Source organism: Flavobacterium aquicola (genome assembly GCF_003385115.1).
In the GTDB taxonomy this organism is placed as follows: Bacteria; Bacteroidota; Bacteroidia; order Flavobacteriales; family Flavobacteriaceae; genus Flavobacterium; species Flavobacterium aquicola.
In genome coordinates this window covers 461,372-576,714 of sequence record NZ_QUNI01000001.1, presented here as the reverse complement: position 1 = coordinate 576,714, position 115,343 = coordinate 461,372, and the positions used below count along the sequence as shown (strand labels likewise).

Below are 115,343 nucleotides of genomic sequence, written 5' to 3'. Positions count from 1 at the left end.
AGTATTCTATAGCGAAACAATTTGGAATTACCGTGCAGCAATTGGAATCTCAAAATCCAGAAATTGTTAATGGACTGACAGAAGGAAATAAGCTGGCTATAAATGTAAATGAAGTAAAACCAACGAATGAAAATGAAGAGCTGATGCTTGCTTTGGCTGAAAAACAAGTTGTGGTTGAGAAATCTAAAGCAAATGAAAAAGAAATCAGCAGTCTAAAAGATAAACTGGAATTACAGCAGGAAATCAATCAAAGAGTAGTAAAGGTTAATGGTCTTTTGGTAGATTTGAAAGAAATTGATAATACCAAAGAAAGTTCTGCTGAAAAATTGAAATTTGTTTTAGAAGCAAATAAAAATATCCAGGAAATTCTTCTAGTAAAACTAGATTCTTTGGTTAACACGATGAGTAAAGATTTATCAGTTTTAAAAAAGACTGAACTTGTTGACCTTGATGAGTCTGTCCGCCTTCAAAAAATTTCTAACGAAAATATTCAAAAAACTAACGAATTATCGCAGCAGCTTAAAAAGCAATTGGCTGATAACAGGAAAGTATATACGGGTTTAATGGATAAAGCAGAGCGTATTGCGGTTGAAGAAAATCAAGCATATAAGAAAAGCATCAGGGAAAACAGCAAGTCAAAGCCAGCAGAACCAAAAGAGGTAAAATTGACTCCAGCCGAATTAAAAACGATGGAGATGGAGCAGCGCGTCCGTGATTTAAATAATATAAAGCTGATTACAAAACTGGATTCGCTAAATAATGAAAGCAAATCAGAATTGCGGTTACATATCAGTAAAGCTGATTTTTATAGTAAACAAGCCAGAACATTTGATGATAATTTAGCAAAATTAAAAAATCGAAGCTATCAGAATAAAGCATCAGAGGCCCAAGCCAAAACTAAAACAGCTGTACTTGTAAAACCTATGACATTGGATCAGATAAAAATAGAATTAGCTAAGCAGCCGGCTAAAGTTAAATCAATAAAAATTGAGAAAATAGAAGGTGTAAAGGATTTGAAGGCTGGTTATTATGTTGTATTAGGAAACTTTCAAGATGCTGCTAATAGAGATGCTTTTATTAAAAAATTATCAGACTCAGGTTCTCTGGAAAGCAGTTTCTTTTACAACAGTAATTTACTTTCGTATTATGTGTATTCAAAAATAGCTGAAACAAAAGAAGAAGCTCAATATGAGTGTATTCAAAAGCAGGGTAAACCTCTTTTTGAAGAAATGTTTATTGCAAATGTGGTTTCCGAGTAATTCAATAAAAGAATAAATTAACAGTCTTTAGAGAAAATATCTGTTATAAAGAGAGTATTTTTACTAAAATTAATAAATGGCCCTATCTATTATGAACTATTTTTTTGTAACGGTCTTCGCTATATTTTTTTCGCTCAATTTAGTTTCAGCGCAGGAAAAGATTGATAAGTACATTGTCGGCAAAGGTGAAACAGTAACTCAGATTGCTCAAAAATTCAATGTTACTCCTTACGATATATATAAACTTAATCCAGATGCTCAAAAAGGATTAAAACCAAACAGCGTTTTGCTTATTCCAAAAGGTAAAGGAAAAGCAGTTGCAGCGGAAGTAAAAAGTATGACTGCAGTTGTGCCTAAGCAACAGATCAAAACACATTTGGTACTTGCAAAAGAAACCTTATTTAGTATCGAAAAAAAATACGATTTAGCTGATGCTGATTTGAAAAAAGCAAATCCTGATTTAGAAAAATTAGGTCTGCAGGTCGGGCAGGTTTTGACTATTCCTTCCAAAAGTAGTCCGAAAGTAAATGCAGTAGCTAAGAGTTCGGTTGTTTATCATACTGTTTTGCCAAAGGAGACAAAGTATTCTATCGCTAGACTGTATAATATGACAGTTGGAGAATTGGAGCAAAAAAATCCTGAAATTATACCAAATCTAACTGTAGGATATGAGTTGCTGATCAAAGGGACCAGACCAAAAGCTGTGACAAAAACTGTCGTTTCAGAAACAAAAATTTCACCTGTAAAGCCTTTGGCTGTAAAATCGGTACCAGTAGCCGAACCAGTAACTTATATTGATTATGTTGTAAAGGCCAAAGAAACTTTTTATAGTTTATCTAAACAATTTGGTTTAACACAGCAGCAGTTAATTGATTTGAATCCTAATTTAACAGCAGGTGTTCAAGACGGAATGGTTTTGAAAGTGCCGTCAAAATCAAACCAGATTTCATCTAATTCTGCGAAACAAAACGTAGTTCTAACTAAGAAAATAAACAGCGATAAAAAAACTTTAGTGCTGTTGCTGCCTTTCAATATTGCAAAAAATGGTGGTGATACTATTAGTTCTAATGTCAGCCGTCTAAATAATGATAAATTTCTGAATATGACTTTGGATTTTTATGCAGGAGCTTTAATAGCGATTGATTCGGCGAAGCAAGCTGGTGTTAACTTAGATATTAAGATTTTTGATTCTAATGAGTCGAAGACTGCTTCAAATGCAGCAGCTATTTTTAGTAATAACGATCTTGCTAGTGCTGATGCGGTTGTTGGTCCCTTTTATCAAGCGAATGTAGAAAAAATGGCTAATTTGCTAGGTCAAAGCAATGTGCCTGTTATTTCTCCATTATCAAGAGATGCAGGTAATCCAACTCCGAATTTATACCAGTCGATTGTTCCTTCTTCAGATTTAAAGACAGCTATGTTTGATTTTTTGAATACAAAACAGGGTAATATAATTGCGGTTATTGATAAGAAAAGAGAAACAATTAGAAAATACATTTCAGAAAGTCAAAAACAAGTAAAAATTGCACCTTTGACTCCAACGGGAGGTTTAAATGTAGAAGGTTTTAAGAGTCAGCTGGTAAAAGATAAAATGAATTATGTTATTCTTGAAACTGCCAATACTGGAATGATTAAATATACCATAAATACAATGGTTAGCGTTATGTCTGGCTATCAGGTGCAATTGGTTATTCTGGAACCAAATGAAACATTGGACACAGATGAAATAAGTTTCGAAAATTTGACAAAACTGCATTTAATGTATCCTTCAGCAACACGAGAGAACAATTCTCCAGAAGCTCAGATTTTCATGCAGAGTTATAGAAAAAAGAATAAAGTTAATCCAAGTACTTTCGCGATTCGTGGTTTCGATATAACTTTTGACACCATGATGCGTCTGTCTCAGGATAAAACCTATCAAGAAACTGCCGAAACTATGATAACCGAACAAGTGGAAAGTAAGTTTGAATATCATAAAAAAGAAGAAGGCGGTTATGTCAATAAAGGAATTTATATACTGTATTACGACACAGATTTAACTGTTAAAGAAGCGAAGTAAGAAGCAGTTTGCAGATTTCAGATTTCAGAAATTAATTTTTGGCATTGAAATTACAAACAACTAATAGCCATCAACCAACAACTAAAAAAAATGACTTCAAAAGTAACTTATTTAGGGGATTTACGAACTTCCTCTGTACATATACAATCGGGTACTGAAATCCTATCAGATGCTCCAGTAGATAATAACGGAAAAGGAGAAGCTTTCTCTCCAACAGACTCAGTTGCCAATGCTTTGGCTACCTGTATGATGACGATTATGGGTATAAAGGCGAGAGATTTGAATATTGATTTTCAAGGCTCAACTGCAGCAGTTACTAAAATTATGAATGCCGAACCAAGACGAATTGGTGCTATCGAAATTATTTTTGAAATGCAGGGTGTTTCAGAAGCAAAAGATAAAATAATCTTAGAAAGGGCAGCCATGACTTGCCCAGTTTTCTTGAGTTTGAGTACTGAAATTAAAAAAGATATTAGTTTCATTTGGAAATAAAAATTGAATCAAAGTAATTAATAATTTCGATGAAAAGAAGCTCAAACAAAGAGCTTCTTTTTACTTTTAAAAATGGACGAAAACCAAAAACAGCTCATAAAACTTGCTCACACCAAAATGCCTTTCGGTAAATATGAGGGCTGGTTTCTTATTGATATTCCAGAATATTACATTGTCTGGTACAGCAATAAAGGTTTTCCAAAAGGAGAATTGGGAGAACAGTTGAAATTAATTCACGAGCTAAAACTCAACGGACTCGAAGAATTAATTCGGAATATAAAAAAGAAGTACCCGAAACCTTAAAATAATTGGATAATAGGAGAATTAGAAAATTACATAATCTTTAGATAGAAAACTATAAAATATTGGTTTGAAATGAATTTAATTCATTGTTTTCTAACGATCTCTTATTTATTTCCTAAATTATCAAATTGATTCACTGAATAATTTTATAATTGGCACATTTTCTAAATTTCTAATTAGTTTATTGTCTAATAAAATTTGTACTTTTGCCACGTTTTTTACACAACTACAATACAAACAACAACAGAATGAATCAAACGAAATATATTTTTGTTACAGGCGGTGTGACTTCTTCTTTAGGAAAAGGAATTATAGCAGCATCTTTGGCAAAATTGTTACAGGCAAGAGGATATAGAACGACTATTCAAAAATTTGATCCCTATTTAAACGTTGACCCGGGAACCTTAAATCCCTATGAGCATGGCGAATGTTATGTGACAGATGATGGTGCAGAAACGGATTTGGATTTGGGACACTACGAGCGTTTCTTGAATGTGCCGACTTCTCAAGCCAACAATGTAACTACCGGTAGAATTTATCTTTCGGTAATAGAAAAAGAACGTAGAGGGGAATTTCTAGGTAAAACGGTTCAGGTTGTACCTCATATCACTAACGAAATTAAGGATAGAATGCAGTTGCTGGGTAATTCTGGTGATTATGACATTATTATTACTGAAATCGGAGGAACTGTCGGAGATATTGAGTCTTTGCCATATATCGAATCGGTTCGTCAGTTAGTTTGGGATTTAGGTGAAAATAATGCTATCGTTATTCATTTAACTTTAGTACCATATTTGGCTGCTGCTGGTGAATTAAAAACGAAACCAACACAGCACTCTGTTAAGACTTTGATGGAAAGTGGTATCAAAGCGGATATTTTGGTCTGCAGAACAGAGCATGAAATTTCAGATGAAATCCGCAATAAATTAGCATTATTTTGTAATGTAAAAAGAGAAGCGGTTATTCAGTCTATTGATGCTTCTACTATTTATGAAGTGCCTAATTTAATGCTGGAAGAAGGATTGGATGTAGTGGCTTTGAAAAAATTGGATTTGCCTAAAAAAGCAGCTCCGGATTTAAAAAACTGGAATACTTTTTTGAAAAGACTGAAGCTGCCTAAACATACTGTAAACATTGGTTTGATTGGGAAATATGTAGAAATGCAGGATTGCTACAAATCGATATTGGAAGCTTTCATTCATGCAGGAGCTGCAAATGAAACTAAAGTAAATGTTATTTCTATACACTCTGAATTTATCGATTCAGAAAATATAACTGAAAAACTGCAGGATTTAGATGCAATTCTTGTTGCTCCAGGTTTTGGAGAAAGGGGAATCGAAGGAAAAATCGAAACGATTCGTTATGCTCGTGAAAACAAAGTGCCGTTTTTTGGAATTTGTTTGGGAATGCAGATGGCGATTATTGAATATTCAAGAACCATTTTAGGATTGGCAGATGCTAATTCTACTGAAATGAATGATAAAACCTCAAATCCTGTCGTGAATTTGATGGAAGATCAAAAAAATGTGACAGACAAAGGCGGAACAATGCGTCTTGGAGCATGGAAATGTGATATTAAGCCAGATTCATTGGCTTATAAAATTTATGGCAAAACTTCAATATCGGAGCGTCACCGCCACCGTTATGAGTACAACAGTCAGTATGTTGATCAATTGCAGAAAGCAGGTTTGATTTCTTCCGGAGTAAACCCTGATACTGGTTTAGTAGAGATTGTAGAATTAGCAGATCATCCTTTCTTCATTGGTGTACAATACCATCCGGAATATAAGAGTACGGTAGCAAATCCGCATCCGCTTTTTGTAAGTTTTGTGGCAGCAGCGGTTAAAGGAAAAAAGAAGTAATAAATTATTTTTTAGAAAAGATAATCGTCAGAATGTAACATTGAATGGGGATTGATGACTAACAGAATCAGTTTCTAATGGATTTAAATTAGGAAGACGAAAAACAACAATAAAAAAAATGGAAGAAAAAAAATTAGACCTTAACTCGATTATAGGTATGTTATTAATCGTTGGTATATTCTTTTGGATGATGTACCAAAACAAACCTTCAGAGGCACAGCTTGCTGCAGAAAAGGCTAAAAAAGAATTGGTTGCGAAAGAAGCTCAGGCAAAGGCTGTAGCTGCTAAACAAGCTGTGGCTCCGGCGGCAGTTATTACTCCTGGAGATTCTACTCAATTGGCAAAACTGCAAAAAACATTAGGTGGGTTTGCTTATTCTGCAACGTTGCCTTCTGCAAAAAATGATATTACAACAATCGAAAATGATTATGTATTATTGAAAATTGCAAATAAAGGTGGTTACATTGTTGAAGCTACTTTGAAGAATTTTGAAAAATTCAAGAAAAATTCTGGACAGTTAGTTTCTTTGATTAAAGACAATAATGCCGATTTAAATATTCAATTGCAAACAAATGACAGTAGAGTTTTAAATACAAAAGACTTGTATTTTGAACCTGCCTTGACTAAAGTTGGTGCTGATCAAATTCTTTCAATGAAATTGAAAGCTGGAGCCAATGAGTTTTTGGAATACAAATATATTTTGAAGCCAAACGATTACATGGTTGGTTTTGATATTCGTTCCCAAGGTTTAAATAAAGTGCTGAATACGGCTAAACCATTGGATTTACAATGGAATATGAAAACGTACAGAAGCGAGAAAAGTATCGCTTATGAAAATCGTTATACCGAAGTTCGTTATCAATACGAAGACAATAAACATAACTATGTTAATGACGGAACAGATAAAGAAGAATCACCAGACAAAGTTGGTTATATTGCTTTCAAACAGCATTTCTTTACATCAATTCTGTTAACGAATACGCCTTTTGAGAAAGCTGTATTGAAATCTAATAAATTGGCTTTGGATGAAACTAAGGACACTATTTTTATAAAAGATTTCAAAGCATCAGTTCCATTAGCTTTACAGAATGGCGAAGTAGATTATAAAATGAGCTGGTATTTTGGACCAACAGATTATGCTACTTTGAAAGCTTATGATAAAGACATCGAAAAAATAGTTCCGCTTGGCTGGGGTATTTTTGGATGGATAAATAAATTTATTTTTATTCCGTTATTCGGGTTTTTAACAGGGGGTATTTCTTATGGAATTGCGATTATTATTTTTACGATTCTTATAAAATTAGCGATGTCACCTATTACTTATAAGTCATTCCTGTCTCAGGCGAAGATGAAAGTATTACGTCCGGACATCACTGAGTTGGGAGAGAAATACAAAAAAGATCCATTGAAAAAACAGCAGGAAACGATGAAGCTGTATAATAAAGCGGGAGTGAATCCTATGGCGGGCTGTATTCCGGCTTTGATTCAGTTGCCATTTATGTATGCATCGTTCCAGTTCTTCCCATCAGCTTTTGAATTAAGACAAAAAGGATTCCTTTGGGCTGATGATTTATCTTCATTTGACTCTGTTTATAAATTGCCTTTCCACATTCCATTGTATGGTGATCATATCAGTTTGTTTCCAATTTTGGCAGCTATAGCGATTTTCTTCTACATGAAAATGACTTCTGGTGATCAGCAGATGGCAGCTCCTCAGCAGGAAGGAATGCCTGATATGGCCAAAATGATGAAATACATGATTTATATTTCGCCAATAATGATGTTGATTTTCTTCAATAGTTATGGTGCAGGTTTGAGTTTGTATAACTTTATTTCCAACTTAATCACTATCGGAATTATGTTTGTAATCAAAAATTACATTGTAGATTCTGATAAAATTCATGCTCAAATTCAAGAGAACAAGTTGAAAGAACCTAAAAAACCTGGTAAATTCCAACAGCGATTACAAGAAGCTATGGAACAGGCTGAAGCGCAGAAAAAAGCAAAAAAATAATTAATATTTTGATAAATATTTCAAAAGCTCCTAGTAAAATGGGAGCTTTTTTGTTTTAATAGAGAGTGCTAATTCTGAATTGCTAAGTTTTATATACTTTTATGTGGTAAATAGAGTTTATAATAATTGACAATTTTTTATTTTCATAGTGTTGATTGTAAAATAATTTAATTAAGAAATATATGTTTGCTATTTTTAGATTTTTAGTCTTTTTTTTATGTTGCCAGGCTGTTCTTTCACAAACAGATTCCAATCCTGTTGATGAAAATGGAAAGAAGCATGGAGTTTGGAAAGGATTTTACGAGGAATCGGGGAGACCGCGCTATGAAGGAACTTTTGAACACGGTAAAGAAAAAGGTGTTTTTAATTTTTTTGATGATACTAAAGCAAAGTCGATTATCGCAACAAGAACTTTTAATGCAAAGGATAATTCCTGCTATACTATTTTTTATGACCAGAATAAAAATGTTGTAAGTGAGGGAAAAGAAGTAAATAAATTACGTGAAGGCCAATGGAAGTATTATCATAAGGCATCTAAATCGGTTATGACTTCAGAGAATTATAAGAACGGAAAACTTGAAGGCGTCCGTACAGTTTATTACCCAAGTGGGAAAGTTGTGGATGAAACAATTTATAAAAACGGATTAAAGGAAGGAGTTTATAAAAAATATTCTGAGAAAGGAATTGTATTGGAAAACAGCTTTTTCAAAAATGGCGAATATGAAGGAGAGGCTGTTTATAAAGATCCTAATGATTTTGTGATTGCTAAAGGAAAGTTCAAAAATGGCAAAAAAATAGGAAAGTGGCAGTTTTTTATAAATGGAAAACTGGATAGTGAAGAAAATATGGATAAACCAAAAAAACCACAGCTCAAAAGGGATAAAGTAAAGACAGATTAATATTTGTGAATTGCTAGCTGGATTGATTCTGATATTAGTTTGACTTATAACGGTATTGTTTTCATTAATCCAGATGTAATTATTACTAGGTATATTATTTGTACTTTTGCAAAAGATTGAATTAAAATACAAATAATGAAACGTGTAGTTGTAGGTCTTTCTGGTGGTGTGGATTCGAGTGTTGCTGCTTATTTATTGCAGCAGCAGGGTTATGAGGTTATAGGTCTTTTTATGAAAAATTGGCACGATGATTCGGTTACCATTTCTAATGAATGTCCTTGGCTGGAAGACAGTAACGATGCTTTATTGGTAGCCGAAAAATTAGGTATTCCATTTCAAACTGTTGATTTAAGCGAACAGTACCAAGAGAAAATCGTTGATTATATGTTCAGCGAGTACGAAAAAGGGAGAACTCCAAATCCTGATGTACTTTGTAACCGTGAAATAAAGTTTGACGTTTTTATGAAAATAGCTTTGAGTCTTGGTGCCGATTATGTGGCAACCGGACATTACTGCCGAAAAGGTGAAATCGAAGTGAATGGAGAGAAAACATATCAGCTTCTTGCTGGTGTAGATAGCAATAAAGACCAGTCTTATTTTTTGTGTCAATTATCACAGGAGCAATTGGCAAAAGCCTTGTTTCCAATTGGTGAATTGACTAAGCCTGAAGTGCGTGAAATTGCAGCGGAAATGGAGCTGGTTACTGCCGAAAAGAAAGATTCGCAAGGTCTTTGTTTTATAGGTAAAGTACGTCTGCCCGAATTTTTGCAGCAAAAATTACAGCCAAAAGAAGGGACGATAATTCAGATTGATAAAAATGACCCTGTATATTCTAATGAAATTCAGAATGAATCATCATTAGAGGAAGAATTACATTTTGCTTCCAGAAAAATGCCTTATGTTCAAAGTATGGGGAAAGTGATGGGTAAGCACCAAGGAGCACATTATTTTACTGTTGGACAGCGTAAAGGCCTGAATGTGGGAGGAACAACTGATCCGTTGTTTGTTATTGCTACCGATGTGGAAACCAATACGATTTATACTGGTTTATCCAGTAACCATCCTGGTTTATTCAAAAGCGCCTTATTTATAGAAAAATCAGAAGTGCATTGGATTCGTGAAGATCTGGCTTTGGCCAATGGCGAAACAATGAATGTTATGACACGAATTCGTTACAGACAGCCTCTGCAGAAAGCGGTTTTGCACCAATTTGAAAACGGTATGTATATTTCTTTTGAAGAGCCTCAGTCTGCCATTACTGAAGGGCAGTTTGCTGCTTGGTATCACAATGATGAATTAATAGGTTCAGGAGTTATTTCTTAATTTTAAATAGTTGGTTTATATGAAGAAAATTCTATTTTGTATTTTATTTTTTTCATGCTTTAATGTGTTTTCTCAGGAAGATGCTTGGGTATATTTTAATGTAAAAAATAATGCTCAAGCGTATTATGATAATACTTTGAATATGCTTTCTCAAAGAGCTTTGGATCGAAGAAGTATTCAAAACATTGCTTTGGACTCTAAAGATATTCCGATAGACAAAAGTTTTATCAGTCAGATAAAATCTGTTTCGGGTATTACTGTTATGGCCAAATCCAAATGGCTGAATGCTTTACATATCAGAGGCACACAAGCAGTAATTAATTCGCTAAAATCATTAGCCTTTGTAGAGAAAGTTGATTTTGCTGATAAAACACTGAATACTACTGCAAAGAAAACTGTCTTGGCAAAAACAAAATCTGTCAGTAAGGTTTTGGAAACTCAAGTGAATTTTGCTTATGGCAGTTCGGCAAACCAAATTCAAATGCTTCATGGCGATGTACTTCATCAGCAAAATTATACAGGTTCCGGTAAAATAATCGCCGTTATGGATGCGGGATTTCCAGGCGTGAATACCGCTCAGCCATTTCAGAGACTGAGAGATAATGGGCAAATTCTGGGAGGTTATGATTTTGTAGGCAGGAATACTGATTTTTACGCAGGAGATTCTCATGGAGCAATGGTTCTTTCCTGCATGGGAGGATATAAAGAAAATAAGCTTGTTGGAACAGCTCCTGATGCTTCTTATTATTTGTTTAGAACAGAAGATGCTTCTTCAGAAAATCCTGTGGAAGAGTCCTATTGGGTTGAAGCGGCAGAGAAAGCAGATAGTTTAGGAGTTGATATTATAAATACTTCTTTAGGATATTTTGGTTTTGACAATACAGCTTATGATCATACTTACAAAGAAATGGATGGCAAAACGGCTTTTATGACCCGTGGTGCTGAGATTGCTTTTTCCCGCGGGATGATCGTAGTAGTTTCTGCTGGAAATGAAGGTGATACTGAAAATCCTCATATTGGTGTACCAGCTGACGGTATTTCGGTACTTACTGTGGGAGCGGTAACTCCTGCAAAAGTTGTGACTAGTTTTAGTTCGATCGGACTTTCATTTGATGGCAGAGTAAAACCGGATGTTATGGCACAAGGTCAATCGGCGGTCTTATCAGATTCGGATGGTACTATCGGAACTGCAGACGGAACTTCTTTTTCAAGTCCGATTACTGCTGGTATGGCAGCTTGTTTATGGCAGGCATTCCCAAATAAAACAAATGCAGAAATTAAAGAAATGATAATACAGTCGGCTGATCGATATACTGCGCCGAATGCTCAATATGGATATGGAATCCCTGATTTTAGTTTAGCTTTATCTAACGCTTTGGGATTAAATGATTTTTCTCAAAAAAATGTTTTTTTATATCCGAATCCGACAAATAATATTAGTACCGTTTCTCTGCCTGATAATTTTGATACTGGAATATTTCAGGTTTATTCTGTATTAGGTCAAAAAATAAGCGAACAGGTAATTACCAGAACACAGCCTTTGGTTTCGTTAAAAGCATTAAACGCAGGAACGTATATTTATACCATTAATTGGGAAGGTAATATGACTTCTGGTAAATTAATCAAGCAATAATTTTCTATTTATATATGAATAAAATCACAAGTCTTTTCAATATTAAATATCCAATTATTCAAGGTGGAATGATTTGGAACAGCGGTTATAAATTGGCTAGTGCCGTGAGTAATGCTGGAGGATTAGGTTTGATAGGCGCAGGTTCCATGTACCCGGAAATATTGAGAGAACACATTCAAAAATGTAAAAATGCTACCGATAAACCTTTTGGTGTGAATGTCCCAATGCTGTATCCCAACATTGAAGAAATAATGAAGATTATTGTAGATGAAGGAGTGAAAATCGTTTTTACATCGGCGGGAAATCCTAAAACCTGGACTTCTTTCTTGAAGGAAAACGGAATAACTGTAGTGCATGTGGTGAGCAGTTCTGTTTTTGCTTTAAAAGCTCAGGATGCTGGAGTGGATGCTGTTGTTGCCGAAGGTTTTGAAGCCGGAGGACATAACGGGAGAGAGGAAACTACAACCCTAACTTTGATTCCGATGGTGAAAGATAAAATTTCGATTCCGCTGATAGCTGCAGGGGGTATTGCTACTGGCAGAGGTATGCTTGCTGCAATGACGCTTGGCGCAGATGGAGTACAGGTAGGAAGCCGTTTTGCTGCTTCGGTTGAATCATCATCTCATGATAATTTTAAACAGATTGTTGTTGCACTTCAAGAAGGAGGAACACAATTAACGCTAAAAGAATTGGCGCCGGTACGCTTAATTAAAAATAAATTTTATCAGGACGTTCAGCAGTTATATGAAAAATGTCCGAGCAAAGAAGAATTAGTGTCTTTGTTAGGAAGAGCTAGGGCTAAGCGCGGCATGTTCGAAGGAGATTTGGAAGAAGGGGAATTGGAAATAGGCCAGATTGCCGGACTAATTAAAGACATATTGCCTGCAAAAGCAATAATTGATACCATGATTGCCGAATTTGAGCAGGCAAAACGTGAAGTAGTTCGGTTTGATTTTTAAAAAGCCTTATATTTGTTTTTCTATAAATTTTTAGATGATGATTAAGTTAAAAAATATCTTAGTGCTATTGTTTATTTTCTTGGGTTTAAACCAAGGATTTAGTCAGGCGTATAAATTCAAAACTACTGGTTTAAGTGTTTCTGTAAAAAGTCCAAATGGTAAATTTGGCGATTGGAGTGAATTGAAGCCCGTGAGCATAGTTGTCAATTTGGACACCAAAAAAAACAGAATTGCTATCTATTCTGAGGTAATTCAGTTGTTTGAGATCGTAGAATATTCTCCTGTTGAAGAAAGCAAAACAGATTTGATTTATGGTTTTGTCTGTAAAGATAATAGCGGTGAAGATTGTACCCTTTCGTTCATTACCCGAAAAAATCAGAAAAACAGACAGCAGCTGTATGTTAAATATGCCGATAGAGTGCTGGCTTACAATATTGTTACTTTTGAATAAAAAAATGGGTTTGGGCCTGATAGTTTGATCTTCAAATTAAACTGTTGTTTTCTTTGCTATTTTGTTTTTCTACAATATCAGTAAATGATACTCATTTTTTGCTGATTGTAATTCCACTAAATTTCTTTGTAAGCATATGCGTGAGGGATAGCAGGAAGCTACCATAGTAGCCCGAATAGCCCGACCGTATCGCGATAAAAAGGGGTGTAAGAGCAAAGAGACTTACCCTTTTTATCGTGATGGGGTCACGCCCAGATTATTTTTGAGAATTTAATAATTTTTGGTTAAGAATTGATTATTTTATTGCTTTGTATTTTTGTTTTGGGGCATTTGTACAAAGATAAAGTGTATTTTTGTTTTTTATATAAATTGTATCTATGAGAAAATTTGTTTTGTTTTTAGTATGTGTTTTTTCTATTCAAAGTCAAGCACAGCAGCGTCCTAAATTGGTTGTTGGTATTGTTGTCGATCAAATGAAAATGGAGTATTTGTACCGATATTCTGATGATTTTTCAGATAAAGGTTTTAAAAGATTGATGAGTAATGGATTTACCTTTCATAATATGAATTATAATTACATGCCAACATATACCGCTCCTGGGCATGCTTCGATTTATACCGGTACAACTCCTGCAGTTCACGGAATTATTGGTAATGACTGGTATATCCGTGAGACTGGTAAAAACATGTATTGTACGGATGATTCTAGTGTTAAAACTTTGGTGGAGGGTACAGAAAAAGAAGGAGCAATGTCTCCAAAAAATCTTTTGAGTACTACGATTACCGATGAACTGAAAATGGCAACAAATTTTAGCGGTAAAGTAATCGGTTTGAGTATTAAGGATCGCGGGGCTATTTTGCCGGCGGGACATTTTGCTGATTGGGCATTTTGGAGTACTAAATCGGGAGCATTTATTTCCAGTAGTTTTTACGGAAGTAAATTGCCGGATTGGGTTGTTCAATTCAACAGTGAAAAAAATTACATGAAATACATCAATAAAGGATGGAGTTTATTGAAACCTGCAGAGGCCTATAATGAAAGTATAGCTGATAACAATCCTTATGAAGGAAGACTGGATAAAACTATGCCTCCGGTGTTTCCTTATGATCTGAGCAAAATTTACAAAGAAAGTGGAATGGAAGTGTTGAAAACCACTCCTTTTGGTAATGATTATTTGGCTGAATTGGCCATGAGAGCAATAGATAAAGAACAATTAGGCAAAGGAAATAGTACAGATTTCTTGGCAGTAAGTTTTTCATCAACCGATTATGTTGGACATACTTTTGGTCCAAGATCCATGGAAGTTCAAGACACTTATCTGCGTTTGGATCTTACTATTGCTACATTTTTGGATTATTTGGATGCAACAGTTGGTAAAGGGAATTATTTGCTTTTCCTGACCGCCGATCATGCTGTTGCCGAAAACCCTATTTATTTGAAAGATCATAAATATGACGTAACTAATGTGCCTTCGAAAGAGACTTACAATGCCTTAAATAAATTTTCGACTGATACATTTGGAGTAAATTTAATTTTGAGTTATTCTAATTTTAATATTTACCTGAACAAAACGCTGATAAAGGAAAAAGGCTTGGATTTGACTAATGTAAAGCAAATTTTCAAAGAATTTTTAATGACGAAAGAGCATGTAAAACGAGTATATACACAAGAAGAAATTTTAGGAGCAACGGCTCAGGACTATTACCTGAATTTTATTTTTAAAGGATATGATCCTAAGCAAAATGGGGATCTTGTAGTTCTTCAGGGTACAGGATATGTAGAAAGTATTGAAACAGGTACTACACATGGTACTCCTAATAATTACGATACTAATGTACCATTGCTTTTCTACGGCTGGAATGTTCCAAAAGGGGAGTCGGTTAAAAAAGAGTACATAACAGAAATTGCTCCAACACTTTCTAAAATGTTAAAAATTACTACCCCAAATGGTTCAGAATCGGAAGTTCTAGAAGAGCTGTTTGTGAAAAAATAGACTGTTTTTGCAGTGGTTTTAATTCCCCGTTCATGCAGATGAACGGGGATTTTTTTTGCTTTATCTATTTATTTGTTTTTATTGTGGTATTTTGATGAAAACTGTTAAATTTGAAGAATTTTGTTTAATAAATAAGAAAATATGAAGAAAATTATTAAAGGAATTTTACTGTTTTTAGTTGTTACAGTTACTGCAGTTTTACTGTACGTTAAATTGGCTTTGCCGAATGTTGGTGAGACAGAATATCTTACTATAAAATCGTCCGCCAGCCGATTAGAGCGGGGGAAATATTTGGCTAACAATGTCTGCGTCTGTATTGACTGTCACTCTACCAGAAATTGGAATGAATTTTCGGGTCCATTGGTTGAAGGAACTCTCGGAAAAGGAGGCGAAGTTTTTGATCAGAGATTTGGTTTTCCAGGCAGTTTTTATTCTAAAAATATTACGCCTTCCAGTATTGGCGATTGGACCGATGGAGAGGTTTTAAGAGCAATTGCCAGCGGAGTAGCTAAGGACGGAAGAGCATTATTTCCTGTAATGCCACACCCTCGTTTTGGGAAGATGGATAAAGAAGATCTGGAATCAATTATTGTGTATTTAAGAAGCTTAAAACCTATTGAAAATATAGTTCCTGAATCAAAGGCTGATTTCCCAATGAATTTTATAATTAATACTATTCCGAAAGAGCCTCATTTTTCGAAGAAACCAGATGAAAGTGATGCTGTTGCTTACGGCGGTTACCTGTTTAACGCAGCTTCTTGTGCAGAATGTCATTCCAAACAGGAAAAAGGAAAACCGATTGCCGGAATGGAATTGGCTGGTGGTTTTGAGTTTCCTATGGTTTCAGGAGGTACTGCACTTTCATCAAATATTACTCAGGATGAAGTTACAGGGATTGGAAAATGGTCTGAGGAAGATTTTGTGAAACGCTTTAAATCTTATACAGATAGTTCGTATGTTTCGGCTAAAGTCAGTAAAGGAAATTTTAATACCGTTATGCCATGGACAATGTACGGCGGAATGAAAGAGCAGGATTTAAAAGCGATTTATGCTTATTTAAAAACAATAAAACCGATCAAAAATAGCGTAGTGAAATTTGTGAATTAGTTTGAAAAGAATATAAAAAGAAATCCCGAAACTTGATAAGTATCGGGATTTTTTAATTTTATTAAACTGTAGCAGCTGTTTCTACAGGCAGCGGAATTTGATTTTGAAGCAAATCCTCGAATTTTTCATGAGCACGGATTAGATATCCTTGACCATTCATCCATAGAACTTCAGCTGGTTTGTATCTTGAATTGTAATTGGAAGACATTGAGAAGCAATAAGCTCCTGCATTGCGGAAAGACAGGATATCTCCTTCTTTAATTTCAGCTATTCTTCTGTTGGTTGCGAATGTATCTGTTTCACAAATATATCCAACAACTGAATAAAAACGCTCTTTTCCTTTTGGATTAGAGATATTTTCTATATAATGGGATGAACCATAAAGCATTGGTCGAATCAAGTGATTGAAGCCACTGTCAATTCCTGCAAATACTGTAGAAGTTGTTTGTTTAACAACGTTTACTTTAGCCAAGAAGAATCCTGCTTCGCTTACCAAGAATTTACCAGGTTCAAATATTAAAGTCAAATCTTTACCATATTCTACACAGAAAGCATTGAATCTTTTTGAAAGTTTTTTTCCTAATTCATCAATATCAGTAGCAATATCATCTTTTTTGTAAGGAACTTTAAATCCGCTTCCGAAATCTAAAAATTCTAAGTTTTTGAAGTTTTTTGCAGCATCAAATAAAATTTCAGCAGCATATAAAAATACTTCGATGTCTAAAATATCAGAACCAGTGTGCATATGGATACCTACGATATTCATATTAGTGTTCTCAACGATACGTACTAAATGAGGTAATTGATGTACAGAGATGCCAAATTTACTATCGATGTGACCTACTGAGATATTAGCATTTCCGCCCGCCATTACGTGCGGGTTAATACGGATACAAACCGGCACGTGCGGATGTTTTGCACCGAACTGCTCCAATATGGATAAGTTATCAATATTGATTTGCACTCCCAATGCGTGTACTTCTTCAATTTCCTCTAAAGAAACACCGTTTGGTGTGTAAAATATTTTTTCTGGTGCATAACCAGCGTGTAAACCTAACAAAACTTCTTGTATAGATACAGTGTCCAATCCAGATCCCAAGTCTCTCAATAACTGAAGAATTGCGACATTAGATAATGCCTTCATTGCATAATTGATGCGTAAATTGGCAACCTTTGAAAATGCCTTTGTTAACCGATTATACTGGGATTGTATTTTCTCTGCATCATACACATAAAGTGGACTTCCAAATTGTTCTGCTAAGTGTAGTAAATCGTTTGCTTGCATTTTTTATTTATTAATTTTTTACAAATTTATTATTCTTTAATATTACGACCAAACAAATTGATACTATTTAACAAAATGTAACAAATTGTTTTTATTGTAACAAATACTTCTTATTTGTTGATTTTTTTAACTTTTTTTAATTAACGAAATTTTTCATGACATATATAATAAAGGGAATCTCAATGTGGCTAATAGATAATTTGTTAACTTATTTTTTATTAAATAGATAAATTTTTAACGAATCGAAAAACTGATGAGCTTTAAAAAATAAATCCCTTGATAAAATTGATATCAAGGGATTTTTAAATTTATTGTTTCAAATATTATAGAGCTGGTAAATCGCCATTACCTTTTGTTGGTAAATTGCTATAACCCATCAAGTATAAATCAACTTCTCTTGCAGCTTCACGCCCTTCAGAGATTGCCCACACGATCAAAGATTGTCCTCTTCTCATATCACCAGCGGTGAAGATGTGAGGAACATTAGTTTGATAATTGGTAGCTTTATAATTTGTTCTAAAATCAGTTTCTAAACCTAATTGCTCTGCTAATGTTTTTTCTGGACCTGTAAAACCTAAAGCTAACAAAGCCAAATCGCAAGGCCAGATTTTCTCTGAACCTTCTTTTTCGATTAGTTCTGGTCTTTGTCCTGGAGTTAATTTCCATTGAACTTCAACAGTTTTTAATCCAACTAGTTCTCCTTTTTCATTAGCAAGGAATTCTTTAGTATTAATTAACCAGTTTCTGTCACATCCTTCTTCGTGAGATGAAGATGTTTTTAGCTGTAACGGCCAAAATGGCCATGGTGTAGTTTCGCTTCTTCCAATTGGCGGTTTTGGCATGATTTCAAAATTAGTCACCGATTTTGCTCCGTGTCTGTTTGAAGTTCCAACACAGTCAGATCCTGTATCACCACCACCAATAACGATTACATCTTTTCCAGTTGCTAATACTTGATCTTCGATTTTTTCTCCGTACAATACTTTAGTCTGCTGTGTAAGGAAATCCATTGCCTGAACAACACCTTTGCTGTCAGCACCTTTAGTAGGTAAGCCTCTTCTTTCAGTTGCTCCACCGCATAATACGATAGAATCAAAAGAATTTAATTCTTCTACACTAAAGTTAACACCAACGTTTACATTCGTTTTAAAAGTGATTCCTTCAGCTTCAAGGATTTTTACACGTCTGTCAATAATTCCTTTTTCTAATTTGAAATTAGGAATTCCGTAACGTAATAAACCACCAATTGCATTGTCTCTTTCAAAAACAGTAACGGTATGACCAGCACGGTTTAATTGTTGTGCAGCTGCCAATCCAGCAGGGCCAGATCCAATTACAGCAACAGTTTTTCCAGTTCTTACTTCTGGAGCCTGTGGTTTAATCCATCCTTCGGCAAAACCTCTTTCGATGATGCTTTTTTCAATATTTTCGATTGAAACCGGTTCTTGGATAATTCCCAATACACATGATTTTTCACATGGGGCAGGACATAAACGGCCTGTGAATTCTGGGAAGTTATTTGTAGATTGTAAAATCTGCAATGCGCTTTCCCATTCTTCATGGTGTACCATGTCGTTGAAATCAGGAATTAAATTTCCTAATGGACAACCACTGTGACAAAAAGGAATCCCGCAATCCATGCATCGAGAGCCTTGTTGTTTTAATTTTTCTTTTTCTACCGGTATTGTAAACTCATTATAATTTGCTACTCTTTCTGCAACAGCAGCGTTAGTTTCGTCAGTTCTGCTATATTCTTTAAATCCTCCTATTTTACCCATGACTATTGTGCTATTAATTCTTGAATTTGCTTTTCTTCTGCCAATCTTTTCAATGCTTTTTTGTAATCAGTTGGCATAACTTTTGTGAAATTTTTGCTTTCGTTTTCCCAATCAGCTAAAAGGCGTTTTGCCAGTGGGCTGTTGGTATACATCGAATGATTTTTGATTAGGCGTTTTAATGTCGCTAAATCTTCTTCTTCCAATGTCTCTAAGGCAACCATTTCCATATTGCACAATCCATTTTCAAATTTCTTTTTGTCATCGTATACATAGGCAACACCACCGCTCATACCAGCTGCGAAGTTTCTTCCTGTTTTACCCAAGACAACTACAGTTCCCCCAGTCATGTACTCACAACCGTGATCTCCAATTCCTTCCACTACTGCTGTAGCTCCAGAGTTTCTTACTGCAAAACGCTCACCAGCCATACCGTTGATATAGGCTTCTCCAGTGATTGCACCATAAAGAGCAACGTTACCAATGATTATGTTATCTTCTGGTTTGAAAGTAGCAGTCGGCGGTACTTTAATGATTAATTTTCCTCCAGAAAGACCTTTTCCTAAGTAGTCATTACAGTTTCCGTGTATTTTGAATGATAAACCGTTAGTAGCAAATGCTCCAAAACTTTGTCCAGCAGAACCAGTAAAGTCAACAAGAATAGTATCTTCAGGTAATCCTTGTGATCCGTATATTTTTGAAATTTCATTACTTAAGATAGCACCAACAGAACGGTCTGTATTTTTGATATCAAAAGTAACTCTTGTTCTTTCTTTTCTATAAATAGATGGAATTGCAGCTTTAATAATATCAAAATCAAGTACATTTTCTAATGCGTGATCTTGAGTTGTTGTATTATGGTTTGGAACTGTTTTTGCTTTTTCTGGTTTGTAAAGAATGGTAGATAAGTCTAATCCATTTGCTTTGTAATGCTTGATAGCTTTATTAACATTCAGTTTTTGCGATTGTCCAACCATTTCTTTCAATGTTCTGAATCCAAGCTGTGCCATGATTTCTCTTAACTCTTCAGCGATAAAGTACATGAAGTTAATTACGTGCTCTGGTGTTCCTTTGAAGTTTTTTCTCAATTCAGGATCCTGTGTTGCAATACCTACTGGGCAGGTATTCAAGTGACAAGCTCTCATCATGATACATCCAGAAGCTACAAGCGGAGCAGTAGCAAATCCGAATTCTTCAGCACCCAATAAAGCGGCTATAGCAACATCACGTCCTGTTTTCAATTGTCCGTCACATTCTAGAACTACACGGCTTCTTAAGTCGTTCAAGATTAAAGTTTGTTGTGCTTCAGCTAAACCAAGTTCCCATGGAATACCTGTGTGTTGTAACGAAGTTAAAGGTGCAGCACCCGTTCCTCCGTCATAACCTGATATAAGGATAACATCAGCTTTTGCTTTGGCAACACCGGCAGCAATTGTTCCAACACCTACTTCAGCAACTAACTTAACGTTAACTCTTGCTTCACGGTTAGCATTTTTTAAGTCAAATATCAATTGAGATAAATCTTCAATAGAATAAATATCATGATGCGGCGGAGGAGAAATAAGACCTACATAAGGAGTAGAGTTTCTTGTTTCTGCAATCCAAGGCACTACTTTTTCACCAGGTAACTGACCACCTTCTCCAGGTTTTGCACCTTGAGCCATTTTAATCTGAATCTCCTGAGCGTTTGTCAAATAGTTGATAGAAACTCCAAATCTTCCAGAAGCTACTTGTTTGATAGCACTGTTTTTTGAATCTCCATTCATTTCTTTTTGGAAACGTTTTGGGTTTTCTCCACCTTCTCCAGAGTTAGATTTACCTCCAATTCTGTTCATGGCAATCGCTAGATTTTCGTGAGCTTCCTGGCTGATAGATCCATAGGACATAGCACCAGTTTTGAATTTTTTCACGATTTCAGTCCATGGTTCTACTTCGTCAATAGAAATAGGGTCAAGGTTGTTGAATTCGAATAAACCTCTAATAGTCATTAAGTTTTCACTTTGTTCGTTGACCATTTTAGAGTATTCTTTATAACTTTCAGGGCTGTTCAAACGAACGGCTTGCTGTAGTTTTGAAATAGTTGTCGGATTGAACATGTGTTTCTCACCGTTTCTTCTCCATCTGTAAACACCTCCTATTTCTAAAGGCAATAGATTTGCAATTTTAGATTTAGGGAATGCATTTTGGTGTCTTTTCTTAACTTCTCTTTCAATTTCCATTAAACCTATACCTTCAATTCTTGATGGAGTGTATGGGAAATATTTTGAAGAGAATGTTTTGTTAAGACCTAAAATTTCAAAAATCTGGGCAGCTCTGTATGAATGTAAAGTAGAGATACCAATTTTGTTCATGATTTTTACAATTCCTTTTGCAATCGCTTTGTTGAAGTTTGCAATCGCATAATCAGCTTTAACGCCAGTTATGTGTCCTTCATTTACTTGGTTGTGAATAATTTCATTTACCATGTAAGGGTTGATTGCACTTGCGCCATATCCGAATAATAAAGCGAAATGATGCGGTTCACGTGGTTCAGCAGATTCGATTATGATTCCGAAATTTGAACGAACTTTAAGGATGTTCAAAGTATGGTGTATGTAAGAAGTAGCCAATAACATTGGTATTGGAGCTAATTCTTCTGTTACGCCTCTGTCTGAAAGAACAACGATATTACATCCTTCTGAAACTGCTTTGAAAGTTGCCTGAACACATTTTTCCAATGCACGCTCCATACCATTTACACCTTTTTCTATTTTGTATAAAGTAGAAATAGTAACCGATTTGAAATCAGCATGGTCAAGATTTTTTATTTTATCTAAATCCTCATTAGATATTACAGGATTTTGAATTTTGATTTTTTTACAGTGAACATCAGTAATGTCAAAGATGTTGTAATCGCCTCCAATTGCTAAACTTGTATCAGTAATAATTTCTTCACGGATACCATCCAAAGGCGGATTCGTTACCTGAGCAAATAATTCTTTGAAGTAGTTATACAACAATTGTGGCTGATCTGACAATACTGCCAAAGGAGTATCATTACCCATAGAACTCAATGCTTCATTGCCTTGAGCACCCATTGGATTAATCATGGTTTTTAAATCCTCATGAGTATATCCGAACAAACGAAGTCTGGTTTCGAAATCAATTTGTTCTGTTGGGATTTCGTTATTTGTATAAGGAATGTTAGCCAATTGCAATAAATTGCTGTTTAGCCATTCTCTATATGGACGTTTTGTAACTACTGAATGTTTAACTTCTTCGTCTTCGATGATACGGCCTTCATTCATGTCAACAAGGAACATTTTTCCTGGTTCCAGTCTTCCGTGCTGTATTACATCTTCAGGTTTGATATCAAGAACACCAATTTCTGATGACATGATAACGAAACCGCTTTTGGTCAGTGTATAACGAGATGGACGCAATCCATTTCTGTCTAGCAATGCTCCAATAACATTTCCGTCTGTAAATGGAATAGAAGCAGGACCATCCCATGGCTCCATGATACAAGCATTGTATTCGTAGAATGCTTTTTTCTCATCCGACATGGTTTTGTGTTTTTCCCATGCTTCAGGAACAACCATCATCATAACTTCTGGCAACGAACGTCCAGTCATTAATAATAACTCAACAACCATATCCATAGAAGCTGAATCTGATTTTCCTTCTAAGATGATTGGGAATAATTTTTTCAAATCTTCTCCAAAAACATCACTTTTCATTAATTCTTCACGAGCACGCATTCTGCTCACGTTTCCTCTTAATGTGTTGATTTCACCATTGTGACACATATATCTAAAAGGCTGTGCCAAATCCCAAGAAGGGAAAGTGTTTGTAGAGAAACGCTGGTGAACCAATGCTAAACGGGTTACCAAATCGCTGTCTAATAAATCAGTATAGTATCTGCTGATGTCTTCCGGCATCAATAGTCCTTTATATATTATAGTAGTTGTAGAACAGCTTGAAAAGTAAAACATATGACTTTCCGAAGTTCTTGAGTTACGGATTTTATGTTCAGCAATTTTTCTAGCCATGAATAATTTGGCATTGAACTGCTGTTCAGTAATATCTAAACCGTTTTTACCAACAAATACTTGTTTAACGGTTGGTTCTTTTTCTGCTGCAATCTGTCCTAAATTAGAAACATCTACAGGAACATCTCTCCATCCTAAAATTGATAGGTTTTGATCTTTTATGGCAGATTCAAAAGTTTCTTTACAAAAAGCAACTTGGTTAGGGCTTTTTGGCATAAAGGTCATACCTACAGCATATTCTCTGACTTCTGGTATTTCAAAATCACAGACTTTTTTAAAGAAGTCATGCGGGATATCAAATAAAATTCCAGCTCCGTCTCCAGTTCTTCCGTCCGAGCTTACCGCTCCACGATGTTCCAGCTTGATTAGGATGTCTAGAGCCTTATGAATAATGTCATTAGACTTAATTCCGTTCAAATTACATATAAATCCTGCGCCACAGTTGTCGTGCTCAAATTCGGGTAAATAAAGCCCTTGTTCTTTAACTCTCATGCTTGATATTTTTTTTGACAAAATTAAAGATTTCTTAACATATAACGAATGAATCTGGTGGTAAAGGTTCTATTTTTACTATAAAATTAAAAAAGTAATGTATAATTGATAATAATGCTGATTTTTTACTTTTGAATTGACATATCAGCAAAAAATAATTTTGTAATCTTTTGAATGAGTCTGTTTTTGTAATAAATATTGGGTTATACTTTTTAGTGATAATTATTTTAACAAAATAGCTGATTATTTTTAAATTTTAGATATTGTTGCGTTTAAGATGTTATGTTTTAAAATTTTTAATTTCATATAACTTATTATATGCTTAAAAAAAATTTTAATTAAATTAAATTTTTCTATTTTTGTGCCACTTTTATTCTGAAATAGATTCAGAATCCAGACAAATTCTATATTATGAACATACACGAATATCAAGGAAAAGAGATTTTAGCTAGCTATGGAGTTCGCATTCAACGCGGAATCGTAGCTAATAGCCCAGTAGAAGCTGTAGCTGCTGCAAAACAATTAACTACTGAAACTGGAACAAGCTGGTATGTGGTTAAAGCACAAATTCACGCAGGTGGACGTGGAAAAGGCGGTGGAGTTAAACTTGCCAAAGGAATTGACAAAGTAGAAGGAATTGCAGAAGAAATTATCGGAATGCAGTTAATCACTCCGCAGACTTCTGCTGAAGGGAAAAAAGTACACAAAGTTTTAATCGCTGAGGATGTTTACTATCCAGGTGAAAGTGAAACTTCTGAGTTTTATGTTTCTGTTCTTTTAAACAGAGCTACAGGACGCAACATGATTATGTATTCTACCGAAGGAGGTATGGATATCGAAGAAGTTGCTGAGCATACTCCTCACTTAATTTTTACTGAAGAGATTGATCCATCTGTTGGATTGCAAGGTTTTCAGGCAAGAAGAATTGCCTTTAATTTAGGTCTTTCTGGAAATGCTTTCAAGGAAATGGTGAAATTCATTGATTCATTATACAATGCTTACATTGGTTCTGATGCTTCTATGTTTGAAATCAATCCAGTTTTGAAAACATCTGATGATAAAATCTTGGCAGTTGATGCTAAAGTAAATATCGATGACAACGCTTTATACAGACAAAAGAAATATGCTGATATGCGTGACATCCGTGAGGAAAATCCAATCGAGGTTGAAGCAAAAGAAGTAGGATTGAACTATGTAGATCTTGACGGAACTGTAGGATGTATGGTAAACGGTGCTGGTCTTGCAATGGCAACTATGGATTTAATTAAGTATGCTGGTTTTGAGCCTGCAAACTTCCTTGACGTAGGTGGAACTGCTGATGCAAAACGTGTTGAAACTGCTTTCCGTATTATCTTGAAAGATCAAAACGTAAAAGCAATTTTGATTAACATTTTTGGAGGAATCGTTCGTTGTGACCGTGTTGCTCAAGGTGTTGTTGATGCTTACAAAAACATGGGAGACGCTATTAAAGTGCCAATCATTGTTCGTCTGCAAGGTACAAATGCTGAAATTGCAAAAGAATTAATCGATAATTCTGGAATGCCAATTTTATCTGCAGTACAATTTCAAGAAGCTGCTGATCAAGTACAGGCTGCGCTTTCTTAATTAGAATAAAAAGTTTATATATAAAAAAATCCTGAGTGAAAGCTCAGGATTTTTTTATGGATGAAGTTGGTGGTACAGTTTTTTTAAAAAATAGCCTCTTTTATTTTTTTGCTAATGCGTTTCAAATAGTCATCTGGGTATGATCTTTCTCCCATAAACAGATCAGTCATTGCTTCAGCAGCATATTGTCCATATTTTTTTAAAATAATATTTCTAAAGGTTTTTTTATTATAAAAATGATGTGCCAGTACTCCAGCTTTTTGAACTTCTGGTAAAATAGTCGTTTCTAATTTCTCAATGTATAAAGAAGAAGCTTTTTCGTAATCTAAGTTACTTTCTATTATGGACTGAGCAGCTAGTACACCGCTTAAAATGGAATTAGAAATACCTTCTGCGACTAATGGATCGGCAAGACCCGCTGAATCTCCAGTTAAGAATACATTTTTTTGTACAAAAGTATCTGTTCTAGGTGCTACAGGAATAACAAAACCATGCCCTTCTTCTTTAAGAATTTCGGTAATACCTAATATTTTTAAATACTCGGCATAATATTCTTTAAGATTGATTTTTTTATTGGTTTTCACAACAACAGCAACCCCAATTGAAAGATGATTTTTTTTAGGAAAACACCATGCGTAACCATAAGGAATAGCATCAATATCAAAACGTGCATCATTTGACAATCGTTCAAAATCTGCAGCCGGAACTTCAATTTCATATTCTAATGCAGGAATAAGGGTTCTTGTTTCTTTCCAGCCTGCTATTTTTGCTATTGGGCTCAAAGCACCATCGGCGGCTATAATAAATTTTGCAGCAATATCTCCTTCAGTTGTGTGAATTGTTTGGATGTCTCCAAAAGTAATGTCTACTACTTTATGATTCTGCAATAAAGTTACTCCGTTACTTTTTGCTTTTTCAACTATTAAATTATCAAAAGCATCGCGCATCACCATGCTTACGATTGGTTTTTCTCTTCGGGTTGTTATGCAGGGATGTTTTTTGGAAAAATAAGTGTCAATTGCATAGAATTCTTTTTCAACTACTGATGATATATCAAATGGCATCATTTTTAGACCTCTAAAAACAAGGCCTCCGCCACAAGTTTTATATCTTGGTAATATTTCTTTTTCTATAATTACTGTTGAAATTCCTGATTTAGATAATTCAAAAGCTGCCGAAGCACCTGCGGGACCACTGCCAATAATAGCTACATCAAATGATTTCATGTGTTTTTTAGCAAAACTAAATTAATATTTCGGAATCTTCAAAATTATCTGCTGCTTACGTTTTATAAATGTCATTTTGCTTTATAAGGATATTGAAGTGGCTTATAAAATAAAGTTATTGCAAGGTTTCAATTATGTGTGAGATATGGAATAACTTTACGTAATATAAATTTAGGAAAAATGAAACTTCATATTCAAAATAATTTTACAGCCGAAATGCCTGCCGATCCAAGTGAAATCAATATTCCAAGACAGGTAGAAAAAGCATTCTTTTCGTATGTTGAGCCAAAGAAACCTTCAAATCCTTCTTTGATTCATGCATCAGAAGACGTGGCTGATTTGTTGGGAATGTCTCATGAAGATATTTTATCAGAAGATTTTTTGAATATTTTTTCGGGAAATAGTCTTTATCCAGAAACTAGGCCATATGCTTTGGCTTATGCAGGGCATCAGTTTGGTAATTGGGCAGGGCAACTGGGAGACGGACGTGCTATTAATTTAACGGAAATAATTCACAATAATAAATCGTATACATTGCAGTTAAAAGGAGCAGGGCCAACGCCATATTCCCGAACAGCAGATGGTTTTGCTGTACTTCGTTCTTCCATTCGTGAATATTTATGTGCCGAAGCCATGCATTATTTGGGTGTTCCTACAACGCGCTCACTTTCGCTGGTACTCTCGGGAGATCAGGTTTTACGTGATATTCTCTATAACGGAAATCCGGCTTACGAAAAAGGAGCTGTTGTCTGCAGGGTGGCGCCTTCGTTTATCCGTTTTGGAAGTTTTGAATTGTTTGCTTCCAGAAATGACCGTGTTAATCTCAAATTATTAGCTGATTTTACTATTAAATATCATTTTCCAGATATTAAAAGTGAAGGAGCCGAAAAATATCTTGCTTTCTTTAAAGAGGTAACACAAACTACCCTGAAAATGATTGTGCATTGGCAGCGGGTAGGTTTTGTTCATGGTGTTATGAATACTGATAATATGTCGATTCACGGATTAACTATAGATTATGGTCCTTATGGCTGGCTGGAAGATTACGACCCTAATTGGACTCCAAATACAACCGACAGACAAAATAAAAGATACCGCTTCGGGAATCAGCCTAATGTCGCTTTGTGGAATTTATATCAATTGGCAAATGCTTTGTTTCCTATAATAAATGATGCCAAACCACTTGAGGAAATTTTAAAAGCTTTTAGCAGTGATTATGAAGCGGAGTATTTGAATATGATGCGTAATAAACTCGGGTTTAAAATAAGTAAGGATCAAGATACTGCTCTAATTGAAAGCCTGACTGAACTGCTTCAATTAGCAGAAACAGACATGACTATTTTCTTTAGAAATTTGGGTACTATTTTAAAAACAGACTCGGATGAAATTGCTTTCGAAAAAATTAAAGAAGCTTTTTATAAAAATCTTGAAGAATCGGTTTTGGATAATTGGAAAACTTGGCTTCGACATTATAGCAGCCGAATCAGTGAAGAAACGCTGACAGATGATGAAAGAAAAGAGCAGATGAATTCAGTGAATCCTAAATACGTATTACGAAATTACATGGCTCAATTATGTATTGATGATGCCGATAAAGGTGATTATTCTTTACTGAATGAATTGTTTGAGTTACTGAAAAAACCTTATGATGAACAGCACGACAGCCAAAAATGGTTTGCAAAAAGACCAGATTGGGCTAGAGATAAAGTAGGCTGTTCCATGTTGAGCTGCAGTTCTTAATTAGCTCTTGGCTCAAAATTACTGTAAAACAAAAAATCCTAAGAAAACTTAGGATTTTTTGTTCTTACCAAAATTGTATTTCACTTTTTCTACAACAGATGGTTTGCCGTTGCCTTTTGGGAATTGCTTTTTTGCAGGTTTTTTAGCTGTAGAACTTGATTTTCCTGGAGCTTGATCTGCTCTGTCTTTTTCAGGGTCTTTGGCTTTTGGCTTAAATTGTTTCACCTGTTCGCTATTGCTCGAGCCAGGTCTTTTGGAATCACTATTTTTTGCTGGAATTTGTGCTTTATGTTTGGCAATAACGTCATTCGGATTTTTCGGGTTTTCTTTTGTTCCTCTCAAATGAATTACTAATCCGTTTAGGAAATTACGCAATACCTGATCACCGCATTCCATATAATTTTCGTGTTTTTCATCACGGAAAAAAGCTCCTAATTCAGATTTTGAAATTCTGAAATCTACCAATTCCAAAATTTCTACTATTTGATCATCACGGAGCATCAATGCTACCCGAAGTTTTTTGAATATATCGTTATTTGTCATTTTTGTATGTTTAAAGTGCAAAGATAAGCATTTACAAAATGAATTTCTTTTTATTATTTTCTGCTGTCAAAAACACTTTGCTAATTATTTGAAATTAGATTATTTTTGGGGTTAATAAAAGATTTGTCCGCTAATAAAAAGATAAAGAGTCTTAAAGATTGTTTAAGTATGAAGAAAATTACACTAAGTTTCGTTCTCTTTTTTTGTTTGATATTTGTACAGGCTCAGTCTGGCCATGAAATTAAAATTAATTTAAAGAATTGTAAAGACACCGTTGCATACTTAGCCTTTTATCAATTTGATAAACTGTATATTGCTGATACCTGCAAAAAAGTGGTCAACGGAAATATTGTTTTCAAGGGAAAGAAAAATTTAGATAAGGGAGTTTACTTTTTATTCAGTCAGGAGAAAGGAAATTATTTTGATTTCATAATAGATGAGCAATCACAAAAACAGCAGATCACTTCTGATAAATCTAATTTGATCGAAAATCTGAAATCCATTAATTCCAGACAAAATGAAAATTTCTTCAATTATATTCGTTTTGTAACGGCAAAAAATAAAGAATTCGACAGTTTTAAAAAAGCATTAAAAGAACAGAAAAAAACAGATTCTACTGCGATTATAACTAAGGAATTCAAAGTCTTGAATGAGGCTATTTTAGAAACGGATTTGAATGTAATTGCGCAAAACAAAGGAAATTATCTTTCGGAAATGATCAATTTAAAATCGGAGAAAACTGCAAAGAATATCCCTAAAGCTTCCAATGGCAGACCTGACAGTATTTATTCTTATAACTATTATAAAAAACATTTTTGGGATGGAGTTAATTTCGAAGATGATGCGATGCTGAAAAATCCATTTTTTGCAAATAAAATAAAACAATATTTTAATAATGTTGTTGTTCAGAATCCTGATTCAATTTGCGTTGAGATCGATCGAATGATGCTCAAAACTAAGCAAGGGACTAAAATGAATATGCTTTTATTAGCTTATTTTACTTCGACTTATGAGATTCCAAAAATAATGGGAATGGACAAAGTCTTTGTTTACATGGTGGACAATTATTTTAAAACTGGCAAAGCCAAAGGTGTTTATGATGATAGTGTTATCAAAATTATTATAAACAGGGGAGATGTGCTAACACCGTTGCAGCTTGGGAAAACAGCTCCAGAGCTCTACATGATAGATATTCCTGGTCATGATAAAATTGCGAAAATGGGTTTTGATACAGCTAAAACAAGCGAAGAAATTACCAGAATCTATTATGCTAACCAGCCTGAAATCGAAAAAACTTATCTTACTTTATCAAGTGTCAAAGCTGATTATTTAATTCTGATTTTTTGGGATGTTGACTGCGGACACTGCCAAAAAGAGATTCCTAAAATCTTAGAACTGTACCACGAGATGTTAAAAGAAAAGAAAGATGTAAAAGTTTTTGGAGTTTACACCCAAAATGAATTCGATAAATACAAAAAATACATCATTGACAATAAAATCGATTGGATTAATGTTTATGATGGTGTTCATATCAATAACCTTAAGGATAAATATGATGTTGTAACGACGCCCGTAATTTATATTCTTGATAAAAATAAAGTTATTAAAGCCAAAGGAATTGGTTCTGAAGCGATAAAAAGTATCATTACTCAAATGGAAAAAGAAAATTCCAAAAAATAATTTTTTTTGCTTAAATGGAATAATATCTGCTTAATATCCTAACCAGATAATTGCATCGTCAAAACCATCTCTCCATAATTTTTCGTTATGGTGACCACCTTTTACGATTACTTTTTTGTTGAGATGCAGGCAATAGCAGCGGTTGGTGTTTAGTAAAATTTCCATTTGATTTAGATCGTTTACCATATCATCATCGTCTCCTTCAGAATCTCCGCAGAGAAAATAAATTTTGGCCTTAAGTTTTTTACTGTTTGCCATGTAATCATTTATGTCTTTTCGGTTAATCCAAAAAGCGGGAGAAAAAACACCTGCTTTCCCGAAGACATCGGGATATTTTATAGCAGCATAAAAAGAAACCAAACCTCCCAGTGAACTTCCCATTATTGTTGTGTTTTTGGCGTTAGGTTTCGTTCTGTATTTTTTGTCGATTTCAGGTTTTAATGTATTTACGATAAATTCAAGATATTTATCAGCATTTCCGCCTCCGTATTTTTCATTTTTATAGGGGGTTAGTTCTTCCAGCCGTTTTTCGCCGCCGTTTTCAATTCCTACGACAATTACCTGCGCTTTCAAACTGTCCAGTTTTTCGTCGACATTCCATTCTCCTGCAAATGAAGTTTTGGCGTCAAATAGATTTTGAGCGTCATGCATGTAAATAACCGGATACTTTTTAGTTGATGTTTCGTAATCTTTTGGCAGGTACAGCCAAATTTTCCGGCTTGTTTTCAGCTGAGGAACTTCCATTGTAAAGGTTGAAACCTGTTTAGAAGCAGTACTTTCCTGAGCAGCTGCTATTCCAAAAAATAATAAAAACGGAATTAGGATAAATATTTTCAAGGCTAATTATTTTAGATTTAGAAAAAATCAATATTTTAGCTAAAAATACAAATTTGATGAATACCCAAGAAGAAAAAATAAAATTACTGTCGGAGATGATTGCGTTTTCGGTAGTCGATGGCAGATTGCATGAAAGAGAGTATCAATTTGTTTGGATAGTTGCTCAAGAGTTGGGTATTAGCAAAAGCGAATTTAATGAATTGTTTCGCAGAGAATTGCCTGTTGGTGTTATCAAATCTGAGTTTGAGAGGATTCAGCAATTTTATCGTTTAGCATTACTGATGCATTGTGATGGTGTTTTGCATCCAAAAGAGGAAGAAGCCATTCGTCAGATAGCCATTAATATGGGATTGAATCCAAGTGCTACAAATCGCATTCTGAAGTTAATGACAGCATCTCCAAATGTTATGATTCCACCAGAAGTGTTATTGGGTCTTTTTCAGGAACAGTATAATTGATTTCAATACTTTATCGTTTTTTTAAAATATATTTTACCATTAAGATATTAAGAAAATTAAGTTTTTAGAGACTTAATGATGCTTAATATCTTAATGGTTTTAATCTTTTTGTCGTTAAAATTTTTTAATTGATTTTATCCTGCAAAGCCTTAATCTCATCACGAAGTTTTGCTGCCTGCATAAAATCTAAATCTTTTGCGGCTTTTTCCATTGCTTTTCGCTTTTCGCGGATGAGTTTTTCCAAATCAGGTTTGGACATATAGGCTGTTTCAGGTTCGGCAGCAATATTCATAGTGTGTCCCAGTTCGTATTCGACCAATTTGTTGTTGGTAAAAGCACTTTCAATTTTTTTGTTCAATGCCTGCGGAACAATATTGTTTTCTGTATTGAAATTGATTTGTTTAGTTCTTCTGTAACTGGTTTCATCAATGGTTTTCTGCATACTGGCTGTAATTTTATCAGCATACATAATTGCTTTTCCATTTAAGTTTCTAGCGGCGCGTCCAATTGTCTGCGTCAGCGAACGATGGCTTCTCAAAAATCCTTCTTTATCTGCATCTAGAATCGCAACTAGGGAAACTTCTGGTAAATCTAAACCTTCTCTTAATAAGTTTACACCTATCAAAACATCAAAGATTCCTTTTCGTAAATCCTGCATGATCTCAATACGTTCAAGTGTGTCAACATCAGAGTGAATGTAACGGCAGCGAATACTTACTTTAGTTAAATATTTGGCTAACTCTTCGGCCATCCTTTTGGTCAAAGTAGTTACCAAAACACGTTCGTCCAATTCACATCGCTGCTGAATTTCCTCAATCAAATCATCAATTTGGTTCAGACTCGGACGAATTTCAATAATTGGATCCAATAATCCAGTTGGGCGGATTACTTGTTCTACATACACACCATCTGATTTTTGCAGTTCATAATCGGCTGGAGTTGCGGAGACATAAATAACCTGATTCTGCATTGCTTCAAATTCCTCAAATTTCAAAGGTCGGTTGTCCATAGCTGCTGGTAAACGAAAACCATATTCAACCAAATTTTCCTTACGGCTGCGGTCACCTCCGTACATAGCGTGAACTTGTGAAACGGTTACATGGCTTTCGTCAACAACCATTAAATAATCTTTTGGAAAATAGTCTAATAAGCAAAAGGGACGCGTTCCGGCTTGTCTGCCATCAAGGTAGCGGGAATAATTCTCGATTCCTGAGCAATAGCCCAATTCCCGAATCATTTCTAAATCAAAATTAGTCCGTTCTTCGAGTCGTTTAGCTTCAAGATGTTTGCCTATTTCTTTGAAATAGTCAACTTGTTTAACTAAATCCTGCTGGATTTCCCAAATTGCACCTTGCAGTACATCTGGAGAAGTCACAAACATATTGGCTGGGTAAATGGTCAATTTTTCGTATCTCTCAATAACTTTTGAGGTTTTTACATCAAAGCTTTCTATTTCTTCGATTTCATCTCCAAAAAAATGAATTCGGAAACCATCATCAGCATAACTTGGATAAACTTCAACAGTATCACCTTTTATGCGGAAATTTCCAGGAGTAAAATCGGCTTCAGTTCTGGAGTATAAACTCTGCACTAAACTGCGAAGCAGTTTGGTTCTAGAAATAATCTGATCGCGCTCAATCGCAATTACATTTTTTTGAAATTCCACCGGATTTCCAATACCATACAGACAGGAAACTGATGCGACAACCAAAATATCGCGCCTGCCTGAAAGCAGGGAAGAGGTAGTGCTCAAACGCATTTTTTCAAGCTCTTCATTGATGGATAAATCCTTTTCGATGAAAACGCCTGTGACTGGCATAAAAGCTTCCGGCTGGTAATAATCGTAGTAGGATACAAAATATTCCACTGCATTATTAGGGAAAAATTGCTTGAATTCGGAGTATAATTGTGCTGCTAATGTTTTATTGTGTGCCAAGACTAAAGTTGGTTTCTGAACTTCCTGAATTACATTAGCTACAGTAAAAGTTTTTCCTGAACCTGTAACTCCCAAAAGAGTTTGAAATTGTTCACCTGCCTCAATACCTTGAGTTAATTTTTCAATAGCTTGTGGCTGGTCGCCTTTAGGTTGATAATCTGATATAACTTGGAAATTCATTTGCTTTTTTCAAGGTTTGAACTGTAAAGTTACAAAGTTTGATGCTTAACAACGATGTATAATAAGATTAAAAATACCCATCATTCCAAAAATGAAATCATATCCTGATTTATTTCTTTGGTCTGGTCAATACTTAAAAAATGCCCAGCATCTTTTACGATTTTGGTTTTGCTTTTTACTAAAAATTCTTGCGCTCTTTCAATACTTTTTTCAGAATTGATTACATCATGATCACCAATTAAAATAAAAACTGGGTTAGTAATTGATTTTAAATCTTCATCTGAAAAAGGGAGCATTTTGAGCATACTCGTATTTGATTTAGCATATTTATTAGCTAAATAAAATTGTCTTTTATATACGGAATTAATTTTTTCGGGATGTGTTGAAAATGTTTTTAATGTTTTTCCAAATTTTTTCTCACTTGGAAAAAGTTTTAAAAATAAGGCAGCGCTTGTTTTTCCCACTTTGTCAATAAATTCGAATGTTTGTGCTGGGCTTAATAAAACTATTTTGTTGATTGAATTATTTTTTTGTGTAGCCAATAAAGTTGCAATCCATCCACCACGTGAAGCGGCAACAATATCAAAATCTTTTAATTTATAGTGATTAAAAATTTCATTGTACCAAATTACGATTTCTTCTTTCGAAAGAGAATTTGATGTTAAAGTTGATTTATTAGGCTCCATCAAAAAATCGATTGCATATACTTGATGTTCTTTTGTAAGAGCTTTAATGTTTGGGTACCACATTGTTGAACTGGCATCCATACCATGAAGTAAAACTAATTTTTTTCCATTTTTAGGGCCAGCTATAACAATATGAGCTGTTCCATAGTTAGTTTTTATATTTTCTTCGACATATGGAACATTCCAAAGTTTTAAAGCATTGTTGTAAGAATCTATATAAGCGTTTTTTTCTTTTTTTGTTTGAAAAACATAATCATCAAATTTTTCTTTTTTGGATGTGGCACAACCAAAAATCATTAATAATGCTAGGGACTGCAAAAGTAATTTTGGCATAGTAAGTAAAATTATAATTTACTTTAAAGATACTTTTTAATGTGATTTTAAAGTTTCATAATTTTAATTTAAAATTATATGATTACATTTTTTAGGGCTTATTGTTACTATAGTAAAAATGTTTGTAACTAAAACCTATTTTCTTCAAAGTTCCATGTATGTTGCTGTTCTTCACTTAAAAACGACCACGCAACAAAGCGGCTCGTTTTTTGGCCTTGAGCCATATCAATTGTTTTTATAGCTGCGGGGTGTACTTTGGCTAATGTTTTATAAATACTTTTCAGATTATCACTTTTAGATACCAAAGTGGTAAACCATAGACACTGCATCGGATATTTCGCACTCTCATAAATCATTTGTTTGATAAATGCCAATTCGCCACCATCGCACCATAATTCGGCATTTTGCCCTCCAAAGTTCAATACTGGTTTGTCTGTTTTAGGTTTGCCTGGATTTAAATTATTGACTTTCCGAGCAGCGTTTTTTTGTGCTTCTTCGGCAGAATTATGAAAAGGCGGATTGCAGAGTACGAATGTAAATCGATCCTCAGGTGTAATAATATTTTTGAAAATAAATCGGGACTCGGTTTGCTGCTGTAAACTGATGACATCAATTAATTTTGGATTGGCTTCGATAATTGTACTGCAGTTTTCAATTGCTTTCAAGTCAATATCAGTGCCTACAAAACTCCAGCCGTATGTTGTATTACCTATAATTGGATAAATGCAATTAGAGCCTACACCAATGTCAAGTCCCATTACATTTTCACCTTCAGGGATTTTTCCTTTATTGGATAAAGCCAGCAAATCGGCAATGTAATGGATATAGTCGGCTCGTCCAGGTATTGGCGGACAAAGATAATTTTTAGGAATATCCCAGTTCTGAATACCGTAATCCGTTTGAAGCAAGGTTTGGTTAAGGAGTTTTACAGCTTGAGGATCACTAAAATCAATTGTTTTAATGTCGTGCTGGTTAACAAAAACAAATTTTCCTAATTCGGGATTATTTTGTGTTAATAGTTCAAAATTATATCCAAACCGATGAAGATTTCTTGGATGTAAATTTGTCTTTTCGGTATTTTTTATTGATTTCATTTTCTAAATTTCGATGCAAAGATAGTCAAACCAATTTTGTTATCGGTATGACAGTCGTTTACAGTTGTTCTGTAATGAAATCGGTAAAGATAATTAATTGGAACGATGGCTCAAAAGCCTACTGATTGCGAAGAATTTTCTCCATCTTCCTGCCTTTTGCCAGTTCATCTACCAGTTTATCCAGATATCGAACCTGCTGTGTGAGCTTATTTTCGATTTCTTCTATACGATAGCCACATATAACCCCTGTAATGAGGTGAGCATTGGGGTTTATAGAAGCCTGCCCAAAGAACGTTTCAAAAGTTGCTTTTTCAGTTATGAGTTCCTGCTGTTTTTGATTGTTAAAACCTGTTAACCATTCTATAACCTGATTCAATTCTTCTTTTGATCTGCCTTTCTTTTCCACTTTTGCAAGGTATAAGGGATAGACAGAAGAAAAAGTCATTTTTGCGATGCGCTGATTGTGAGTGTCTAAATTATTCATAGCTTTTATTATTTTGCAAGTAACAAAATGACTTATAAAGTCTGTTTAAAGCAGTGATTATATGATTAATGAGCAGCAACTGCTTTTAGTCCAATAATAGATGCTATTAATGTAATTATAAAAAATACTCGCCAGAATGTTGCCGGTTCTTTAAAAATAAAAATGCCTACCAATACTGTTCCAACTGCTCCTATGCCTGTCCAGACTGCATAAGCCGTACCGATTGGTAAAGTCTGCGTTGCTTTGACTAAAAGAATCATACTTATACTGAGCGCGGCAAGAAAACCTCCATACCATAAAAACATTTCATTTCCTGCTGCATTTTTTGCTTTTCCAAGGCAGAAAGCAAAAGCTACTTCAAATAATCCAGCTATGATTAAAATTATCCAATTCATTTTTTTGTTTTTTTTTACAAAGGTTGTAAAAAGAATTGAGGTGGGATTTTATAAATGATAAAAAATTATCTCAATTTTTTCTGCAGAAATAAAACTTAAATCAAGACAGCTATAATAAACTGCTGTCGGAATGTTTCTTGATTTTAATCTAATTACGGGTTGTTATTAAATAGTGTTTTTAAAAATTGCTGTGCTGTAAAGGCAATAAAGGTTCTAATTGAATGTTATATAATTAGGTTTTAATGTGTTTAATTTTTTTAATATTTTGATGATATGAAGACAATGCTGTTTTTGATTTTAGTAGGAAGTTTTTCTTTTCAAGGATATGCTCAAAGCGAGTTTAGTACTAAATCTAAAGCCGTTCCAGATAAAAAGATGGAAATTAAAAAGATAAATCCTCCGAAAGAAATTGAGCCCAAAGTTACACCGCCAGCTGTTGTGAAACAGCCCGATCCATTTGAAATTAATCCGGAAGAGCTTTTTAAAGATAGAAACCTGTATAAAGAACCGAAGGATTCAGTAGGTATTTTTTATAGAAGAAATCAATATTTAGGGAGTTTTAAAACGAAAACAATTACCTCTAGTATTCGTTTTAGAGATGCTGCCTTTGTAGATGGCGACAAAATAAAAATATATTTGAATGACAAAGTGGTTCAACCTGAAGTTCGTCTGGATGGAACATTTAAAGAACTCAAAATAGATTTAGTGCCTGGAATTAATAAAATTGATTTTGAAGCTTTGAACGAGGGTTCAGCTTCGCCGAATACTGCTCAATTTGAGGTTTATGATGATAAAGGAACTGCTATTACGAATCAGCCGTGGAATGTGGGTACTGGATATAAGGCTACAATAGTATTAGTTCGAGAGTAAAAACTGTATTGTTTTTAAAATAGTAAAACCTCGCTTTAAATTTATAAAGCGAGGTTTTTTTTGAAATTTTCTGAAGCTATAATTTTATCTGAAATTATCAGTCTATACATTCCATAAGCAGTAGATCGCCGTCTGTATGTGTTAGTGTTACCAATCCGTCTTGGGAAACTTCATTGCTGCTTCCTGTTCTGTATCCTATGGTAAGTGTGTCGTTTTCTAAAGGATATACTAAATTTTCAGAATGGATTCCGTTTACAACTCCAATGGGAATTAATGAAATTGGCGTTCCAGCGGTGTACCATTTTTCAAATTTATTCGGCAGCAGAAATATTTTGGAATGATCGTCGAGGATAACAATTTTAATCAGATTTCTATAACGAACAATATTCGTAAGGTTTGTTATGGTATGATCTGCACGTTTTCCGGTTGCCCATACTACATTTACGGCTGGAATTTTTCTTTCAATAAGATATTCAAAGGCTTTCTCTAAATCGGTTTTGTTTTGATCCGGAGTATGCACAATTTCTATTGGATATTGGGTGGTTTTGTATACTTCGGGATCAAATCCATGGTCGAAATCACCCAATAACACATCGACTTTAATACCTAACTCCAGCACTCTTTCCATCGCTGAATCGAGTACAATAACCAGTGGTGACCATTCGAGTAATTGTCCTAGTAATTCGGGATGGCAGGAAGCTCCATTAGCAATAATTAAAGCTGGTTCCTGGTCGTCGCGAACAATGTGGTGTGAAGACATAAATTAATTATGAATTATGAATTATGAATTATGAATTATGAATTATGAATTATGAATTTCATCAATTAGTTATCAAAGATAGTATTTCTGGTACAGTAATTCATAATTGAGAATTCGTAATTTTTTAACCCAGATTGCTTCGCCAGTTCGCTTTGCTCGGGTGTAATGCAAAATCCTCGTTTAAAAATAGTTTTTTTAAACGAGGACTTGTTAATGGATAGCTGGATCAACTACTGGATGGTATAACTATCAGAATCTATTTCGGAAAGATGAAAAAATCCTAAAGGATAATTATCTGAATTGGTTTGATTGAAAATGTTTCCTCTCAAGGTTGCTGGCGGTGTAGCAAAAGGATTTCCTCCATCACTTCCTGCAATGTTAAGCAGCTTGTTCATATAATTACTGTATTGTTCTGTGATTCCCTGTATGCTGAATTGAATTACATCTCCTTTTTCTAGTTCGTCATCACGATATAATGCAAACATTGAATTGCCTTGAAAAAATTCGTCGGAAAGAACTCCATATTCAGGATATACAATATTGGCATTTTTAGCACCTACCAGATAAAAGTTGTCTTCAGCTCCATTATCCTGCCAATAAAATTTTATTTCATAGGAATCTTTGCCGTCAATACCTGGTTTTACGCTTTGTTCCGTTGATGCTATTACTGGAGTAGGCATTAACTTTGATGATGAGCTATAGGTTTGTCCTTTGTATGTTATAGTAAGTGAATATTGATTGTTAATTATTGGAATGAAATTGCTGCATACGTATTCTCCCGTTTGTCCATTTTCAATAAATTGGAAAGGTATGGGAGTACTAGGAGTTGTATTTGTTACAACAATAGTGGCACCCGTTGCAACAGGAATGGTGTTGGAATAAAAATCGGTAGTGGTGGTTAAAACAATTTTTTGAACTTCTCCTGTAGTTCCTTTTTCCCATTTAATAGATGCGTCGATTACTAATTTTGGAGGTGCTGTGTCTAAATCGACATCGACTACCTCTTCGCAGCTTGTGATACCTAATGAGACAATTAGTAATAATATATAGTATTTAATGCTTTTCATTTTATTAAAATTTAAAATTATAAGAGACAGATGGAATTGCTCCAAAAATAGAAAGTTTCATGGCTTCGTTTGTACCTGTTTCTGCATTTTCTCTAAAACTCATGGAGGCAGCATTTCGGCGGTTGTATATGTTGTAAATACTAAAAACCCATTCGCCCTGCCATCCTTTTTTCTTGAATGGTTTTGGAATATATGTGGCAGATACATCTAAATGATGGTATAAGGGAAGACTGCTTCCATTTCGTTCACCATAGCTTGGTACGGTAATTCCCTGATAAACATATTGCCCATTAGGGTAGGTCACGGGCTGGCCTGACTGAAAGGTGAAATTCGCCCCGAAATTCCACTTTTCGCTTAATGAGTAGTTTCCAGTAAAGGCCAGATTATGTAGTTTATCATAGGCAGAGCGATACCATTCTCCGTTATTGATTCCAATCTCGTCTGGGGTTCTTCCTGGTGTTCGCTGCTGTGATTTTGATAAGGTATAAGCAATCCAGCCGTTAAATTTCCCTGTGTTCTTTCTCAGTAATACTTCCAAACCATAGGAACGCATTTCGCCATTTAGGATTACCTGCTCAATTGCTTCGTTGGCAACTAAATCAGCGCCGTCAATGTAATCCATTCGGTTTTTTATTTTTTTGTAGAAAGTTTCCACTTCTAATGTATATGTGTTTTGTTTGAAATTATTAAAATATCCGAAAGCAACCTGATCTGCAATTTGTGGCTTAAGATAATTGTCGCTTGGAGTCCAGACATCCAGCGGAGTTGGTGAGGCAGTATTGGAAACTAATTGCAGGTATTGTACCATGCGGTTGTAACTGGCTTTCACAGATTGATTTTTGTTTAATTCGTAAGCTACGGATACACGAGGCTCAAAATTGTCATAATTGGCAATGCTTTTGTTTTTTTTGTAAAAGGTTGTTCCAATAGGTTTTGCTTTTTCGTATATTTTTAATTCCGAATCGTATGCTACTGGCTGGCCATTTTCATATTGATTTATAGTTGAGCTTCCTAGTCTGTTAAAAATACTGTAACGGACACCATAGTTAACAGCTAATTTATCGGTAATAACTTGTTCTGCTTCTAAATAGATACCATTTTCTAAAGCATATTTCTTTTCTAATTGTTTAAAATTGACGTTCGAATTGCTGCCGCTAGGATCGATTGTACCCGGATTGAAGTCATAGTAGATGGAGTTAAATCCGTAATTCAATTTTATATTATTTGATAAATAATGCTTGAAATCGTATTTTAAATTGTAGTTTTTGATGCCTGAATTCCAGTCAAACCCAAGAAAATCAAGCGTTAATCCGTAATAGTAGTCGCTGTAAATGAAAGATAAATTGGAGAATAATTTATCATTAAAAAGGTGATTCCATCTCAAGTTCAGCGTTGCATTTCCGTAAGTATTGGCAAAGGTTTCATTTAAAGAAAATACGTCCCGGCCAAAATATCCCGAAAGGAATAAGTTATTATTAGCGTTGAGTTTGTAATTCAGCTTTGTATTTAAATCATAAAAGTAAGCCGTATTATCATTGTCAGCTAATTGTAGAAATAAATGCGCATAGGAAGCGCGTCCGCCAATTAAGAATGAGCCTTTATCTTTTACAATAGGACCTTCAGCAAGAATTCGGCTGGTGATTAATCCAACTCCTCCATTCATGTGGAAATCTTTGCTGTTTCCATCTTTTTGATAAATATCCAGAACAGATGAAGCCCGTCCTCCATATCTGGAAGGAATTCCGCCTTTATATAGTTTTAAATCTTTAATTGCATCGGGGTTAAATACGGAGAAAAAACCAAAGACGTGTGATGAGTTAAAAATCATTGCTTCGTCCAAAAGAATCAGGTTTTGATCTGCACCGCCTCCGCGAACATTAAATCCTGATTGTCCTTCGCCAGCATTAGTAACTCCTGGCAGGAATAAAATAGATTTAATAACGTCAACTTCTCCCATTACGACCGGCATTTTTTTGATGGCTGAAATAGACAGTTTGTTAACGCTCATTTCGGGTTTCCGAATGTTGGCAGTATTTTTTTCTGTACTAATTACCACTTCTTGCAGTTCTTGACCAGATCCGTTGAGAGAATAATTTTTTTTAGTGTTTTTTGTTAAAGAAATTTTTTCGGAAATACTTTCAAAACCAACATAACTGATTTCAATCTCATAATCGCCTTTAGGTAAAGTGAGAGAGTAAAAACCATATTCGTTGGTAGTAGCTCCTAATTTTAATTCAGGAAAATAAACATTTACACCAATCAAGGTTTCATTACTATTTGCATCTGAAATAGTACCGCTGATGGTGAATTTTTGTTTTTGGGGTTCGCTATTGTTTTCTTGTTGTGAAAAAACGGGTAAAGAAATAAACAGAAGCAGAAGGATGTTAACAGCTTTTTTTATGATCATTTTTTGAGTTTTGATTTGCAAATATCTGTAGAATGCAATTAAATTCGTACTTAAGGAGTGTTAATCTATCGTTAAGAAGAACTTTAAATATTCGTTAATTTACAAAACCATCCTCCCAAAAGCATGTTTTGGAAGATTGGTTCCAGATAAATGTATTAGGAATTTGCTTGTTATTTACAATTTCCAATGCGGGGATTGTTAACAGAGCTGCATTGGAATTGATATTTACTTTGCGGATACGCTGCTACAGGATTGTCTGTAACTTCTAATGGTGATAGTGCTTGTCCGTTGTAACTTGGCATTGTAACTTGTTCAGCAGAACCGTTTCCTAAAGCAACATTTTTGGCTGAAGAGTTACCATTAAAACTATAATCAATAAGCGCATCTAGTAATCGGTAAATACCGTAATAATCGTAAGTATCGTAAGCAGATTGTGTGTTTGGTAAAGTATGTTCGGCTGTATAGGTGTAAGTTGGCAGAACACTTTTTTTAATTAAAATAAAATCTTTTTCCGAATTCGGAATAGTAATATTTTTGTAGATATCAATAGCTAATCGATGGTCATTGGTTACATCATCATCATAAACTTGAGTGATTAGTTTTGTGTTGGCTGGAAAATTTTTTAAATCTTCATCTGTAATTTGGTGAGCGTACCATTGTGCCATGGTAAAAATAAAACGCCCGTTTTCTCCCCAGCCTTCATCAATAAATCCTCTGTGAGCCAACGCAAATGAAGCTCCGCCTCCAAATGAATGCCCCATAAAACCTACTTTCGAAGTGTCAATTATATTTGGGTAATTAGTAACAGCTTTCTTGAAACTTTCCCATAAAGTATTATAACGTTCATCTATTGTAGCACCTGTTGTTGGGTAAGGAGCGAAAACAACAGCATATCCTTTTTTTGCAATGAATTCATATAGCCCAATGTTATAACTGCTTTCTTCTCCGCCATACGGATGAGAATAAAAGATTGTTGGTCTTGCTGTACTTATTTCTTTTGGGTAAAAAACAGTAACATTTTTTCCACTATACAGCGGACTGGGAAATGAGACCTTTGCAACGGTATATTGTCCGTCGGCACCGTATCCGCTCAGCGGTCGGGAAATAGGCCCCTCCAAATCATCATCTATATATGGCGGTGCTGTAGATTCAGAATCGTTATTGGAACATGAAGTGGCAAGAAATACGAGAAAGATGATGTGTAAAAATAATTTCATAAGATGTGTTTTTTGTGGTTAGTTAATCATTTGATACGCTCAATGTTAAAAGGTTTAATTTGTATCTAAAATTTACTTTTGATTATCTTATGAGATTACATTTCGTGAACTGCTGTGGCTGAATCTTCAGTTTTTTCTTTAGCTTTCTTTTTTCCAAGTTTATCCACTCGATACATTAGCAGTGTTGATATTATTGAAATGCAGATAATTATTATTCCCAGCGTATCGTAATGTTCTATGGGACTAAATTTGTCTTTTTGCACAACAATGGTGCCGGCAAAAGCTGCCGCTATACCGCCCGCTATTTGCTGTAGTGAGGAATTAATACTCATAAATGCACCTCTGTCCTGCATTTCTGGAATTGCTGTTACTAATGCTGTTGATGGCACCATGCGCCCCATAATTCCCATCATCATAAGTACATTGAAAACGGCTACAAGTACAAATGGCGTTACGCCAAGATTTGTATAAATAGCAACCATTACAATTGTCCATAAAGAGCCAAATACGAATATTTTGTATTTATCTATTCTGTCGCTTAATTTTCCAATAAGCGGCATAATTAATAATATGGCAATACCAGAAATCATAAATACCATAGGTAGTTCATTTTCAGTAATATGTAAATTATTTATAGCGAAAGCACTCCCAAAAGGCATCATCATAAAGCCTCCTATAGAAAGTAAAGCAGTGGCTGTAAATCCTATTCGGTAGTCTTTTTTTGCTATGGTATGTATTAAATGCTTAAATGCAGATTTGTCTGATTGTACCTCAAGATGCTTTGTAATAGGTTTTAGTTTGACAGCTATAATCAAAGCGATGATTCCTGCCATAGCAGCAACCCAAATAAATGGAGCATGCCATCCCCAAGCATTTGCAAGGTATAATCCGATTGGTATTCCCAAAATCTGGCTTGCGCCAAATGCCATCTGGATAAATCCCATAACACGTCCGCGTTGCTGTAGTGTAAATAAATCCGCAACAATAGCCATGGATATTGATCCAATAACACCGCCGAAAAGTCCTGTGATTATTCGTGCTGCTACTAATAAATGATAGTTAGTTACTATTCCGCATAAAATCGTTCCTAAAATAAATCCAATGTAAAAGAATAGCAGTAATTTTTTTCGATCAAATTTATCAGCAAATCCGGCTGTTAAAAGACCTGAAATACCTGCGCTGAAAGCATATGCTGAAACTACTAAGCCAAAACTTGCAGGTTTCAAGCTTAGTGTTTTCATTAAGATGTCGCCCAGAGGAGACATTACCATGAAATCTAGAATTACGGTAAATTGAGTAATAGCTAGTAAAAAAACAGCTAATTTTTGATAGGAGGTAAACGGAACTTCCTGAGTATTTTTTTGTTTCATTTTTGTTTTTTTAATCTAATGCAGCACAGTCAAAATCGTGCTGTTTAATTAGGTGGATTATATGTTCTTCGGACAAAGTGTTGGTTACAATGCGCAAAACACAATCAATATCCTCTTGATCCACATTCCATTGTTTTATTTCAGAATGTTTATTCAAGGTGTTAGTTATTTTTTGCTTATCATTTTCGGTTTTTATATTGGTTGCAAAAACCAATATGTTTTCTAAATGGTTTTTCATGATTCATTAATTTTTTAAGGAGTTAGTGCTTTTATTACTAGTTCAAACGCTTCATCAGTAGCTTCCTTTGTTAGTTTGAAAGGAGTTCCTGCCATGTTTTTTCCTTCATTATGAAAACGTAACAAAGTGTATAAAGGACCGTAAGCAATACTCCAAAAAACCTCTTTGGGCATGCAGACTAGTTCTTTTTTCTCAATAGCATTATTTAAAAAAGTACTCATCACTGTTTTGAAATCAATAATGCTTTTTTCTAAAATGCTTTCACGATAGCTCGAATGGCTCAAAAGTTCCCAGCAGGCCACGCTCAAAGGATTTTCTATAGTGAAGCGTGCTCTGTTTTCCCATTGTTTACGTAATCCTTCTTTAAATGGCATTGTAGGCGAGAAATGCTGGATCATTTCGTTGAAGAAAGTCTGGCCAATCTCAATACCAATTTTCTTAATCAAATCTTCTTTATCTGCATAATAGATATATAAAGTTGCTACAGATACTCCGGATTCTTTCGCTAATCGGTTCATGCCAAAGCCTTCAATGCCTAATTTTACTAGCATTTCGATGGCTTTTTGTTTAACAATCTCTTCTTTGTTAGTGTCTCTGGTCCGCATGTTTTTTTGTTTTGAATGAAGCAAAAGTATTAATTATAAATGAATGTTCGCTTATTTATAAAAAATAATTATCTTAAATTTGATTTCAGCAGAAGAATAAATTATAGGCCAAAAAAAAGACAGCCCTTTCGGACTGTCTTTTTTAAATATATAAACTAGAATAAATTAAGCAGTTTTCAATGCTGTAATTTTATCTAAAATAGTATTGAAAGTTGTGCTTGGACGCATGGCACTGCTTACTAATTCAGGATTTGGCTGATAATAACCACCTATATTCTGCGGTTTTCCTTGTGCTCCAATTAATTCACTGTTGATTTTTGCTTCATTTGCTTCAAATTCAGCAGCAATAGGAGTGAAGATCGCTTTTAATTCAGCATCTTTTGTTTGAGCAGCCAAAGCTTGTGCCCAATAGAAAGCTAAATAAAAGTGAGAACCTCTATTATCAATTTGTCCAACTTTACGAGCTGGAGATTTATCAGTAGCTAAGAATTTATCATTTGCCTCATCTAAAGTTTCTGATAAAACAATTGCTTTTGAATTGTTTAATGTCTGTCCTAAATGCTCTAATGACGCTCCTAAAGCTAAGAATTCACCAAGTGAATCCCAACGTAAATATCCTTCTTCGATAAATTGCTCAACGTGTTTTGGAGCAGATCCGCCTGCACCAGTTTCGAACAAACCGCCACCGTTCATTAACGGAACGATTGATAACATTTTTGCAGAAGTTCCAACTTCAAGAATCGGGAATAAATCAGTTAAGTAGTCACGTAATACGTTTCCTGTTACCGAAATAGTATCTAAACCTTTGATGATTCTTTCTAAAGTAAATTCAGTTGCAGCAACTGGATTAAGAATACGGATATCTAATGCTGATGTATCGTAATCTTTTAAATATTTCTGAACTTTTACGATTAATTCTCTATCGTGAGCTCTGTTTTCGTCTAACCAAAAAACCGCTGGAGTATTAGATAAACGCGCTCTGTTTACAGCAAGTTTTACCCAGTCCTGAATTGGAGCATCTTTAGCCTGACACATTCTGAAAATGTCATTAGCTTCAACTGCTTGTTCCATTAATACGTTTCCGTTTTGGTCAACAACACGAACAATACCCTCGGCTTTCATTTGGAAAGTTTTATCATGAGATCCGTATTCTTCTGCTTTTTGAGCCATTAAACCTACGTTTGGAACACTTCCCATTGTAGTTGGATCAAAAGCGCCATGTTTTTTACAAAAATCGATAGTAGCTGTATAAACGCCAGCATAACATCTGTCTGGAATAACAGCAAAAGTATCTTGTTGTTTCCCGTCTTTATCCCACATTTGTCCAGATGTACGAATCATTGCCGGCATAGAAGCATCAACAATTACGTCAGAAGGAACGTGTAGGTTGGTAATTCCTTTTTCAGAATTTACCATAGCCAATGCTGGACCATTTGCAATAGCGTTATCGATAGCAGCTTCTACTTCTGCTTGTTCTGGTTTTCCAGCTATTTTAGCATATACATCACCTAAACCATTTTTGGTATCAATACCAAGATCAGTAAATAATGCTGCATATTTTTCGAAAACAGCTGCAAAATATACTTCTACAATAGCGCCAAAAATGATTGGGTCAGAAACCTTCATCATTGTTGCTTTCAAGTGTACAGAAAGTAAAACGCCTTCTTTTTTAGCATCAGCAATAGTTTCAGCAACAAATGATTTTAAAGCTGCGATATTCAATACTGAACTGTCAATGATTTCACCAGCTTTCAAAGGAGTGCTTGCTTTTAATACAGTTACTGTACCGTCTTTTGCAACAAACTCGATTTTAGCATCATTTGCTTCTGCAAGGGTAACTGATTTTTCACTTCCGTAAAAGTCACCTTTTGACATAGAAGCTACTTTTGTTTTAGAAGCTGAAGACCAAGCTCCCATAGAATGAGGATTTGCTTTTGCAAAATTCTTTACAGCTCTTGGAGCTCTGCGGTCAGAGTTTCCTTCACGTAAAACTGGGTTTACGGCAGAACCTAAAACTTTAGAATATTTTGCCTTAATTTCTTTTTCAGAATCGTTTTGCGGGTCTTCTGGGAAATTTGGCACTGCATAACCATGTGACTGTAATTCAGCGATAGCAGCTTTTAATTGTGGTACCGATGCAGAAACGTTTGGTAATTTTATAATATTAGCTTCAGGTAAAGTAGCTAATTTTCCAAGTTCAGATAAAGCATCAACTGTTTTTTGATCTTCTTTTAAAAATTCAGGAAAGTTGGATAAGATTCTGCCCGCAAGAGAAATATCTCTTGTTTCTATTTCGATATTAGAAGTAGCTGTAAATGCCTGAACGATTGGTAGAAAAGAGTAGGTTGCCAATAAAGGAGCCTCGTCTGTTAATGTGTAAAAAATTTTAGCTTTTGATGTCATTTTTTTTATTTTTTTGATCTAAATCATAAGTTTATAACTAGCCTTATTAGCAAGTATAACGATTGAGATAAGGCGGGCAAAGATATGAAATGATGTTGGAATAGTGTTTTAAAATTTATATAAAAAAATAATATAAAATGCCTATTCTGTGATATTCTTAATTTGATATTTTTACCCCCTTTTGATTTTCAAATTATGATTTTTCACCCCTAAAAATTATCAAAAAAAAGCCCCAAATTCGATTTGTATCGAACTGGGACTTTTTTATTAGTAAAGAAGTGTAGTGAACTATCTTCTTTTATCTCTAATTTTAGCTTTTTTACCAGTAAGCTGTCTGAAGTAGAAAATTCTAGCTCTACGTACAGCACCTTTCTTGTTGATTTCAATTTTTTGCAAAGCTGGTAAGTTAACTGGGAAGATACGCTCAACTCCAATTGCTCCTGACATTTTACGGATTGTAAAAGTTTCAGTGTTTCCAGATCCTCTTCTTTGAATAACAACACCTTTAAAAAACTGTGTTCTTGTTTTTTCACCCTCTTTAATTTCGTAGAAAACTGTGATTGTGTCTCCAGCTCCAAATACAGGGAAATCTTTTCTTGTTACGAATTCGTCTTGTACGAATTTCAATAAATCTGCCATTTTATTTTATTTTATGGTTTAAAAAGAGCAACATTCACGGTTTTCGCCAGAGGTTGGTCTAATGAGGGTGCAAATGTAAAAAATAATTATGAATTGTGAAATATGAAATATGAATTATTTTAAAGCAATAGTTTATTTAATTATAGTAATAAAAAAGAGCTTCTATTTCTATAAACTCTTTGTGTAATTAATTGTTTAAAAATGATTTACGGAGTCATTTTTGCGTCTTTGATTTTTTGAATAGTCTGCGCAGTTTTCTCGCCCGTCTGTGATTTAATATCACTGTATTTATTTATACCCAATGAAGTGGTCAAAGTTTTATCTCGTTTATCAAATATCTTATTGATTTCTTTATCGCGTGCTTCTTTTGATAAGTTCTTTTGTTCCAGATTGAACAATTCCAATACTAATGTGCTGTTAGCATTTTCGTATTGTGTTTTTTCATCTGAACTTAATGCAACGCCATAAGTTTTATTAAGTTCATTCAATAAGGATGTTTTATTTATTCCTTGGGCAAAAGAAATTGACGAGCTTAGAAACGCTGCGATTAAAAATACTTTGATGATTATCTTTTTCATAATTTTATACTTTAGAGTTATTTAAAATGAACGTTTTTATTCATTTTAAAGTATAAAAAAATATAAAAATTAATCGTTTAGTAAGTCAGGTCTTCTATTTTTAGTGTGTTCGTAGGCAGTATCTTCTCTCCATTTGTCAATTTTTGCAAAATGACCGCTCAACAGTACATCTGGAACTTTCCAGCCTTTGTAATCTGCTGGCCGGGTGTAAATTGGACCTGATAGCAAACCGTCTTGAAAGCTGTCTGTCAGCGCAGATGTTTCGTCACTTAATACTCCAGGAATTAATCGGATTAAAGCATCAGATAGAACAAGTGCTCCTAGTTCTCCTCCGGAAAGGACATAATCACCTATCGAAATTTCTTTGGTTATAAAATGATCGCGCACGCGCTGATCTACTCCTTTATAATGTCCGCATAAAATGATAATGTTTTCATACATCGACATAGTATTGGCCATTTTTTGGTTCAGCGTTTCACCGTCAGGAGACATATAAATGATTTCGTCGTAGGTTCTTTCACTTTTCAAATGAGTGATACAGGCATCTATCGGCTGAACTGTCATAACCATACCGGCACCGCCTCCAAAAGGATAATCGTCTACACTTTTTTGTTTATTGGTTGTGTAATCTCTTAAATTATGAAAATGAACTTCTACCAAACCTTTATCTATGGCACGTTTCATAATTGAAGCTTCAAAAGGACTTCGTAACAATTCAGGTAATACGGTTATAATATCAATTCTCATTTTGACTTTTTAGGAACGGCAAAGGTACAAATAAAAGGAGTTTAACCACAAGAGGAATTTAAGCGCAAGGTTCGCAAAGTATTACGCAAAGAAAACAAAGGTTTGCACCATAGCGTATCTGCGAGAAATTTAAAATAAAGCTTAGCGAACCTTGCGTAATACTTTGCGAATTTAGCGGTTAAAAAAGCTTAACTAAAACTCCATTCTTTATAGCTTAATTCTTTTTTAATTTTTTCTTCAATTTTTTCTGTTAGTTTTTGGTTGAAATCAATTCCTGTGATCTGCTCGATCTGTTCGATGGTAGTAGCGAATTTATAAAGTGAAGCATCTGATTTTGCATTGGGAATTAAAAATGGTATCATAACTAACGAGTCGTTTTGAACCCGAACTATTATTTTAAAAAAATAGTCAGGTACTGAAACTTTTTCCACTCCAATAGTCAGTAAGTTGTTATGCAAAATGCTTCCCGTTACTATAAAGAGAGCTGAATATTTATCAGCCCAATATCTCACTTTTTGCTCCAGCCGATTCCAAATCCCGGCATTAAATTCTCTATTTTGTGGCGAGACATTCGAAGTATAAAAAGTTTCGGCATATGCATCACTAGAAAATTTCATGTCAAAAGCAGGAACCAAATGTCCTTTGTCATAACCGGTGTCTTTGTAGTTTTTCCAATGTGCCGATTCGGTATCTATCAAAGGATCCTGTTTAAAATAAGGGCGTTCATAGTGATGCTGCTGTTTGGATTGTGCTTTCAGATAATAAGCAGTCCACTCCGCTTGTTCGTGTTCTTCGGAATATGATAAGAAATAATGTTTGTGTCTAATAATACTCATAAACGAGTTTTTAATGGGGGTTATACTAAACGCCAATTGTCTCAAATGGTGGTCAATATGTTTCGATATTAATTTGCTCCATTTCAACAAATATAAAATTTTTTTGCATGTCTTGCTGTAAATTAAGCAGGGCAGAAGCAGGATTTTTTTTGCTGCAGATCTGCCTGCTTTTTATAAAATCCATTTTACGAGATTAACTGCTTTCACTGTAATTAATGCATATCAATTTCTTAATTATTACAAAATCAAGTTATCTAAAAAGTAAATCTGCGAATTGGAAGTTATTTTTTAAACTGATGCATTTGCCTTTGTAATTAAGGAATGTAGGAAAAGAACAAAAGCATTTAGTATTAACTGTGATTTTACTATATAAAATGATTTTTTTTGTTAATTTTATAACTTACTAATTTAAAAATATTTAACATGCGAATTTTTTGTAAAACATTTGTTTTCAATTTATTGGCGTTTATTTTTTTGCTGCAGATGCAAAATATAAATGCTCAGAACAATACCGAAAAAATGAAAAATCCATTATTGCAAAAAAGTACTTTACAATATCAGGCTCCTGATTTTAGTGCTATTAAAGACGAACATTTTAAACCTGCATTTGATTATGGTTTGAAAATTAATGTTCAGGAGGTTGAAGCTATTGCTAATAATCCTGCTAAACCAACCTTTCAAAACACAGTTTTGGCGTTAGAAACTTCAGGAGAAGTTTTGAGCAGAGCCACAGGTATATTTTATAACCTGGCAGGTTCTAATACCAATCCCGTTTTACAAGCGATTGAGGCCGAATATGCCCCTATTTTCTCTGGTCACTCTGATAAAATTTACCTGAACAGTAAATTATACAAACGTATCAAAGCACTTGATTTGAGTAAATTGAAAGGAGAAGACAAAAGATTGACAGAGTATTATCTGCAGCAATTTGAATTGGCCGGAGCTAATTTATCTGATGCTGATAAGGAAAAGATGAAGAAAATCAATGAAGAGTTAGCGACTTTAAGCACGCTTTTTGGAAACAAATTATTATTGGCTAGAAAAAACGGAGCTGTTTTATTCGATAATGCTTCTGATTTAGATGGATTAAGCGATGCTGAAATTGAAGCAGCTAAACAAAAAGCAAAAGAAGCAGGCTATGAGAATAAATATTTAATTGGATTATTGAATACAACGCAGCAGCCTTTATTAGTTAGTTTAAAAAACCGTGCTTCAAGAGAAAAAATATTCAAATCATCTTGGTATCGTGCCGAAAAAAGTGATGAAGGCGATACACGTGAGACACTGGAAAAATTAGCAAGACTGCGTTTGCAAAAAGCGAACCTGATGGGCAAGAAAAGTTTTGCCGAGTGGAAGTTACAAGATCAAATGGCAAAAACACCGCAGCCAGCAATGGATTTACTAGCGAAAATTGCTGCTCCGGCTGTTACCAAAGCCAAAGCTGAAGCCAAAGAAATTCAAGATTTAATAGATGCTCAAAATGGCGGTTTCAAATTGGAAGCTTGGGACTGGAATTTCTATGCAGAGCAGGTTCGTAAAGCCAAATACGATTTGAATGAAAGCCAGATTAAGCCTTATTTTGAAATAACCAGCGTGCTGGAAAACGGAGTGTTTTTTGCAGCTAAACAAATGTACGGCATCACTTTTAAGGAGCATAAAGATTTACCAGTTTACAATCCAGATGTAAAAGTATATGAAGTTTTTGATGAAAAAGGTACCTCTATCGCTATTTACTATTTGGATTTCTATACCCGTGACAATAAAAATGGAGGCGCTTGGATGAATAATGTGGTTAACCAATCACATTATTTAAAGCAAAAACCAGTAATTGTTAACGTTTATAATTTCTCTAAACCAGTAGACGGAAACCCATCTTTAATTAGTTTTGATGATGTAACTACTATGTTCCATGAATTTGGACATACATTGCATGGATTGTTCGCTAACCAGGAATATGTTTCGTTGTCCGGGACTTCTGTACCAAGGGATTTTGTAGAATTTCCGTCTCAAATTAATGAGCATGCAGCGTTAGATCCGGCAGTTTTAAAAAACTACGCGATTCATTACCAAACCAAACAGCCTATTCCACAAGAGTTAATTGATAAAATTAAAAAATCCGAAACTTTCAACAAAGGTTATGATGTTACTGAAATTTTGGCAGCATCAACTCTTGATATGGCTTGGCACAGTGTCGAAAAAGAATCTGATTTTAAACCAGCTTTGATTTTCGAGAAAGAAGCTTTAGAAAAATACGGATTATTAGTTAACGAAGTTCCTACCCGTTATCACACTCCTTATTTTGCACACATTTGGGGAGGCGGGTATTCAGCAGGCTATTATGCATACACTTGGTCCAAAACGTTAGATTATAATGTTTTCGACTGGATGCAGGCCAATGGCGGAATGACTAGAGAAAACTGCGAGCGATTCAAAAAATATATACTGTCCGTAGGGAATAGTGTCGATTTAAATAAAGCGTTCCAAGAGTTAATTGGTCATGATATGCAGATTGAACCTTATTTAAAAAACGCAGGACTCTTAGTAAAGTAATTTTATCTACCACAATACATAAAAATGACATCCGAAAGATGTCATTTTTTTTTTTGGACAGGTTTCTGTCATCCGTTACAATTCCCGATAAAGTCAATCTATGGTTAAAAAAACCTCGATTTCTAGTCGGGAGGTTTTCGCAGCTATCAGAGTGTTATTGAAATTTTGCCATTCGAAAAGTGTATTGCTAGTAACGGGATATTGGTTACACTTAGCGATGTTTAGGATATTTTAAATATATTTGAGAAAAGAAAAGCCTGAGGTTCATCCGGTGTATCGATAGATTATTACTCATTTTCAAAACTACTGCAATGAAAAATCTACTTATTATTTTGATATGTTTTTTACTCATTAGTGCAAATAAATCAGAAGAAAATCTTGAGTTGAGAATCTATAATAATAGTAAATTCAAAATAGAAAAACTTAAATTGAACTATAATGGTCAAGAGACAGAATTCAAAAATATTAAGCCAAAAAGTTATAGTGAAATAAAGAAAATTAAAGGCTTGTGGAAAGACAATTGTTATGATTTAACAGTATTCAGGAAGAAACTCTTTGCAGAAAATTTTTGGAATCATCAAATTTGTTTCCCAATTGATCATATTGGAAATAATAAGATTGAAAGTGGAAAATATATATTAAGATTAAAAATAAAACAGAATGAAAAAGATAAGCTTGAAATTGAATCGGAATATATTATGGACAAAAAAGATGAATGACAAAAGCTAAGTCAGATTTTGGTAATTGACTTAAGGGAAAGCTTCTTTTGTATTTGAAAAATAAATATATAACCGAAAAATCAGGATCTTGTTTTAAGATTTTAAAATGTTTTAAAAATAAATTATGAATTTAGAATGGTCAGAATTTGAAAGGGTAGAAATGCTGGTAGGGACAATAATTGAAGTCAATGATTTTCCCGAAGCCCGAAAGCCTGCTTTTCAGCTCACAATCGATTTTGGAGACATCATCGGAATCCGTAAAACATCGGCACAAATTACCAAAAGATATTCCAAAGAAGTTTTAACTGGAAGACAGATTGTCGCCGTAGTCAATTTTCCCAAGAAGCAAATCGGAAAATTTATGAGTGAATGTTTAGTACTTGGTGCAGTGGGCGAGGAGGGAGATGTGATTTTATTAGCCCCCGATTTCAAAATAGAAAACGGATTGAGAATTGGGTAGTAAATTTATATTCTCTAAAAGAAAAAGAAAGACAAAGTCACAAAATAATTAGCAAAAAAATGAATGATGATATAATTGCAGAAAAGAGTTTTTGGACAAAAAAATGGTTTTGGATTACCGGAATTATTGTTGCAGGTTTAATACTACTTGTAATTTCAAATTTTGCTGGGGATATCATTAATTTTGGGCAAGCCTACGCAGATCCGCTGCTTTGTCAGAATGCAATTGATAAAGCAAATAAAAATAAGGAGGTTTTACAGAATTTTGGAAAACTAGAGCAGATTGATAAACTCGCTATTTTAGAAGGCAGTACCGTCTATTATAATGATAACAATAGTGTTGCTGTAACTGTTAGAGTTTTTGGAGAGAAAGAAAAAGGAAAAATGGATATAACGGCAGACAGGACAGGAAAAACCTGGAAATATAAATCTATTAAAATCCGGAATACGAAAAAAAATACTGTTATAGAGGTAAATAACTAATTCTCAGCCAAGTATCCTCATAGATTTCTTTTGAAATTAATCTGAAGGCTGAAAAGCAGTAAGAACTGTACTGCTTTTCAAGCTGAATTAGGATTACTGTAGTATTATATTTACTTCTCAATTGGCAGATCACTCGGGCCCCATTCCGTCCAGGAACCATCATAAACTGCTTTTGGATTATCCGAAATTAATTCGGCAGCCAATAAAACAATACAGGCTGTAATCCCGGAACCGCAGGTAAAAAGCAAAGGCTGATCGCCAAGGTTTAGGATTTCTTTTAATTCGTCTGTGGTTTTGAATTTTCCGTCCCGCTGCAGTTCAGTGAAAGGAACATTAATAGAACCGGGAATATGTCCGCTTCTTAGTCCGGCTCTTGGTTCTTCAAGTGTGGCATAAAATCGGTCGGTTGATCTGGCATCCATCAGTACTGCTTCCTTGGTTGTAATATTTTCCAGAATCTGTTCTTTGTTTTTGATAAATTCAGGCTGTAGTTTAGCTTCGAAATTTCCTTTAGCGTAAGAAGCAGTCTGGTTTTGGTTTTCTGTTTCGAAACCTTCCTTAATCCATTCCGGCAGACCTCCGTCCAATACATAAACATCGGGATGCCCCATTGCTTTGAACATCCACCAGACTCTTGGGCTCGAATAAATACCCAAAGTGTCATACACAACAATAATACTGTCTTTATTAATGCCTAACTTTTGGCTTTCGGCCGTAAACTGCTCTTCGGAAGGAAACGTATTTGGAAGAGGATTGCTGGTATCGCTGAATTTATTTTTGATATCAAATAAACGAGCACCTTTTATCTGTAAATCAGGATTTTTATTTTCCAGATTTGATTGATTGCTTTCTAATCGGGCTTCTAGTATAATTAGATTTGAATCATTTAAATGTTCTTGAAGCCAAGCTGCAGATACTATTGGATTTGCCATTTTGTTATTTGTTTATTTTTGTAATTAATTGCTGTAAAAATCCCTGACCTTCTTCCCAATATCCAAGGTCTGAATCCGAGTTGATATGTCCTTGCCTGCCGATATTTATAAAATCACTTCCCCAATGGCCGGCTAATTCTTCGGCTCTTTTTAGCGTCATGTAAGTATCATTTTCTGTTCCAATTACCATTGTTGGAAAAGGAACAGTCTGTATCGGAATTGGCGAAAAATGCCTTAAAAAATCAGGAGTATGTTCTGGTGAATTTACATCGGCAGGAGCTACTAGCAAAGCACCAATGATGTTTGGATTACTGTTTTGGGAAATCCAATGCATAACAAGAGAAACAGCAAGACTATGAGCGACTAAAATAGTTGGTTCCTTTATCTGCTGAATGTTTTCATCCAGTCGGGAAAGCCATTCATGAAGCTGTGGTTCATCCCAATTATCTTGTATAACTTTGGTCGAATTTGGGAATTTTTGCAGCCAAAAGCTCTGCCAGTGTTTTTCGCCCGAATCACCAAGTCCAGGTATAATCAATAAATGTGGAATCATTTTTTATTTCTTTTTTAAAGCGGTTATTCTTTGGATTTCTTTGACAACCAGCGGGAAGGCTGGTTCAGTCATGCCGTGTCCAAACCCCTGCAGTTCATAGAGAGTTGTTTGTTTGTGGCCGGCAATTTTCATCATCCGCATCATATAAGCATTTTCCTCATAGCGCCCCAGCATTTCTAGTTCTCTGTCGCCAGTAATTAATAATAAAGGGGGCGCATCAGGACGAACGTGATACAGCGGTGCAAACTCATCGACAATTGGCTGTGTTTCGGGAATTCCTCTTTCGTTTCGAATAGCAAAATGTGTTATGGTCTGTGAGCTTAACGGAATCAATCCCGCAATAGAATTGGCGTCTATGCCTTCTGCTTTAAGCCATTTTTTATCCAGTCCTACCATTAACGACAAGTATGCACCAGCCGAATGTCCCGAAACTATAATCAGTGAATTATCACCTCCGTAAGCTGCTATATTCTTAAATGTCCAGGCTACTGCCGCGGCAGCATCTTCGATACATTTTTGCGCTTTTGCTTTGGGCGTCAATCTGTAATTTACTGAAACCACACAAAAGCCTTTGTCCTTAAGACCTTCGGGAAGTTCTTTGCTTCCACCGGATAATCCGCCTCCGTGAAACCAAACTACAGTCGCAAATCCTTTGGTGTTTTTTGGGTAATAAATATCGAGAACACAGCGCTCTTTGATGTAAGCATCGGTATTGGCAATGGCGCTGCTATAATATGGAATGTTGGTAACAGTGGTGTATTCTGTTTTTTGAGCAGAGACAGATATTGCAGAAAGCAGTAACAGCAGTGAAAGAAATACTTTTTTCATTTTTTCATTTTTATTTTAAAATCATAAAAGTACAGAATTTTACACATTGTTTGTACAGGCATTTATGAAAATGTAAAGCTGTACAATAGCTCTGATAGAAGCCTGCCGTTTGGACACATCTGAAAAATAGAACATAGATGACACCGATTCAACGGATTTTAACAATTTCATGACACTAGTAAATGATCGTCTCTTTTCAATGCAGAGAGACGGTTTTTTTTTTGGCTGTCACAGTCCAGTCATGTAATTCCTGTTTATTATTAAATGCTCATAAAGAGGTGTTAAACACTAATAGTAGAGGTAGAAAAAACCAATAGTAGAGGTATTAAACACCACTAATAGAGGTGAAAGAACCAATAGTAGAGGTGTTAAAGACCAATAATAGAGGTAGAAACCACCTATAATAGTGGTGTTAAAGACCAATAATAGAGGTGAAAACCACCTGTAATAGAGGTATAAACAACCAATAATGCAGTGATTAAATACCTCTTTTTAGATAAAAACAATTTATATTAAACAAAACATAAACGACAGCAGTAAAAACTGTCTTCTCCTTTCAGAACCAAGAGAAGTGACCCACAGTTTGGACAGATCTAAAAAACTGAGCATATAGTATACTTGTGTCCAGACGGCAGGATGGAGGTGGAAATCTTCCGATTTAGAAAAATAAAGCTTTTTAACCGTAGTTTTTCTTGTGTACAGTGACGCTAAACTTCATGAAATGCAGTAAAATGCAGCCCCAAAAAAAATCCATCAGCCTTTCGACCGATGGATTTTCTATATTATAAAAAGAGGCTAATAATTAAGCGTCTAAATCAACAGTGGTTCTGCTGGCAATTTCTTTGTATGTTCCGTTTACCAGTTTCTCACGGATTGCTTCAAAAGAAGTTAGTGTTTCAGCAATATCTTCCAGTGTGTGTGAAGCAGTAGGAATAACTCGTAATAAAATCATTCCTTTTGGAATCACTGGATAAATTACAATCGACAGAAAAATACCGTAATTTTCTCTTAAGTCATTTACCATAACCATTGCTTCTGGCACACTTCCTTCTAGATAAACAGGTGTAACGCAGGTGTTGGTATCTCCAATGTTAAATCCTTTGCTTCTCAATCCACTCTGTAAAGTATTTACATTTTCCCATAATTTATCTTTCAATCCTGGGTTATCGCGTAATAACTGCAAACGTTTCAATGAACCGATTGTCTGGATCATCGGCAGTGCTTTTGCAAACATCTGCGAGCGTAAATTGTATTTCAAATAATCTATGATGTCTTTATCAGCAGCTACAAAAGCACCAATATTAGCCATCGATTTTGCAAACGTAGAAAAGTAAACATCAATTCCGTCCTGACAGCCCTGCTCTTCACCAGCTCCGGCACCTGTTTTACCAAGAGTTCCAAAACCGTGTGCATCATCAACCAAAAGGCGGAAATTGTATTTCTTTTTCATCTCTACAATTTCTTTCAGTTTCCCTTGCTGACCGCGCATTCCAAAAACACCTTCGGTAATAAAAAGAATTCCTCCTCCAGTTTCTGTAGCTATTTTAGTAGCACGCTGCAGGTTTTTCTCCATACTTTCGATATCATTGTGTTTGTATGTAAAACGTTTTCCGCTATGCAGACGAACACCGTCAATAATACAGGCATGACCATCCACATCATATACTATCACATCATTTCGGGTAACCAAAGCATCGATAATAGACACCATTCCCTGGTAACCAAAATTTAATAAATAAGCAGATTCTTTCATTACAAAAGCAGCCAATTCATTTTCTAACTGTTCGTGATATTTTGTGTGACCGCTCATCATACGTGCTCCCATTGGGGCAGCAGCGCCAAACTCGATTGCAGCATCGGAATCCGCTTTGCGTACTTCTGGGTGGTTTGCAAGACCCAAATAGTCATTCAAACTCCAGTTTAAAACCTCTTTTCCTTGAAATTTCATTCTCGGTCCCAAGTCTCCTTCTAGTTTTGGAAACACAAAATAACCTTCTGCTTGAGAAGCCCATTTTCCTAATGGTCCTTTATTGTTTTGAATTCTTTCGAATAAATCTTTTACCATGTTATATATATGTACTACTATTAATTTTAAGAAGTTGCAAAAATAATTATTTATAATGTATTAGCATCTTTTATGTAAAATTATTTTTTATTGAAATGGCATTGCAAATATTCAGGAGCAGTCTCCTGCTGTACATTACAAGCTCTCCGTCATAAACCTTTTTTTCTATTGTTACGGCAGGAGCTTCCGCTGGTCGCTCTGCCGCAACAGGAAAAAATAGGTTTATTCCATCGAGGCTTTCCATTTCCATCAGGGCTAGGGCAGCTGTTTTCTATAATAAGCTATCATTGCTTACATAAGTTTTTGGTTTTCAGAAGAAGCATACTGACAAATTATTTACATGAGAGAGGAAACAGTTAGTTCTTGATTTCTATATTTTAAATTATCAATTTTTATTTCTTATTTTCGTCCGGCCTAAAACAATTATCTGCTAATTTTTTATTTACTCCATACACCGAAACGTTTATAAGTTCAAAACAAAACGGAATTCCAGAACATTACATGAAGCAATTATTATATCTATTTATCGTACTTTTTTTTAATCAGCTGCACTCGCAGACAGTTTTTGTGCAGACTATATATAAAAGTATACCGCCACAAGAATTTTCGTTAGAGAAAAATGATTTTAATTTTGATCTAAAAGAAGGGATTCTTCTAAAGAAAAATAGTCAGGATAATGTCGAAAGTAAATATTATATTGAGTTTAAGAAAGAATTCTATGATGCAGATAACAATTTTTATTTTGTTGAATATAAAACTGATTTTAAAAAACATAATCAGAATTTAGGAAGTAAATCCGATGTAGGGATTTTTACAATTATGTATGATAAAAAAGACGGGACAGTTTTGACTGTAATACTGAATTTTTTAGAAGCAGATGGGGCAGCTTTATATTTGACCGAAAAAGGCGAAGAATCGCCTAAGGTTAAATCTCTTTTTGAATGAAAAATGTCTGTTCTTTTTCTGTATCTCTGTGATAAATATTTAACTTTTATGCTTTCATAATAATCCTGTATATTTGAATAATCATTTCACTTTCAAAATACATGTCACAAAATACCAAAGAACTAAAACTCGCCGTACTTATTGATGCCGATAATGTTCCTTACAGTAATGTAAAGGGAATGATGGAGGAAATCGCTAAGTTTGGAACTCCCACTACAAAGCGTATTTATGCCGATTGGACTAAGCCAAATGCTAACGGCTGGAAATCAGTTTTATTAGAACACGCTATAACACCTATTCAGCAGTACAGTTACACGGTTGGAAAAAATTCTTCTGATTCTGCTTTGATTATTGATGCGATGGATTTATTGTATTCTGGAAAACTGGATGGTTTCTGTATTGTTTCCAGTGACAGCGATTTCACGAGATTAGCTATACGTTTAAGAGAATCGGGAATGAAAGTGATTGGCATTGGTGAGCAAAAAACGCCTAAACCTTTTATCAGCGCCTGTGACCGATTTATTTTTATAGAAGTTTTAGACGGTGCCATCAAAAAGACCCGAAAAACCACTAGTGCCCCAGCGAAAACACCAAAACCTGCAACTGTCACCGAATCTAAAAAACCTGCAGGCAAGGAAGCGCCTAATAAAATCAACGCTGAAACTATCGAACTTATCGAGGATACCCTCGATGCAATCGGGGATGATGACGGATGGGCTTTTCTTGGTGATGTCGGGAATTTAATTGTAAAGAAAAAACCCGAATTTGACCCGAGAAACTATGGCTTTTCAAAACTGACACCAATGCTCAAATCAATGACAGATATTCTTGAAATTGACGAAAGAGAATCTGATAAAAAAGGAATTAAACATGTATTTGTAAGATTGCGTTATACATAATTTTCTCTGATTAATTTTTTTCATCCTTCTGTTATGCAAGGAGCTAAAACGTTTACTAGCTTAGTATTGAGTTGTATTTAGAATAAAAGCATAATTAACTTTATATCGTTTCATAATGAGAAAACAATTATTCATCATCAGTATTGCATTGTTACTAATTTCTTTCGGTTTTAATTATTTTCTGAAAACGGGATTTGTTTTTTCGGCAATAATGATAATTCTTATTCTTGTTGGTTTTTACAATACCATTCAGGAAAAACATGCTATTTTAAGAAACTTTCCTGTCCTGGGCTATTTTCGTTATCTATTTGAAATGATTGCTCCCGAGATTCAGCAGTATTTCATAGAACGCACTACCGATGGGAAACCATTTTCAAGAAATCAGCGTTCTTTAGTGTACCAAAGAGCTAAAAATATTGATGCAACTTCTCCCTTTGGAACACAGCTGGTTTTAAATCAGTCGAGTTATGAAGGAATTAAACATTCTATGTTCCCAGCATCTGTCAATCATGAATTGCCAAGAGTTCTTGTGGGAGGACCAGACTGCAGGCAGCCGTATTCTGCTTCCTTGTTTAATATTTCTGCTATGAGTTTTGGATCTTTGAGCGAAAATGCAATTGTCGCACTAAATAAAGGCGCGCAAAAAGGAAATTTTTATCATAACACCGGCGAAGGCGGATTGACCCAGTTCCATCAAAATGGCGCTGATATTACTTGGCAGATTGGTACAGGTTACTTTGGGTGCCGTAATGCTGAAGGCGGTTTTGATGCCGATAAATTTGCAGAAAAAGCCAATCTTGATTCGGTAAAAATGATTGAAATTAAATTATCGCAGGGCGCAAAACCAGGTCATGGAGGTGTTCTTCCTGCGCAAAAAAACACAGAACAGATTGCAAAAATAAGAGGAGTTGAACCACATACAACGATTCTCTCTCCGCCAAGTCACAGTGCTTTTCAAAATGCCAAAGAATTGGTTGAATTCATTGCCCATTTACGTGAATTATCAAATGGAAAACCAATTGGTTTTAAATTATGTATTGGTGAAACCTCCGAATTTGAAGATCTCTGTAATGAAATGATTCATCTAAATTGTTATCCAGATTTTATCACAGTCGATGGTGCCGAAGGAGGAACAGGAGCTGCACCGCTTGAATTTGCAGACGGAGTGGGAATGCCTTTTGAACCGGCACTTATTTTTGTAAACAAAACGTTAGTCCGTTTAGGAATCCGTGAGAAAATAAGAATCATCAGCAGCGGGAAAATCATTTCTGGTTATTCTATTTTACGTGCTATTGCCTTAGGAGCTGACATGTGTAATTCGGCTCGTGGATTTATGTTTTCGCTGGGATGTATTCAGGCTTTGCGATGCAATAATAACGAGTGTCCGACAGGAGTTGCTACTCAAAACAAAATGCTGATGAAAGGATTAGTTGTAACTGATAAATCCGAGAGAGTATATCATTTTCATAAAAATACGTTACACGCTGCGAACGAACTTTTGGCAGCAGCCGGAAAAAACAGTTATGGCGAAGTAGATATCAATATCTTTATGCGTGGTGATGAATTTGCGCATTTGTCTGATTCTTATTTCCCAGATAATTTAACAAATGTGAGAGGTTAAGATTCGGATAAGATAAAAAAGGTTTGAGAAATTACAGCCACTTTTTTCTTTTAAAATAAATAAAAGGAAGGATTGCGGAACAAAGCATTGCAATTAATGCTATTGGATATCCGTATGAATTTCGGAGTTCAGGCATTTGTTCAAAATTCATTCCGTAGACTCCTGCTATAAGTGTTGGCAGTGAAATACATACTGTTACAACGGTAAGCATTTTGAAAATATGATTTTGCTCTAAGTCAATTTTACTGGAAATGTTCTCTTTCAAATCATCTAGACGATCAAAATTAAATTGAATATAATCAGATACAACGGCAAGATCGTTTAAGTCTGCTCTGATTTTTTCTTTTAGATCCATTTTTTTCTCCCAATTACTTTTAAGATACAATCTATAAACTCTTGTGGTTTCTATCAACAGCTCTTTTACTAACATATTGCTGAAATTGTAATCAGTTATACTGTCCATTTCATAATTGGAAAATTTCTTTTCGATTAGAATTGTATTAGCAAGTATTTTTATTTTTCGGGCTAAATTTTCAGTTATATCTGCAAAATAGTCAGATATAAAACCAAACTGAAATTCTAAAATGTCTTTTGTTTCTACCAATTCCCGCAAAGATTTAAACTTATTCAAATACATTTTATTCAAAGAATGATCGAGCTTAGAATTAGTAAATAAAAACAGACCCGATTCAGAAATGATGATAAATATTGGTTCTTCGGTTATTTTTTTATTTTGATTAAAAAAAGGGAATGAAAAGTGGAAAGATGCCTGATTTTCATTTTCTAAAAAGTGAGAACTAATTTCAATATCTTCATAATGCTTCATGATGGAAAAATCAAGACCGTAATTTTTCTCCAGCCACTTTATTTCGTAATCACTATAATCAAGAAATTGCAAAACATGAAAATCTAAACTGGCTGGTGAAAGTTCATCAACACTTCGAGCTTTGTTAAATTTTTTATTTTTTAATAAAATTTCTATCATAGTTATGTTTTTAGTGAAATTATAACTTTGCTTATTTCTGCTTGATTAAGTTTTAGTTTTATTAATTTCAAAGAAAAGACTAAATAACTAATTTATCAATTTTTTTTATAATCAGGACTGTTTCAGTTAAAGCCGAAATTATTTTTTGGTATTGTGAGATGTCTTCATGGGTTAGTTCCTGTTCTTTTCGTTCGTTGAGGAATTTTTGAGCAGGCAGGAAATCGCTAATGCAAAAATTCCAGACCTCTTCTGGGACATTGTCAAAATATTGATTTTTGTTGATGTATATCTTTCCTAGGTTTTCATTGGGATAATTCATAACCTCAGGAGCGGAATTTGAAAACAGAACAGATTTTGTAGATTTTTCAAATTTTATTTCTTTAACTATGTTATCGCCGTCTATGGGAAATTGTATACCGTTCTGATCGATTAAATCATTATCTAAAAAATGAATTTTTCTTAAATCTCGGCCTAAATGTGACAGCTTCCAGAATTTTTCCTGATTAGTAATGTCTAATAAGTCTGCTGGGAAAATCCCTTTCTGTTTTTCTCTATAAATTGACGAATGAATGAGTGCGTAAATAAAGCTGAATACATCTTTGGCGGTGAATGTTTCCTTAAATTCTGAACGAACTTCTTCACTTAAGGCAAAGCAGATATTTCCCTGCTGCTCTTTTTGATTGATAAAAGCCAAGCCTAAATTGTTTTCAAGCCGTTTTGTAATTTCTGGATTAATTATTGGGATAGTCTCTGCTGATGCGAAAATCATCTGACTGGGAATTAATTTTAAAGTTGAAGTGTAAAGGGAATGCGTATCCATTGCCTAAAATTTTGATATTGATTTTGTCAGCTGTCGATCTGCGATAACTAGTGTGATTTAAAATTACGATTTTTTGAATAAAAAAAGAGGGCTTTTAAAAGCCCTCTTCCCTTTGTCGTTCTGATTTATCATTATCTAACTTATACGTTACTATAATTCGGTATAGCTGACTATTGAGATACTTTTTCTAATACTAAATATTTGTGATATTATATCTCAAGTAATTAATCAAAACCACAATCAAATTTACAATTTATTTTATTTAAATCGTTGAAAATATGTATTTTAACGATATTTTAACCTAACAAATGTTTTTAGTCAAAAGTATAATGTTAAAATGTTTTTTACACTAATACTTTCACTACAATCTTATCCAGATCATTTTCGCTGATCATGGGTGCATGTACATCTTCCGGAAAAAATATCACGAATTGATTTGCCTGCAGTTCAAAGTAAGTATCAGGTTTGTCGTTAAAGAAACGAACGTCTTTTTCAGTATTGTAATCTCCGTTTGGAAGAGTACATTTCGCTCTTGGTTTCCAGAAAAAGCCTTCATTTCCATTGATGCAGAACTGAATATCAATATTTTTGTCATGGCACTCAAAAGTTTCCAGACTTTTTTCTTTGCTTTTACCTTCTCCTTTGTAAGCAAACATTTTCACGCCTGCGCTTTCATCGATTAAACCATCCAAAGCGTCTTTGTCATCTTGCTTTAAATAATCAAAAGCAATTTTAAATGATGGATGTATCGCTTCGTACCGCGCGGAATTTTCTATAAAATCTATAATCATAATTTCTATTGGATTGAATTATTTGAATGGTAAAAATAATGCAGAATAAGGCTTTAAACAAATAAATGTTTCTTTCATAAGTTAGTCACAAAAACGTATTTTTGGCTTATTATTTAATTCTTTCAGTATGAAAATCGTTTTTGCTACCAATAACAAAAATAAAATTAGAGAAATACAAAGCATGTTGCCACCAAGCATTGAAATTATAAGTCTGGAAAGCATCGGCTGTTATGAAGATATTCCGGAAACTGCCAATACTATTGAGGGAAATGCTGTCTTGAAAGCAAATTACGTTACTCAAAAATTCGGTTACGATTGTTTTGCCGATGATACGGGACTGGAAGTAGATGCTTTAGACGGTGAACCTGGAGTTTTTTCGGCACGATATGCCGGCGAGCAAAAATCGGCTGAGGATAATATGGATAAATTGCTTTTGAATTTAGAAAATAAAGACAGTAGAAAGGCTCAGTTTAAGACGGTCATTGCATTAAATATAAAAGGAGAACAGCATCTTTTCGCAGGAATAGCCCGCGGTGAAATCACTAAAGAAAAAATAGGAGATCAAGGTTTTGGGTATGATCCAATTTTTAAACCTGAAGGATATCTGGAAACATTTGCTCAGCTTTCATTAGAAACAAAAAATACTATAAGCCATCGCGGTAAAGCTACGCAAAAGCTGCTTGCCTTTTTAAACGAATATGTGTAAGGAATTTTAACTAAATGATAGTTATAATAAAATATAGTACATTTGAAACACGTTATACTTTCTCACTCAAATAAATCAATATGTTCAATATCAAAAACGCACTTTTTGCCATTCTTTTTTTAATTCCACTAGCACATTATGGACAGCATACCGATGAAATTAACTCCAATAGACCGGGAGAATCTATGTCGGCATTCGCGGTGGGAAAAACCGTTATACAGGTAGAAACGGGTGTGTTTGGTATCAAAGAAAGCCATGATTTGGCGAGATATAATGCAAATGGCTTTGGGGTCGATATGGAATTGCGGTATGGGGCATTTCTGGAAAATTTAGAATTTATTGCAGATATTCAGTACGTATATGAGACCTTCAATTATCCAATGATGATTGATGACAGAGCCGATTTTAAACAATCAGTATTAGGAGCCAAATATTTGATTTACGACCCTAATAAAGGCTATAAGAAAGAAGCGAATATTTATAGCTGGAAAGCTAATAACAAATTCAACTGGCATCAGATCATTCCTGCTGTTGCGGTTTTTGCCGGAGCTAATTTTACAGGTAAAAACAACCCTTTTTATTTTTCTCCTGACTCTGAAATCTCTCCAAAAGTAGGCTTGATTCTGCAAAATCATTTAGGTGACGGCTCATGGGTATTTGTAACTAATGTCCTTTACAATTATATTGCTACAGATTATCCCAGCTTGAGTTATATTTTGACATTGACAAAAGGGATTAATAAAAACTGGTCTGCTTTTGTAGAAAATCAAGGTATAAAAAGCGATTTTTACAGTGATGCCATTGTTCGCGGCGGTGCTGCCTATTTAATTAATAAAAACCTTCAAGTTGACGCTTCAATAAGTACCAATTTTAAAGATACTCCTTCAATGCTTTATGGAGGTGTGGGCGTATCATGGAGATATGATGGACGTTACAAAGAGGTACGTCTTTTAAGCAAAGAAGAAGAAAACGAAAAAATAATGGGTAAAAAAACAAATAAGTAAAATATTCCATAATAACAGCAATGATTACCATACAAGAAGCTAAGACCAAAAACGAGTTAACAGAATTTATAAAATTTCCTTTTTCTTTATACAAAGGCAATGCATATTGGGTTCCTCCAATAATTTCAGATGAACTGGCCACATTTGATAAGACTAAAAATCCCGCTTTTGAAAGTGCCGAGGCTGCTTTTTATTTAGCCCGTAAAAACAATATTATCGTTGGCAGGATTGCTGTAATCATCAATTGGGATGAGGTGAATAAGCAGGAAAAAAGCAAAGTCCGTTTTGGCTGGTTTGATGTTATCGATGATATTGAGGTGACAAAAGCACTGCTTGAAAAAGTATATGAAACCGGCCGAAAAAATAATCTGGAATATGTAGAAGGCCCGATGGGATTTTCAAATCTGGACAAAGTTGGTGTTTTAACAGAAGGTTTTGATGAACTAGGAACCATGATTACTTGGTACAATCATCCTTATTACGCTCAGCATTTTGAACAATTAGGATACGTTACTGAGAAGGAATATGTAGAAAATAAATTTCCGTTTGCGAATGCCAAGCCGGAATTTTTTGAAAAGATCAATGAGTTAGTTAAAAAAAGATACCAGCTTAAACCGATTAATTTTAAATCGACCAAGGATGTAATGCCTTATGTGGATAAAATGTTTGATTTATTTAACGAATCGTATGCTAAACTGTCTTCATTCGTTGCTATATCTGATGTTCAGAAAGAATATTTCAAGAAAAAATACATCAGTTTTATCAATCCTGAATATATAAAATATGTTGAGGATAAAGATGGCAATCTTGTGGCATTTGCCATTGTGATGCCTAGTTTTTCCAAGGCACTTCAAAAAGCCAATGGGAAATTATTTCCTTTTGGTTTTTTACATTTATTAAAAGCGAAACGAAGCAGTAAAGACGTGATTTTTTATCTTATTGGAGTTCATCCCGAATATCAGAATAAAGGTGTAACGGCAGTTATTTTTAATGAATATCATAAAACCTTTACTGAAAACGGAATTGAAAATTGTTTCAGAACACCCGAGTTGTCTGATAATATAGCCATTCAGCTGATTTGGAAAAACTTTAATCCAGTGATTCACTGCCGAAGAAAGACTTTCAGGAAAGAATTGTAAAGATACAACCGCAAATTTCGCAAGGTTTTATGCAAAGAATACAGGACTTTGCGATCCTTGCGTTTTTTTGACTGCGAACGTCGCGGTTAAATTAAACGCAAAAAAAGAGGCTGTCTAAAAATTAGGCAGCCTCTTTTTGATTTTATCTATTGATTAAATATCGTCAAAATCGATATCTGTAAAACTAGAAGTGCTTGGTACACTTTCTTCGTCTGCTTTTTCTAAAGCATATTCTTTTTTGAAATCTTTTTGGTGTCTTTCAGAGATTACTTCTTCACCTTTGTGGTTTAAAACATAAGAAGTCATGTCTTCTAAAATTTCTGAAAATGCAGTAAAATCTTCTTTGTATAAATAGATTTTGTGCTTTTTAAAATGAAAAGAACCGTCTTCTTCTGTGAATTTTTTACTTTCGGTAATCGTAATATAATAATCATCAGCTTTGGTAGCTCTAACATCAAAGAAATAGGTTCTTCTTCCAGCTCTTAAAACTTTTGAGAATATTTCTTCTTTTTCTAACATGTCATTTTCTCTCATAATCTTTTCGTCATTTTTTATTTAATAGCAATCAAAAATCATAAAAATATATGTATTATCCAACAATTAAAGCAATTCTTTTTCTGAAAGTTGTTTCAAATGAAGGGCTGCATAATACCCTCCTGAGTTTATTAATTGATTATGAGAACCTTGTTCGATAATCCTTCCGTTCTCAAGAATGATGATTCTGTCGGCATTTTTTGCAGATGATACTCTATGACTTACAATTATGGTAGTTTTATCTTTACATATTTGGTAAAGGTTGTTCAGAATCGCTTCTTCGGTCTCCGTATCTACTGCTGACAAGCAATCGTCAAAAAGTAAGATGGGTGGATTTTTTATAATGGCTCTGGCAATAGATACACGCTGTTTTTGGCCGCCGGAGAGTGTAATCCCTCTTTCACCCAATATCGTTTCATAGCCATTCTTAAAACCTATGATATTGTCATGGACAACAGCATTTTTTGCTGCCGATTCTACTTCGTTATCTGTGGCATCTTCTTTTCCGAATTTTATATTGTTTTTGATAGTATCCGAGAATAAAAAAGCATCTTGCGGTACAGCACCAATATTATTTCTTAAATCGAATAAATTGACTTGGCTGATTTCATTATTGTCAATCAGAATCTTTCCGCTTGTAACATCATAAAGACGGGAGAGCAGTGCTAGAATCGTCGATTTCCCTGAACCGGTTTTTCCTAAAATCGCCAAAGTTTCTCCTTTATTTACTGTAAAACTAACATTTTGAAGTGCTTTTATATTTGTGTCTTCATAGGTGAAACTTACATTGCTGAATGCAATATTTCCTTCAATTTTAGAACTGTTTGGGTTTTTGTTCTGTATTTCGGGAACAATTTTCAAGAATTCATTGAGCCTTTTCTGCGAAGCTTCCGCTTCCTGAACCATAGAGGAAACCCATCCCAATGAAGCAACCGGCCAAGTCAGCATGTTGACATATAAGATGAACTCGGCAATTGTTCCTATGCTTTTGATGGTGCCATTTATGTACATTAAACCTCCAAAATAAATCACCACCAAGTTACTCACACCAATCAATGCAATCATCAGCGGTCCAAACAGCGCCTGTACTTTGGCAAGACTCAAACTTTTGCTTTTGCTTTCATTGGCCAAATCGGCAATATTGTCCTGATGCTGATTCTCTAATGAATATGCTTTTATAACTCTGATTCCGGAAAAAACTTCTTGGGTATAACTCGATACTTTTGATAAATACTGCTGAAAGGTGGTCGAACGTTTATTGATTTCTGAACTCAATTTAAAAATGCAGTAAGACAATATAGGCAATGGCAGTATTGTATATAAAGTTAGTCTTGGCGAAACATTATACATATACCCAATCACGATCGCAAAGCGGATAAAGGTGTTTATCGAATACATAACGGCTGGTCCCACATACATGCGCACTTTGGAAACATCCTCACTGATTCGGTTCATTAAATCGCCGGTTCTGTTTTGTTTGTAAAAATTCTGAGAAAGCATTTCGTACTGATGGAAAACTTCATTCTTTAAGTCAAATTCAATATGGCGTGACATTACAATGAGTGTCTGTCTCATGAGGAATGTCAAAAATCCTGCAACGATTGTAGTAGCAATAATTAGTAAAATATTAGAAATCAGCTGCTGGCTTATTGTGCTGGAATCAGCTGCGCCGCTTTTGGAGAAAGCTTCTATTTCATTAAATGATTTGCTAATGAGTTTTGGGGTAAATAAAGAAAATATTTGTGCGATTATGGTGATAATTATACCAAGTAAAAAGCTGAATTTATATTTGATAAAATATTTATTTAAATAGCGTAATTCTTTCATTTTATGAGGATTCAGTATGGAATTGATTTTGTTCTTTGTTTAATGTCTAAATTTTAACAATTGTATTGAGATAAATATTTCGATAATTATTATTGAATATTTATTTTTAAGTAATTTTTTTAAATGTATATTTATTTTTTACGTATGTTTGAAGTGTATTTTTAACAAATTCGTATTTTTTAACTAATAAAAATAGTATTATGAATGCTACTGTTACAACTGGTAAAGATCTTCAAAAAATGGATCCTGTTTTCGGACAATTGTCTTTTAATGGTCATGAGCAAATTGTTTTCTGCAATGACAAAGATACAGGATTAAAAGCAATTATTGGTATTCATAATTCGGTTATGGGACCGGCTTTGGGAGGAACCCGAATGTTTAATTATGCTAATGAATGGGAAGCTTTGAATGATGTTCTGCGTCTTTCACGAGGGATGACTTATAAAGCGGCTATTACCGGATTGAATATTGGCGGCGGTAAAGCAGTAATTATTGGTGATGCCAAAACTCAGAAAACACCTGAATTGATGCGTAAGTTTGGTGAGTTTGTACACTCGCTTAGCGGAAGATATATTACAGCAGAAGATGTTGGAATGGAAACTGCCGATATGGATATTGTAAGAGATGTGACTCCTTATGTTACTGGTATTTCTGAAGAAAGAGGCGGATCTGGAAATCCATCGCCTGTTACAGCTTTTGGTGTATACATGGGGATGAAAGCAGCAGCAAAACAGCAGTTTGGTTCCGAAAAATTAGAAGGGAAAAAAGTATTGGTTCAAGGAATTGGACACGTAGGAGAAACTTTGGTTGAATATTTGACAAAAGAAGGAGCACAGGTTTTTATCACTGATATCAATGAAGAAAAATTATATCAAGTAGCTTCTAAATATAATGCACAGATATTTACTGGAGAGGATTTGTATAGTGCCGATGTTGATATCTATGCACCTTGTGCGATGGGAGCAACTATCAATGACAATACAGTAGATAAAATTAAAGCAAAAGTGATTGCCGGTGCTGCTAATAACCAATTGGCAAACGAGAATACACATGGATTGATTTTGCAGGAAAGAGGCATTCTTTATGCTCCTGATTTCTTGATTAACGCTGGCGGAATTATCAATGTTTATGCTGAAATTGAACATTATGACAAAGCTGAAGCAATGCGCCGAACTGAAAATATTTACAATACTACATTAGAGATTTTTGATTACGCTATTGCAAATGGTATAACGACTCATCAAGCGGCTTTAACTATTGCTCAAAACCGTATTGATTTGAGAAAAATAGAAAATGCTAAATAATTAAAAATTAGTTTATAATTTTTTTAAATCAGTTCTAGGATATTTTTTGAATATTTTGGAACTGATTTTTTTATATGACTATCCGTGACTAGTACCTCATAATAGATAAGTTATCGAATGTTTTTTACAAACCTAAACACTTACTGTTCTTTACGTCTCTGCGACTTTGCGAGCCTAATTTCACGCAAAGGCGCTAAGACGCAAAGTATATTTTTTAATATTATAGACCATATTATGAATTACGGACAATCATAATTTTTATATGATTTTTGAATGTAATTAATTATGAAAATAAAATGCTGTCGCTTTAGCCCCGATAGTAGTGTAAATCTCCCGATTTAGAAAACAAGGCTTTTTTAGCCGTAGTTTTTCTTGATCGGGAATTGAAACGGATAGCGGGAGCAATGCTTCTTGAAATCTACCAATGTTCTGCTCCTAAAAAATGAGATTATGATTACGTAGAGTACTTGAAGTTTTGAAGATTTAAATTAAACGGCTATAAATTTTCATTTAAGAGAGGAAAGTATTAATTTTGCAGACTTAATTTTAAAAGTTCTTACAAGGTGGTAAACAGAAGACACATCCGCGTTAAAGTCATGCAATCCATTTATGCAATGCATCAGAATGGGTCTGATAATTTAGAAAAAGAGGAAAAATTCCTTATGCATAGTATTGACGCCATTCAAGATTTATACCTTACCATGCTTTCTTCACTGATTGAAATCTGTAAAAAAGAAACTGTCTTTTTACACCTTTCAAGCCAAAAACACTTGGCAACCAAAGAAGAACGCAATCCGAATGAAAAATTCATTAAAAACAGTATTTTTCAAATTCTTGCCGAAAACAATTCCCTTAGTATTGCTTTAGAAAATCGTTCGATCAACAATTGGGCTCTGAATGATGATTATATTATTTTACTGCTGAATGCAATTAAAGAAAGTGATGTGTATGCAAAATACATGAGCAATCGAGTGAATACTTTTGAAGAAGATAAAGATTTTATTGTTGATATATTTTCGGATATTATTGTTCCAAACGAAAAATTGTATGATTATCTAGAAGATGATAAACTGACTTGGATTGATGATATTCCGTTGGTAAATACTCATATTGTTAAACAGCTGAAAGCTATTAAACAAGGTGAGGATGACAATTTTAGAGTTCCAAAATTATACAAAGACAACGAGGATAAGGCTTATGTGAAGGATTTGTTTAGAAAAACAGTTTTGAACGAAACGGAATTAGCCAAAGAATACATTGATAAAACTCCAAATTGGGATAGCGAACGTATCGCCGAAATTGATACGATTATCCTGAAAATGGCAATCTGTGAGTTCCTGAAATTTCCTTCTATTCCTGTGAAAGTAACTTTGAATGAGTATTTGGAACTTGCCAAAGAATATTCGACTCCTAAAAGCAGTATTTTCATTAATGGAATTTTGGATAATCTGGTTAAAGAACTTGAAGGAAAGAAAAGAATAGTAAAGATTGGAAGAGGCTTAATGTAAAGCAAATTCCAAAAAAAAACAAAAAGAATAAAATTCAATTAACAAATACTAAAAATTAAATTATGGGACAAATACAACAGTTTTTACCGTTTTTATTAATGTTCGTGGTTATCTATTTTTTTATGATTCGTCCACAGCAGAAAAGAGCAAAAAACGAAAAAGAATTTGAAAACGGCTTAAAAGTAGGTGATAAAATAATTACTAAAAGCGGTATTCACGGTAAAATCGCTGAGCTTGCAGATACAACAGTAATTATCGAAACAATGGCTGGAAAATTAAAAATGGAGCGTTCTTCAATTTCTTTGGAGTTGAGCGCTACTTTATCTAAAAAAGCTTAATCATATACTGTTACCACAATAAAAAATCCCAAATTCCGATTTAGTAACTGGAATTTGGGATTTTCTTTTTTATAAGAGACTGTTATTTTTTCTTGCCCTTTTTGCTTTTTTTAGCTTTTGCTTTCGCTTTTTTCTCTTTGAGTTTGGCTTTCAATTTCGCTTTTTTAGCTTTTTCTTTCTTGGCTTTTTTAGCTTTTTTTGCTTTCTTTTTCGCTTTTTCTTTGGCCTTAGCTTTTGCTTTTTTCTCTTTCTCTTTTTCTTTCATTTTTGATTTGTTTTTTTTATTCTTTTTATCTTTTTTCTCATCTTGAGAAACTACAGCAGTTTTTTCTGTTTTTATTTCTTCAGCAGCTGTTTTTGCAATTTCTGCAGTTGGCGCAGTGACACTAGCATTGCTTGGGCTTGATGCTGTTTTAACAGCTGTGGATCTTGAAGCTGCTGGTTTTGTTGGAGCAGGTTTTGTAGTAACTGGTTTAGCTGCCACAGATTTGATAACAGATGGTTTGACAGTCGCTGGTTTTGCTGCGGCAGCTCTGACTGTTCTAGGTTTTGGTGCTGGTTTAGAAACAGCCGCCTTTGGAACTTCTTTATTTTCATTTAATGGTGATTCTGGAAGTGTCACTTTTTCAGGGGTGGGCAGTTCTTCTTTTTTTTCTATCATAATTAGCAATTTTAGGAATTATTTAATTTTATACCAATACTGAATTGGGAAGTTTTTCTGAAAATTATCTCAGTGTTACCAAATTGTTTTCGGTATATTAACAAATGTAGTGAATATTTTAATGTTCCAATGTTAAGGTTTTACTGATTTAAAGAGTTCGTTTTTGAATTGAGAAGCAAGAAAACGGCATTGTTTTTAATAAAAAAATCCCAAATTCCGATAGTGCTGGAATTTGGGATTTGTAATTTGGATTTTAAAATTTCTTTACCTGTATTTATCATTTAGACCAATATTATCTAAAATCATGGGCTTTATTTTTTCAATTCTCGAGAGTTTGGTTTCTTCCCGTTTGGCAGTTTCAATATATTCGATGAATTCCTTTTGTTTGTAAGGACTGAACTTTAGAAATGCATTTTTCAATTGGTTATTATCATCGAGTTTCATTTGCAGTAAATCAGGGATTACAGCTGTTTCACTTACTTTTTTGGGCTTGATGATTCTGCCTTCTTCTTCGTTTCGAATGGCTTCTTGGATATAAGCAAGAATCTCTTCTTCATTGATTTCATCTTTGGATGTAAACCGCCATTGTCGCAATGATTTGGTAACTCCTTCATTTGCATTTACCAAATGCTTTTTCTCGTCTTTGAGATAAGCACCATTAAAAAACCAAAGTGTGAAGAATTTTTTGAAACCTCCAACGCCGACAACATTTTTGTTATCCAGTACATAGACACAGCCTCCCCATTTATTGGTTTCTACCAATGCTGTTTTGGCTATAATTGCTTTCAAAATATCCAATTCATTAGCCCAATGGTTAATCATGTCCATATAGCAGTTGTTTTAGTTTTACTTTTTCAAATAGTCACCGTTAGCAGTCAATTCGGCAATTCGTACAATTACTTCTACAGCTTTCTGCATGCTTTCAACAGGAACATATTCGTATTTTCCATGGAAATTATGACCGCCGGCAAATATGTTTGGACAAGGCAGGCCTTTAAAAGATAACTGAGACCCATCAGTTCCTCCTCTAATTGGTTTGATGATTGGTTTAATGCCAAGTTCTTTCATTGCTTTTTCGGCAATATTTACAATATGTTTTACAGGAACAACCTTTTCTTTCATATTGTAATATTGATCGTTTACTTCTGCAATAACAATATCTTCGCCAAACTGCTTAGCGAATTTTTTATTGATTTTTTTAGTTATTTTATGAATCAGTTCTTTTCTTTTTTCAAATTTCTGTTTGTTATGATCACGGATAATTAGTTCCAAAACTGTTTCTTCAATACTTCCAGATAAATGATGTACGTGAAAAAAACCTTGATATCCTCTGGTTTCCTGCGGGGTTTCACCTTCTGGTAGTTCATTGATAAAATCATTAGCAATAAGCATGGAATTGATCATTTTTCCTTTAGCATAACCTGGATGAACACTTTTTCCTTTGAAAATAATTTTAGCTCCAGCGGCGTTGAAATTTTCAAATTCCAATTCTCCTACTTGACTGCCGTCCATTGTGTAAGCCCATTCTGCTCCAAATTTTTCAACGTCAAAATGATGAGCTCCTCGTCCAATTTCTTCATCAGGAGTGAATCCGATTCTGATTTTTCCGTGTTTAATTTCAGGAATTTTAACTAGGAATTCCATAGCAGTTACAATCTCTGTAATACCCGCTTTGTCATCAGCTCCCAATAAGGTCGTTCCGTCAGTTGTGATTAATGTCTGTCCTTTATATTGTAATAAGTCTTTGAAATAAGAAGGAGAGAGGATGATGTTTTTTTCTGCATTTAAAACAATGTCTTTGCCATCATAATTTGGGATAATCTGCGGTTTTACATTCGCTCCTGAAAAGTCGGGAGAAGTGTCAAAATGAGAAATAAATCCAATCGTAGGTACTTCGTGATCAACATTGCTGGGTAATGTCGCCATGATATAAGCCTTGTCGTCTATAGTAACATCTTCTAGTCCGATGTTTTTTAATTCATTTGCTAATTTATTAGCTAAATCCCATTGTTTAGCTGTACTAGGCGTTGTGTTTGAATTAGGGTCAGATTCGGTGTCTATTGTGACATAACTTATAAAACGGTCAATTATATGCTGCATGGTATTTATTTTTTTGTAAAGATAGGTAATTTTAAAAAAGAGTAGTTTAAAGAGAATGTTTTGTAGCTCTATAGCCTTAAATCAAAAAAAATCCGTTTTTCAACGGATTTTTCAGTTTTAAATTGGTTAGATTTAAATTTGGTTAGGGTTTTTATTGTAGGGCTATTGGATGATTAATTTTTCTTGGCTGCATTTTCGGCTGCAATTTTTGCCTGAGCGGCAGCAGCTTTATCAGCTTCAGCTTGCGCTTTAGCAATTTGTTCTTCCAATTGCGCTGATTTTTGTAGTGCTAATTTGGCTGATTCAGCTAATTTTTGCTCGGCCTCTTCTTTTTCTTTTTTAAGTTTTTCAACGTCTTTCGCAAATTTTTCTTTTGCCTCGCGAGCATTATCTACTTCTTTTTTGTAAGCAGCTATCTTTTCTTTTGAGATTTTATCCGCTTCTTCTGCAGCTTTTTTATCTGCTTCTGCTTGAATTTTGGCAGTTGCTGCAGCTTCTTTAGCGGCTTTGTTTGCTGCGTCTTTAGCCGCTTCAGCTGCTTTTTTATCGGCTTCAGCCTGAGCTTTGTCTGCTATTGCTTTGTTTTTAGATGCTTTTTCAGTGGCTTCTTTAGCTTCAGCGGCAGCTTTGGCTTCGGCAGCTTTTGCTAGGGCTGCTGACTTTTCTGCTGCTTTTTGGGCTTCTTCTGCTGCTTTTTTATCTGCTTCTTCTCTAATTTTGGCAGCTTTTTTATCAGCTTCCTGCTTTGCTAAATATGCTTTTTCCTGTTCTTTTAAATCTTTGATTTGTTTTTTAAAATCTACGGGAGCTGCTACTGTGTTAGTGGATTTGATATTTGTTGAAGCAGTTTCTGTTGTTGCAGTTTCGTTTGTGGTTTCCTGAGCGAAGAAAGTTTGTGAAAACACAAGAAGTACAATACTAAAAGATAGTTTTAAATTCATAATTTAGTGGTATTTGGTTGGTTTTTAGTGAATTTAGGAGTAACAAATATAACTTTTTTTTTAAATCCTTAATTTTTTAAGATAAAAATAATTTAAATTTTTGTTAAATTTTTAATTAAATTTTTTTTATCAAAAAAATAATTCATAAGACTTACAATTTTACGTACAAAAATTAGTACTTTAAATGTTGTATAATGCCATTCATTACTTTGTGTATTGACAAAAAAAAATCTGCTGATTTACAGCAGATTTTTTTTAAGCTCAACAATTCTAATTATTGTTTCTTGTTACTATTTGTTGTGGTTTTCTCGGTATCCATCATTTCCATAAGTTTCAGCCCCAGTAATCCACTCATAGATCCATCAGTTCCATTACTTCCCGAAATCAGAACATCAGGAATAACTTTTATTTTTCCTTTTCCGATTTCTTCAGTGATTTTATATTTCGTAAAGTTATCACCGCCCATAGCAGATACCTGTAATTGGTATGCTTCTGCTGTAGATTTACCAACAGCCATAATTTTCTCAGCTTCAGCAAGACCGGTTTTGGAGATTCTTTCAGCTTCGGCACTGGCTGTCAGTTTGGTTGCTTCGGCTTGTGCGCCTGCTCTTGCTTTTGTTGCTTCAGCTTCAGCATTGGCGCGCATTTTTGTAGCTTCGGCTTCTGCATTTACGTTAAGTTTTAAACTTGTCGCATCTCCTTCAGCTTTTTTAACGGTAGCATCGGCTGTTCGCTGTGCGATTTCAACACTTTGCGAAGCCTTAACGATTTCCTTTTGCATATCAGCGATAGCAGTTTCTTTTTCCATTCCCTGACGCTGTTCCTGCGCCATTTTTTGTGTCTGATAGGTTTTTTGCTCTTCTTCGGCAATTTTTCTGTCTGTTAATGTTTTCATTAACGATTCAGGTGGTACGATATCGCCGATAAGAGTATCTACAGCATTAACGTTGTATTCGTCCAAAACTATTTTGATATGGTTTTTTGCTGATTCCTGTCTTTCTTTTCTTGTAGAAAGAAATGAAATAACATCGCTTTCCTGAGCCGAGTTTCTGAAATAGTTTCCAATTGTTGGTTCCAATACTTGGGAAACCAAATTGTTCATACTTCCAAAACGTGCAATAACTTTTGGTGCTTCATTGGCTGGAACGTGAATGATTTGTGATACATCTAGATTGAAAGGGAAACCATCTTTGGAACGAACCGTAATTGTAGAAAGGTTTTTATCTAAGTTGTGGGATTCGCTTCTGGCTTCTGCCCAATTCAGTACTAAGTTAGTGGTAGGAACAGGTTCTAATTTTGTTGTGTATTTATTAAGAGCATATTTTCCTGGACCAAAAGGTTCCAGCCAAACGCCGCGTTGTCCTTTAGAAACGATATTTCCATGTTTGAAAGTATCGCCGGTAACGTCTTTTCCGTCTTCACCTATGTAGGAAATGACAACTCCAACATAACCAATAGGCACATCTGTCATCGGAGTCTGTTCAATTTGTACTGCCCATGAGTTTATATAATAAGAACCTGCAAGCATAACTTGAGGCTGAAGACCTCTATTACCTCCATTTTTTAGGAATTGATCAATGTCTTGAAAGTTATTATGCCCGTCAACAAATTTACCTGCAATCTGTCCAATTGGAATGGGTTCACCATCCATTGCGGTTACAATTCCGACCATATTTTCGGAAATGACTACCTGCGGGGAAATGATTACTTCGAATAAATGTGTGTTGATACGGTAAGATCCTGTTGTAACAAAAGCTGATTGTCTTCCTTTTTGGCCTCCATTGTCAAGGAATAGTGTTGCATCCTGAAAATTATCCGAATTTACTTTTTGCGCAAGGATACGTCCAGTTGGAATTTCGGCACCATCTTTACTTAATAATAATCCGATGTGTCCTTCGGGTATTATGGTAAAAGAAGCCATATCTATTGAAAATTGCCAAGGCCACATTGCCCAATAAAGTCCTGGAGCAAGTGTTTTAGCTTGGTATCCTGCTTCACCTTTGGTAGCTATGATTCTGCCATCGGGTAATGATTTTTCGGAACCAAAGAGGACAAATTTTTTGGTAACAAGACCAATTTTGTTTTCAGGGACGATGACCATACCAAAGAATACACGTAAAACAAATTTGTAAAAAAGAAAGGATAGAACAATTAAGAATATCCACCAATAAGTAAAGATTAATTCCATAATGATAATGAGGGTTAGGTTACAAACATCAATTTATTAATGTAATTCTAACTTTCTTGTTAGAATGTTTTTCATTGAATGTTTTTGTGCTGATTAGAGTGTCATTTTTATTTATTGTTACATTAGATTTATTAGTATTTTGCAGTCTATTTAATAAAAAAAATATGGCATTATTTCATCGATTTAATAGCAAAGCCAAAACACTGATAAATACTGGTTTCGGGAGCAGTGCATCCAATACGGGAGGGCGGTTTATAAATAAGGACGGATCGGTAAATGCAACTAAAAAAGGTATAGGGATTTTTGATCAGATTAGCTGGTATCATACCATGTTAGATATGAGTTCATGGGAGTTTCTTTCTATTTTGCTATTATTTTATATCTCTATAAATTTTGTGTTTGCCGTTCTCTATTTCGGAATCGGAATCGAGCATCTTAACGGAATTGATACTGCCGATAGTGTATGGGTACAATTTGGACAAGCTTATTTTTTTAGTGCGCAGACATTTACAACTGTTGGTTATGGACACGTTAGCCCCACAGGATTTTATACCAGTGCATTGTCATCTGCAGAAGCACTAATAGGACTGCTGAGTTTTGCTATCGCTACAGGTTTATTTTTTGGACGGTTTAGTAAACCAGCTATTTATTTAAAATTTTCTCATAATGCTATTATTGCTCCTTTTAACAATGGAAAAGCATTGATGTTTAGGTTAGCTCCTTATAAAAATACGAATTACATAGATGCTGAAGTAAGTGTGACTCTTGGGATGCGAATGGAGGAAGATGGTGTAATGGTTAATAAATTTTTTATATTGGATTTAGAATATCATAAAATAAATTCGCTTGCATTAGCATGGACATTAGTGCATCCGATAACCAGCGAGAGTCCTTTGGATGGTTTTTTGGCTGCGGATTTTGAGTCAGTTTCGGGTGAGATTATAGTGATTATAAAAACTTTTGATGACATGTTCAGTACCACTGTTGCGACCCGGACATCTTACACTTTTGATGAAATTATTTATGGAGCTAAATTTAAGCCAATGTATACCAAAAGTGAAGATAACCAAAGTACGGTTCTTGATATGGGATTGTTAAATACCTTTTATTCTATTGCTGTAGATTAGCAAGAAGCCTTTCTTTTAAAATTCTCACTCCTTCTGACGCGATATTTGTAATTACTTCAAGTGGGTTTCTAAGATTTGGAATTTTTATGGGCTTGGGGTCAATATAATAAATAGGCGTACTTTTTGGTGTGAAATTAATTAAACCAGCAGCAGGATATACTTGCAGCGAAGTTCCAATTACCGCAAAATAATCAGCTTGTTCTGTTAAATCAATTGCGTCTTCCAAAGCCGGAACCTGCTCTCCGAACCAAACAATATGCGGGCGTAGCTGATGACCGTTTTTATCGTTATCGCCAATATTCAGATCGTCCTGCCAGTCTAATATAATTTTTTCATTTGCCGAACTTCGAACTTTTAATAGTTCCCCATGCAGATGAGTAATTTTTGTACTTCCTGCTCTTTCGTGCAGATCATCTACATTTTGTGTGATAATATAAACGTCAAAGTCATTTTCTAATTCTGCCAAAATCTGGTGTCCTACATTCGGCAGTACTTCTTTTAATTGTTTACGTCTTTGGTTGTAAAAGTCAAGTACCAACGCTGAGTTTTTGTGCCAGCCTTCGGGAGTAGCGACATCCATAACGTTATGGCCTTCCCATAAGCCGTCACCGTCACGGAACGTTTTGATACCGCTTTCGGCGCTGATTCCTGCTCCGGTAAGGACTACTAATTTCTTTTTCATCTATAAATCGATTAGATTATAAAACTAGTCTTTTTTAGTATTTTAGCAAAAAAAATATAAGTCAATGATTGATATAGATTACCTGAATTTTCTAGAAAATATATTAACTGATAATCGAAAAGAAAGATTTTTGAACGTTCTTGAAAGCCGTACTAAACATTTTACAATTGCTGTAGAAGATGTTTTTCAGATGCATAATGCAAGTGCAGTGATGCGCAGCTGTGAAGTTTTTGGAATTCAGGAACTGCATGTTATTGAGGAGCGTTACGGCAAAAGAATAGACAAAGAAATCGCAATGGGAGCGCAAAAGTGGGTTGATATTTCAACTTATGACAGTGTTACGAATTGCATTGATACTTTGAAAGATAAAGGATACCAGATTATTGCTACTACGCCTCATGAAAATGACTGCCTGCTAGAGGATTTTGATATTTCGAAGCCAAGCGCATTGTTTTTTGGTACCGAAAGAGATGGATTGTCAGATGAAATTATTCGCAGAGCTGACGGTTTTCTTAAGATTCCGATGGTAGGTTTTACCGAGAGTTTGAATATTTCGGTTTCGGCAGCGATTATTATTCAGAATCTGACGAACCGATTGCGAAATTCAGATATCGACTGGCAATTGACAGAGAAAGACATTTTGGAAAAAAGATTAGATTGGGCTAAGAAATCCATTAAAGATATAAAGAGGATAGAAGCGAGGTATTATAATATTTAGTGATTTTTTTGAATATTCGTTTTAATTTTAATTATTTGTTTTGAATATTTCTTTGAGCATTAATTTACTTTAAATTCGTAAATCTCTGAAAAAGATCTATTTCCTTTGTAATCAAATGTTTGTATTTGCCAGTAATAGGTCGTGCCGGGAATTACGGGCACATCATTTAGAAAACTATCTGTAATGTTACTTTTGTTATACGAATTAGTGGGCATAGGCGGATTCATTGTGTCCATAGTTATGGTATAACTAAAAATATCGTTATCAACATCGCTTCCTTTCCAAGCTAATGAAATTTTAGTTCCAGTTATGTTTTCTGTATTTTTAGGACTCACAATCTCAGCTGGAAAGGGAGCATAAGAACTAACTCCTTCAGAAGCATTATAAAATTTTCTAGTTTCACTCGTGGCTGTAGAAGTAGTTTTGCTTGAGTTAGATAAAACATACCAAGAATATGCAATTCCCCTCGTTAGTTTTAGCTCATAATATGTCTGTTTTGTGTTATAATTTGTGCTTTGTTGGCTGCGAAGATTTTTTACAACTAAGTCATAATTATCTGTATTCGCCGCAGCGTTCCATTCAAACTTTATTGTACTTTCGGTAGAGGTTTTGTTAGTGCCTTCTGTACATTCACTATTTGCATTTGGAAAGATAAGGGAAGCTCTAGTTGGATCGTTTACAGGTTCATCATTATCTCCTCCACTACTACAGGCAAAAATGAAATTCAAAAGGGTTAAGAGTACTATTTTTTTCATTTTTTTACTATTTTATAACTGTTTTCAACGTTATCGGCTACGACCTTTACTAAATAAGTTCCATTTGGAAAATCACTTCCGTCTATTACTATTGCTCCATTCGTCACTTTCAAATCTCTCGACTGTCTTAGTTTTCCATCTATAGAGTATATTTTTACTGAAACTATTTTATCTGTATTACTTCCAATATTAACATACAAATAGTCTGTAAATGGATTAGGAAAGGCTACAATTGCATCAGACAGTAAAATCATTTTCTTGTAAGTGCCTTGGCATTGTTTATCTGTTGAAACTTCCAATTTGTTTGTACCTTCTTTTAATTGTAGTGTAATTTCATCTTGGCTTGTTGTATATAACTTCCCGTTTAGATCAATAAAGTATTCTTTTCCGTTTGTTAATTTTAGGGAAATAGATTTTGTGTCATTATCTATTTTTTCAAGAACGGATAAATCAGTTGGCTCACTAATTTTCACGTCCATACATCTTTTAAAAATTAGTTCTGGTTTCTCCATAATGGTAAAACAAACATTGTAATAGCCAGATGACAAGTTTGCAATTTCTACAAAATCGTTAAATGTATAGGAATTGACAATTTGGTCCTTAGTTATAGATACATTGTAAGTATATGAAGTATTTACTGCAGTGATTACTATTTTTCCATTATTATTGTTTCTGCATGTCTCAGAAAAAGTTCGAACTTTAAAATTATCAACAGGAAGCAAAAACGAGGTGCATCCGCCATTATTGACGCTATCATTCAATGGGGTTTTTGGACAATTATCATTTATATCCAGTACTCCATCGTTGTCATCATCGCTATCACAGGCATCTCCCAAACCATCTTTGTCAAAATCCTCCTGATTTAGATTGTCTACGCTTGGACAATTATCTACTATATTAGATATGTTATATCGTACAATATTGTTTTTTTTTATATTGCCAATTTTATCGAAAATACCACTTTCTATTAAGTAATCAGGATTTTGCTGTATGGTTTCTGTATCTAGTAAATCTCCAAAAACCATTTCTATACTTCCATCGTTATTTAGTATAGCATATTTTTTATTTATCCTGATATCATTTAATTCTGTTCCAGGTACTGACATCGAACCTATAGCATATTTATCTCTATATAGTCTTACAATAATTTTTCCCTGAGAATTAATAAATATTTCGTTAAATGCTAAATTGTAGTTGTCATAATAATCGGAACCACCATATATTTCTTTAAAAGAGATATCGGTAGTTCCGTCATTATTTATTCTTCCAAGATGAGTAGCATGACTATCCGTATAAGATATTAAAATATTTCCGTCAGATTGTAATTTTGTATGATTTACGCCAGGATTGGACGAGAAAAATGAAATGTCTTTCGAGCCATCTTGATTTAATCTTTCAAGTGATTCACTTATATGATATGTTGGGGAATAAATATAATAGTAAGGATGTACGACTAAAATTTTACCATCGTTTTGTATTTCAATATCAGTTAAAATGGTTGGAAACAAAATGGATTTAAATGTTGAATCTAATGTGCCATCCATATTTAATCTGATCACTTTGTAGTTTGAGTTTTCCATGAAAATAGGGCCTTTACCTATTGCTACAATTTTACCATCGTTTTGAATTTCATAATCACTAATACTGCTGTCAGATGGGAAATTAAATGTATTGTCATATGAGCCGTTTTCATTAAGCCTTATGAAGTTTTTTGAAATTCCATTTACCAAAATATCAATTTGATCTGGACGAGTCAAAAGGATTTTCTTGTCATTTTGTGCTTTAATTAGCGAAAAATTAAAACTTGGATAATAATCAGGAAGAGAAAAGGTTATTGTTGAATCTAGATTAAAGCTTGGATCAAAAAGGCCTTCTTTTGTTAATTTACATATATGATTGCAACTATTGTCATTAAACGAAGTGAAATTCCCAAAAATCAAAATTTTATCATCCGATAATACGGCTGTATTGTGGGGTCCAGCACTATTAAAGGTTGAATAATACATCATATTAGTACTTGAATGAGGATTGAAGGTTAAGTCTAAACTGCCATCAAGATTTAGTCTAAAGATTCCAAATCTAGTGATGCCATTTGGTGATTGATAATTCCCGTTTACTATAATTTTGTCATTTTGAAGATACACAAAGTCGTTTCTACTGTGATATGATTTATCTACTTTATTAATATTAATATCTTTGAATGAATTATCAAAACTGCCATCAATATTTAATTTTTTTATTATGCCATCTATATTAATAAAAATTTTGCCATCGTTTTGTGTGGCAAAAGAAAAGATAGTAAAATAATCTGATAAAGATGGCTCATTCTCAAATTTGAAAGAAGTATCTATCGAACCATTCGCATTTAATCGAGATATTTGTCTGCTATAGGTGAGACCATTTGAAAAAAGATTGCCACCTCCTTGAACAATAATTTTCCCGTCAGGTTGAGCAATAACTTTCTTGATATAAAGATCAAAACCATTTATAACACCGTTAAAGCCTGGTTTATATAGAATATTAAAAGTATAATCTATAGTTCCGTCATTATTTAAACGTATAATATTATTAAAATATGTATTATTAATTGAGTTGTATATTGTAAATAAGCCACCAACAATATATTTTCCATCTTTTTGTATTGCAATTGTATTTATGAATCCTCCATTAACTGAAGAAAAAGTGCCATCTGTAAAGCTATTATCTATACTGCCATCGCTATTAAGTCTTACAATATTAACACAGTTGATATTGTTAACTTTTGTAAAATTTCCTGTAATAATTATTTTATTATCTTCCTGATAAATAATATCACTAATAGATTTGTTAAATACAGGGATGTTAAAATTTTTATCTACAGTACCATCTGCATTATAATATTTTACTGCCCAATTATTATCAATGTCATTATAATTCTCTATCGTTAGTGCGAAATCGCCGTTTGTTTTTGCAAAAATATTATCAATAAAGTAATTGTTGTCAGTGTGATTGAAAGTTTTGTCTATACTACCGTCTTGGTTTAGCCTTTTTATTATTTGAGGATTGTTTTCATTTAAAAAAGTCAGTAATTTGCCGTCTGCCAATACAATACTTCCCCTACCTATGTATTGATCGTAAACACCGTTGTCATTTGGATTGAATGAGTTATCGATTTCAGGAAGTTGGGCAAACGTATTGAAGCAGCAAATAAAAAATAAAAAGTAGATTTGTTTCATAAAGTAAAAAGAATAGATGTTTTAAAATTTAATTTTTATATTTTTTTACTTCATGTCTCATTTTTTTAGCTGTAAATAATTTTCAAAAAACCCATTCAGAAGTAATATGTTTTCAATTTCTGGTAAAGCTATCGGTTTCTTGAAAATCTTAAACCATTAATAGTTTACATTCTATTTGTGCAAATATATATAAGATTTGATTTATTAAATGCTTTTGATTCTTGAAATATCATAAATATAATACTATAAAAAGTATAATTTAAAATTTTGCATTAAAAGATATAAGATGTGAGGGAGTTGGAAGCGGTACTATGGAGGTGTTTAGTTTGAGTATATGGATTGCAGAATTCAGTTAAAAGTTGTTTTGTTTTATGCTAAAGTTGTTTACGTGAGGTATAGGAGCAAGCTACCGATGTAGCGGAGCCCGTACCATACAGGAAAGAGACTTACTCACAGTTGCGATGAGTAGGTCTCTTTTCCTTATGATGGCACGCCCAAATAATTAATTTTGCTATTTGCTTATTATTTCTTTTTTAAGATTTTGTATTGTTCATAACAGCCGCTTATTGCGTCCATTATTTGGAGATCATTAGCAGATTTTATGAAGGCTTCAGAGTAACTGCATCGGTTTAAGATTTCGGCAATTTCACTTTGAGATACTCCTAGAAGTAATGTTATAGTTTCGCGGTCATATTTTGTTTCTAATAATTTTCTAACAGTATCATCCTTTCGCATTTCACGGAGTTTTTTGAGCTGTTGCGGTCTTTTTCCGAAAAAATTATAAAGCATGTCTGCTGGATTGAAAATGGATCCTAATACTTTTCCAAATGCTTCGGGAGCATATTGTCCAGCTTCGTAGCCTTGACCTAGGCCCGAAATGCTATAACGGAAATCTTCTTTTATTGGGATTAATTTGGCGTCAATTTCCAGATAGCCCGTTAGGTAGTAAGGACTTATGACTACTTCATTTAATGGAATTGCTTTTTGGGTAAGCTGGATTGTTGTTGTTTTATTTTTTATCCAGTCATTCGTTACACGAACGCGCAAAGATTCGAATCCAAGAAGAGTAATATGTAATGTATCGCTTTGTGTTACTGCAAGTTCAAAATGACCTTTATTGTCTGTTGTTGTTCCTGTTACTTGATTGATATTAATAATGTTAACATCAGCTAAGGGTGTGCCAGTGTTATCGGTAATGATAGTGCCAGAGATTTTTGTAGGGATTTCAGTGGTTTGGGCAACTGAATTTAGTGAGGCAACAAAGAATAAAAAAAGTATAATATATTTCATAAACTGATTTAAAAGTTTAAAAGTAGTAAAACGGCATTAAATATTTTGTTGTTCCTTTATAATTATAAGAAAATTAACAATCTGTAATTTTTTATATCATTCTGCAGTGGAATTTAACGTTGTTAGTTATTTTTTTAGACTTAAAATAATATAAATAGTTTAAATGGCTTTTCAAAGCAATGAATAAGCTGGTGTCAAAAAAAAATCTCCCGATTGTTCGGGAGATTTTATATTTGAATCGCTAAATGTATTAGTCTCTTCTCGGTCTTCTTGGTCTTGATGAATCACCAAAACTTTCAGAACGTCTTGGCGCTCTTTCTGATGAACCGTCTCTTGAACCTCTGTCAGATGAAAAACCGCCTTCTCTTCTTGGTGATGAGCTTCTTTCAGATCTGAAACCGCCTTCTCTAGGAGCAGAACCTCTGTCGCTTCTAAATCCGCCTTCTTTTCTTGGTGCAAAATTTCCTTCTCTTCTAGGAGCTGAACTTCTTCCGCCGAAACCGCCTCCAGAATTTCTTCCGTTGTGATCACGTCTTCCGCCACCGTCATTTTTAGAGATTTCAACATTGATACGGCGTCCTTCTAATTGTACGTTGTTCAATATTTCCATCACTTTATCAGTGTGCTCAGGATCTGTGTTAAAGAAAGAGAAACCTTCTTTTACATCTACTTTGAAAACGTCATCGCGTCCTAAGTCTAATGTTTCTTTCAAGTAGTCTTTTAATGACATCCAATCGAAATTGTCTCTTGAACCGATGTTTACAAAATATCTTGTCGCGCCGCCGTTATTGTTTCCTCTTGGTTCTCTGTCATCACCGCGGTCACGTCTTTCTGAACCAGCAGATTGAGAAGAGATATCTCTGTTTTTCTTGTAATAATTGATGAAACGGTTAAATTCTACTGATACCATTTTCTTGATCAATTCTTCTTTTGATAAATCTTCAAGAACATTGTTGATTGCTGGAAGATAGTTGTCAATTTCGTGATCAACTTCAGTGTCTTTAATCTTCGTTGCTAAGTGCAATAATTGGATTTCGCAGATTTCAATTCCAGATGGGATTGATTTTTCTTCGAATTTTTGTTTGATGATTCTTTCGATGGCAGAAATCTTGCGGATTTCGCTTTTAGTAACAATTACGATAGAAGTTCCTAATCTTCCTGCTCTACCAGTACGTCCTGAACGGTGATTGTATGTTTCAATTTCGTCAGGTAATTGATAGTTTACTACGTGAGTAATGTTATCAACGTCAATTCCACGAGCAGCAACGTCAGTAGCAACAAGCATCTGAATTTGTCTTCCACGGAAAGATTTCATAACTCCGTCACGCTGTGCCTGAGATAAATCTCCGTGCAATGCAGCAGCGCTGTATCCATCTTCGATTAATTTTTCAGCTACAGCTTGTGTATCACGTTTTGTTCTACAGAAAACCACAGAGAAAATATCTGGATTAGCATCGGCGATACGCTTTAAAGCTTCGTAACGGTCACGTGCATTTACTAAGTAAAATTCGTGAGAAACTGTTGCTGAACCAGAGTTTTTGGCTCCAACAGTAATTTCTAATGGTTCGCTCATGAATTGTTTTGCAATTCGGGCAACCTCCTGCGGCATAGTTGCAGAGAATAACCAAGTACTTTTTTCGTCTGGAGTATCTGATAAAATAGATACGATGTCCTCATAAAATCCCATGTTCAGCATTTCGTCAGCTTCGTCAAGAACACAATAGTCTATGTTTTTGATGTTTACCAAACCTCTGTTGATCATGTCCTGCATTCTTCCTGGAGTTGCTACAATGATTTGCGCTCCTCTTTTAATTTCTCTGGCTTGCTCTGTAATACTAGCCCCGCCGTAAACTGCTACCACATTAATACCTTTTTCGTATTTTGAGTAGTTTTTAAGTTCGTTGGTAATCTGTAAACAAAGCTCCCTTGTAGGCGATAAAACTAATGCTTGTGTATTTCTGTTGTCGGCATCAATTTTTTGGATTAGCGGAAAACCGAAAGCTGCCGTTTTCCCTGTCCCTGTCTGAGCCAACGCAACCATATCTGTGTCTTTTTCCAATAATAGGGGAATCGCTTTCTCCTGTACTTCTGACGGATTCTCAAATCCTAGATCGATAATCGCCTTCAGTAACGATTCATTCAATCCTAATTGTTCAAATTTATTCATATGTATTTTTAAAATAGGGTGCAAAATTACTGTTTATAATTCATATAAACTAATGCAATTCGAAGAAAAATGTTTTTATTGTTATTTGATAATCAGTTAATTATGTTTTTTGAAATCACTTTATATTTTTAGAAATTGATTTTTGCTGTGAAATTATGTCGTCATTAGGGTGTTTTTGTTAAAAAAATCATCTTAGAAACTGTCTTTTAGATGCATAGACTCTGAATGAAAATGGATTTGTATTGCAGGAAATATTTTTTATTCCTTTTTTGGACAATTTTGTCTTTATTTTATCATTTATTTAAGAATGATATTTTCAAATTGCTCCCTAGTTTCAATATTGATTTATTAATTTTGCCTAAAAATTATTTGATTATGCAAACAGCCTCTTTTTCAGGTTTTATAGAAATGGTGTTTTTTATGATTGCCTTCTATTATATTTTTAAATTTTTGGTTCGGTTGTTTTTGCCCGTAGTAGTAAAAAAGGTAGTAGAAAAAGCGGGACAAAATTTTCAGCAGCAATATTCGCAGCAACAGCAGCAATCTTCATGGCGTAAAACGTCAAATAATGACGAGATTATAATCGACACTGCAAACAATAAGAATCCTCGTGAAACTAAAAAAGTGGGAGATTATGTTGATTATGAAGAAATTGATTAATGATTTCAAATTATTGATTAACGATTTCAGATCTTTTATACATCAAGAAAATTTTTCGGTGCATTCACTTAATCTGAAATGATTAATTATTAATATTGCTAATTAGAAAATCGTTGTCAAAATATTAGAGACTTAAATCTGAAATCATAATTCGTTAATCCAAAATCTAAAATCTTATTAATGAAGCAACTTCAAAAGTTCTTTCCGCACGCACTAGCCATACTTGGTTTTGTTCTCGTTTCTACACTTTATTTTTTTCCGGTTCTCCAGGGAAAACAAATTTTTCAATCAGATATTGCCCAATATACGGGAATGGCCAAAGAACAAAATGACTTTAGAGCGGCACATCATGAAGAACCATATTGGACGAACTCCGCTTTTGGAGGAATGCCAACTTATCAATTGGGAGCAAAATATCCTCATGATTATGTTGGTGCTATAGACGATGTACTGCGTTTTTTACCACGTCCGGCGGATTATTTATTTATGTACTTTTTAAGTTTCTACATATTAATGCTGGTTTTAAAAGCCGATCCGTTAAAGGCTTTTTTCGGAGCGGTTGCTTTTGGTTTCTCTACCTATTTGATTATTATACTAGGTGTAGGGCATAATGCCAAAGCGCATGCTATAGCTTATATGCCAATGGTCGTTGCAGGTTTTATAATGGTTTTTCAGCGAAAATATATTTGGGGAGGTTTGCTTACTATGTTTGCTGTAGCATTAGAAGTCAATGCAAATCACTTTCAAATGACTTTTTATTTATTGATATTACTGCTGATTCTTTCTGGTTATTTTATATATGAAGGTGTTAAATCAAAAGAATATAAACCTTTATTGCTTTCTATAGGAACACTTTTTGGAGCAGGAATACTGGCTATTGGTTCGAATGCAGGTAATTTATTGGCAACAGCCGAATATGCAGCTTATAGTACTCGCGGAAAAAGTGATTTGAGCTTCAATCCGGATGGGTCTAAAAAGGTGACCGATATGGCAATGACCTATGATTATATAACGGAATATAGTTATGGACTTGCTGAAAGTTTCAATTTGATCGCTCCTCGACTCTTTGGTGGGTCTAATAATGAGAGTTTGAGTGAAGATTCAAAAATTGTTGATTTTTTGCAGCAGCAACAAGTAGGAGAAGGACAATATATTTCACAAGAGCAGGCTATTGAATATGCTAAGGGGGGAATGCCGACTTATTGGGGAGACCAGCCAATTGTTTCTGCTCCGGCTTATATTGGAGCTGTAGTTTTCTTTTTAGGTGTTTTGGCTTTATTTACTGACGAAAGAAAAATTAAATATGTTTTTTTAGGAGGAGCTTTTCTATCATTAATTCTATCGTGGGGTAAAAATTTCCCTTTACTGACTGATTTTTGCATCGATTATATTCCTATGTATAATAAATTTAGGGCAGTATCTTCCATTCAGGTTATTTTGGAATTGTGTTTTCCTGTGCTGGCCATTATGGGATTGCAATCCTTTTTTAAATTGGAAAAAGAGAAACAGTTAAAACCGCTGCTTCAATCTGCAGGAGTAGGCTTGGGGTTGATTATATTTTTGTTTTTATGCAAAAGTATGTTCAGTTTTTCAGGTGCAGGTGATGATACTTTATTACAAACCTATGGTCCTAATTTTGTTGATGCAATTAAAGAAGATAGAAGAACATTATATAGTGCAGATTTATTGCGTTCAGGATTTTTTATCATAATAGGAGCTGGGGCTTTATGGTTATTTATTAAAAATAAAATTGCTCAAAATACAGCTATTATTCTGGTAGGTTTATTTATGGTGGCCGATTTGTTTTTTGTCGATAAAAATTATGTTTCCAACAAAGATTTTATCAACGCAAGAGATGTAGAAGTTCCTTTCCAGGAAACGCCAGCTGATACACAAATTCTACAAGACCCAACTAATTGCCGTGTGTTTGACATTCAGGGGCTGATGCAGGCAAGAACATCTTATTTTCATAAAGCGATAGGTGGGTATAGTGCTGTGAAACCGCAGAGAATGCAGCAGTTATTCGACTACCAGATTGCAAAAAATAATTTGGAAATACTAAATATGCTAAATGTTAAGTATGTAATCCAGACCGATAAAGAAGGTAAGGAACAGCCAATTATTAATCCGGATGCTAATGGAAATGCTTGGTTTGTCAGCAAAGTGGATTTGGTTAAAAATTCTGATGGAGAAATGAAAGGTTTGGATAAGTTTAATTCCAAAGAAGTGGCTGTAATTAATGAAAATGACTTTCAGACTATTAAAAATAAGGCTTTCGCCAAAGACAGCTTAGCAAAGATAACTTTGGATTCATATCAGTCTAATAATTTAAAATATACATCGAATAATTCAAAAGAAGGTTTGGCGGTTTTTTCTGAGATGTATTACGAAAAAGGCTGGAAAGCTTTAATTGATGGCAAAGAAACTCCAATTATGAGAGCTGATTATGCATTGAGAGCAATTGTTGTTCCAGCAGGAAAACATAGTATCGAATTTAAGTTTGATCCTCAAGTGGTGAAAACTGGAGGTACAATTACATTAATTAGCTGCATTGGGATGTTATTTCTTTTAGTAGGCGGACTGTATGTTGAGAGAAAAAAATAAAGAAGTACTTAAGAGATACATTTGAGTGTTTTCTGAAGTAAATAACAAAACAAAAAATTGAAACAAGAATCAAAAAAAATTCTAATTATTACTTATTATTGGCCGCCAGCAGGAGGACCAGGAGTGCAGCGCTGGCTTAAATTTGCCAAATATTTGCCTGATTTCGATATTCAGCCGATTGTTTATGTTCCTGAAAATCCAACCTATCCAATTGTTGATGTAAAATTAGAAAAGGAAGTTTCGGAGAAAGTAATTGTTTTAAAAAATAAAATTTTTGAACCTTATCAGTTAGCTTCGATCTTTTCTAAAAATAAAACCAAAAAAATCAGTTCAGGTATTATACCAAATCAAAAAAAGCAGACTTTTTTAGATAAAACGTTACTGTGGATACGGGGAAACCTCTTCATTCCAGATGCTCGTGTTTTTTGGGTTAAACCCTCTGTGGCTTATTTAGAAAAATACATCATTGAAAATAATATTGATAGTATTATAACTTCTGGACCGCCTCATAGTCTGCATTTAATTGGAATGGAACTTAAGCAGAAATTAAACCTTACCTGGTTTGCTGATTTTCGCGATCCTTGGACAACTATTGGATATCATAAAGCGCTTCGTTTATCTACAGCTGCCGAAAGAAAACACAAGGCTTTAGAATATAGGGTTTTAAATACTGCAGATGAGATTATCGTAACAAGTAAAACTACAAAAACAGAATTTGAAGCAATTACGAATAAGCGAATAACGGTCATTACTAATGGTTATGATTCAGAACCAGCAACGAAAATTGTTTTGGATTCAAAATTTAGTTTGGCACATATTGGTTCGTTTCTCTCAGAACGAAATCCACTTATTTTATGGGAGTCTTTGGTTGAATTAATTAATGAAATTCCTGATTTTAAATCACATTTGGAGCTTAAATTAATTGGAGCTGTCAGTCAGGAAGTATTAGATACTATTTCGCAGTTTGGTTTGGATTCCTACTTAAATAATTTAGGATATGTTTCCCATTCGGAAGCCATTGCGAATCAAAGAAATTCTCAAGTTCTGTTACTTATCGAAATTGATTCTGAAGAAACTAAAAGCATTATTCCAGGTAAATTGTTTGAATACATGGTCTCGAATAGACCAATTATTGCCATTGGACCAAAAGATTCTGACTTTGCTGCTATTATTACCGAAACCAATACAGGAGTGTTTTTTGAATATAACGAGAAGGAAAAACTAAAAACCAGCATCATATCCTATTATAATCAGTTTTTAGATGGGAAATTACAATCGTATGGTGTAGGTTTGCAAAAATATTCTAGAAAGAATTTGACCAGAGAATTGGTACAATTGATAAATTCAAAAATTTAAGATATTTAAGCTTTAAATTTTTTAACTCCTTAAACTTTAAACTCCTATTAATGGGCATAGTATTAAATCAGTCTTTAAAAAATACCATAATAACTTATATAGGGTTTGCAATTGGAGGAATAAGTACTCTTTTTTTATTCCCTCCCATTTTAGGTAAAACATTTTATGGCTTGTCTAATTATATTTTGTCTTGTGCCAATGTAATAATGCCTTTATTTGCTATTGGTATGCAAAATACATTGGTTAAGTTTTATTCCCAATGCAAAACAGAGAAAGAGCGTAATGAGTTTTTATCATTTACTGTATTATTTCCTATTTTATTAATCGTCCTGATCATATTGATAGGTTTGTTTTTTTATGATCAAATTTCCTTTTTCGTCACCAAGAAAAATCCAATAGTAAAAGAGTTTATTTGGCTTATTCCTTTTATTGGGATTTGTATGGCTTATTTCGAAATTTTTTATGCTTGGGCAAGAGTTCATATGCATTCCGTATTTGGAAATTTCATTAAAGAAGTAGGTTTACGATTGTTTTCGTTAGTAGCTCTTTTAGGGATTTATTTTAAATGTATTACAGTGACCGATTTTATTTATTTGACGGCTGGTATTTACTTTGTTGCTTTTGTGGCAACTATGTTTTATGCATTCCGGATTAAAAAACCGGTTTTCCAGTTTAAAGTCCCTCATAACGTAAAAGGAATCTTAGAATACACATCGTATATTATTTTATCAGGCAGCGTTGCTAATCTGCTTTTGGACGGAGATAAAATTATGCTTAATCAATATATGGAGATTGGAAATATTGCCTTTTATTCAGTTGCGACTTATATTGCATTGGTTATTTCAGTACCAAGCAGGGCAATGCATCAAATTGTATATCCTATTACAGCAAAATTGATGCACGAAAATAAACACGACGAGTTGAATGATTTATATAAAAAAACATCAATAAATCTGCAGATTGTAGGTGGATTTGTAATGCTCTGTATTTTTGTAAATATTAGTCAGTTGTATGAAATGATGCCAAAAGAATACGGTGGTGGTGTTATAGTTGTTTTTATGATTGGGCTTTCTAAGTATTTTGATTTGATACTAGGCAATAATAATGCGATTATCTTTAACTCAAAATATTATCGTGCTGTTTTGTTTTTAGGAGTAGGATTAGTGGTTTTGACAGTTATATTAAATATGATTTTTATTCCTTTATATGGAATTATAGGCTCAGCATTTGCAACTTTATTATCTATTACCTGTTACAGTATAGCTAAGTTGTTTTTTGTTGTGAAGCGGATGCATCTATATCCCTTTACAGCACAGACAGTACATTCTATCGGAATAACATTTGGTGTATTTTTGCTTTTTTATTTTTGGAAGTTTCCGATAAATCCCATTATTGCAATTGGTCTAAAATCTATTTTAGTGACTTTGGTGTATGTTTATTTTAACTATAAATTTGTCGTCTCTCCAGAGATAAATCAAACCTTGGATAATGTTTTTTTAAAAATTAGAAAAGGTAAATAAAATTCGATTCGGCACTGTTTTTAGTGTCTTCTTCGTAGATAAAGTTTTTTTCTTTTTAGTCTTATTTATTTGTAGGGATGTTTTTCTATCATTTTATGGGTGCTAGATAATTTGTGCCATATAGGATGGTTTAACGTAAGCAACGATCTTCAAACTCTTTATTTTTGTATCTAATAAGGAAGAAAGTTAAATAGCTTTTTATTAAATTCCTCAGAATACTCCAGAATTCTTAGTCTTGCAGAATTTGTAAATTATTACTTCATGTTATCTTTTATTTTAGTTTGAAAAGGACTTATTTTTTCGAATAATGGTTATCTAAAATTAATAAAGCTTCTGAAATTTAAAATAGTTTGTGGCTCATGAAGTAATTAATACATTTTAACTTGTTAAATTCAACAATCTCATGTTTTTTTTTGTAGGTAAAATTTTGTTTATTTTTTTTTATGGGTTAGTCTGACGATTTTTTTGACGTTTTACATTTTTTATAATTTGTAATTAATTAACAATCAATAAGTTATAAAATGTTTTTTTTAATATCCCCAAAAGTGGGTATTGTAAAGTCATAATAGGAGTTTTATATTTGTAATGTTCTCAATATGATATAAATACTTATTAACTTAAATGTAAAGAAGATGGCTAATAATTTTATCAAACAGGAAAAATTAAATCTATTTAGAAAAACTATTGCAAATAAAATACAAAATGGTTTTGTAGTTATAGAACAAAATGAAAAAACTCCTTTTACCGTATTATATAAAGAAGGCAGAAAGGTTAATCATAGCCTTAATTTTTTGATTTGTTGTGCAACTTTGGGTATGTGGTCATTGCCTTGGCTATATATGACTCAGGTTACAGCCAAAGATAAAAAGGTTTTGGTTGCAATAGATGAGGAAGGTGTTGTTTTTGAAGAAAAATGTTATTTGGGATAATTTTCAAAACTAATGCTGATTCTTAGGAACTGATAGCAGTTACTTTTGATTGGAAAGAAATGAAGTCAAATACGAATCTTGCCGATATTTGGCGAAATATAGATTGCTATTTAGATTAAAAGGCAATTAAACGATATAATTATAAAGGGGAATAATGAAGAAAAGAGCTAGTACGTTAACTTTAACGTTCTGGCTTTTTGTTATTTTAGAAAAAAGGAAAGTTTAAACCCATCTTATAAGAGGTTCAAATGCATGATAAAAAATTGTTTTCTTTAATCGATTAGATGTTTTGTCAATGAACTATTTCTGCTTTAAAAACTGGCGACTGATATTTTTTATGAATGTTCAGTAAAACAGAAAAAGCCCCTGGAAAGGGGCTTTTTACATTTCTTCTTTTTGCTGTTTTTTTAAATTAATATTTACTCAATTTGGCTTCAGATATAAAATTCTCTACTTTTTCAACCATATTTATGCTTCCGCTATAAAATGGCACTCTTTCGTGTAAGCTCGTTGGTTCAATCTCCATTATTCGGGAAACTCCGTCAGAAGCCTTGCCTCCAGCTTGTTCTGTAATAAATGCCATCGGATTGCATTCATACAGAAGTCTTAATTTGCCATTTGTAGACTTAGTGCTTGGATACATATAAATACCTCCTTTGAGCATGTTTCTATGCATATCCGATACTAGACTTCCAATATATCTTGAACTGTAGGGGCGATCGCCTTCTTCTTGCTGGCAAAACTTAATGTAGTTCTTAATTCCTTGGGGAAAATGAACATAGTTTCCCTCGTTTACCGAATATATATTTCCATCTTCTGGAAATTTAATTTTGGGATGAGATAAATAAAATGTTCCAATTGCTGGATTTAAAGTAAAACCATTTACACCGTGACCAGTTGTATAAACAAGCATGGTAGAGGTTCCATAAATTATATAACCTGCGGCAACTTGGTTTATTCCTGGCTGAAGAAAATCTTCTAATATAACTGGAGTTCCAACTTCTGAAATTCTTCTATAAACGGAAAAAATCGTTCCGACTGAAACATTAACATCTATGTTTGAAGAACCGTCTAATGGATCCATTAAAAGTATATACTTATTATTGTTGCCATTATCACCTCCTTGAACAGTGATGAAATCATCATTTTCTTCCGAAGTTATACCACATACAATTTGACGGTTTATTATTGTTTTGATAAAAACTTCATTGGCATAAACATCTAGTTTTTGCTGATCTTCGCCTTGAATATTTTTCTCGCCCGCGCCGCCAATAATATCTACTAAACCTGCTTTGTTTACTTTATGGCTAACTATTTTCGCAGCTAATTTAATTGAGTTAAAAAGACGGGATAACTCTCCAGATGAATATTTAAATTCTTTTTGGTTTTCAATTATAAATTCGCCTAATGTTTTGCTGTTGCCTTCCATATTTAGTTCAATTTTTAAGTATAATAATGTACTTCCGGTTTTAGGGTTTGTTTTTTAGCTTTTAGAAATTATTTTTTTATTGATTTTGTCCTGGCATAATTTATCCATCAATAATAGAATAATAGTTTCTATTATAGTTTTAATTTCTGAAAAATGACTTTATCAATTTTTGTAAATAATCTATCTCTCTGTTAGTATGTATTGAGATTTTTTCGCAGATTATCATAAGTGGGAGAAAACATAAATGAATAGCTACACTCCAATGTTAAAATTTTGATTTTTAACCGAATGTAGATTTTTGATTTTCTTAATTTTATCATTCAATTTCAAAATCCTATCCAATTGTTTTTGCTGAATGGTGTACTTAGTATAATATTTATACAATTCTTTGCCAATAAAAAATGTGCTCACGGAAACCCCAGTGAGTAAACCAATAAAGTAATAAGTAATGTCCATAGTTTCTATATTTTAGTTTAAAAGCATTTTTATCCCTAAATAGGGTTACAATAATTGTTCAAGAATAAATCAACATGAGTAATTGTAGGTAAAATGCATCAAATCATCAAGAATATATGAAGGCATTAAGATTTGGGGGTTTTGAGTAGATTACAAATTTTTAATTTTATCATTCAATTTTAAAATTCGATCTAACTGCTTCTGCTGAATTGTATATTTAGTATAATACTTATACAATTCTTTACCAACAAATAATGTACTCACAGATGCTCCAGTGAGTAGACCAATAAAATAATTAGTAATGTCCATAGTTTCTTTTTTTTTAGTTTAAAAAGCATTTTTATCCCCTTTGAGGGTAACGATAATTGTTAAAAAACAAATTTTAATGTCAGTAATCAGGCTCCAGCTTTGTACATATTTGATGTCCGTACTAACGCGCCGTTTCATGTCAGATACTTTTTTAGTTTCACCTCTAAGACCCGAAACCTGAGACAGACCTGTAATTCCTGGTTTGACAAAATGGCGAACCATAAAATTGTGAATATGGTCATTATAGTCTGTAGTGTGTTTAATCATGTGAGGTCGTGGTCCTACAACGCTCATATTTCCCATCAAAACATTAAAAAATTGCGGCATCTCATCCAGACTGGTTCGACGAATAAATTTACCAATAGGAGTGATCCGGGAGTCACCTTTTTGGGCTTGCTGACTTTCGTCTCCCATATTTATATACATGCTTCGAAATTTATAGCACCAAAAAGGCTCGTTTTTTTTGCCTGTACGCATCTGTTTGAATAAAACCGGTCCTTTACTTTGTTTTTTTATAAGGAAAGCCAATAGAGGATACAGCCATGATAAGATGAAAATAATGACCATTAAACTAAAAGCTAGGTCAAATATTCTTTTTGCTAATCGGTTGTAGGCATTTTGAAGTGGTTCATAACGCGGTTTTATGACATGAAAATTATTTAAATGGCTTGAGCTGAAATGTTTTTTTGAAATTGCTGAAAAATCGGGGACAAATTTCAAACGCATGCAATGCTTATCGCCAACTTCAAAGAAATAATTTAAATCTGAGATAAATTCTGGACTGGATACTATGTACAACTCATTCACATTCTCCTTCGATGCATTATGAATAGCTTCACAAAGCGCTATGCTGAAATTATCATTACTCGTATAAGTCTCAGACGAATTTTCGTTGATAATACCTATAAAGTCTATAAAAAAGGAATTGGTTTCTAAGTGAGATGCTAATTCAATACTAGTTTTATTAAATCCCCAAATTGCAACTGTATAACGTTTGAAAACCCATCCTTTAATTTTGCCAATAACTAGAGTAAACAAAATTCTTGATGACAAAAAATAGAATAGTAAAAAACTTAACTGAAATAAATTAGCCTTGCTTCCAAAGAAATAGAGCACATTATCCTGAAAAATAAAAATATAACTGTGCCATAAGATTCTTTGTGTAAAGAAAGCACGCCAGCTATTGCGGAAAAAATATTCTAAACTAAAAAGAACATCCACCCGATACAATTGAAAATAGGTTACAGAAAATAACCAGCTTAAAATTGTTATAGGAATCATTTTATTTAAAAATAAAGTATTCCAGCCTATTTGCTCTTCAGTGGCAACATTCAAACATAATATTGTGCCAAATATCATGGCTATCATATCTGCAATTGCACAGCACATTATAAAGGTAAATTTATGCCTATTTCGCATTTTTCAATCTTATTTTGTTAAATAAATTGTGTACCAAAGCCCCTATTAAACTACCTATAATTCCAAAATAGATATCCATCAAATCTGGATTCCTGTCTTTAATTAAAAATTGACCGCATTCTGCAATAAAAGCGACAATCGCTGCCACACCTAAATTTTGTATAAAAATCAAATTCCTATTTACATCCATTTTGTATAAAGTTTTCTTTTGAGAATAAGTTTCTAATAAATAACCAAAAGCGATAAAAGGAAGTGCCGTCCTCAAGTTGTAATAATCATTACTCCAATCCAAAAGCCATTTTGGTAGATAGCTCTCATTTTTAAAACTGGGATCTGGCAGCCAAGAATAGTAAAAAACAAATCCAACAACAATGAACAATGGAAATAGAATTAATTTTCTAGACATTTTAAATATTATTTTAAATAAACAAAGAAGCTGGATATACTTAATGAATGCTTTATCATCATCAGTATTTCTGTATAATAATTAAATTTCATTAAAAACAGTTCACTTCGATAAAACTATAAGTTTGTCGAAATAATCATTAATAAGAATTTTAATTTAAACCACTGTATTTAAGATTATCATCGTAAATTCTAAGAGTTGTGGTTCATCAGTTTGATAAAAATTATATGCGGAACGATAGAATATTAAAGAGAGTAAAATTTTGAGTTATGCTATTTTAAACCAAGATTTTTTCTCTTTTTTTTCTTCTTTATAACTGTAGGTGTAACCATATCCGTAAGCATTTTTTTCATTAATTCCGTTAATGACAATGCCTACATTTTTTAATTGTCCTTTCTTTACGAAATTTTTGAGCTGACTCAATGACCTTTTATCCGAATAGTTGGATTTAACAATATACAAAGTCACATCAGCTAAGGAACTAAAATTAAGAGTATCAGATACTACTTGAACTGGAGCCGTATCTATAATTATAAAATCATATAGATTCTTAGCTTCTTCGAGTAAAATTTCAAAATTAGAATTGGTTAATAATTGAGTAGGATTAGGCGGGATTTTCCCTGAAAATAAAATATCAAGATTTTCGGAAGAATTAGGTTCTTTTACTACAAAGCTTTTCCAATCTTCATTTTTGTTAGATAAAAAATTTGAAAGTCCCAATGTGCTTTTTTCGACATTAAAATAATCATGTAGCTGCGGATTTCTTAAATCGGCACCAATAAGCAAAACCTTTCTATTAAGATTACTGATCGTTATTGCATTGTGATAAGCACAAAACGATTTTCCTTCTCCCTGTATAGAAGAGCAAAACAATAATATATTTCCCTTTTTATCTTCTTTATGGGGTAATAGATAGGAAATATTAGAGAATAAGGTACAAGTAGCTTCAGCGATAATAGATCGTGAAGTTGCAGAGTTTTCAAGTTTTTTACTAACATGTATTTTAGGAATAGTTCCTAAAAAAGGAATGTCATCCAGTTTGCCTTGGATATCTTCTTCATTATGAATTTTCGAATCCATTTGCAGTGTTAAATATATAAAGCCCAATGGTAATAGAAAACCAAATAAAATTGCCCCCAGCATAAAAGGCTTGGGTTTTGGGAAAATGGCAGAATAATTAGTTTGTGGAGAATCCAGTATGCTTAAATTTGATTCCAAAACTGCTCCATTCAAAATTGCTTCTTCTCTTCTTTGCAGTAAAGCCAGATAAGTTTCCTCTTTTAGACTTAGATTATTGTTAATATTACCCAGCTCCTTGTCTTTTGTAGGTATGCTTTTTGCTTCAGTAACAGCGTTGTCCTGCTCTAGTTTGTTTACTACATTAGTTTGGTTTAAGTGGTTTAAATAATCTCCCAGCGTATTTAATATAGTTTGTTTTTGAATTTTTAACTGCTCCATTAAACTCAAGTAAGTCGGATTGTTTTTTTGTGCTCTCTGCAAAAGAACTTCACTTTCCATAAGCCTTGTATTGTAATTTGCAAGCATAGAACTGACAGATGGAAGATCTAAGTTATAATCTGTTCCTAAAACCGAAGTACTGCCGCTTTTCCTGATGTCATCTATTGCAAATCTGGTCAGTGCTATTTGTTTTTCATTAAGCAGCGAATTGGCTGTAGTTGTTGTTTTTTCAGTTGTTTTCGCAGCAATATATTGATCTAGAACATATATATTATTATTGCTCAGATAATTTTCTTTTATACTTTCAATAGAATCTTTTTCTTTTGTAAAAACTGCTATTCTCTGGTTTAAATACGAAATTGTCTTTGTAAACTTTTTTTGTTTATTGTCGACAATATCTTTATCCAATGACTCAATAAGTTTGTCCAGTATTTTTACAGAAAGTGCTGGATTATTTCCTATGTGGCTCAAAAGCAGGTTAGTATTTGGGCTGTCATACGAAACTACATTTAGCGCTGCTTTCAAATTCTTTAGCGCTATTCCTGTAGGTTCAAGAGTTACCACATATTCTTTATCGAGATAGTTTAAAATATTTTTTTTAGCTTTTGAAGTTAGTTCAATTGTGAAAGGTATATTTTTAAAAACACGGCTACTTGTATGATTGCGTATCATATAGCGCTTTTCTGTAGAAACTTCATTTACTATAAATCCTTGTTCTACTATTTTTACATTATAAGCCATTTGTGGAAGCGAATCATTAGATACCAATGATTTTACTTCAAATGGGATGTCATATGATACTTTGTTATCTAAATATCCTTTTTCATAATAATTAATATTCAGTTTCAAGTCAGTAATAATTGTTGACAGGAAATCATTAGAAGTGATAAACATTTTCTCTTCTTCCAAATCTTCTTCTTTGTCTTTTTTTACATTGTTTGTACCTATTATTTCTGCATCTTTTGGCTTTTTTGTATCAATATTGATTAAGGCAGAAGTTTCATAGGAAGGCGATACTGCACCAATATAATAATAGGCACCGCCGCCGAATAGAATTAAACTAACCGCAAACCAAGGCCAATATTTAAAATATTTTAAAAATTCTTTTTTAAAATCCATACTGTTTTTATTAAATTTTATAAAATCGTACTAATAACAAACTCAAGTCTGTTAAACAGGGAACATCATTTTTGGTATGATTAAAAAGCAGTAACCATCGATAAAAATAAACTGATTCTGATTCAAGTCAAGTACAGAAAAAACTTGAAATTTATTTCTAAAAGTTATATTAGTTATTCTTTATTACTAGGAATAAAGCAGTAAATGAAAGTATTAAACCTAGCAATTGTATTGGGTCTTTGATTAAACCTCCACTGTTTACTTTCAGCTTATTAGCCATTATTATGATGACATCATTTTGTCTGATCCGAAAATTTGGCTCATTCATCCATGAAGATGCTGTCAGGTCAATATGATAAACAATACGTTTTCCGTCTACTTCTCTAATAAGTTTTACATCTTTTCGAATGGCCGAATAAGTAAGATCTCCTGCCAATCCAATCGCATCGAGTAAGCTTATGGATTCTTCAGAAAAGGGTTTTACGCCTGGAGAATTCACTTCTCCCAAAATGGTAAATTTATTATTTAAGACTCGAACCATAACCGTAGGATTTACTAAATATCCTTCATTTATTAAACGGCTTTTTACCAAGCTCTCCACATTTGCAGGTGTTAATCCGCCCACTTTAACCTCATTCAAGATTGGCATAGTGATATTCCCTTGGGGAGTAACTAAGTAGCCTTCCAGTCTCATGTTTTCAATTGATTGCTGTGATCCAGAACTCCCTCCATTAATATTAAAAGGAGCAGCAACCAAAGGATTAAGATCACTAACGTCAATTTTTAAAATATCGTTAGGCTGTATTTTGGTCGTCCCATAATTTAATGGTGAATTAGTATAATTATCTATATCCTGTAAATAGTGCATTGATTTTTTTGTGGTGCAGGACTGCAAAATAAATACTATCAATAAAATTATGAAGAGTAAGATTTTTTTCATGATGGTTATAGTTTATAAAAATTGTTTCAATGAAGGCAGACACTATAAAAAAATACTATTGAACTAATTATTAACTAAATATACAAAAAAATGAATTGATAATTTAATGTGCTAAATACTGTCTTAAAGCAATAGTTTTTTTTAGAAAGACAGCTTGAAATGCTGTCAGACCGTGGTATTTGTATATTTTGTAATCTTCATATAAGACTTCAAAAGCACGTTTTGCATTAGTACTCATACCGCCCATCCGCATTTTAACGATGTAGGAATTTATGTAAGTCATCTTTATTTTGTATTTATATAGATAGCGCAGTAAAAATTCGGTGTCGGAGGCAATTTTAAAATCTAGGTTGTATAACCCATATTTATCGATTATCGTTTTCTTTAAATAAACAGTAGGATGTAAAGGGAGCCAGCCTTCTTTGATTTTATTCAGGCTAAAAATACCTCCAATACGATTTCTGATCAATCGTTCTTCGGTGTCATTTGAAACATAGATGCCATTGCCATAAACGCCTTCTATATTTTTGTAGAAATCAAAGCGGGCAACTATTCTGCTGATAGCCTTAGTGTCATAAAATTCATCATCAGAATGAATCAATCCAATAACATCGCCTGTTGCTAACTTGATTCCTTTGTTTATTGCATCATACATACCTTTATCTGGCTCTGATATATATTGGCTTATTCTATCGCGATAGGATTCGATAATTTCTTTTGTCCCATCTGTTGAATTGCCATCAATAATAATATATTCGATATCATGATAATCTTGTTCCAATACACTTTTGATAGCTTTCTCGATAGTGTTTTTGCGATTGTAGCACACGGTTATTATAGTGATTTTCATAATGAATTATTTTTGAGATTTATAATATCTTGGATTTATGAAACATAAAAGGCTGCTTCCTCAAAAATAAATTGAGAAAAACAGTATGAATAAATCGTGATATTTTATAAAAAAAGAAGTTGTTTATTGATTTAACAATAGCTTGTCAAAATAACTGATTGTACTAATGAGTCCTTCCCGTAACTCTATTTTGGGTTTCCAGCCGTTTAATTTATCATTGGCTAAAGAAATATCCGGCTGTCTTTGTTTAGGGTCATCTTGTGGCAGATCCAGATGAATAATTTTTGACTTAGAACCTGTCAAATCAATAATTGCCTGTGCCAGTTCGAGCATCGTAAATTCATGTGGGTTGCCTAAGTTTACTGGCCCTAAAAATGAAGGTTCGGAACCCATCATTCGAATCATGCCTTCTACTAAATCATCAACATACTGAAACGAGCGAGTCTGTAATCCATCACCAAAAATGGTAATATCTTTTCCCTGCAATGCCTGTACAATAAAATTCGAAACGACTCTGCCGTCAGCAGGATTCATATTAGGACCATAAGTATTGAAGATACGGATGATTTTAATAGCTACTTTATTTTGATTATGATAATCCATAAATAGCGTTTCTGCACAGCGTTTTCCTTCGTCATAACAAGAACGGATACCAATTGGATTTACATGTCCCCAATAACTTTCAGTTTGGGGATGTACGAGAGGATCACCATAGACTTCACTAGTGCTGGCCTGCAGTACTTTTGCCTTGACACGTTTTGCTAATCCCAATACATTTATAGCGCCCATTACCGAGGTTTTTATGGTTTTAATTGGATTATATTGGTAATGAATAGGGGAGGCAGGACATGCCAGATTGTAAATCTCGTCAACCTCAGCATAATAAGGCTCGGTAATATCATGTCGTACCATTTCAAAATAAGGATGATTTAGCAGATCAATAATATTAGATTTAGCTCCCGTAAAGTAATTGTCCAGGCAGATTACTTCATTTCCTTCATTCAATAATCTTTTGCTCAAATGTGAACCTACAAATCCGGCTCCTCCGGTTATCAATATTTTTTTCATTATATCTTGTTATTTATTAGTTCTACATATGTTCAATGCTATTTTTTTAATCTTGATATTTAATTAAGCATTGTAACTTTTAAAGTGCTATCTGAGCTTTGCTAACAATAGTTTTTATAGATTGTGAAGTCTCATGTTAAATATCCCAGCTGGATTCTGCCTTTTTTAAAATAATAAACTGCTCATAAATACTTTTCATGACACAAAATCTAAAACCTACTTTACCGTCCAAAAAACCAAGTTTAAATAAATACATATAAAAAAATTTCAATAATGGGCGGAAAGGCATTTTATAACTTATTGCTTTTAATACTCTTCGTTTTTCATATGACTTTCCAGTGATTAATTTGGAAAAGGATATTTTATTTAAAGTTACGTTTTGTTCATTTTGAGCTTCGTCAGCCGCATATTTTAAATGCTTAACAAACCATTGATTTACTCCTTTGCTAAAAAAATAATGTTCGTACCGATTTTTTAATTTTCCTAAGCCTTTTTTTAGATCAGATTCTCTTTGACCATGGCCATATTGTTCAAATCGAGCATCATTAAGTTTATGAAACCGCATTTGATATACTGTTCCTGCAGCATATTTTAACCATTTTCCCCAAAGCATTTCTTTTGCAGGGACTAAAAATGCTCCAAATTGATAAGTTACGGCGGCTTGATTGCATTCTGTTCTCAAGTCATTTGTAAAATGTTCATCAGCATCCAGATGGAAGACCCATTCATGTTTAAAATCAATGGTATCATTTGCAAAATTGCGTTGCTGTGCAAAGTCTGTAAATTTATTTTGGAAAATTCTTGCTCCTGATTGTTTGGCAATTTCACAAGTTTTATCGCTGCTGAAACTATCTATAATGACAACATCGTCGCACCATTTTATAGAATCTAGACAGCCTTGTAAAGTGTCTTCTTCATTATAGGTCAATATAATTATGCTAAATTTATTTTCAATACTCATTCTTGCAGCGGTATTATTAAGATTATTGAATTTTGACTATTCTGAAATTTAGGAATCTCTAAGAACTATTACTTTTTTTCTAAATAGGAATTAATTTGTTTATTTATAATTGATTGATGCTTATTGTAGTTAATAATCTTTGCCGGATTACCTGCAACAACAGCAGTTTCTTCTACATTTTTGGTAACTAAACTTCCAGCACCAACAATAGCATTTTCTCCTATTGTTATACCTGGCATAATAAATGCTCTTGCTCCGATAAAAGCCCCTTTGTGAATTGTTATTTTATCTGTTATCAGGTTCATGGCGGGTTTGTCAAACGCATGGGTTCCAGTACACAGATAAACTTCCTGGCCTACAGTGGCATGTTCATGAATCTCAATCACTCCCAATGTATAGGCATTTGCTCTATCACCAAGGCAGGCATGATCATGCAGGATTAGATTCCATGGAATCTGAATTCTAGCTCTTTGATGTACAAATGGTTTTCCATAAATTTTGCAGCCAAATAGCTTAAGCCAAAATAGTCTCCAGCGGTTTGCAGGCTTTGGGGTCCAAATACAAAATAATAACCACACATATTCCCAGAGCATCATTTTAATACGCTGAGATATAGACCATGGTGAATCGTATGGTGAATTTTGCTTGTACTGCTGTTTCATTCTTACTATTACTTGATTTTCATTGACTGAAATTCATTTAAGAATTCAGTGGCTAACTTTTCATTAGAATGTGTTTCATTTACCATCAATCCCGCAGTTGCTATGTCATTCATAAGCTTTGGATTGCTGGTTAAATCTTTAAGATGCTGATTTAAAATTTCCACTTTTTTTTCTGAACGATGATCGAAACACAGACCATTTTTATTGTGAACTAAAAAATCTTTGAAACAGTCTAAATCAGAGACTATTGTAGCGCATCCCCAGCTCATTGCCTCTAATGGTGAAACTCCAAATGTCTCGCCTTGCTCCGCTACTGATGGATAGACAAATATGGAAGCTTTAGAATATACTTCGCTTAATTTTTCAATATCGAAAATAGGCTCCAAAAACGATACATTACTATTTTTTGCCAACAGCTTTAACTCTTGTAAATAAGCATCGCCACCACCGCCTGTTTCTGTAGAATAGGGTCCTACGATATGTAATTGCCAATCTTTTGTATCAAGCAGAGCAAAAGATTTTATTAAAATATCTAAGCCTTTTTCAGGGTGTATTCTGCCGGTGTATAATATTATTTTCTCTTTTTTTGAGAAGTCGATTGCACTTGCATTTTTAAAAGGCAATGTATTTGGGATCATTACAACCTTATCAAAGTATTCGCTTTTGATTTCATCTTTTATGGCTTTTGCAACCGGGCTGGAATTAGCTCTTAAGCGGGCATTTTTTGTGTAAAACTTCATTTGCCCTTTAGGCATTCGCTGCACGTCGATCAGACATTTTTTTTGTTGATTTGATGATAAAAAAAGAGGCAGCCAAAAGGTATTTGAAATAATAATATCTGTATTGCTGGATATTTTCCGAACAGCTTTTAATGTATAAAATAAATCTAAAATTTTAAGATAAATACCAGACGACGGCGACTTATAGCCCTTAACTCTCAAATGATTGATTCCTCCTTCATTTTCGGTATTTAAATATCCTTTATACGATTTTGATATATAGCTTACTTCATGGCCCCGGTTAACAAATTCTTTTGCTAAACCGTACCACATTTTTTCTACGGCTCCGCCCAATGAGGGAGGTATTGGGAAAAAAGCACCTTGTACTATTGTTATTCTCATCGCTTTAAATAAAATTATATAATTGAACCATTTTCTTTCCTATTGCCTTTATGTCGTATTTTTCCTGAACTAAATTTTTACCATTTTTTCCCATTTTTTCCAATGTAGCTGCTGGTGTATTGAAGACTTTTAGTAAGACTGATTTTAAATTTACTACCGATAAATCAATCCACCAGCCGCAATTATAATTTTCCAGATCCTGCCAAGGTGTTCCTGTTGTTGTAATTACTGGTACGCCAACAGCTAATGCTTCTGCTACCACAATACCAAAGTTTTCGCTGTGTGTGGGAAGAACCATTACATCGGCAGACCGTAAAAAGTTCCATTTATCTTCGCCATATTTTGCTCCTACAAAATGTACATTTTTCAATGTCTGCGCGCTCTGAATTAGAGTTGCTATATAAGCAGTATCGCCGCTTCCAGCTATTTCGAGAGTCCAGCCTTTGGTATCACAATTGCTCCAGGCCTCAAGAAGGATTTCAATCCCTTTTTTGGGATGAATACGTGACAAGAAAACCATTTTTTGAGTCCCGTACTGTTCTTTGCCTCGTTTTAGTTCACTCAGATCTATGCCATTTGGTATGATTGAAATTGGATTATCAAAGCTTAGTTTTCGAACACTGTCTTTTTCCATTTGAGCTGTAGCATGGATATGATCGGCTTTTTTAATTGCGTTATTCTGAAATAAGAAAAGTGCGATTTTCTTTTTCAAAGGATTACGCTGTAATATCCAGGATTCCAGCATTCCGTGCGGAGACATGACAACTTTTATTTTTAGTTCTTGAGCCGCTTTCTGGAAACCCCAATTTTGAGGACTCCAGATTCCATTAATATGTACAATATCCGGTTTTTCATTTTCAAGGAAAGTACGATATTCATTAATCAGCGAGAACCATCGGAATACATTGCTGTTAAAAAATTTTATTGGAACTCCCTCGATAGTAATAGGATCTTTAGAAAATCCTGTGGCAATGCTGAACGAGGTGTCATTTTTTAATGCATTGCTCAGTAAACGCATATACTCAGTAGTTCCGCCGCCACTTTTATCAACGCTGGCTATATAATGAATGACTTTCATTTTTTTAATTTTAGTTTCGTTGATATGAATTTATTTATGCTAAAGCAGGTTTTAATAAACAAAGCCTGTTTCTCTATTAAAATATTTAAAGTCTTTTGACAGCTCTTTAATTTCTTTAGCCGGATTTCCTCCGTATAAGCAATAAGGAATTGTAAAGGCCTTATTTAATAATGAGTTTGCACCGAGTACACTGTAGGCAGGTAAAGCTGCTCCTCCTAAAATAGTAGTTGCTGTTCCAACAAAACAATAATCTCCGATTATTATGGGGTGGCTGTCTTGAATATTCAGTCCGATATTGATAGAGTGAGTTAATAACTGGCTTGAATAACCAGCAACCGTTACAAAATTGCCAATTTGAACCACATTTGTACAATCGATATGATGATTTTTTGTGATGGAAGAATGTTCTCCAATTATTAAATTTGATTTACGGTCACGCTGATGCAAAAAATGTTTAGAATCAGTGTTACTGGGAAATCCAGTAATCCAATTGCCTCGCGCTACACTAGACTGTTTTCCCATTGTTATTAAATCTAAGTGTACAGCCACATTGAAATTTCCAATAGTAGAATCTGAATCCATAATCAGTTTTTTTGGATATATCCACGAAAGTCCTATTCTGGCCGATGGATGAATTTCGTACTTAAAAAATTGGATTAACGTAAACCGCTTTAGTGGCCAAGGCAATAAAATGGTTATTATTTTTAGCAATAACATGGTTAATTATTTATTAATTCAACATATTTACGCACTGTACTGTCAAAATCAAACCGTTTCGCATTTTCATAACCAAGCCTAATAATTTCATTTCTAAATTCTTTATCGCTAAATTTTAGAAACTGATCTGCAAATGATTTTGCATCATCGGGATCGGCATATAACGCTGCATTTCCGCCCACTTCATTCATCATTGGAGCTTTGTTGCTCGTGATAACAGGAGCACCGCAAGCCTGTGCTTCAATTATTGGCCATCCAAAACCCTCCGAATAAGAAGGAAAAATCATGGCGTCGCACATTGAATATAGCGCTATTATTTCCTTATCTGTAGGATTGTGAATCTGCAGAATGTGATCTGAAACATTTAATTTTTTAATTAGTTCTTGTAGCTCTGTATTTAGATTTTCTCCTGCTAAAACTAATATTCCATTCCAATTATTCTGTAATTCATAAATCATATGAATTAGCAATTTTCGGTTTTTACGTTCCAAATCGGAGCCTACGTGTAAAATGATAGCTTTATCTTTTAACTGCTGAAATTTATTTAGCACGTCCAGAATTTGATCTTCTTGATAAGGCATGAATTTTTCAGACAAGGCATTGTGAATATAGGTCCAATTTTTGCTGATATAGGGTTTGTTATCAATTGCTATTAATTGATTCAGTGTAAATTTTGATACTGCGGCCAATTTATTAGCTCCAGATAATGCTCTCAGAATAATTTTTTGTAAAACTTCCCCCGATTTTGTTGCTGTGCAGTACGTATCAGTAAAGCCAAGGCCAGCCCTTATTGCTAAAACATCATGACAGGTTATTATTGTTTTACTTTTTGGCAAAAAGTAAAGATAAAATGCATTAGAATGATCACAGATATGGTAGCTGACTTTTCTGGATAAAATAAAATTTATACTTCTAAGACCTATCAGTTCAACAGGAAACAAAAGAAATTTATCAATATATGCTAACCATTTTATTAGACTGGGCTTATTAAAAGCTAATTTTCTAAATATTTCACTTGGACGAATGACACTAACTTGAAGTTTGGATTTTTTATATCCTTCCGCCATTAATGCTTCAAAAATCTGCATGCTAAATTGCTTGTCAGGCTTATAATTACCAATCAGAATTACTTTTGTAATCATAAAATATATTTTATACTGGAATAGCAGTTTTCTTTAAACTTGCCATAACTAAACCTGCCATAATCGTTGCATACCCGAGAATACTTGGCTGAGCCCATTGCCCCTGAACCATTGTTACTCCGGCGGCGCCGCAAATAATAAAAGGAAGGAGTTTTTTATCCTGCGGTAATTTAAGAGATCGAACAGCAATATCAATTGTTAAAATCATGCGCAAAACAATTAATCCTCCGCCAAAAATAATACCCTGTTCACCTCCCAAACGGCCAAATTCTGTTTCTGAAATTAGAAAAGTAATTTTGCCATTTAACATTTGAGCCCCTGCATTTGTACCCATGCCTAAATTACCTGCAAACAAGGGCTGACTGAATAAATCGACAATTGGCCCAACAAAATCATTAAACATTCTTAAAAAAACGGAATCTTTTAAGCCACCGCCAGAGGTAGATTTATTTGCAGATTCAACGCGATCCATAAAAACTTCAGTACTTAATTTAAATGTACTAGAATACTCCTGCAGGGCAATTATCACTATATAAAAAACAATACTGCTTATTATTAATTTTACAATCATCTTATTAGAAGTCATCGATGCAATTACAGAAAATAAACCAACTATGATAACTGCAATTACAGCACCCCGGCTTATCGTCAGCGGTAGAGCAATAACTAAGGTAATAGTGCTTGCGTAAAGTAAAATTTTGGAACAATAATCTTTGGACAGCCAGAAATAAAAAATAAAAACAGATACAGCAGTATAAAAACTAGCCAAGCCGGAAATAAACGAAAATGTTCCTGGAGGCCTGCTGTAGCCCATCGCACCAGAAAAACCTGCACTTCCTTCGCCTCCAATTCCAACATTTATAAAAGCGGTCTGGGGACTTGAAAATTGAAAATAAACAATTATTGTCATTACAATATTCAGAGCTAAAAGAAACCGCCCCATTTTGAGCACGTCCTCTTTTGTAAAAACTTCCCCAATTATAAAAATCAATGGAAAATGAAGTAACATAATCCGTGCTCCATAAAGACCTACAAAAAGATTGCCATGCCCAAAGGTTAGCGTAATTGCTAAACTTAATAGCGTGAAAATTGTACTTATAGATACATAGGGATTTATAAAATTTACCTTTAAATAAAAAGCCCGCAGAATAATATAGATTGCAATTGGATCGCGTACCACTAATAAGGGTGTAGCCAAACCAGGTAAAATCCATTTGCGCAGAGCACCTTCAAAAATCCAAAGTAAAAAATACAGCCAAATAGCTATTTTTAAGGAATTATATGCTGCTGGCACTAAAGACTGATCTCTGGTTATATCCATTTATTGCAATAGTTTATAAAATTTTTAAAGAAGAAAGGGCCTCGGCCATTTCCTGTCCATAAACTGACCATGGCCTCGTCTGCGCTTTATTTTGAGCTTCAATCCCGAATTGTTTTACTATTTCCGGTGTTTCAAATATCTTTTCGAATACTTCTTTTATTGCTTTTGAAGAGCCTGCTGGAACAATCCATCCATCTTTACCATCCGTGATTAGATCGGGTCCTGCAGTACGATCTGTTGTAATTACCGGAACTCCCTGGGACATTGCCTCTGTGATTACCAATCCAAAACCTTCAAAAAGAGAAGGGAAAACAAATACATCATGTTCGCGCATACAAGCCAATACTTGATTATGTGACATTGATGGAATCCATTGGTGTTTCTCTAAGGCTTGATTCAAAGCCAGACAATCAGGAACTGCTTTTTGTCCCACAACCGTTAGTTCGGCTTTATCTTGTAATCCTTCGACAGCTTCAAACAAATAAGAAATTCCTTTTCTTTGGGATAAACCGCCTACAAACAAAATTTTCAATTTACGATCAACAAGTGGCTGATATTCTTTTTTTTCATTAGCAGCTGGAAAACCATACGGAATTACTTTTATTTCCGACAAAGTTCCCGAATATTCATCTAATGTTTTTTTTGTAAAACTGCTGGCAACAAAAATGACATCTGCCAAGGCCAGCTCCTGATCTTTTTTATTCAGTTTATCTTGGGAGTCATTAAAACCTGTAAGTGTGCTTGACCAATCAGGATTGATATCAAATTCTTTTTCCATTAATAGACGGGCACTTTTCCAATATCCAATAGGTAAATCGTAAATACAATAAAGTCCTAATTGTTTGGCTTTTGTAAAAGTTTCTAATGCACCATCTTCATATCCATAAACACCTGATAATCCTTCTTTTTTTGCTTTGGCTAAATTTGTTACCACCCATTTTTCGTGCTTTTGATAAACTTTATCAATGCAAAAAATGCCTTTTTCATGTTTTACCAAATATTCTAAATGCAATTTTGAAGCTAATAAACGGCCAAACTCAAAAAAAGATTTTGATCGGGTATAAGGCTGCCATGTTTTGTCTAAACTCCTTCTTTTTAAATCTTTTAATTTTGGATTACTGCTTAACTTATATAATAATTGGTCCGGAAATATCGCAATTGATGTAAATAATTTATAAAGCAGTCTGTTATTCAATAACCCAATGACTAAATTTTTTGAATTTGCATTTAAAGTCGGATGAGATACAAGTAACTTCATGATTTAGAAATTGAATTAATAAATTGCAGTGCCATTCTATGCAGATCAAACACCTCAACATTTGCCGCAATTATATTCAAATGATTTTTTTCATATTTAATAATCTGCGGGATTTCGTATTGTCCCTTTGTAGGCGTCCATTTGCGTGAAACACTGATAGTATTTACCTGATGTTCTCTATATGCTGCATAAACACCACTTTTTTCAGTCTGAAAATAAGGAGTTGTAGATATGCCAAAATCACTATTTATCAGTACTTGGGATATTGCATTTTCAGATTGTATGCCCAGAACTTCATACCCAATATTATAATTTTCCAGAATCGATGTATAGTGACTTAATTCAGAACCATTTTTACCAATAAAAATAAATTTTATAGGCTTGATAAATTTATTTGAACTGCTCATCAAATCAGCAATAAAATTCTCGAAAGGTGCACCAGCATGAATACTGCCAAACAAAACAAACTGAGTGAAGTCAGTCACTTCTTTTTTTACAGCTGTTAATGGTATGTTACCGCAAATGGGCAAAACTTCCGTAGTAATATTATGAGATTGAAGAAAGAACTGATATAATTTATTTTGCGTGTTAACAGAACGTGTTTTAGTATTTTGAATTATTTGTTTAATTATAAACTGCTGCAATTGACCAATACATTTGTGCTTAAATGAAGATTCTTTATCTATTCCCAGCCACAATTCATGAAACATGATATGCCATTTGTGTTTTCCTTTTAATTTCTCTAAAAATGCAGGCAGCCAAAACGGCAGACCTTTTGGATTAAAACTATAAGGAACAAACTGCAGGCTTATCCATTCTGGATTAAATGCAGCT

The 115,343-nt window shown here is 34.0% G+C and carries 99 protein-coding genes (2 of these 99 running past the window's edge); 38 read left to right on the top strand and 61 right to left on the bottom strand.

Annotation, left to right across the window (positions count from 1 at the left end):
- The 13 genes from C8P67_RS02320 to C8P67_RS02260 all read left to right on the top strand — a co-directional run.
- Positions 1-1,259, top strand: the 3' portion of a protein-coding gene (locus C8P67_RS02320) for a LysM peptidoglycan-binding domain-containing protein (RefSeq protein ID WP_115809952.1). The gene continues 622 nt to the left of window position 1, outside the view; the window shows 1,259 of its 1,881 coding nt (coding positions 623-1,881); its start codon lies off the left edge, out of view; its stop codon occupies positions 1,257-1,259.
- Between the two features lie 91 nt (positions 1,260-1,350).
- Entirely contained in the window at positions 1,351-3,318 is a 1,968-nt protein-coding gene (locus C8P67_RS02315; protein ID WP_115809950.1) for a LysM peptidoglycan-binding domain-containing protein, read from the top strand.
- 90 nt (positions 3,319-3,408) lie between these two features.
- Positions 3,409-3,810 carry an OsmC family protein gene (locus C8P67_RS02310; RefSeq protein ID WP_115809948.1) on the top strand — a complete coding sequence of 134 codons (402 nt, stop codon included), beginning with the start codon at positions 3,409-3,411 and terminating at the stop codon, positions 3,808-3,810.
- 72 nt (positions 3,811-3,882) lie between these two features.
- Entirely contained in the window at positions 3,883-4,113 is a 231-nt protein-coding gene (locus C8P67_RS02305; RefSeq protein ID WP_115809946.1) for a DUF3820 family protein, read from the top strand.
- Between the two features lie 248 nt (positions 4,114-4,361).
- The gene (locus tag C8P67_RS02300) at positions 4,362-5,975 is read left to right on the top strand and encodes a CTP synthase (protein ID WP_115809944.1); all 1,614 of its coding nucleotides are present in this window, start codon (positions 4,362-4,364) and stop codon (positions 5,973-5,975) included.
- A 118-nt stretch (positions 5,976-6,093) separates the two neighbouring features.
- On the top strand, positions 6,094-7,989 hold the full coding sequence (gene yidC, locus C8P67_RS02295; RefSeq protein WP_115809942.1) for a membrane protein insertase YidC: 1,896 nt from the start codon (positions 6,094-6,096) through the stop codon (positions 7,987-7,989).
- Positions 7,990-8,171: 182 nt separating this feature from the next.
- Positions 8,172-8,888 (top strand): toxin-antitoxin system YwqK family antitoxin, encoded by a 717-nt coding sequence (locus tag C8P67_RS02290; RefSeq protein ID WP_115809940.1) that lies wholly within the window; start codon positions 8,172-8,174, stop codon positions 8,886-8,888.
- Between the two features lie 135 nt (positions 8,889-9,023).
- Positions 9,024-10,211: a tRNA 2-thiouridine(34) synthase MnmA gene (gene mnmA, locus C8P67_RS02285; protein WP_115809938.1), complete on the top strand. Its 1,188-nt coding sequence runs from the start codon at positions 9,024-9,026 to the stop codon at positions 10,209-10,211.
- Positions 10,212-10,230: 19 nt separating this feature from the next.
- The gene (locus C8P67_RS02280) at positions 10,231-11,844 is read left to right on the top strand and encodes a S8 family serine peptidase (RefSeq protein WP_115809936.1); all 1,614 of its coding nucleotides are present in this window, start codon (positions 10,231-10,233) and stop codon (positions 11,842-11,844) included.
- A gap of 14 nt (positions 11,845-11,858) precedes the next feature.
- Complete coding sequence (locus tag C8P67_RS02275; RefSeq protein ID WP_115809934.1) at positions 11,859-12,803, top strand: NAD(P)H-dependent flavin oxidoreductase; 945 nt, start codon at positions 11,859-11,861, stop codon at positions 12,801-12,803.
- 37 nt (positions 12,804-12,840) lie between these two features.
- On the top strand, positions 12,841-13,254 hold the full coding sequence (locus C8P67_RS02270; RefSeq protein WP_115809932.1) for a hypothetical protein: 414 nt from the start codon (positions 12,841-12,843) through the stop codon (positions 13,252-13,254).
- 377 nt (positions 13,255-13,631) lie between these two features.
- On the top strand, positions 13,632-15,248 hold the full coding sequence (gene pafA / locus C8P67_RS02265) for an alkaline phosphatase PafA (protein WP_115809930.1): 1,617 nt from the start codon (positions 13,632-13,634) through the stop codon (positions 15,246-15,248).
- A gap of 141 nt (positions 15,249-15,389) precedes the next feature.
- On the top strand, positions 15,390-16,355 hold the full coding sequence (locus C8P67_RS02260) for a c-type cytochrome (RefSeq protein ID WP_115809928.1): 966 nt from the start codon (positions 15,390-15,392) through the stop codon (positions 16,353-16,355).
- Positions 16,356-16,416: 61 nt separating this feature from the next.
- Here the strand turns inward: C8P67_RS02260 and lysA are convergent, their stop codons facing one another.
- The 3 genes from lysA to gltB all read right to left on the bottom strand — a co-directional run bounded on the left by lysA (position 16,417) and on the right by gltB (position 23,938).
- Positions 16,417-17,640, bottom strand: a complete 1,224-nt coding sequence (gene lysA, locus C8P67_RS02255; protein ID WP_115809926.1) for a diaminopimelate decarboxylase — start codon at positions 17,638-17,640, stop codon at positions 16,417-16,419.
- Between the two features lie 323 nt (positions 17,641-17,963).
- Positions 17,964-19,418 (bottom strand): glutamate synthase subunit beta, encoded by a 1,455-nt coding sequence (locus tag C8P67_RS02250; protein ID WP_115809924.1) that lies wholly within the window; start codon positions 19,416-19,418, stop codon positions 17,964-17,966.
- Between the two features lie 2 nt (positions 19,419-19,420).
- Positions 19,421-23,938: a glutamate synthase large subunit gene (gene gltB, locus C8P67_RS02245; RefSeq protein WP_115809922.1), complete on the bottom strand. Its 4,518-nt coding sequence runs from the start codon at positions 23,936-23,938 to the stop codon at positions 19,421-19,423.
- Positions 23,939-24,349: 411 nt separating this feature from the next.
- Between gltB and sucC the strand changes: the two genes are divergently transcribed.
- Positions 24,350-25,543: an ADP-forming succinate--CoA ligase subunit beta gene (sucC, locus tag C8P67_RS02240; protein WP_115809920.1), complete on the top strand. Its 1,194-nt coding sequence runs from the start codon at positions 24,350-24,352 to the stop codon at positions 25,541-25,543.
- Between the two features lie 83 nt (positions 25,544-25,626).
- Here sucC and C8P67_RS02235 read toward each other — a convergent pair whose 3' ends face one another.
- On the bottom strand, positions 25,627-26,769 hold the full coding sequence (locus C8P67_RS02235; protein ID WP_115809918.1) for a geranylgeranyl reductase family protein: 1,143 nt from the start codon (positions 26,767-26,769) through the stop codon (positions 25,627-25,629).
- Between the two features lie 180 nt (positions 26,770-26,949).
- Here C8P67_RS02235 and C8P67_RS02230 point away from each other — a divergent pair, with 180 nt between their 5' ends.
- Positions 26,950-28,509, top strand: a complete 1,560-nt coding sequence (locus C8P67_RS02230) for a protein adenylyltransferase SelO (protein WP_115809916.1) — start codon at positions 26,950-26,952, stop codon at positions 28,507-28,509.
- Positions 28,510-28,557: 48 nt separating this feature from the next.
- On the opposite strand, the gene C8P67_RS02225 is transcribed toward C8P67_RS02230, so the two are convergent.
- Positions 28,558-29,052 carry a DUF1456 family protein gene (locus tag C8P67_RS02225; protein ID WP_115809914.1) on the bottom strand — a complete coding sequence of 165 codons (495 nt, stop codon included), beginning with the start codon at positions 29,050-29,052 and terminating at the stop codon, positions 28,558-28,560.
- Positions 29,053-29,220: 168 nt separating this feature from the next.
- Here C8P67_RS02225 and C8P67_RS02220 point away from each other — a divergent pair, with 168 nt between their 5' ends.
- Positions 29,221-30,732 carry a thioredoxin-like domain-containing protein gene (locus C8P67_RS02220; RefSeq protein ID WP_115809912.1) on the top strand — a complete coding sequence of 504 codons (1,512 nt, stop codon included), beginning with the start codon at positions 29,221-29,223 and terminating at the stop codon, positions 30,730-30,732.
- A gap of 30 nt (positions 30,733-30,762) precedes the next feature.
- Here the strand turns inward: C8P67_RS02220 and C8P67_RS02215 are convergent, their stop codons facing one another.
- Entirely contained in the window at positions 30,763-31,569 is an 807-nt protein-coding gene (locus C8P67_RS02215) for an alpha/beta hydrolase (protein WP_245980359.1), read from the bottom strand.
- Between the two features lie 56 nt (positions 31,570-31,625).
- On the opposite strand from C8P67_RS02215, the gene C8P67_RS02210 reads away from it, so the two are divergent.
- A complete protein-coding gene (locus tag C8P67_RS02210; protein ID WP_115809910.1) occupies positions 31,626-32,027 on the top strand; it encodes a TerB family tellurite resistance protein in 402 nt (133 codons plus the stop codon).
- Between the two features lie 124 nt (positions 32,028-32,151).
- Here C8P67_RS02210 and uvrB read toward each other — a convergent pair whose 3' ends face one another.
- The 5 genes from uvrB to C8P67_RS02185 all read right to left on the bottom strand — a co-directional run bounded on the left by uvrB (position 32,152) and on the right by C8P67_RS02185 (position 37,135).
- Entirely contained in the window at positions 32,152-34,143 is a 1,992-nt protein-coding gene (gene uvrB, locus C8P67_RS02205) for an excinuclease ABC subunit UvrB (protein ID WP_115809908.1), read from the bottom strand.
- A gap of 80 nt (positions 34,144-34,223) precedes the next feature.
- Positions 34,224-35,162: an alpha/beta fold hydrolase gene (locus tag C8P67_RS02200; RefSeq protein ID WP_115809906.1), complete on the bottom strand. Its 939-nt coding sequence runs from the start codon at positions 35,160-35,162 to the stop codon at positions 34,224-34,226.
- A gap of 128 nt (positions 35,163-35,290) precedes the next feature.
- On the bottom strand, positions 35,291-36,256 hold the full coding sequence (gene rlmF / locus C8P67_RS02195) for a 23S rRNA (adenine(1618)-N(6))-methyltransferase RlmF (protein ID WP_115809904.1): 966 nt from the start codon (positions 36,254-36,256) through the stop codon (positions 35,291-35,293).
- Between the two features lie 118 nt (positions 36,257-36,374).
- Positions 36,375-36,740, bottom strand: a complete 366-nt coding sequence (locus C8P67_RS02190; RefSeq protein WP_115809902.1) for a DUF2200 domain-containing protein — start codon at positions 36,738-36,740, stop codon at positions 36,375-36,377.
- Positions 36,741-36,805: 65 nt separating this feature from the next.
- Positions 36,806-37,135 (bottom strand): DMT family transporter, encoded by a 330-nt coding sequence (locus C8P67_RS02185; RefSeq protein WP_115809900.1) that lies wholly within the window; start codon positions 37,133-37,135, stop codon positions 36,806-36,808.
- A gap of 273 nt (positions 37,136-37,408) precedes the next feature.
- Here C8P67_RS02185 and C8P67_RS02180 point away from each other — a divergent pair, with 273 nt between their 5' ends.
- Entirely contained in the window at positions 37,409-38,005 is a 597-nt protein-coding gene (locus C8P67_RS02180; protein WP_115809898.1) for a hypothetical protein, read from the top strand.
- Positions 38,006-38,102: 97 nt separating this feature from the next.
- Here C8P67_RS02180 and C8P67_RS02175 read toward each other — a convergent pair whose 3' ends face one another.
- From C8P67_RS02175 to C8P67_RS02120, 12 genes are all read right to left on the bottom strand, one after another.
- Entirely contained in the window at positions 38,103-38,765 is a 663-nt protein-coding gene (locus tag C8P67_RS02175) for a thiamine diphosphokinase (protein ID WP_115809896.1), read from the bottom strand.
- A 230-nt stretch (positions 38,766-38,995) separates the two neighbouring features.
- Positions 38,996-39,832 (bottom strand): DUF4249 family protein, encoded by an 837-nt coding sequence (locus C8P67_RS02170; protein WP_115809894.1) that lies wholly within the window; start codon positions 39,830-39,832, stop codon positions 38,996-38,998.
- Between the two features lie 4 nt (positions 39,833-39,836).
- On the bottom strand, positions 39,837-42,239 hold the full coding sequence (locus C8P67_RS02165) for a TonB-dependent receptor (protein WP_115809892.1): 2,403 nt from the start codon (positions 42,237-42,239) through the stop codon (positions 39,837-39,839).
- 170 nt (positions 42,240-42,409) lie between these two features.
- Complete coding sequence (locus C8P67_RS02160; protein ID WP_115809890.1) at positions 42,410-43,456, bottom strand: alpha/beta hydrolase; 1,047 nt, start codon at positions 43,454-43,456, stop codon at positions 42,410-42,412.
- A gap of 95 nt (positions 43,457-43,551) precedes the next feature.
- Entirely contained in the window at positions 43,552-44,826 is a 1,275-nt protein-coding gene (locus C8P67_RS02155; protein WP_115809888.1) for an MFS transporter, read from the bottom strand.
- Between the two features lie 10 nt (positions 44,827-44,836).
- A complete protein-coding gene (locus tag C8P67_RS02150; protein ID WP_115809886.1) occupies positions 44,837-45,064 on the bottom strand; it encodes a hypothetical protein in 228 nt (75 codons plus the stop codon).
- A 14-nt stretch (positions 45,065-45,078) separates the two neighbouring features.
- A complete protein-coding gene (locus C8P67_RS02145) occupies positions 45,079-45,669 on the bottom strand; it encodes a TetR/AcrR family transcriptional regulator (RefSeq protein ID WP_115809884.1) in 591 nt (196 codons plus the stop codon).
- Between the two features lie 165 nt (positions 45,670-45,834).
- The gene (locus tag C8P67_RS02140) at positions 45,835-48,072 is read right to left on the bottom strand and encodes an NADP-dependent isocitrate dehydrogenase (protein WP_115809882.1); all 2,238 of its coding nucleotides are present in this window, start codon (positions 48,070-48,072) and stop codon (positions 45,835-45,837) included.
- 288 nt (positions 48,073-48,360) lie between these two features.
- On the bottom strand, positions 48,361-48,711 hold the full coding sequence (rplS, locus tag C8P67_RS02135) for a 50S ribosomal protein L19 (RefSeq protein ID WP_115809880.1): 351 nt from the start codon (positions 48,709-48,711) through the stop codon (positions 48,361-48,363).
- A gap of 206 nt (positions 48,712-48,917) precedes the next feature.
- The gene (locus C8P67_RS02130) at positions 48,918-49,289 is read right to left on the bottom strand and encodes a hypothetical protein (RefSeq protein ID WP_115809878.1); all 372 of its coding nucleotides are present in this window, start codon (positions 49,287-49,289) and stop codon (positions 48,918-48,920) included.
- Positions 49,290-49,358: 69 nt separating this feature from the next.
- On the bottom strand, positions 49,359-50,036 hold the full coding sequence (gene trmD / locus C8P67_RS02125; protein ID WP_115809876.1) for a tRNA (guanosine(37)-N1)-methyltransferase TrmD: 678 nt from the start codon (positions 50,034-50,036) through the stop codon (positions 49,359-49,361).
- A gap of 188 nt (positions 50,037-50,224) precedes the next feature.
- Entirely contained in the window at positions 50,225-50,872 is a 648-nt protein-coding gene (locus tag C8P67_RS02120; protein ID WP_115809874.1) for a DNA/RNA non-specific endonuclease, read from the bottom strand.
- 483 nt (positions 50,873-51,355) lie between these two features.
- On the opposite strand from C8P67_RS02120, the gene C8P67_RS02115 reads away from it, so the two are divergent.
- From C8P67_RS02115 to C8P67_RS02100, 4 genes are all read left to right on the top strand, one after another.
- Positions 51,356-53,422 (top strand): M3 family metallopeptidase, encoded by a 2,067-nt coding sequence (locus tag C8P67_RS02115; protein ID WP_394338635.1) that lies wholly within the window; start codon positions 51,356-51,358, stop codon positions 53,420-53,422.
- Between the two features lie 311 nt (positions 53,423-53,733).
- The gene (locus C8P67_RS02110; protein WP_115809870.1) at positions 53,734-54,141 is read left to right on the top strand and encodes a hypothetical protein; all 408 of its coding nucleotides are present in this window, start codon (positions 53,734-53,736) and stop codon (positions 54,139-54,141) included.
- 124 nt (positions 54,142-54,265) lie between these two features.
- On the top strand, positions 54,266-54,601 hold the full coding sequence (locus tag C8P67_RS02105) for a tRNA-binding protein (RefSeq protein ID WP_115809868.1): 336 nt from the start codon (positions 54,266-54,268) through the stop codon (positions 54,599-54,601).
- A gap of 59 nt (positions 54,602-54,660) precedes the next feature.
- Positions 54,661-55,083, top strand: a complete 423-nt coding sequence (locus tag C8P67_RS02100) for a cytochrome c oxidase assembly factor Coa1 family protein (RefSeq protein WP_170141392.1) — start codon at positions 54,661-54,663, stop codon at positions 55,081-55,083.
- Between the two features lie 110 nt (positions 55,084-55,193).
- On the opposite strand, the gene C8P67_RS02095 is transcribed toward C8P67_RS02100, so the two are convergent.
- The 5 genes from C8P67_RS02095 to C8P67_RS22030 form a co-directional block, all read right to left on the bottom strand.
- On the bottom strand, positions 55,194-56,015 hold the full coding sequence (locus C8P67_RS02095; RefSeq protein ID WP_115809864.1) for a sulfurtransferase: 822 nt from the start codon (positions 56,013-56,015) through the stop codon (positions 55,194-55,196).
- Positions 56,016-56,019: 4 nt separating this feature from the next.
- Positions 56,020-56,568, bottom strand: a complete 549-nt coding sequence (locus tag C8P67_RS02090) for an RBBP9/YdeN family alpha/beta hydrolase (RefSeq protein ID WP_115809862.1) — start codon at positions 56,566-56,568, stop codon at positions 56,020-56,022.
- 3 nt (positions 56,569-56,571) lie between these two features.
- The gene (locus C8P67_RS02085) at positions 56,572-57,396 is read right to left on the bottom strand and encodes an alpha/beta hydrolase (RefSeq protein ID WP_115809860.1); all 825 of its coding nucleotides are present in this window, start codon (positions 57,394-57,396) and stop codon (positions 56,572-56,574) included.
- A gap of 802 nt (positions 57,397-58,198) precedes the next feature.
- Positions 58,199-59,461 (bottom strand): aminotransferase class I/II-fold pyridoxal phosphate-dependent enzyme, encoded by a 1,263-nt coding sequence (locus C8P67_RS02080; protein ID WP_115809858.1) that lies wholly within the window; start codon positions 59,459-59,461, stop codon positions 58,199-58,201.
- 70 nt (positions 59,462-59,531) lie between these two features.
- Positions 59,532-59,705 (bottom strand): hypothetical protein, encoded by a 174-nt coding sequence (locus tag C8P67_RS22030; RefSeq protein ID WP_170141391.1) that lies wholly within the window; start codon positions 59,703-59,705, stop codon positions 59,532-59,534.
- A gap of 257 nt (positions 59,706-59,962) precedes the next feature.
- On the opposite strand from C8P67_RS22030, the gene C8P67_RS02070 reads away from it, so the two are divergent.
- The 3 genes from C8P67_RS02070 (at position 59,963) to C8P67_RS02060 (ending at position 62,926) form a co-directional block, all read left to right on the top strand.
- The gene (locus C8P67_RS02070) at positions 59,963-60,406 is read left to right on the top strand and encodes a hypothetical protein (RefSeq protein WP_115809854.1); all 444 of its coding nucleotides are present in this window, start codon (positions 59,963-59,965) and stop codon (positions 60,404-60,406) included.
- A gap of 101 nt (positions 60,407-60,507) precedes the next feature.
- Positions 60,508-61,305, top strand: a complete 798-nt coding sequence (locus C8P67_RS02065; protein ID WP_115809852.1) for an NYN domain-containing protein — start codon at positions 60,508-60,510, stop codon at positions 61,303-61,305.
- A gap of 115 nt (positions 61,306-61,420) precedes the next feature.
- Positions 61,421-62,926 carry an FMN-binding glutamate synthase family protein gene (locus tag C8P67_RS02060; protein WP_115809850.1) on the top strand — a complete coding sequence of 502 codons (1,506 nt, stop codon included), beginning with the start codon at positions 61,421-61,423 and terminating at the stop codon, positions 62,924-62,926.
- 31 nt (positions 62,927-62,957) lie between these two features.
- Here C8P67_RS02060 and C8P67_RS02055 read toward each other — a convergent pair whose 3' ends face one another.
- The 3 genes from C8P67_RS02055 to C8P67_RS02045 form a co-directional block, all read right to left on the bottom strand.
- Positions 62,958-63,911 (bottom strand): CorA family divalent cation transporter, encoded by a 954-nt coding sequence (locus tag C8P67_RS02055; protein WP_115809848.1) that lies wholly within the window; start codon positions 63,909-63,911, stop codon positions 62,958-62,960.
- A gap of 79 nt (positions 63,912-63,990) precedes the next feature.
- Positions 63,991-64,731, bottom strand: a complete 741-nt coding sequence (locus C8P67_RS02050) for a type ISP restriction/modification enzyme (protein WP_115809846.1) — start codon at positions 64,729-64,731, stop codon at positions 63,991-63,993.
- Between the two features lie 344 nt (positions 64,732-65,075).
- Entirely contained in the window at positions 65,076-65,522 is a 447-nt protein-coding gene (locus tag C8P67_RS02045) for a YhcH/YjgK/YiaL family protein (RefSeq protein ID WP_115809844.1), read from the bottom strand.
- 127 nt (positions 65,523-65,649) lie between these two features.
- Here C8P67_RS02045 and C8P67_RS02040 point away from each other — a divergent pair, with 127 nt between their 5' ends.
- The 3 genes from C8P67_RS02040 to C8P67_RS02030 all read left to right on the top strand — a co-directional run bounded on the left by C8P67_RS02040 (position 65,650) and on the right by C8P67_RS02030 (position 68,371).
- Entirely contained in the window at positions 65,650-66,228 is a 579-nt protein-coding gene (locus C8P67_RS02040) for a non-canonical purine NTP diphosphatase (RefSeq protein ID WP_115809842.1), read from the top strand.
- 80 nt (positions 66,229-66,308) lie between these two features.
- A complete protein-coding gene (locus tag C8P67_RS02035; RefSeq protein ID WP_115809840.1) occupies positions 66,309-67,232 on the top strand; it encodes a transporter in 924 nt (307 codons plus the stop codon).
- Positions 67,233-67,252: 20 nt separating this feature from the next.
- Positions 67,253-68,371, top strand: coding sequence for a GTP cyclohydrolase (locus C8P67_RS02030; RefSeq protein ID WP_115809838.1), 1,119 nt, complete (start codon positions 67,253-67,255; stop codon positions 68,369-68,371).
- Positions 68,372-68,524: 153 nt separating this feature from the next.
- Here C8P67_RS02030 and C8P67_RS02025 read toward each other — a convergent pair whose 3' ends face one another.
- Both C8P67_RS02025 and C8P67_RS02020 read right to left on the bottom strand, forming a co-directional pair.
- Positions 68,525-68,905: a PUR family DNA/RNA-binding protein gene (locus C8P67_RS02025; protein ID WP_115809836.1), complete on the bottom strand. Its 381-nt coding sequence runs from the start codon at positions 68,903-68,905 to the stop codon at positions 68,525-68,527.
- A 66-nt stretch (positions 68,906-68,971) separates the two neighbouring features.
- The gene (locus tag C8P67_RS02020; RefSeq protein ID WP_115809834.1) at positions 68,972-70,732 is read right to left on the bottom strand and encodes an ABC transporter ATP-binding protein; all 1,761 of its coding nucleotides are present in this window, start codon (positions 70,730-70,732) and stop codon (positions 68,972-68,974) included.
- Between the two features lie 200 nt (positions 70,733-70,932).
- Between C8P67_RS02020 and C8P67_RS02015 the strand changes: the two genes are divergently transcribed.
- The 3 genes from C8P67_RS02015 to yajC all read left to right on the top strand — a co-directional run bounded on the left by C8P67_RS02015 (position 70,933) and on the right by yajC (position 73,882).
- Positions 70,933-72,036, top strand: coding sequence for a Glu/Leu/Phe/Val family dehydrogenase (locus C8P67_RS02015; protein WP_115809832.1), 1,104 nt, complete (start codon positions 70,933-70,935; stop codon positions 72,034-72,036).
- Between the two features lie 596 nt (positions 72,037-72,632).
- Entirely contained in the window at positions 72,633-73,544 is a 912-nt protein-coding gene (nusB, locus tag C8P67_RS02010) for a transcription antitermination factor NusB (RefSeq protein ID WP_115810109.1), read from the top strand.
- A 62-nt stretch (positions 73,545-73,606) separates the two neighbouring features.
- Positions 73,607-73,882: a preprotein translocase subunit YajC gene (gene yajC, locus C8P67_RS02005; protein WP_115809830.1), complete on the top strand. Its 276-nt coding sequence runs from the start codon at positions 73,607-73,609 to the stop codon at positions 73,880-73,882.
- A gap of 82 nt (positions 73,883-73,964) precedes the next feature.
- On the opposite strand, the gene C8P67_RS21935 is transcribed toward yajC, so the two are convergent.
- From C8P67_RS21935 to C8P67_RS01980, 5 genes are all read right to left on the bottom strand, one after another.
- The gene (locus C8P67_RS21935) at positions 73,965-74,543 is read right to left on the bottom strand and encodes a hypothetical protein (protein WP_147298185.1); all 579 of its coding nucleotides are present in this window, start codon (positions 74,541-74,543) and stop codon (positions 73,965-73,967) included.
- Between the two features lie 264 nt (positions 74,544-74,807).
- Entirely contained in the window at positions 74,808-75,371 is a 564-nt protein-coding gene (locus C8P67_RS01995) for a YdeI/OmpD-associated family protein (protein ID WP_115809828.1), read from the bottom strand.
- Positions 75,372-75,389: 18 nt separating this feature from the next.
- Positions 75,390-76,643, bottom strand: coding sequence for a peptidase T (pepT, locus tag C8P67_RS01990; RefSeq protein WP_115809826.1), 1,254 nt, complete (start codon positions 76,641-76,643; stop codon positions 75,390-75,392).
- A gap of 173 nt (positions 76,644-76,816) precedes the next feature.
- Positions 76,817-77,584: a hypothetical protein gene (locus C8P67_RS21930; protein ID WP_147298184.1), complete on the bottom strand. Its 768-nt coding sequence runs from the start codon at positions 77,582-77,584 to the stop codon at positions 76,817-76,819.
- Positions 77,585-77,858: 274 nt separating this feature from the next.
- Entirely contained in the window at positions 77,859-79,772 is a 1,914-nt protein-coding gene (locus C8P67_RS01980) for an SPFH domain-containing protein (protein WP_115809822.1), read from the bottom strand.
- Positions 79,773-79,936: 164 nt separating this feature from the next.
- Here C8P67_RS01980 and C8P67_RS01975 point away from each other — a divergent pair, with 164 nt between their 5' ends.
- Positions 79,937-80,899 carry an ion channel gene (locus C8P67_RS01975; RefSeq protein ID WP_115809820.1) on the top strand — a complete coding sequence of 321 codons (963 nt, stop codon included), beginning with the start codon at positions 79,937-79,939 and terminating at the stop codon, positions 80,897-80,899.
- On the opposite strand, the gene C8P67_RS01970 is transcribed toward C8P67_RS01975, so the two are convergent.
- Positions 80,883-81,581, bottom strand: coding sequence for an SIR2 family NAD-dependent protein deacylase (locus tag C8P67_RS01970; protein WP_115809818.1), 699 nt, complete (start codon positions 81,579-81,581; stop codon positions 80,883-80,885). The genes C8P67_RS01975 and C8P67_RS01970 overlap by 17 nt on opposite strands.
- Before the next feature lie 64 nt (positions 81,582-81,645).
- Between C8P67_RS01970 and C8P67_RS01965 the strand changes: the two genes are divergently transcribed.
- Entirely contained in the window at positions 81,646-82,299 is a 654-nt protein-coding gene (locus C8P67_RS01965; RefSeq protein ID WP_115809816.1) for a TrmH family RNA methyltransferase, read from the top strand.
- 59 nt (positions 82,300-82,358) lie between these two features.
- Here the strand turns inward: C8P67_RS01965 and C8P67_RS01960 are convergent, their stop codons facing one another.
- The 4 genes from C8P67_RS01960 to C8P67_RS01945 form a co-directional block, all read right to left on the bottom strand.
- Positions 82,359-83,054, bottom strand: coding sequence for a hypothetical protein (locus tag C8P67_RS01960; RefSeq protein WP_115809814.1), 696 nt, complete (start codon positions 83,052-83,054; stop codon positions 82,359-82,361).
- Entirely contained in the window at positions 83,051-86,269 is a 3,219-nt protein-coding gene (locus C8P67_RS01955) for a T9SS type A sorting domain-containing protein (RefSeq protein WP_115809812.1), read from the bottom strand. The genes C8P67_RS01960 and C8P67_RS01955 overlap by 4 nt, the downstream gene beginning before the upstream one ends.
- A gap of 522 nt (positions 86,270-86,791) precedes the next feature.
- A complete protein-coding gene (locus C8P67_RS01950; protein WP_115809810.1) occupies positions 86,792-87,559 on the bottom strand; it encodes a carboxypeptidase-like regulatory domain-containing protein in 768 nt (255 codons plus the stop codon).
- 250 nt (positions 87,560-87,809) lie between these two features.
- Positions 87,810-89,726, bottom strand: a complete 1,917-nt coding sequence (locus C8P67_RS01945; protein WP_115809808.1) for a DEAD/DEAH box helicase — start codon at positions 89,724-89,726, stop codon at positions 87,810-87,812.
- 375 nt (positions 89,727-90,101) lie between these two features.
- Here C8P67_RS01945 and C8P67_RS01940 point away from each other — a divergent pair, with 375 nt between their 5' ends.
- The 5 genes from C8P67_RS01940 (at position 90,102) to C8P67_RS01920 (ending at position 96,795) form a co-directional block, all read left to right on the top strand.
- Positions 90,102-90,386 (top strand): DUF4834 family protein, encoded by a 285-nt coding sequence (locus tag C8P67_RS01940; RefSeq protein ID WP_115810105.1) that lies wholly within the window; start codon positions 90,102-90,104, stop codon positions 90,384-90,386.
- A 180-nt stretch (positions 90,387-90,566) separates the two neighbouring features.
- Positions 90,567-92,990 carry a YfhO family protein gene (locus C8P67_RS01935; RefSeq protein ID WP_115809806.1) on the top strand — a complete coding sequence of 808 codons (2,424 nt, stop codon included), beginning with the start codon at positions 90,567-90,569 and terminating at the stop codon, positions 92,988-92,990.
- Positions 92,991-93,047: 57 nt separating this feature from the next.
- On the top strand, positions 93,048-94,346 hold the full coding sequence (locus C8P67_RS01930) for a glycosyltransferase family 4 protein (protein WP_115809804.1): 1,299 nt from the start codon (positions 93,048-93,050) through the stop codon (positions 94,344-94,346).
- Positions 94,347-94,396: 50 nt separating this feature from the next.
- Entirely contained in the window at positions 94,397-95,866 is a 1,470-nt protein-coding gene (locus C8P67_RS01925; protein WP_115809802.1) for an oligosaccharide flippase family protein, read from the top strand.
- 632 nt (positions 95,867-96,498) lie between these two features.
- Entirely contained in the window at positions 96,499-96,795 is a 297-nt protein-coding gene (locus C8P67_RS01920) for a hypothetical protein (protein ID WP_115809800.1), read from the top strand.
- 412 nt (positions 96,796-97,207) lie between these two features.
- Here C8P67_RS01920 and fbp read toward each other — a convergent pair whose 3' ends face one another.
- The 18 genes from fbp to C8P67_RS01835 form a co-directional block, all read right to left on the bottom strand.
- On the bottom strand, positions 97,208-98,224 hold the full coding sequence (gene fbp / locus C8P67_RS01915) for a class 1 fructose-bisphosphatase (protein ID WP_115809798.1): 1,017 nt from the start codon (positions 98,222-98,224) through the stop codon (positions 97,208-97,210).
- A gap of 252 nt (positions 98,225-98,476) precedes the next feature.
- Positions 98,477-98,680, bottom strand: coding sequence for a hypothetical protein (locus tag C8P67_RS01910; RefSeq protein ID WP_115809796.1), 204 nt, complete (start codon positions 98,678-98,680; stop codon positions 98,477-98,479).
- Positions 98,681-98,830: 150 nt separating this feature from the next.
- A complete protein-coding gene (locus tag C8P67_RS22025; RefSeq protein ID WP_170141390.1) occupies positions 98,831-98,989 on the bottom strand; it encodes a hypothetical protein in 159 nt (52 codons plus the stop codon).
- An 18-nt stretch (positions 98,990-99,007) separates the two neighbouring features.
- Positions 99,008-100,378, bottom strand: a complete 1,371-nt coding sequence (locus C8P67_RS01905) for an exopolysaccharide biosynthesis polyprenyl glycosylphosphotransferase (RefSeq protein WP_211319880.1) — start codon at positions 100,376-100,378, stop codon at positions 99,008-99,010.
- 19 nt (positions 100,379-100,397) lie between these two features.
- A complete protein-coding gene (locus tag C8P67_RS01900) occupies positions 100,398-100,814 on the bottom strand; it encodes a VanZ family protein (RefSeq protein WP_115809792.1) in 417 nt (138 codons plus the stop codon).
- Positions 100,815-101,081: 267 nt separating this feature from the next.
- Positions 101,082-103,391, bottom strand: a complete 2,310-nt coding sequence (locus tag C8P67_RS01895) for an exopolysaccharide transport family protein (RefSeq protein WP_115809790.1) — start codon at positions 103,389-103,391, stop codon at positions 101,082-101,084.
- 169 nt (positions 103,392-103,560) lie between these two features.
- Positions 103,561-104,331 (bottom strand): polysaccharide biosynthesis/export family protein, encoded by a 771-nt coding sequence (locus tag C8P67_RS01890; protein WP_115809788.1) that lies wholly within the window; start codon positions 104,329-104,331, stop codon positions 103,561-103,563.
- A gap of 103 nt (positions 104,332-104,434) precedes the next feature.
- On the bottom strand, positions 104,435-105,181 hold the full coding sequence (locus tag C8P67_RS01885) for a glycosyltransferase family 2 protein (protein WP_115809786.1): 747 nt from the start codon (positions 105,179-105,181) through the stop codon (positions 104,435-104,437).
- A 123-nt stretch (positions 105,182-105,304) separates the two neighbouring features.
- A complete protein-coding gene (locus C8P67_RS01880) occupies positions 105,305-106,249 on the bottom strand; it encodes a UDP-glucuronic acid decarboxylase family protein (RefSeq protein WP_115809784.1) in 945 nt (314 codons plus the stop codon).
- Between the two features lie 136 nt (positions 106,250-106,385).
- Entirely contained in the window at positions 106,386-107,210 is an 825-nt protein-coding gene (locus C8P67_RS01875) for a glycosyltransferase family 2 protein (RefSeq protein WP_115809782.1), read from the bottom strand.
- A gap of 68 nt (positions 107,211-107,278) precedes the next feature.
- On the bottom strand, positions 107,279-107,515 hold the full coding sequence (locus tag C8P67_RS22460) for an acyltransferase (RefSeq protein ID WP_394338634.1): 237 nt from the start codon (positions 107,513-107,515) through the stop codon (positions 107,279-107,281).
- A gap of 365 nt (positions 107,516-107,880) precedes the next feature.
- Positions 107,881-108,993 (bottom strand): glycosyltransferase family 4 protein, encoded by a 1,113-nt coding sequence (locus C8P67_RS01865; protein WP_115809778.1) that lies wholly within the window; start codon positions 108,991-108,993, stop codon positions 107,881-107,883.
- A 4-nt stretch (positions 108,994-108,997) separates the two neighbouring features.
- On the bottom strand, positions 108,998-110,071 hold the full coding sequence (locus C8P67_RS01860) for a glycosyltransferase (protein WP_115809776.1): 1,074 nt from the start codon (positions 110,069-110,071) through the stop codon (positions 108,998-109,000).
- 51 nt (positions 110,072-110,122) lie between these two features.
- Entirely contained in the window at positions 110,123-110,653 is a 531-nt protein-coding gene (locus tag C8P67_RS01855) for an acyltransferase (RefSeq protein WP_245980357.1), read from the bottom strand.
- 137 nt (positions 110,654-110,790) lie between these two features.
- On the bottom strand, positions 110,791-111,930 hold the full coding sequence (locus C8P67_RS01850; RefSeq protein WP_115809772.1) for a glycosyltransferase family 4 protein: 1,140 nt from the start codon (positions 111,928-111,930) through the stop codon (positions 110,791-110,793).
- A gap of 10 nt (positions 111,931-111,940) precedes the next feature.
- Complete coding sequence (locus C8P67_RS01845; protein WP_115809770.1) at positions 111,941-113,251, bottom strand: hypothetical protein; 1,311 nt, start codon at positions 113,249-113,251, stop codon at positions 111,941-111,943.
- Positions 113,252-113,264: 13 nt separating this feature from the next.
- On the bottom strand, positions 113,265-114,509 hold the full coding sequence (locus C8P67_RS01840) for a glycosyltransferase family 4 protein (protein WP_115809768.1): 1,245 nt from the start codon (positions 114,507-114,509) through the stop codon (positions 113,265-113,267).
- On the bottom strand, positions 114,506-115,343 hold the 3' portion of the coding sequence (locus tag C8P67_RS01835) for a glycosyltransferase (protein WP_115809766.1). Its footprint extends 245 nt past the window's final position; 838 of the gene's 1,083 nt are visible here — the last part of the coding sequence; its start codon lies beyond the right edge, outside the window; it ends in the stop codon at positions 114,506-114,508. Before C8P67_RS01835 ends, C8P67_RS01840 begins: the two co-directional genes overlap by 4 nt.

Bases quoted from the DNA above. Each gene is read 5' to 3' on its own strand.
- C8P67_RS01925 (WP_115809802.1), top strand. From the start codon at position 94,397: ATGGGCATAGTATTAAATCAGTCTTTAAAAAATACCATAATAACTTAT.
- C8P67_RS01840 (WP_115809768.1), bottom strand. From the start codon at position 114,509: ATGAAGTTACTTGTATCTCATCCGACTTTAAATGCAAATTCAAAAAAT.
- C8P67_RS02165 (WP_115809892.1), bottom strand. From the start codon at position 42,239: ATGATCATAAAAAAAGCTGTTAACATCCTTCTGCTTCTGTTTATTTCT.
- C8P67_RS02315 (WP_115809950.1), top strand. From the start codon at position 1,351: ATGAACTATTTTTTTGTAACGGTCTTCGCTATATTTTTTTCGCTCAAT.
- C8P67_RS01975 (WP_115809820.1), top strand. From the start codon at position 79,937: ATGGCATTATTTCATCGATTTAATAGCAAAGCCAAAACACTGATAAAT.
- C8P67_RS02210 (WP_115809910.1), top strand. From the start codon at position 31,626: ATGAATACCCAAGAAGAAAAAATAAAATTACTGTCGGAGATGATTGCG.
- gltB (WP_115809922.1), bottom strand. From the start codon at position 23,938: ATGAGAGTTAAAGAACAAGGGCTTTATTTACCCGAATTTGAGCACGAC.
- yidC (WP_115809942.1), top strand. From the start codon at position 6,094: ATGGAAGAAAAAAAATTAGACCTTAACTCGATTATAGGTATGTTATTA.
- mnmA (WP_115809938.1), top strand. From the start codon at position 9,024: ATGAAACGTGTAGTTGTAGGTCTTTCTGGTGGTGTGGATTCGAGTGTT.
- trmD (WP_115809876.1), bottom strand. From the start codon at position 50,036: ATGAGAATTGATATTATAACCGTATTACCTGAATTGTTACGAAGTCCT.
- C8P67_RS02150 (WP_115809886.1), bottom strand. From the start codon at position 45,064: ATGAAAAACCATTTAGAAAACATATTGGTTTTTGCAACCAATATAAAA.
- C8P67_RS01910 (WP_115809796.1), bottom strand. From the start codon at position 98,680: ATGGACATTACTTATTACTTTATTGGTTTACTCACTGGGGTTTCCGTG.
- C8P67_RS02200 (WP_115809906.1), bottom strand. From the start codon at position 35,162: ATGCCAAAATTACTTTTGCAGTCCCTAGCATTATTAATGATTTTTGGT.
- C8P67_RS02140 (WP_115809882.1), bottom strand. From the start codon at position 48,072: ATGACATCAAAAGCTAAAATTTTTTACACATTAACAGACGAGGCTCCT.
- C8P67_RS22460 (WP_394338634.1), bottom strand. From the start codon at position 107,515: ATGAACCTGATAACAGATAAAATAACAATTCACAAAGGGGCTTTTATC.
- C8P67_RS22025 (WP_170141390.1), bottom strand. From the start codon at position 98,989: ATGGACATTACTAATTATTTTATTGGTCTACTCACTGGAGCATCTGTG.
- C8P67_RS01970 (WP_115809818.1), bottom strand. From the start codon at position 81,581: ATGAAAAAGAAATTAGTAGTCCTTACCGGAGCAGGAATCAGCGCCGAA.
- C8P67_RS01935 (WP_115809806.1), top strand. From the start codon at position 90,567: ATGAAGCAACTTCAAAAGTTCTTTCCGCACGCACTAGCCATACTTGGT.
- C8P67_RS02045 (WP_115809844.1), bottom strand. From the start codon at position 65,522: ATGATTATAGATTTTATAGAAAATTCCGCGCGGTACGAAGCGATACAT.
- C8P67_RS02025 (WP_115809836.1), bottom strand. From the start codon at position 68,905: ATGAGAGAAAATGACATGTTAGAAAAAGAAGAAATATTCTCAAAAGTT.
- C8P67_RS02020 (WP_115809834.1), bottom strand. From the start codon at position 70,732: ATGAAAGAATTACGCTATTTAAATAAATATTTTATCAAATATAAATTC.
- C8P67_RS01860 (WP_115809776.1), bottom strand. From the start codon at position 110,071: ATGAAAGTCATTCATTATATAGCCAGCGTTGATAAAAGTGGCGGCGGA.
- C8P67_RS02090 (WP_115809862.1), bottom strand. From the start codon at position 56,568: ATGATTCCACATTTATTGATTATACCTGGACTTGGTGATTCGGGCGAA.
- C8P67_RS01890 (WP_115809788.1), bottom strand. From the start codon at position 104,331: ATGAAAAAAATCTTACTCTTCATAATTTTATTGATAGTATTTATTTTG.
- sucC (WP_115809920.1), top strand. From the start codon at position 24,350: ATGAACATACACGAATATCAAGGAAAAGAGATTTTAGCTAGCTATGGA.
- rlmF (WP_115809904.1), bottom strand. From the start codon at position 36,256: ATGAAATCAATAAAAAATACCGAAAAGACAAATTTACATCCAAGAAAT.
- C8P67_RS02250 (WP_115809924.1), bottom strand. From the start codon at position 19,418: ATGGGTAAAATAGGAGGATTTAAAGAATATAGCAGAACTGACGAAACT.
- C8P67_RS01845 (WP_115809770.1), bottom strand. From the start codon at position 113,251: ATGGATATAACCAGAGATCAGTCTTTAGTGCCAGCAGCATATAATTCC.
- C8P67_RS01945 (WP_115809808.1), bottom strand. From the start codon at position 89,726: ATGAATAAATTTGAACAATTAGGATTGAATGAATCGTTACTGAAGGCG.
- C8P67_RS02095 (WP_115809864.1), bottom strand. From the start codon at position 56,015: ATGGCAAATCCAATAGTATCTGCAGCTTGGCTTCAAGAACATTTAAAT.
- C8P67_RS02030 (WP_115809838.1), top strand. From the start codon at position 67,253: ATGATTACCATACAAGAAGCTAAGACCAAAAACGAGTTAACAGAATTT.
- C8P67_RS21930 (WP_147298184.1), bottom strand. From the start codon at position 77,584: ATGAATTTAAAACTATCTTTTAGTATTGTACTTCTTGTGTTTTCACAA.
- C8P67_RS01960 (WP_115809814.1), bottom strand. From the start codon at position 83,054: ATGAAAAAAATAGTACTCTTAACCCTTTTGAATTTCATTTTTGCCTGT.
- C8P67_RS02180 (WP_115809898.1), top strand. From the start codon at position 37,409: ATGAAGACAATGCTGTTTTTGATTTTAGTAGGAAGTTTTTCTTTTCAA.
- C8P67_RS01880 (WP_115809784.1), bottom strand. From the start codon at position 106,249: ATGAAAAAAATATTGATAACCGGAGGAGCCGGATTTGTAGGTTCACAT.
- C8P67_RS01865 (WP_115809778.1), bottom strand. From the start codon at position 108,993: ATGAGAATAACAATAGTACAAGGTGCTTTTTTCCCAATACCTCCCTCA.
- C8P67_RS02220 (WP_115809912.1), top strand. From the start codon at position 29,221: ATGAAGAAAATTACACTAAGTTTCGTTCTCTTTTTTTGTTTGATATTT.
- C8P67_RS01920 (WP_115809800.1), top strand. From the start codon at position 96,499: ATGGCTAATAATTTTATCAAACAGGAAAAATTAAATCTATTTAGAAAA.
- C8P67_RS02275 (WP_115809934.1), top strand. From the start codon at position 11,859: ATGAATAAAATCACAAGTCTTTTCAATATTAAATATCCAATTATTCAA.
- C8P67_RS02085 (WP_115809860.1), bottom strand. From the start codon at position 57,396: ATGAAAAAAGTATTTCTTTCACTGCTGTTACTGCTTTCTGCAATATCT.
- C8P67_RS01995 (WP_115809828.1), bottom strand. From the start codon at position 75,371: ATGGACATGATTAACCATTGGGCTAATGAATTGGATATTTTGAAAGCA.
- C8P67_RS01895 (WP_115809790.1), bottom strand. From the start codon at position 103,391: ATGGATTTTAAAAAAGAATTTTTAAAATATTTTAAATATTGGCCTTGG.
- rplS (WP_115809880.1), bottom strand. From the start codon at position 48,711: ATGGCAGATTTATTGAAATTCGTACAAGACGAATTCGTAACAAGAAAA.
- C8P67_RS01965 (WP_115809816.1), top strand. From the start codon at position 81,646: ATGATTGATATAGATTACCTGAATTTTCTAGAAAATATATTAACTGAT.
- C8P67_RS02110 (WP_115809870.1), top strand. From the start codon at position 53,734: ATGAAAAATCTACTTATTATTTTGATATGTTTTTTACTCATTAGTGCA.
- C8P67_RS01885 (WP_115809786.1), bottom strand. From the start codon at position 105,181: ATGAAAATCACTATAATAACCGTGTGCTACAATCGCAAAAACACTATC.
- C8P67_RS02040 (WP_115809842.1), top strand. From the start codon at position 65,650: ATGAAAATCGTTTTTGCTACCAATAACAAAAATAAAATTAGAGAAATA.
- C8P67_RS02035 (WP_115809840.1), top strand. From the start codon at position 66,309: ATGTTCAATATCAAAAACGCACTTTTTGCCATTCTTTTTTTAATTCCA.
- C8P67_RS22030 (WP_170141391.1), bottom strand. From the start codon at position 59,705: ATGGAAAGCCTCGATGGAATAAACCTATTTTTTCCTGTTGCGGCAGAG.
- C8P67_RS02160 (WP_115809890.1), bottom strand. From the start codon at position 43,456: ATGAAATTATTTTTACACATCATCTTTCTCGTATTTCTTGCCACTTCA.
- C8P67_RS02230 (WP_115809916.1), top strand. From the start codon at position 26,950: ATGAAACTTCATATTCAAAATAATTTTACAGCCGAAATGCCTGCCGAT.
- C8P67_RS01950 (WP_115809810.1), bottom strand. From the start codon at position 87,559: ATGAAATATATTATACTTTTTTTATTCTTTGTTGCCTCACTAAATTCA.
- C8P67_RS02190 (WP_115809902.1), bottom strand. From the start codon at position 36,740: ATGAATAATTTAGACACTCACAATCAGCGCATCGCAAAAATGACTTTT.
- C8P67_RS01900 (WP_115809792.1), bottom strand. From the start codon at position 100,814: ATGTCTAGAAAATTAATTCTATTTCCATTGTTCATTGTTGTTGGATTT.
- C8P67_RS02105 (WP_115809868.1), top strand. From the start codon at position 54,266: ATGAATTTAGAATGGTCAGAATTTGAAAGGGTAGAAATGCTGGTAGGG.
- C8P67_RS02050 (WP_115809846.1), bottom strand. From the start codon at position 64,731: ATGGATACGCATTCCCTTTACACTTCAACTTTAAAATTAATTCCCAGT.
- C8P67_RS02300 (WP_115809944.1), top strand. From the start codon at position 4,362: ATGAATCAAACGAAATATATTTTTGTTACAGGCGGTGTGACTTCTTCT.
- C8P67_RS01955 (WP_115809812.1), bottom strand. From the start codon at position 86,269: ATGAAACAAATCTACTTTTTATTTTTTATTTGCTGCTTCAATACGTTT.
- C8P67_RS02260 (WP_115809928.1), top strand. From the start codon at position 15,390: ATGAAGAAAATTATTAAAGGAATTTTACTGTTTTTAGTTGTTACAGTT.
- lysA (WP_115809926.1), bottom strand. From the start codon at position 17,640: ATGCAAGCAAACGATTTACTACACTTAGCAGAACAATTTGGAAGTCCA.
- C8P67_RS02280 (WP_115809936.1), top strand. From the start codon at position 10,231: ATGAAGAAAATTCTATTTTGTATTTTATTTTTTTCATGCTTTAATGTG.
- C8P67_RS02305 (WP_115809946.1), top strand. From the start codon at position 3,883: ATGGACGAAAACCAAAAACAGCTCATAAAACTTGCTCACACCAAAATG.
- C8P67_RS02080 (WP_115809858.1), bottom strand. From the start codon at position 59,461: ATGGTAAAAGATTTATTCGAAAGAATTCAAAACAATAAAGGACCATTA.
- C8P67_RS01855 (WP_245980357.1), bottom strand. From the start codon at position 110,653: ATGGATTCAGATTCTACTATTGGAAATTTCAATGTGGCTGTACACTTA.
- C8P67_RS02235 (WP_115809918.1), bottom strand. From the start codon at position 26,769: ATGAAATCATTTGATGTAGCTATTATTGGCAGTGGTCCCGCAGGTGCT.
- C8P67_RS01875 (WP_115809782.1), bottom strand. From the start codon at position 107,210: ATGAGTATTGAAAATAAATTTAGCATAATTATATTGACCTATAATGAA.
- C8P67_RS02185 (WP_115809900.1), bottom strand. From the start codon at position 37,135: ATGAATTGGATAATTTTAATCATAGCTGGATTATTTGAAGTAGCTTTT.
- C8P67_RS02310 (WP_115809948.1), top strand. From the start codon at position 3,409: ATGACTTCAAAAGTAACTTATTTAGGGGATTTACGAACTTCCTCTGTA.
- C8P67_RS02015 (WP_115809832.1), top strand. From the start codon at position 70,933: ATGAATGCTACTGTTACAACTGGTAAAGATCTTCAAAAAATGGATCCT.
- C8P67_RS01980 (WP_115809822.1), bottom strand. From the start codon at position 79,772: ATGGAATTAATCTTTACTTATTGGTGGATATTCTTAATTGTTCTATCC.
- C8P67_RS02070 (WP_115809854.1), top strand. From the start codon at position 59,963: ATGAAGCAATTATTATATCTATTTATCGTACTTTTTTTTAATCAGCTG.
- C8P67_RS01850 (WP_115809772.1), bottom strand. From the start codon at position 111,930: ATGATTACAAAAGTAATTCTGATTGGTAATTATAAGCCTGACAAGCAA.
- C8P67_RS02130 (WP_115809878.1), bottom strand. From the start codon at position 49,289: ATGAAAAAGATAATCATCAAAGTATTTTTAATCGCAGCGTTTCTAAGC.
- yajC (WP_115809830.1), top strand. From the start codon at position 73,607: ATGGGACAAATACAACAGTTTTTACCGTTTTTATTAATGTTCGTGGTT.
- C8P67_RS02115 (WP_394338635.1), top strand. From the start codon at position 51,356: ATGCAAAATATAAATGCTCAGAACAATACCGAAAAAATGAAAAATCCA.
- C8P67_RS02055 (WP_115809848.1), bottom strand. From the start codon at position 63,911: ATGATAGAAATTTTATTAAAAAATAAAAAATTTAACAAAGCTCGAAGT.
- fbp (WP_115809798.1), bottom strand. From the start codon at position 98,224: ATGGAAGGCAACAGCAAAACATTAGGCGAATTTATAATTGAAAACCAA.
- pafA (WP_115809930.1), top strand. From the start codon at position 13,632: ATGAGAAAATTTGTTTTGTTTTTAGTATGTGTTTTTTCTATTCAAAGT.
- C8P67_RS01940 (WP_115810105.1), top strand. From the start codon at position 90,102: ATGCAAACAGCCTCTTTTTCAGGTTTTATAGAAATGGTGTTTTTTATG.
- C8P67_RS02155 (WP_115809888.1), bottom strand. From the start codon at position 44,826: ATGAAACAAAAAAATACTCAGGAAGTTCCGTTTACCTCCTATCAAAAA.
- nusB (WP_115810109.1), top strand. From the start codon at position 72,633: ATGCAATCCATTTATGCAATGCATCAGAATGGGTCTGATAATTTAGAA.
- pepT (WP_115809826.1), bottom strand. From the start codon at position 76,643: ATGCAGCATATAATTGACCGTTTTATAAGTTATGTCACAATAGACACC.
- C8P67_RS02065 (WP_115809852.1), top strand. From the start codon at position 60,508: ATGTCACAAAATACCAAAGAACTAAAACTCGCCGTACTTATTGATGCC.
- C8P67_RS02270 (WP_115809932.1), top strand. From the start codon at position 12,841: ATGATTAAGTTAAAAAATATCTTAGTGCTATTGTTTATTTTCTTGGGT.
- C8P67_RS02060 (WP_115809850.1), top strand. From the start codon at position 61,421: ATGAGAAAACAATTATTCATCATCAGTATTGCATTGTTACTAATTTCT.
- C8P67_RS02290 (WP_115809940.1), top strand. From the start codon at position 8,172: ATGTTTGCTATTTTTAGATTTTTAGTCTTTTTTTTATGTTGCCAGGCT.
- C8P67_RS02120 (WP_115809874.1), bottom strand. From the start codon at position 50,872: ATGAGTATTATTAGACACAAACATTATTTCTTATCATATTCCGAAGAA.
- C8P67_RS02100 (WP_170141392.1), top strand. From the start codon at position 54,661: ATGAATGATGATATAATTGCAGAAAAGAGTTTTTGGACAAAAAAATGG.
- C8P67_RS21935 (WP_147298185.1), bottom strand. From the start codon at position 74,543: ATGATAGAAAAAAAAGAAGAACTGCCCACCCCTGAAAAAGTGACACTT.
- C8P67_RS02225 (WP_115809914.1), bottom strand. From the start codon at position 29,052: ATGACAAATAACGATATATTCAAAAAACTTCGGGTAGCATTGATGCTC.
- C8P67_RS01905 (WP_211319880.1), bottom strand. From the start codon at position 100,378: ATGTGCTGTGCAATTGCAGATATGATAGCCATGATATTTGGCACAATA.
- uvrB (WP_115809908.1), bottom strand. From the start codon at position 34,143: ATGAATTTCCAAGTTATATCAGATTATCAACCTAAAGGCGACCAGCCA.
- C8P67_RS02170 (WP_115809894.1), bottom strand. From the start codon at position 39,832: ATGAAAAGCATTAAATACTATATATTATTACTAATTGTCTCATTAGGT.
- C8P67_RS02145 (WP_115809884.1), bottom strand. From the start codon at position 45,669: ATGCGGACCAGAGACACTAACAAAGAAGAGATTGTTAAACAAAAAGCC.
- C8P67_RS02175 (WP_115809896.1), bottom strand. From the start codon at position 38,765: ATGTCTTCACACCACATTGTTCGCGACGACCAGGAACCAGCTTTAATT.